The organism is Alcaligenes faecalis (assembly GCF_002443155.1).
In the GTDB taxonomy this organism is placed as follows: domain Bacteria; phylum Pseudomonadota; class Gammaproteobacteria; order Burkholderiales; family Burkholderiaceae_B; genus Alcaligenes; species Alcaligenes faecalis.
In genome coordinates this window covers 1,495,240-1,607,685 of the sequence record NZ_CP023667.1, presented here as the reverse complement: position 1 = coordinate 1,607,685, position 112,446 = coordinate 1,495,240, and the positions used below count along the sequence as shown (strand labels likewise).

Sequence of the window (112,446 nt, the reverse complement as noted above, 5' to 3'; positions counted from 1 at the left end):
CGGATTGTCTTCTTCGATGGCCTCGACGATGTAGCGCGACATGTCGTTGTCTTGCAGACCGATATAAACCTTGGATGTCATCAGGCTTCTCCACCCAGGCTCAGGCCTGCTTTCGTGACGCGTTTGGCAATGGTTTCCTGCGCTTGTGTCCAGACTTGATCAGCCTGGTCGGCAAAGGCAGCCTGGATATAGGGCATGAAGGCGGCTTGCACTTGCGGCAACCACTGATTCAGCCAGTTTTGCAGTTGCTGCTTGTTTTCCTCGCTTTCAGCAGCCGCAATCTTGAAGACGCTATCGCTCCAGTTGGACAGGTCCTTATGACACTCCAGCATGAACTCCAGCAGCATATCCAGATCGCGGCCGCCTTCCTTGGCCAGATCCGCCACCAGACCCTGATACACCACTTGATGCACCACGGTGTTGATCAGCAAGGACTGCACCAGCAGCAGTTCAAACCAGTCTTTTTGAACCAGCGTTTTTTCGCACAAGGCGCGCAGACCTTGCCAGGCCGCATCCTGCATCCAGGCCTCTTTGGCCTGGCTCAGGGAATCGGCACTATTGCCATCAATCAGCAAGCCAATACGGGAGACGTATTGCGCCATACCCAGCGAGTCCATCCCGGCATAGAGACAGGCTTGGGTAATGGTGGTGCCATAACCGTAGGCTGAGCCGGACATGAAATTCAGGTTGGCGGTTTGCTCGATGTGACGCAAAGGCAGCAGCAGGCGGGTGACCTTGGCTTTGACGTCCTCGCTCAGGTACTGGGCCAGCTCGCGTTTTTCAAAAAAGCCGTAATTGGTTTCAGCCGATTCCTGCATGCGGGCACGGTTTTGCACGTAAGCGCCGTAGTAGAACTGGCGAGGGTCACGGAACACATACCAGTCCTTCATCTGAATGGCGGTGTGTGTGGGGTCGTTCAGGGTCTTGTCCGGCATCCACAGGGGCCGGTAATGGAAGTTGGCGGTCGCCTGGGCGTCGTATGTTGCTTCCTGGTAGCGGGTAGCCGGCTTTTCACCAAAGCGGCGGGCCACGTTGGCGAAGGTTTGCCGCACGGGCTGCAAACTGGCCGTTTTAATTTCTAATGTCATCCTCTTGTTCTCCTGAATAAAACCTACTGGGCTTCAGCCTGGCGGCTGTTACCGACCAAAGTGTCATAACCAAAACGCCATTTTTCTTCGTTCTCGTCATTGACCCGCATTTGCTCCTCGCTCATGGGCTGGACATTGTTCTGCAGGCAAAACTGCTCAAACGCTGCCGGTGGCATGACCAGTTCCACAAACAGGTCCGCCTGGCCAATCGCAAAATCAAATTCCACAAAGCGCGCATTGGCGGGACTGCGTACACGTACGTACTTCGTCAAAGTGGGCAAGCTCGTGTCTGCCATCTGTTCTCCTCCTGATCAAGCTGTTGCATGAGTGTCCACAGCCTGTTCATAGCAAACTGCGTGCCAACTTTAAATTTGAAGGATTTAACCCTTTAGGATTAAAGAGATAGGAGTAGTCAGAGCCAGACGCCATGCGCTGTTGGCCGGCGGCCTGAAAATAAAATTGATCATTTGATCAAGTGCTTAGCGTCGTTTTCACCAAATGCTGAGTTAGGGTAAAGCCCTAGAAAAAACCGTTTTATCCGTCCTCTGGACACTATTCTGTTTTCCTTGAGTCACTAGAAAGACAGGCGGCATACTGGTTTTAGAACACTCAAAACCACAATAAGAAATCACAGGATGGAGACAGCCATGGGGGCTACTGAACTCACACTGCCATTAAGTCAGGACCTGATCGACGCCATTCGCTTTGATGCGCGGGAAGGCAAAATATGGTTTGGCGAGCAGCGCATGCTCTTGCTGCATGCCAGCGGTTTTGGCCAGCTACGCAAGGAACTGATTGCCTCTTTAGGCAGCGAGCGCGCCAAATACTTTCTGATGCGCTTTGGCTACCACGCTGGCATGAAGGATGCCGAGGTGTCACAAAAAGTGCGCCCGGACCTGTCATTGAAAGAGACCTTTCTGGCCGGCCCACAAATGCACACCATTCGCGGCATGGTCAAAGTGGTGCCTACTTCGCTGACCTTTGATCGCGATGCCGGCCAGTACTACGGCGAATTTGACTGGTTTGATTCCTACGAAGTCAGCAATCACCAGAAAGAGCACGGCCAATCCAGCGAGCCGGTCTGTTGGAGCTTGCTTGGGTATGCCAGTGGCTACACCAGCTTCTATATGGGCAAGAGCATCATCTACAAAGAAACCCAATGCGGCGCCATGGGCCACAGTCACTGCAAGATCGTGGGCAAGCCTGCCGAGGAATGGGAAGCTGATGATCCCGAGATCGACCGCTTCATGCTGCCTGACCCGGTTCAGGACGAACTGTTTGCCTTGCGATGTGAGTTGGTGAAGTTGCGCGAACAGGAGTTCAAGCACTCCAGCGCCAACTTCACCTTGCCCAACTCTATTGGCCAGTCCGCCGCCTACCAGGCTGCCTGTCATCTGCTGGAAAAAGCGGCACAAAGCAAAGTCTCCGTGCTGCTGCTGGGGGAAACCGGCGTAGGGAAAGAAGCTTTCGCACGCGGCCTGCACGCGACCAGCGACCGGGCGGATCAGCCCTTTATTGCAGTGAACTGTGCGTCCATTCCCCCGGAGCTGATTGAATCAGAGCTGTTTGGCGTGGAGAAAGGCGCTTATACCGGCGCGCATAAATCCCGCCCCGGTCGTTTTGAGCGTGCCCAGAGCGGCACCATTTTTCTGGATGAAATCGTGGAACTGTCACCACGGTCCCAAGCCGCCCTGCTTCGTGTCTTGCAGGAACAGGAGCTGGAGCGCGTGGGGGATGAGAACATCCGCCATATCGACGTGCGTGTAGTGGCAGCCACTAACGAAGATCTGGCCGAGGCCGTACAAAAAGGCACCTTCCGTGCCGACCTGTACTACCGCCTGAACGTCTTTCCCATCCACATCCCGCCGCTGCGTGAGCGCAAGGAAGACATTCCGCTGCTGACCGAATACTTTCTGAACAAATACTCCAGCATGTACAAAAAGCACGTGCTGGGAGTGAGTGACCGTAGCCGGGAATTGCTGATGCAATATGACTGGCCGGGCAATATCCGCGAGTTCGAGAACATGATCGAGCGTGGCGTCATCCTGACCGAACACAATCACGAAATCGAAACCCACCACTTATTCCCGCAGCAGAAAAGCGCCTTGCAGTATCTGAGCAGTTTGAATACGCAAGGTTTTATGGCGAAGGAGTCCTGTTTCAGCGCGAACCAGACGCAATATCTGGAGCATCTGCTGGAAACGCCCTTCAATCTGGATGATCTTGAAGAACAAATCATCCAGCTGACGTTAAAAAAGACGAATGGGAATATTTCAGAAGCTGCGCGCAGGCTGGGGCTGACTAGACCTGCTTTGGCATATCGGCTGAAGAAGGTGGCGATGCCGACATAGGAACACCAGCACTTCTCATGCTATTGGCTAAGCCTGACCGTACAGAATAGGCTTGACTCTGCAACAATTCCTCAATCGTGGCACTTAACCAAAAATATGCTGACCTTGCAGTAACCTGGCACCTATGCCTAAGCCCCCCAGCATGAACAAGCCAATCAGAACGACATAGAGGACACTCAACGACCAACCCAGAAGCCTGGCGTCACGCTTTGCGCCCGTCGGCAGGGATCGACAAACCCTGCTGTAATACCGGTTCACAACAAAGATCAGCGAGGAAAAGCCGACACCAACAATGGCAAATACATAATTGATTGCCGCATACTGGCCCTGTGGATTGGCCAACCCATCAAATAAAAAGATCAGGGCCAGAATAGATACGAGCACACAAAGAGCTGTCGCCAGCACAGTAGCCACTTTATGAAACGACGTCTCCCACTTAATGCCCATGTCCTCTCCTTACCACCGCATGCCCCCTAAACCAAGCCAGACGCGGCCTCACTCCCGCCTGCATACCTCGGCCTCCTCTTTTTTGACATCGCCATAGCGCCCTTGGCTAGTCTTAACGGTGATACATGTCTGGTTTGAATCGTTCCACCATACGGTACTTAAGCCCTGCACTCTCACTGGCGCGTATCCTTCTTTTTGCAACCGCATTTCCCCGCCTGCCGCACGAGCATCTTGCAGGCTAAGCGGATTGAACTCAGAAGAAGGTCTTGAGCTTGGCTCAGACTGCACCAACGCTTGTGCCTGCACTTCAATCACAGGACCCCGTCTACGAATAACAGCCTCCTGAGCATGTATGACGCTCTCCTTGCCAGTTACTGTCACATTGCCCGAAGCTTTCAGCTCATGCGTGCTCAACACGTCAACCTTGTCCGCCTGTATGTGTATCCGGCCCAGTTGAGCACTCTCTTGCATGCTTGAAGCGAAGGCTGGTACAGAGGCAAAGGTCAGGCCCAAGACCAAATTAGAAAATAACTTATGCACTGTTTATCCTCGACATTTCCAAAATAGCACTTGATTACCCCCCAATCCCGAGACTATTTATACCCCAGCAGCTAAACACCAACCAAACACCGTACTACGCCCAACACTGGCCTGATTTGCCCCACCTACTACAATGGAGGCTTATCTAAGGAGTCTTATGTTGGAATTTCAGCCCCGTGAACGGGCGTATTTATCTGGTATCCGTGCCCTGTCTCAAGATCAGGACGACAATGAAGTGTTTGTAGGTATGACCGTAGCCGAGTCCATCTGGTACGCAAACTACGTAGCGCAGTCATACAAAGGGGATGTAGCGCGAGGCGATGAGGCCGAAGCACGTTACCTGGCCCTGCATGATCAGCACGAACAGGCACGCCGTGCCGTACTGGCATCAGAATCTCTGCTGCAATCATTCGACACACCCGCTCAGTCATCCTGAGCACATCGCGACACTCTCCCGGCCGGGCAAGCATGTCATTAGCCCTGTTTCATCAAGCCTGGTTTGCTCGCCCATAAAAAAGCCCGCCCATTTTTCAACAGGCGGGCTTTTTTTATAGATGTGGGCTCCAGCGTCTGCTACGCACAGCTTGGCTTGGCTTGGCTTGGCTTGGCTTGGCTTGGCTTGGCTTGGCTTGGCTTGGCTTGGCTTGGCTTGGCTTGGCTTGGCTTGGCTTGGCTTGGCAATCATCAAACCAGCTGCAGAGCAAAGACACAAGCTACAGACGTAGTTCCTTGGACAAGAAGGTTTGCACGCGCTGTGGTCGGCCCTCCAGATCACCAAAAAACACATCCGTAGGCACGTCCTCCAGAATCTGGCCCTGATCCATGAAAATCATCCGATCCGCCACTTTGCGGGCAAAGCCCATTTCATGGGTGACGCACATCATGGTCATGCCCTCTTCCGCCAAGCTGACCATCACGTCCAGCACCTCGTTGACCATTTCCGGGTCCAAGGCCGAGGTAGGCTCATCAAACAGCATGCAGACCGGGTCCATGCACAAGGCCCGTGCAATGGCGACACGCTGTTGCTGCCCGCCCGACAAGCTAGCTGGATAACGATCCGCCAACGCTTTCAGGCCCACCCGATCCAGGTACAGCAAAGCCCGATCATTCGCTTCGTCCCGCTCCCGGCCCAGCACTTTACGCTGTGCCAAAGTCAGATTGGCCAAGACATTTAAATGCGGAAACAGCTCGAAGTTCTGAAAAACCATCCCGACTCGGCTGCGCAAGTCTGGCAGATTCGTCGCCGGGTCGCCGACGGAAATCCCATCCACAACAATCCTGCCCTGCTGAAACGGTTCCAGACCATTGACGGTTTTCAACAAGGTGGACTTGCCGGAGCCCGAAGGCCCGCACACCACCACCACTTCCTGACGGTCCACTTGGGCCGTGCAATCCTTGAGCACCTGAAACGTGCCATACCACTTGGAAACACTATCGATACGGATCATTTGCCATCCAGTCGCAGATGTTTGTCATAACGTCGGGCCACCCGATTCGCAATCAACTCCAGCGTTGCGCAAATCACGTAGTACATCAGCCCGACAAACAAGAAAATTTCAGTAGGGTGCACCATGACCCGATTACTGACCTGAGTGGCCACAAAAGACAGTTCCGCCACGCCAATGACATAGGCCAGCGAGGTGTCCTTGATCAAGGCAACCCACTGATTAATAAAAGAAGGCAGCATCACCGGCAAGGCTTGCGGCAGGATGATGGACTTCATGATTTGAGCGGTTTTCAGGCCCAGGGCCTTGCCCGCTTGCCATTGCCCCGCCGGCAAGCTGCTGATGCCCGCAAACACCGAGTGCGCCAGATACGCACCGCCAATCAAGGACAAGGCGCAGACCACGGTAAACAAGCCCGGCACATCCACCTTGAACAGAATGGGCAGCAGAAAATACACCCAGAAAATCAGCATGATGACGGGGATGGCGCGGAAAAAGCCCAGAAACAGCAGCAAAGCGGTATGCGCCACACCGCGGCTCAAAACCAGAGCCACCCCAAAAACCAGCCCCAGAACGGCCGACAAGCTAGCCGATAGCACGCTTAACAAGAGAGTCAGCGCCGCCCCACCTAAAGGGCCATGCGGATACGCCCCCACCAGGAAGTACAGCAGGTTGTCATGAATTACGTCGAAGTTCATTACAGCCCACCTCGCACTTGCAGACGATGACGCTGCAACCACTGCCCACCTACCTCCACCAGCATGACCAGCAAGACATACAACAGCGTTGCAATCCCAAAGGACTGGAAGGTCTTGAAGGTTTCAGTTTCCACCTGACGTGAGGCATATGACAGCTCTGCCAAGCCGATAGCCATGGTCAGCGAGGTGTTCTTGATGACATTCATGTACTGCCCGATCAGCGAGGGAAAGGTATTGCGTAAAGCCTGCGGCATCACCACATAGCGCCAGACCTGTATGGAAGACATGCCCAAGGAAGCAGCGGCGGCCCATTGACCTGTGCGAACAGCCCGCACGCCGGAGCGGAACTCTTCAGCCACAAACGCCGTGGTGTAGATCGTCAAACCCACAAAGGCGGCCAGCATCTCGAAACTGGGCCAATGCACATCGAACAAGACCAACTGCAAGACATGCTGAGTATTCAACCATTGAACCAGCTCCGGCGGCATCAAGGCCGAGGCCCCGAAATACCAGAAGAACAATTGCACCAACAAGGGTGTATTACGGAACAGACTCAGGTAAGCACGTACCGGCCAGGCCAACCAGGCAAAGGGCGACAACCTAGCAATACACACCAGAAAACCCAAAACAGTTGCAGCGAAGGAGACAACTAAAGAGAGCTGAATCGTGACCCAGAACCCTTGCAGCAACCAGCCCACATAGTGGGGTGCCAGCCAGAAATCAGAAGACGGCATAGCAAACACCAAAAAGCAGGATCAAGCGATCCCGCTGTTAAAAACACAAACAGGAAAAGGCCAGCCTGAACATTCAAGGCTGGCCTGCAAGCAAGTGATGACTTACTGTTGCTGACCGATGCGGTACAAACGCTCCAGCGGCGTTTTGGACTGAGGGCCAAACCAGACGTCGTAAATGGCTTGTGCCTTGCCCTGGGTTTCCAGCTCCAGCAAGGTTTCATCCACAAAGGACTTCAGTGCTGTCTCGCCCTTGGGGATACCAATACCGATCAAGTCCTCGGAAATGCTGAAGGCCGGGATCTCATAGTTTTCCTTGTCCGGCACATTGGCCAGCAAACCAATCAGCTTGGGACCATCCTGAGTGATGGCCTGCACATTGCCGTTACGCAAAGCGGTAAAGGCGAAGGGCGTATCGTCATAGGCAACCAGCTTGGCCTGAGGGTATTTTTCACGCAGGACGATCTCATTGACCGTACCTTTATCCACACCAATACGCAGCGAGTTCAACTGCTCGGGCGAGGACAAGACGCCTTTCTTAGCCAGGAACTGCTGACCTGATGCAAAGTACGGAATGCTGAAATCAACCTGCTTGGCGCGCTCTTCCGTGATGGTGAAGTTAGCCAGAACCAGGTCTACTTTATTAGACGTCAACAGCGGCACACGATTGGCCGGATTGGTTGGCAAGACTTCCAGCTTCACGCCCAGCTTGTCAGCCAGAGCCTGAGCAAAATCCACATCCAGACCGGTGATCTGGCGGGACTTCTGATCCACAAAACCAAACGGTGGATTGCTGTCGAAAGACGCTACTTTCAAGACACCCGTTTTCTTGATGTCATCCAGACGATCAGCCTGGGCCACTCCAGCCACCAACGCCAGGGTAAGGGTCGCGGCAATGCTTAAAAACGACTTCATGATAAAAACATTCCGATAAAAAAATGGCACGTCCGATACATACCGTCGTGCCATTCGACCACAGCCGCAAGCTCTTCAAAACGATCTAATTTCCCCATGCTTATTACTAAAAACGCTAAGAGGATGTTCTGATTTGTGCAGGTGCTGATCGAGCGATTACCGAATGCGTGCTACGGCTTGGTCGATACCACTTTTTGCACAGAAAAGCCTTGTGCCGCAGCGTAATCCAGCAAGTCGCTAACGACTTGTGGATCAGCCTGTTTTTCCCGGGACAGGACCCAGAGATATTTCCGATCCGGTGTCCCTACCAGTGAGTATTGATAGTCCCCTTCCAGCTTCATGATCCAGTAATCGCCCCACACCATGGGGAACCATGAGAGCCATTTTGGAGCAAAGCGCACTTCCAATATTGCCGGATCCGCAGGTTCCATACTACTGGACAGTCGCCCTTGACCAATGGCTTCCTGCTCTTTTCCGTCCACACCTTGGCAGCGGTTGGTAACGGTAATCGTCTTGTCGGCTTCCATCACGTAATTGGCTTGCACATCCCCGGCACATTCACGCTGAAAGCTATTGGGTAAACGCGCCTGCTCATACCAGGTGCCCATGTACTTGTTCAGGTCTACGTCTTGTTGAGTCGCGAGGTCAGCGTTGGAAGAGGCGCAAGCGGCCAGTAACGCAGACAGCGACAGGAAAAGGATTCTTTTCATCACAGAGCTCTCCTTGTACATGAACCAGGATCAAGAAAATAGCTTAACCACCTCTTCGCCTGTCATCTCTCGCGTTTTGTTAGCGAACGTATAGTTATCAGGCTTGTCATCAATAAAGACCTGCAGCTCGAACGGCCAGCTCCCGCTGTCCTTGAACAAGCCAGCAGAAATGGCATGGAAACCACCCGCCTTAAGCTTGTAAAACAAGTGCGTGCCGCATACATCACAAAAACTTCTCTCCGCCCATTCCGAGGAGGCATAAGAACGTACATGTTCTTCGCCTTCGATCACCGGGGTTTCATGAGACTCCAGCGACAAGAACGGGCCGCCGGACCAGTTGCGGCAGATACCGCAATGACACGCACTGATCGAAGGCTTGTGCTGCTGCAAGCTGATTGAAACGGCGCCGCACAGGCAGTTGCCGTGAATCATGGATTTGTTGTTTGCCATAGGAGCCTCTAGAGGTAGATAGTTGAGTAATTCTAGCGGCTGAATCATCAAATTATGGCAACGCGATGTAATACATTTCCGAGCTTTCCAGGCCGCTATCCTAGAAAAGCAGTCACAGCTACGCAGATCGTTCCCCATCTGAACTCCGAACGAGGCAGATCGAAGAAGAACAGCCTTAGTGCCCGATGATCAGGAAATCCCAAGCGCAGCCCTTGTCTTCCGGCACAAAGCCCCAAAGTATGAGCCTGGCGCGTGAACACACCGCCTCAACTGACTTTCCCTGTATTTATCAAAATGACAAAAAGCGCTATTAATCCCTCTACCGTATTCAACTCCCTGCAATACGGTTTCAGCCAAGGCCTGGTAGTCACCGGCAACCGCCGCGTCATGTTGTCTGGCCAAGTCGGTGTAGATGCTCAGGAACAAACCGTAGCTGGCGGTATGCGCGAGCAAACAGAAGCCGCCCTGGACAATATTGAACTGGTCCTGGCCGAGGTTGGCAGCAAGATTGATCAAGTGATCATGCTGCGGATCTTTATCCGGGAAGACGCAAGCTCACCGCAAGAGCAGGATGAGATCGCCGCTGCGCTATTGAAACGATTTCCTGTGAACCCACCGCCCTCTTCCTGGATCCTGATTAGCGGATTGGCCAAGCCTGAGTGGTTGATCGAGATTGAGGCTGAGGCAATGCTGGATTGAGTGCCTGCTGTTAAGGCTCCCGTGCGGATCCAGCTGATAAAAAAGACCTCGGAACTTGGCGAGGCCTTTGAACTCCCTTTTACCAGGGAGTTTTTTAATTCACGGGACTAAAGGCTACGCGTAGAGACTCGTAGAAAGTCTGTGCTTACTCCTCGACAACAGGAGCATCCGCCATCCCTTTTTTCACAGACTCAATGCTGTGCTGTGCGCTCTGCTTGCTGCTGTAGCCTTCGGAGCTGACGCAAATAATGTTCCCATTCGCGGCCTTGAATCGCCACCGCCATTCACCACTTTTGTCCTTGTAAAGCACAAATTTCATGATGAGCCTCTTTAGGTATGAGCGCACGTCGCGCAAACCGTATCCTAAAACCAGGTTTAATCAGCAGATATTGGGGTTTACCTGACAGGTATACGAATGCTTTGGATGGCCAGCGTACCACACTCGACGCAGACCGTTCTTGCCCCCAAGCACAAGAGATATACACACATCCATCAAAAACCGAGGCAACGCGATACGGGGACAGATCACAAGGCTTTGAGTGTTGAGCACCTTGACCGATATTCCTCATCCAACGCAGCAAACAAATGTACGGTGCTGACCTAATAGAGATCAATACGGGAGCTTGATTTATGCGCTAAGCTTTTCCGACCACGACGACAGTCTTGCAATCGGCGTGCCGAATGTTCGGAGAGTAAAAAGCATCATGTATTACGGTGAACGTTTCAATGCCTGGTCACATCTGATCGGCGCAGTTCTGGCGGTAGGCGGCGTATCCTGGCTGATTGTCATGGCAAGTCTGACCGGGGATCCCTGGCGCATCACCAGCACGGCAATTTATGGCACTACGCTTGTCCTGCTGTATTTGATCTCCACCCTGTACCACTGCTTCAAGGGACGAGCTAAAAACGTATTTCGCAAGATGGATCACTTCTCCATCTATTTGCTGATTGCTGGCAGCTATACACCCTTCTGCCTGGTCACACTGCGAGGTCCTTGGGGATGGAGTCTGTTTGGTGTGGTCTGGGGCTTGGCGCTGATTGGCATTCTTCAGGATATCCGCCCCCGCTCGCCTGCACGCATATTGTCGCTGGTGATTTATGCCGTTATGGGATGGATTGTGTTGCTGGCGCTGGGGCCATTGGAATCCAGTCTGGGCTCGGAAGGATTTTCCTGGCTGGCGGCCGGTGGGGCCATTTACACGGCCGGAATTGTCTTCTTTGTGTTTGACGAGCGTTTTCGACATTGGCACGGTATTTGGCACTTATTTGTGTTGGCCGGCAGTGCAGCGCATTTTCTGGCTATATCTCGGTATGTCGTTATGTAGAGCAAAGCACAGAGCGTGAGCACATAACAAAAAAGCCTCTTCCGAGGCTTTTTTGTTGGCTGATACAAGCCCTGTTATATCTGAATAAGTCTGATTACATCTAAAGGTACTGACCTGTAGCGAATATCTACTCGTGCTCCTAGAATAAAGCAACGCAACTAGAGGCGAGGCTTGAATGATCACACTAGAGACGGGACTATATCTTCGTGTTCAAGAGCTGAAAGATGGGCCAAAGCCCTACCCGCTTCAAAGCGGATTCAATATGCAGACCGCTTACCGTGCCCTGGGGATGTTCAACCCGTCGGAAACGTCAGACGCTTTTTTTATTTTGGCTAATGACAGGGACGAGATCTGGTTTATCTGTAATCGTCATTTACGGGCCGTTGGGGTGAGCCCTGAACCTAGAGATCTACGGCGAGCGCTCGAATCGATGTCGCCGGTGACGCAGAATTACCACCAGCACAGCTGACTGCGGACTGCAAAGTAAAGCTGTACTTAAGTAAAAATAGGACCCGCACTGATCCAGTGAGAGTCCTCTCATTCAAGGAGAGTCATTTAGCCATCGCCTTACACTGCAAACCAGTTTCCGACCGGGCGTCTGTATATAGCTCAGTCCTTTGGCCACTATTGAGCACCGCGTAAAAGAGCACCAGAGGTGTAACGGTACCAATTATCTGCCCATGGCATAACTCGCGCGCACAGGCCCATAGCGCTTGGTGAGAGCGGACGCCTTCAGGGCAAGACGAGTCTTTATTCTTTACGAACTAACAGAACGACACCCGCAGGATCGTTTGTCCAATGGCCTTCAACGCTATCAAGTGGCTCTAGATAGTCACGAGCCGGCCCACCCAGTTGCTCTATTGCGGTATCAGGATCGTCACTGAAAAGCTCAAGCCATACATCAGTCTGGCTCTGTTTTTCAACACGATCCAGCCAAAGAGTCATTTCACCAAACTCAAAGCCGATACTTTCATTCAGTATCCTCTTTACCGTTAGCCCGACACGGTCCCGGTAGAACTCCACGGTTTCCTGCCATTTATAGGACGGAATCTTTATAGCGATGTTTTTACCTGGCTTGATCATGGCTTCCTCGTATCGCAAACGAATTGAATTTCACGCACTTGGCACAGCCTGGAGCTGTGTGCATGTATTCTGGTAAGCAGTACTGAAACGGGGGGGTTGCTAGGCTCTTGTTATGCTTGGGATTCATCTTTCGAGGACGGCTTCATACCCCAAAAAGAGAAAATGCCTCTACGGGGAGCGGGATGACTCCCCTACGGATTAAGCCCCGACACGTCATCGACAGCCCGCCCTAGAGCGGGCTTTTTTGCGTCTGGAAAATGGTTAACCCTCCCAGCATGCACCGTTAAAGCCCTGGCAAGTGCTAAGCTGCCGACAAAAATCAACCCGAATGTGCGCGCTTGCCGGGGTTTTTCTTGCTGCGGGTATGCGCGCCACGTTCCTGGCTAACACGCTGGCCCCGGAATTTTGTACTAAGGTTCACGCCCTTGGGAGTGGCAGGAGGAGGAGTACGCTTACGGTCGGCTTCAGTAAAAATTTTGGTGCCCATGGAAATCTCTCCAGTTTGGTTAACTTGCTCTTGTTGATCGAGAACTCGAATTAATCTTTGCAACAGGAATCTTAAGGAATAACCTGCTACCTCATCTAGCATAGCAGGCATTGCTAAAACCGGTTTGAACGGTCCAATGGGTCGATGACATACACCCATGGAATGACTCACTTATAAGAACCAGCAACCAAACCTTGATAGATAAACGCCTGTGTGGACAGGGGAAACTGACGACAAGCAACCACGGCTTATTCATGCCAAGGATGGGGAACTGCTCTACATGGCCGCAATAACAACGTGGCAGCCAGGCAAAAACGAGGATGTTGAGCATGGCTTTGCCATTGCCACCGTTGCCAGCGCGGGCGGCATAGTCCATATTCACGACCGCAGACCAGTAGTTTTAACGCCAGAAGCTGCGCCAGAGTGGACTTCGTCGGACACCAGCGTCGAATCAGCGCTGGAGCTTTTGAACACTGCGCGACCTGAGTCTGCATTCAAGTGGTATCCCCTTACTCGTCAGAGGAGCAATGTGAAGTGTCAGACTCCAAACACAAATCATCCTACAGCCATATAAGCATTCTTCCCACACATTGCATTACATCCGTAACTTTTTGAGCGTTTTAAAAGCTCACCTGAGCGTAAAGTCAGAAAGAACTAATAGCAATGAGAATTATTTTGTAGTTCCAGGCTCATTAGAGCTTAGCTGTTACCTGTATCAACCTTTACCAAAGGAGCAATATATGGGAAAGCTAGACCACGGCACAATGTGCATCATGTGCCAGACATTGCCACTCTCGAAGCCCCACACAACGGGCCATACCAACATGACAGCGTTAACCCCCAAAGAGGATTTTGGAGAGTTTGGTACTCAGCGTCTTTATCGGTGCTCAGTCTGCCACACGCACTGGCTTTACCAGCAGGACAAATGGCAGGCCTGCTTAGGGTTTAAGTTATGGTCAGGTACATTGAACACCTTTCTGACTCACGACAACCGGCAAATTCCTCAACCAGCAAGACTTTCGACGGCCAGCACAAGCAAAGCTGCGGTTCGCTTTAATTAAGAGGGATGAGCCTGCCACCCGAAAGCAAGGCGGACGTCCTTTAAAAGACCCACGAAACCAATTCGCCCAAATTAGGTGAAAAAATGACTAACTCAACGACTATCTCTAAGCTATTGGCAGCCTCAGCACTCAGCTTTGGGTTAAGCGCCGGCGCCCTGGCAGAGGACAGGCCCTCCCATCCTGACCTTTCCGCAACAGCCGGAAAAGGAGCAGCTGAGGAGAAAACCCCAGGAGAAGCGAACGCTAAAGAGGTACACAACCGCGGGGCCGATGCTCATAAAAACGCACCTGACGCAGAAATCACAAAGCAGGTGAAGGCTCACCTAGCCGCCCAAAAAGAACTGCAGGGCAACAGCATCTCAGTCGAAACCGAAAATGGAGTCATTACGCTCACTGGCACAGTTTCAGATGACAAGCAGCTTAAGCAGGCAGTTTCAGAGGCTGAAAGCATCAAAGGCGTGAGCAAGGTTGACGCCACCGGCTTGACAGTCAAGACCAACTAATCCGACACCCTTTTGCTAAAGACATACTAAAAGCACTACCGCATTTAGACTTTCGTATATCCAGCCTCACACGCCAACCCAGCTAATCTGTAGTCAATCAGATTTAACTTGGCAATACCTGTCATGTTTGGTCCCGAATTTAAGAATGCTGAGAAGGACTGCGTTCGGCCATAACCAGATCCTCCTGCCTGACCTCCAGTATCGCCAAAAACAGACTTTGGGCCATCTGTACCCTGTCACTTTCACAATCAATATCGAACCCGAGACATCACAATGACCGGTGGGATGTGATGATACTGTCGCAGACAATGAAAGCAGCCTTGAAATGTTGGGACGATAAAGTCATTTTCTTCATGTACAGACATATACCAAATATATCTATCGCGCTAATTTGCCTACAGCTTTCCAGGCTGCTTTTTGAAAGATTGCCCTGCCTGCACTGGGACCGTTGCGTAGGGCCTGCTCGAATTTAATAGCGCACAGTGCTGGTTCTATACAACGTCGCATCGCGCACTCAGACCTTGCAGGGCCAAGTCACTCAAGGCCTTGGTGGGTGCGGCGCAGCCTTTGGTGATGATATGGACTTTCATGTCGCTCGCTTGTGGAGACAGTGCGGTATGGGTCACACAGTGCTGAGTCATCATGCCGGTGAGATAAAGGTCGGTAATGCCAGCGTCGCGCACGATTTGCTCCAAATTTGTTTTGAAGAAGCTGTCGGCTTCACTTTTTACAACGATGGGCGCATCGCCCAATGCGGCAACAATGGTATTGTGGATTTTTACGCCTTCGGTGTCGGGCTTGAAAGCTGGGGCATCGGCAGAATTGACATGCTGGACCCCAACAACTAGCCATCCATCACGCTTCGCTTGTTCAATGGCCTCAATGGTCCCTTTGCAAGCTTCATTGGCATTTTCCAGTGTGAATGCGCCGCCAGGAAAGTAATCATTCTGAATATCGATAACGATTAATGCTTTTTTCATTGGGTTTCCTTTTCTCGTGTTAGAAAGACCGCCTAAAATCTTAGGCGGCTTTATTTCATCAGAACTTCATGCTCTCACCATCCGCAGGTATCAACACACTTTTTTCAATTTTTTGGCCTTTCACAAACTCACTCAGCTCTTTCCGGCTGAGTGACATGTGGTTCACAGAATCCATATGCACGGCCACGATTGCCGCATTGGGTGCGGCCTTTGTGGCTTGTAGTGTGTCCTGCTTGCCCATGATGATGGGATGCTGCTCAAAACCACTCATGAGCGCGCTGCCAGTGTTGAGAATCACCACGTCTGGCTTGTGCTGCTCCAGCGCCTGATCCACCTCCGGACGCCACACAGTGTCGCCAGCCACGTAAACCGTTTTGGTCTGAGGAGCAGAAAACACGACGCCCATGACTGGACCCATCGCCTCAGAACGCACGAGGTCTGCAAACCACAGATCAGTGCCATGCTGGCCTCCGGTCTTACTCAGCTTCACGCCCTTAAATGTGGTGGAGCCGTCGAGTACGCGCACATCTTTGAACCCTTGACTACGAATCATCTTTGCATCCGCTTCGTTTTGCGTGAATACAGGCAGGTCCTTGGGAATCGCTTTTTGAGCAGCCTCATCCCAGTGGTCCGTATGGGTGTGGGTCACGACCACCGCTTCTACGCTGTCGAGCACCTCTTTCGCTGAAAAAGGCAGGTCTACCAAAGGATTTCTCAGCTCACTTCGGTAAGTACCTGGGAAGCCTGGAAACTCCCCCTTCGCCGACAACATAGGATCTACCAAAAAGGTCGTACCAGAAAAGTCGATCTTGACCGTTGCGTTACGGATCAATTGCACCTCCACTGTCGTATCGGTCACAGTTTCAGGCGCTGACCAAGCTGTCGGCACGGAGGCTCCAAGCGACAGCGAGACCATCAGGGGAGCAAGGACTTTCATCGAGCACATACATAACCACCAGAATTGAATTTGAAGAAGCCTCTATTGTGATAACTCAAGCTTCTTTCTAGAATTGACCTTTAAGGCAATCTTCGAAAGTTTTAGGCCACTACGCACTTTAACGCCATGTCAAAGCCACTTCCCCTCGTAGCTCTCGTTACTTACCCGCATTTCAGCCCGTTTCATTTTGGTGTGCCGTACTTGATTTTCAGCTCCCCTTTGCCTGAGCATGCTCTGTTCGACCTGAGGATCGTCACACCGGGAGGCACAGCATTGCCTGCCGAACGCGCATTGCTTGTTCAACCCGATGGCGGGCTGGAGTTGCTTACGCAAGCAGACATCGTCGTGATTCCCGGTTGGCATGATCTGGACGAAAGTCCTGAGCCAAAGTTGATAGCCGCCTTGCTCCAGGCTCGCCAGCGAGGAGCCCATATAGTGGGTCTGTGCTACGGCGCGTATGCACTGGCCTATGCCGGCTTGCTTGATGGAAAACGCGCTTCCACACACTGGATGGCGGAGCCAGATTTCAAGCTTCGCTTTCCGCAAGTGCAGTTAGACATGAATGCGCTGTATGTAGATGATGAGGGCCTGATCACATCTGCTGGTACAGGAGCGAGCTTGGACTGTTGCCTCTATATCGTGCGCAAGTTCTACGGCCAAAAAACGGCGAACAAGGTCGCTCGGATGATGGTTGTACCGCCTCACCGCGAAGGTGGGCAAGCGCAGTTTATTGAACAACCTGTAGCCCCTTCAACGCAAGACGCCAGGATCAATCCGTTGCTGGACTATTTGCGCGAGCATCTGAACCAGACTCACTCCGTCGATGCGCTGGCACAACGCGCCGCTATGAGCCGGCGCACGTTCACGCGCCACTTCAGCAAGGCTACCGGCATGTCATTTAAAGAATGGTTAATCAACGAACGCCTGCAACGCACACGAGAGTTGCTGGAGAGCACCTCTTTGCCTGTGGAAACCATCTCTGATTTGGTCGGATTTCAAACCCCTACCTCACTGCGTCAGCACTTCAAACGCAGAAATCAAGTCAGTCCCAGCGAATGGAGAACCACCTTTGGATGCAGCTGAGCGTCATCCGCTTTGGGTCGAACTGCGGCATTCATGATCTAACACATTCTGTCAGGTCAAACCGCAATTTATACAGCTAAACGTCTACGTTCAGCCCCTGCTGCACAGGCTTGCGCAGCCTCATCACGCCCTCCAAGCGGCTCTACAAACATTCTAATGGCGGTGTCGGCTGCCTGGCGCCCTGAGGCTACCTTTGCGAGCTTGATGCTCTGAAGCTAACCCACTGCCCTATCGAATCAGCCTGAGAAGTTCTTTGCCAGCTCCTGGGTGTACCCAGGATGGGCCACGCGGAAATAGAGCATGAGGAATCGGCTTCGGATCAAGCTGACAATGAACGCATTTCAAACCATAGGTACTGGAAATGCGCCATTTATCAGGACTGCTCTGCAGCGCCAGCCTGGTCGCCGGCATTGAACAAGCGCACCAGCGTAAAACCTTGAAATGCCGAGACGCCGATGATGTAGGCCAGGTCCACCATGGCATCAAGCTGGGCCTGGTTCGCAGGACGACTCAGGGCTTTCAGAACACCTGGCACGAATTCGCAAGCTAGTCGGCGCTTCAGGCATTCATCAGCCTCGGCCTGGGTAATACGCAGACCTTCCGCCACGTCTGGTCCTGCGTCACCCCAGCCGATTATCCATACTTTGCCGTCAGTATCCCAATATGCTTCCAACGAACAACTCTCGAAATACTGCAGGATGGCCAAGCTATCACGCTGAGCCTTAGCTCACTTCCTTCGTTTGCTGTCAGTGTGTCTACTGAGAAACTCGTCAGCCTTCCTAAGCACCCAGTAAAGACACAGAAAACCTCCTATCGAAACTAAGACAAAAAGCAAATCCTTGAGGACATAATGCATACACTTCTCGCTGCACCACAACGCAACTCATGTGCGTGAGATCACCGATCGACTCTTGATAACCATAAGTCTTTCGAACTCCTCTCATTCATCGACACATCTCCAGATGAGAGCCCACAAAAATGGACTTCCTCCAGGTCATCGGAAACGAGGATCCCCAGCCATATAGCGTGGTGCATTGAAACAGAGAATCACAGCAGACTCACAAGCAAGGGCGCAGAGAGCCCTGCATCTGGGAAAAGCAGGCTGCTGCATGTCCGCCGTACGCCTACGCATCGTCATAACGCCCAAATTTGGGCTTAAAGATTAGAGGATGCTCCGAGGCTTCTTGAGCAAAACGCAAAAGATTCTGGCGCTGCCTAGGGCGGTATTCAATGGTAAAGCACATAGCCACCAAGTCACTTTTGCCCCGAGGACAAACCTCTGTATGGCTTATTGCCATTCCTTGGGTAATAGCCCAACTGTGAACCAAGCGCCTAACGACCGCTTGATCTGACTGGCGACATTGCAGTGACATTCTTGTACGGCCAAGCATGCCTTTGCCTGTCGCACCTAACTTTTCCCCGTCACTAAAATACCTCCTTGCCGCCAAAAATCGGCGTGTGAACAATCCTAAAAAAGACACTTCAACCTCCCAAAGTACAGGCAAGGCTTCTAGGCGAGAGAATAGCCAGGCGAGCGCCCGGCATGGACGAGCAGGATCCAACATGCAAAAAATGCATATTGATTGTCTTAGTGTGGGAAAATTTTAGCGGTGCAGCCCAGCCGCCAAAGATTGCCACATCCTTTCAGTCCTTTAGGATGTGGCAGAGTAAGTTTCTGCTTAAGGCCTAAAAGACGGTGCATTCGGGCTGAGCCGACTGCTTATGTCCGTTTCCATACCCACCAGAACTACTCCTTGATTATTAATACTATAAAAATTGTACTTGAGTTTTATAATGCAAAAAACGAATAACCATTCAACCTTAAAGGTTATTTATATTTCCAAATACCCACTCTCTGTGAGAGCGTTACTAGCTACCTGCCTACCGTATTCTAAGTGCCCTGTCTGAAAGGTCAGTTGCTTCGTTGCGAACTCAAAACGAAAAAATACAGGGCGCGTGAGATAGCCAGTCGCTCAAGCTTCAGCTTAACAACACTGGGCCGTACATAGTGCGCTGTTAAGAGGGCCCGGTACTCAGGGTGAATGCCCTTTATTTCGTGATCTAGGCGCTCCACCTCTTTATCAGTCAACTAATCTGCTGGGTCCATATATGTCCCACCGTCTACCCGCGTAGTTATAAATGCCGATCTCTTCGGATAACCCAGGAGACTCCGATTCTCATCGCGCTTGGCTGGGTCCAGTCCATCATCAACAATCAACGACGGCATGAACCGTTTGCCATCCACCCCAAGGGCTTTGGCAAAGCCATCGATCGGCAGCTTTGATGCGAGCAAAGCGGTTTTCGCTCAGAGGTGATTGAGCGTCAGCTGACACACCGTGATCGCAACAAGGTACGTCGTGCCTACAACCATGCTCAGTACATGGCAGAGCGTCATGGGCTTATGCCATGGTGGTCGGACTACTTGAATGAATAGCTGGAGAGAGCATCAAAATAGCCATGCCCCCAAAATACCTTGGCGAGGCTTGGCGCAGCTTGGAACGCTGGGCAACAAAAAAGCCCCAAAGCATTGATCTTTGGGGCTTTTCTTGGCACAGCCTGGAGCTGTGTGTATGTATTTTGGTAGGCAGTACTGGAACGGGGGTGTTTCGCTAGTCTGTTGTTATGCTTAAGCTTCCTCTTTCAAGATCGGGCCTCATACCCCCATCCATGCCCCCAAAAGTGAAAGTGCTTCTACAGAGTATCTGCCGCTCCATCAACAGACCGAATCGACACCTATACACCTTGCAACCGCCCGCCCTTGTGGCGGGCTTTTTTTTCGCTTGCGACGCGGGGAACGAACCGACCATAGACTACATTTCAGTGGCACCCGTCACCAGACAAGTGAACAATGTGAAATACCAAGTGCCAAATACCGATCACCCAACCTCAATTTAGCAGTCAAGCGGCTGACCTACGCATGCCCCACATTTCAATTGAAGAAATTAAGAATCAGTTTTCTAGCTGGGTTCTCCTGAACGAACGACGAACCATCCAAGGGATTAAAGCTCCTGGGGTCTACTTATTAGCACTCAGTGACGATCAGCCCGCGTCCTACAGAGAAACCCAAGACTCTCTAATTTACATTGGAGAGACTACAAGACAAACTTTACTCAAAAGATTGTCATCCTTTGAGCGGTCATGTACGAGCGACCGCCTCGGTCACTCAGGCGGGGTCAGTTTCCGCAAGTCATTTCCCTCACCCCTTGAAGCCAAAAATCTATGGGTGTCCATTCTGCCGGTCAACCTGGATAACACTCATCAGAGTCACGCGTACATTAAGTTTGTTGAACGGGCTTTAATTTGGGACTATGTGAGCAAAAACAATCGGCCACCGACATTCAATATTGGATAAGCACGGAAAGTATCAGAGCCTAACTCCACATAGCCTAGCCCACGTCTCCGCCTCCGTTTCAACATATCGCAACACTCGTACCGGCGTTGCGTCTATCTCCGCATCAGAGCGCCACTGAAACGGCCGCTGCGCAGCAGCGCAGTAGCTACCGCCTCTCGGTGTCCCGCATCCGCTTACGAGCGCGATCACGCACAGCATCATCATCAAGGCGCTCGATCGTTTCAGCTGCATCACGTCCTACCTCCACTGCGGCCATGTCCGCTTGATACTGTTTCTGCACCGCTTCACTGCGCCCCTCCTGACGCCCCACCCTCCTGGCTGTGAACCAACCGGCAGCGAGCGCGAACAAGCCCAGCACGTAGGGCCAGACCTGGGCAATGATGGCTTCGATCATGTGCCCTCCCACTGAAACTGCGCTTGGCGCCCGCGCTCCAACTTGGCCAGCACCTTGGCCGCCGCTTCGGCTTTTGTGATCTTGCCGTCCTTATTCAGGTCAAGACCCGCATTCTGTCGGTAAGTCGTGGGTCGGCTGGCTTTATCCCACAGCGTCCAGCCATCAGCCTTGCCAATGGCCGCTGGCCATAAGATCGCCATATAGACATCGGCCAGCGTCTTGAGTCGGCCTTTGTATGGCATGAAATACGCCAACACCCATTCAAGCTGCTGCTCGGCCGTCAACATTGCCAGTGCCGCTGTCGTCGTGCCCAGGCCCTTGGCAGTGTTCGGCATGAACTGAATCAGACCTGTCGCCCCACTGCCAGCAGCGTTCTTAATCGACGGGCTGAATGTCTCAGCTGACTCAAACGCCATGCACGCCATCAGGTAGTCTGGCTCTACGCCCAGGATCTGGCAGATCTCGAACAGACGATCACGGAACGCCTGAGATACCTTGCGGCCCCAGGCGAGCCGACGCAGCGGCTTGGTCTCGACGGATGCCGGCACAGCCTCCACTTTCTCCGGACGAAAAAAAAGGGCCAACAGGCCCAGAATCACATCAATCAATTTCTGCATTTCACTTCCCCAAAACCTTCATCTTCATTTCAGCAATCCAGTTTGGAATGCCCTGCTCCTGCATTCGCTGCGCCCAGCGCACCCAAGCTCCCAACACCCACCAGGCAGGAAGCCCTGCTATCAGCATGCACGGTCCCATCACATAGAAAAGGCCCATGAGACTGTGCAGATCCTCGGCGACCCCAGTATGTGCGGCCACCTGCACAGCTTGCGCCAATAAGCCCGGCTGCCAGGTGATCACCCAAATAGTCAACAGCGGCCCCAGAATGAATGAGCTCAACACCGTACATGTTGTACGACTGATGAACTCCCGTACCGTCCTGGGCGGCATAATCAACATGCCAATAAGCGCAGCGATCGCTGCTGGCGCCCCAAACGCGATGGCCACCTTTACCGCTGCCCAACCTGCACCAGCTCCGCTTGTTGGTTCCACTCTTTTCCCCTTGATAACGGTCGGCATAGCTGTCTCCCGTGAAGCGCTGCAAAAGCAGCAGACGTAAAAAAAGCCACCTCGTGTGAGTGGCTTAAAAATCCCTAGACAAATGCAACTAACTAGCCCTCGGCATCTTTTGCTTTCCCAGTCGCTCTTTTGTGCAATTGACCATAACTGTTTTGAACCTTGTGTTTAACTTTATCCTCCGCTTCCTTTCCCAAGAGCAAATCTGCCGGAATAATAGCTATAACTACAATAACCACCTGCCAAAGAGTTAAAAACACCAGTAAAACAAATGAAGCCCCACGCATCACAGGTAGATAACTATACAAAAGCTCTACTTGCCGCAGCATTGGAGCAATCACACCGACTAAAAGCAGTATCACCAATATTCCAGTCGACATGATTGCCGGTGTGAGCAATAAAGATAGGTTAGATACACTCTCTGCCTCTCTCTCCGACTCTCTAAAAGACAAGCGAAGTCTATCAGGGTAAATTATTGCTAACCAAGCACCCACCACCGCAAAAATAATTGCTGCAGTATTCCTAAGGGCCTCATAAAGAGGCCATTGCTCAGCAAAAGGTATCGCCTGCCCATATACCCATGCAGCAATCAGCATACCAAGCCCAGCTAAACCTAATGCTAGATATACGATTGCTCTCATAATTTTAACTCTCCACTAAAACGCTCAAAAGCATGGATCTTCTTTGTCTTAACACATGAGCTATCTCTTCAAGTGGAATAACACCCATAGAATCATTCAGATTATCAGTCTCGAATGATTCTTTTGCTATTGATTTACTTATCCAAAATGGCTGTCCAGCTAAACCTCGGATCTCGAACCCTACATCCTCCCAGCGTTCACCACCAACCTCTTCCTCTTGCGCTCGAATGATGTCGTCTAGCTCTTCAGGACTAGGCGTAAAGTCAAGAGCTAAATTAATCTTTTTCTCAAACCCCACTTGGCGACGCTCGTTTCCTCGGAAAAACCTCATTGCGGCTTGGAACATATTTTCATCAATCTGAACTGTTCCATCTAATTTTGCTACTTTATGGACCCGAAAAATATTTGTCTGATTTTGTCGAATAAACTCTAACTCACCACCTTTAGAGTACGGCTGCACACGAAATCTAGGCCTTATTTTTACGAACCAATCCGTCTCATTCCCAAGCGGACCATAACCTACGATATCGTCCTCTTCACGACGGACATACCCGCTTTCTATGGCCATGAACCGCTCTATATAATGTGTCATGGCATTTTTAGCGGCAACCCTACTATCAACCCTAACAGTAGCAATAACACCTTGCTCAGGGAGGGCCCAGTAATAAGTCGCGTAGCCTGGGATTGTATTTTCTACAATTTCATTGGCATGTACCTCCGGAACCTCCCCAACTTGAGTATCCATGCCAATAGAAATTACGTTCCCATCCTCTTGATGGACTTCATTCCATGTAGCAAAAATAAACTCCCCATTTGTTAGCTCCTGTACCCCCAAGAGATATACAGGCATATGCTCATCATCTTCACCAGCATCAGCTAACTTTGTTTGCCATAAGCTTCTTCCGCGTCCCCAGTCCGACAAATGCCTCAAGATTTCGGATAAATTACCAAACACAGGGTTGTCGTCACGATATCGATAAAAGCCACATCGTACTAATGAAAAAAAATTCACACTCACACGTTTTGCCACGTAGCTGCTCCACTTGAATGAATATCCATTCCGAATGTAAACAAAAACTACGTCCACGGCTAGATAAACAGACTAACGTCCATTTAATAAATACTGTTCATAAAAACAGTATAACTGTTTTCAATCATTTGTTCTACACCTCTGCCTTTCCTTCCACACCTACTCTCAGCGACTCCATATCGGTTACACCGATAAAAAATGCACTATCAGAGCAATGAGCAAAAGACCTAAATCCAGGACGATGACAGGGCTTTAATTTCAGCCGGGCTCAGGAATCGTGGATAGACGACCAACTTAGTCAGCACCCCGAACAGACCTGAGCGTGATGCCCAAGACGTCGCTTGGCCAAGCAGGAACTCGTCCGGCTTGAACTGATTTAGCACGGTGCCTGTCCCCGAACTCAAGTTGCCACTGCTCCCATTGCCGCTCCTGCCGATACCGCGCTAGATGTCGGCTCCATTTCCTCTCCCTTTTGTGCTGTTGATATGCTGCAAAAGCAGCAGACGTAAAAAAAGCCGCTTAGGCGGCTGGCTCTTCAATCAGTGTTTGCTCGCCTGTCGCTAATGGCACACCCCCAGAGAACACTGACTCGTTAGCAATGAGCCAAGCTGCCGCAGCTTGATAGGGCTGACCGCCAAAGTCGACATCAAACGGCATCATGTAATACGTTTGCCAAACCACCCCCGCTTGCCGCTCGGCCTGCTCCTGGGTGCCATGATGATCAACCTGCACAGTCCAGCCCACGCTACCGCGCTCGGTAGAAACACGCCCAATCGACTGGGCTTTGGCGGGCCCACCGTCAGTCATCATGTTCTTTGTAAAAATAGCCAATGGCATATCACGCTCCATAAAAAAAACCGCTTCTCAAGCGGCTGGATACTTTTCTTTAACGGCTCGACACTGAGCCACCCACTGCTCTACGTCCGCTGGTAGCTGCTGGCCTTGCTCCTGTATATGGCGAGCTAGCTTGTACACGGCATCGAGCTGTTCCCCGATATCGGGGTATTCTCTGCGTCGACGCTCAGCGTGGTTGTTTGGCTTGTGGTGGATTTTCAACTGTGTAGCTCCCATCTAAATATGGCCAGCGAGAAACCGTAATCTCATACACGCCAGGGTGCTGAAAAGACAGCTCAACATCGCCGCCCTCAGGGCATTCATACTGCCGCCCTTCGATCATGATCACGCTGCCAGGCCGAACATCCCGCAGCGTCAAGCCTTCAACGAAAACTGGGCATACCCTACGTGGGCGCGCTTCGCCTCCATAGAACCACCAAGAGGCATCCAACTTCCCAGGCGCCCACCCCCCATCCCAATGCTTCAATGTTGGTTGAATTACGTACTTATCAGGTCCAGATACCACATGATGAAAACGTCCATCTTTAAACAAAGAAATGACAGCCATTATTTACCTCATCGTCGCTAATGCGACTAACGTTGCTTCGGAAAAATAGCTAAAACCCAGCGAGCCCCGCGCTCCCCGCTCCTGTCGAACTTGAATAACATGCGACCCAGCTGGTAAGTCAATTTTCCCAATCGCAGCGCCGAGGCCAGATCGTGTGGCTATCTGCCCGTTTACGGTTACTTCTGTATAAGCCCCCCATCGCTCAAGTTGATCGGAGCCTACCCCATCGAACAGCCCTGAAATTCCTAAAAGTAGGCAACATTCGGTCGGATATGGGTAGCTGACGTACATCTCAAAATACCGCTCCATAATAGCGCCGCCCGTCCGTTCGGATGGCACTGATACAACAGACTGAATAGTCACAGCGTGCCCGGCAATACGTAGCGTGTCCACCTCAGCATGACCAATATGGGCTGTTTTGATTGCTGCATTCCGAATCTTGCCGCTCGCGATGGCAGCGTCAGCTATCGCCCCATTTGCCGCTGTAATACTCCCAACCGCCATTTTGTCGGCTGTGACGCTCTTTGCCGCCAGCTTATCTGCCGTAATAGAGCCAGCCACAACCTTTACAGCAGTAACGCTATTAGCTGCCAGCTTTTCGGCCGTTACGGAAGTCGCGGCCAACTTGTCCGCAGTCACTGAGTTAGCAGCCAGTTTGGCCGCGATCACGCTATTTGCGGCCAGCTTGTCAGCGGTCACTGCATTGGCTTCAATCTTGCTAGCATTTACGCTCCCTGCCGCAATTTTCGTTGCCGTTACCGAATCCGCCGCCAGCTTATCGGCGGTAATGGCACCTGCCGCGATATTGCTTGCGGCCACGCTATTAGCCGCCAATTTTCCGGCCACCACCGACCCGGCAGCCAGCTTATCAGCCGTAATAGCACCATCAACAATCAACTCTGCGGAAGCCGCACGACGCAGAAAGAAATCACCAACAATAAAGCCCGATGTGCTGGTCTCCGGGTACTGCTGATAATAAATCTGCATAGTTGCCGCTTTTGCTGGCGTGGTGACAGGCAGGACCACATCCTGAGGCACCGCAGAACTTGTTGTGTGATTTAGCAGAACATTTGCCCCGGAAATATGCTCACCGTTGGCGTCATAGAAATACACGATCGTTCTGAATACCGAGGTTCCAGCATTGAACCGCCGGTGCCGGAAGGACAAAACATAGTCCTGACCGCCCTGCAGCTCAATATTCCCGGCACGCAAAAAGGGGCCACCCCACGCAGTGCCTGGGTTCGGCGCTGTTGCACGCAAGACTCCCCCGCTAAACCCCCAACCAACAGTCGATGTACCAGCCGGTACTGCAGCGACCCAGGAGGGGATAGACCAGAGCGCACTTTCCCCACCCAGTGATACGGTAGGATCAGGGTGCAAGTTCGATCGATCGGCCACGACCAAGTGCTTCGCAGTGATCGCATTTGCAGCAATCTGTTCAGCGCCAACAGCCCCTGCTGAAATCTTCGCCGCAGTAATCGAGTTCGCGGCAATTTTGTCAGCCGTCACAGCATTCGAAGCTACCTTATCCGCTGTAATGGCTCCCGTGACAATCTTGTCACCCGTGATAGTCGTCGCGGCGATCTTGTCACCAGTAACAACACCATCCTGGAGCTTCCCCACCGTAATTGCACCAGCGGACAAATGCTCGGCCGCAATTGCTCCTGCTGCCACCTTTGCTGCGGTCACAGAATTTGCTGCCAAGTGATCAGCCGTGATCGCACTGGCCGCCACCTTTTGAGCAGTTACCGCTCCATCAACAATGAGCTCCCCTTGCGCCATGGCCCGCAACGAGGGGTTTCTGATCCACATATAGCCGCCTGTGGACGCAGCTTGATTGTCATTGGCGAACACCTTAAGACGCACTCTTTCCGATGTATCGAACTCGACCTCGTTCGTATACAAGCGATAATCGTCCGAAGAAGTGGCGAAAGAGCCCAAAAAACGACGCGGCGAGAATGGTGAGCCGTCCTCTTTTACAACCTCAAACACTTGCCGCGCCCCATCCGTCTGGCTAGTCATCTCGACAGAAAACAGGTATCGCGTCCCCGCCCGAATCTCAAACAGGGTATCCAGCACCACTGATCTCTTATGCTGCAACCAAGCAGAGCCACTGGTGGTGTTAAAGGAAAACCCCACTCGACGCCAAGAAACCCCATTAGCTCGATCTGTCCATCCGTAAGTGTCAGGAATCAAGTTCGTGGGTGAAGAAACCACCAGCTTTTCCGCCGTGATCGAATCGGCAGCAATATGACTCGCGTTAACAGCACCGGCAGCGATTTTGGCAGCATCAACTGCATTTGCGGCGATCTTCTCAGAGGAAATGGCATTGGCCGCCACCTTGTCTGCAGTGATAGCGCCCGTCACGATCTTGTCACCCGTGATCGTCGTAGCAGCAATTTTGTCTCCAGTAACGGCACCATCGTGGATCTTTCCCACAGTAATTGCGCCTGCCGCCAAATGCTCCGCCGCAATAGCTCCTGCTGCCACCTTTGCTGCAGTCACAGCGTTGGCAGACAAATGATCAGCGGTAATAGCATTAGCAGCCACTTTTTCTGCGGTGACACTACCATCCACAATCAACTCACCCGTCGCCCGCTTGACCATGGTCAGCCCAGCAAAGGATTGTGCCGCCCCTCTCTCTACCCCATTGGTGTGGTTGATGTAGTAGCGAAAGCGATGCAAATGCGTAGTGCCATCGCTGATCGTTACCGTTGTTGAAAACCGCGTCCAGCTCGTGGGTACGATCCGATTGGAAAGCACATAAACACCCGAGCCATCCCCTTTGGACTTAGTAAAGGCATGTGCACCTGACTGATTCCGCCCTTCTATATAAACGCGGCTATCAGCCCGATCGGCCATGGCCCAGATCGTGATCTGATACTCAGCCCCAGGCTCTACCGGGATAGGATCGAAGGTGGAATCCCTCGTGCCAGTTTCTCCTGCAGGGGAGCAGTAAGACCAGGGCAAACCCTCCGGAGCACTGTTCTCATCCACTACAAATCGAGGCGGCCAGCCAAGTTTGGCCTGGTCAAGTCCCATTTCCCCGGCGCCGTTCGGGATCAGATTGCCATTTGCGCCCACAAACAACTTAGACGCAATCACAGCACCTGCCGCAATTTTCTCAGTTGCCACCGATCCCGCTGCAAGATGCGGAGTCTGGATCGCGTTATCAGCAATCTGAGTGCCTGCAATTTCCCCCGTAAGCTTTGCTGCACTCATATCTGCGATCTGCTGATCGGTGATCTTGCCAGCAATATCATCCGCATCGACACTCGACACATACTCGGTGCCATCCCACCGGTACAGCTTGCCCTTCCAAACGATGCTCGATGTCGACTTTACGGTCGGCAGTGGCTTGTTATCGGCGATGACCGTAACCGGCTCTGTACCAAGCAAGAACTTGTCCGGCCCAATCGACTGCGGTGCAACATCCGCCACCGCCTTTTCATACTTTTTGGTCGCGGCATTCCACGCGTACAAAACGCCTTTCCAGGAGACAGTGGTTGTCACCTTGGAAGTAGGTAGTTGGCCACTGTCGGAGATCGTGGTCACTGGCTCTATGCCAGGCAAGAACTTGTCTGGCCCGAGCGACTCGGGCGCGACATCAGCCACCGCCTTCTCGTACTTTTTAGTCGCAGCATTCCATGCGTACAGGACGCCTTCCCAAGCAACAGTAGTCGTCACCTTGGAAGTAGGTAATTGGCCACTGTCGGGGATCGTGGTCACTGGCTCTATGCCAGGCAAGAACTTGTCTGGCCCGAGCGACTCGGGCGCGACATCAGCCACCGCCTTCTCGTACTTCTTCGATGCGGCGCTCCAGACATACAGCGCACCCTTCCAGAGCACGCTTGACGTCGATTTTGCGGTGGGCAACGCTCCCGAATCAGGAATAATCCTGACTGGCTCCACGCCTTGGGCGAACTTTGTTTCAGTCAACGCACCATCAGCCAGCTTTTCCGCTGTGACTGAGCCTTCAGCCAAACGCTTGGCCAGATCCAGATCCTCCGCCAGATCCGCATCGCCCACTTTACCCAGCGTGACATTAACGGGACCAGCGTATGCGCTAGAGAGCACACCGTCTACGCTCTCATGCTTGGCCCATACTCGCCATGTTTCACCCAACCCAGCGCTAAACGAGACAGGACCGTGATGTGACTCAGCCACAGGCTTTGCCGACGATACGGTAGAGGTAGCGCCTTGTGCGGCATAAACAATCGTACGGGCATGGCCATGCCCCGTTTCATACGCAGCAGGGCTCCAACTCACAATTACTGTTCCCAAGCTCGCGACCGCCGACAAGTCCTTTACCGTAGGTGGAGGCGTCTTATCTTTGGTTTGCACCTGGTCAAAGTTCTTGCCCAGCTTTGCGGTACGGATAAGCGCATCTGTAGAGAGCTGTCCAGACGTATTGCGGGCACGCAACGCAAAAGTCCAATCCCCCTCTTGAGGCAGGACACTCTCAAACGTCGCCGTGTGAAAGCCGCTTCCCAATGGCGTCATTGCATCCCAATTAGGCGCAGCATGCTTTCCTGTTATGTAGCGAATCTCGGCGCCGGCCAAATCAAAAGGTGGGTCATTCTCCAAATACTCAAAAGCATACCGACGCAACCCGCCAGCAATTTCTGTAATCAGCAAAGAGTCATAATTCCAGGGCGGCAGATCCGTGACTTGCGTCACATAGAAAATGCTCGCTGCCGGGCCTGCACGGGTATGGCCCATCGGACGTACTTGCACCATCCAATTCCCAGCCACATCAATGCGGAAAGTCGCCTGACGAGTGAAGGTGTCCGCAACATGGGAGAGTTCATGACCCTCCGGCCCCGCCCAAATCTCTGCAGACGCCAGCTCCCCACGAGCATCAAAGGTGATCGTCAGCTCAGTAAACTGCGTATTTCCTTGTGCAGTTTGCTGCTCAGTCACACGCAAGCTGTGCACTACCGGCGTTTCATCTCGCGAAAGCTCGCTATCGCTACCGGCTGGCTCGTATGCCCCATTGATCACATAGTCCCAGAACTCATCAGACTCGGGCACAACAGCAACCTGCGCACCACCCAAACCGGTCTGCATTTGCATCCCAGCCACGCGGACTCGCGCACCCGGCGTAGGCTTAAAGTCGTAGAACCAAAGCGTATCATGCGCCGGATTATCCCCATCTTCACCGGGAAATAACGCATCCTCGGGCCATGGGTCTTTAAGCTGCAACGTTACGGCGCCCGCACTCGGCCGCACCACCCGGAAAACGCGGTAAATAGACTCGCCAGGAATGCGCAGACCGATAAACGGTTCAGCAGCCCCAACGCCATGGACAGACTCATCCGGCACAGGGGCATCTAGTCGCAGCGTAACAATGCCCTGCTCATCTCGCGCAGCCGCAGTAAGGCGTCCACCAAAACCCCACTGAGTCATATCGTGACTGATGGCCAACACAGACATACGCTGATAATCGAGGTGCTCCAGATCAGTTTCATACTGAATATCTTTAAACTGATACAGCGACTGACCCAAGTGAAAGCGTGCCATGACTGCAGCATGTTCCGTTGTGGTAACCCCATCGCCCGTTATGCGCACGGGGTTTAGCATGACGGTCTTACCTGGGGCATACACATAGATCGAATCTTGCTCCCAAGTCTCGCGGTTCAGGTACGAATAAACAATACCGTCGGCAGCACTAGCCAGCTCATAACTGACCTGGAACGTAGCCTTTTTGATGGTGGCCATGTTGACCACCCCATCCAACGGTTGGTTATCCCATGCCCACACCACGCCCCATTTACCGTTAAAAAAACCAAAGGATCCCAAACCACATCGGGCCACCTGATTGAGTAGATCCACGTTGCTGCGGTCATCGTTAATCAGCGCATCGTGTCGCAAATTGTTGGCCGTGCAATGCAGCATGAAGGCTTTAAGACCTTCAATATCAATCTGATCATCCGGCAAACCCATGCCAGCGACAAGACGACGACCACCTGGGGCATCAGAATCATCTACGTAAATGCCCCGCGCCAATAACAAGATTTGTGCGCCTGGATTGGACAGACCATTCTCCACAGTCGTCGCCTGGGTCCAGGCATGGCCGTTCCAAATAGGCATAGCACGGGCCAGAAACCGACCTTTGATCTCCTTCAAGCTGCCATTGAGTTGGCCTGTGGCCTTTATCCGAACGCCGATGCGAGACTGGCCAGCGTAATCACCATCGTCGGGCCGAATACTTTTCAACTGTGTCCAGGTCGCATTACGTACGGTTTTGGCATCATCACTACTGCCACCACTGGCATTGCGCCAGGCCACCTCATACTGCCCCAACTCGACAGAAATATTCTCGGTGCGACGCAGCGGCTTAACTGTTCTATTCTGCAGGTACACCGATGGCACTGCAGTCCATTCGCTCTGGCCGACACGACGATACCGCCCTTCAAGCATCAGATCACGGCTTTGCATGCCTTTACTGCCCTGCCCATAGAGCTGGATTTCAAAGTCACACTGAATACGCACCGTATCAGCAGAGGTGGTGCGGGTCACCCACCCACCATCTGCTCCCAACTCACCACCATCAGTCGCATCAGGGTTAGTGAATAACGGTATGCTTTGATCGGGCATGCCAGTAAACCCACGGGTCCATACATGCACATCCTGATAGTCTCCCAAATCGGTATTACCATTTAGTAGCGCACCTTCAAAACGGTCCACATTCAAGCCCGCATTGAAGATCGCACCTAAGAGTTGCTCATCGCCCTCGTACCAGGTATAGGGCAGACTTGCATAATCAGGCGCGTACTGAAGCTCTCCCAACAACAGCGGCAAGGCCTCATGCTGGCGCGCAGCATTATTGCCAGGCGCGATGGCGTATACCGGCTCACGACCGAAATCAACGCTATCAACCTTGGGCACGGAAGGGGCCAGCACTTTGTTGATGAGCAAAGAGCCACCCATGAATACCGCTGTGGCCGCGAGCGTCCCAAACTTAGCAGCAATAAGACCACCAGCCGACCCGATACCGAATGTGAAGTAAGCCAACGCAGCGATGGCTACCAGTTGCAAGGCCTCTTTCTCCACGACCGAGCGAACCGCAATGACTGTGCCGTGCTTAGGCTTTACACGCGCCCAGTGCTCGGGAGCAATAGGACACCCGTTGATGGATACCGCATACTTGCACACCTGCAGGTTCGGAACGTGGCGCTCCAAAAAAGAAAGCAGGCTTTCGCCTGCTCTCAAATCTGCTGGGGTATTTGTCTGCCCCTCAAGGGTCAATGGGTGCGGGGTAACAACCAGCCGCCCTTCATCAATTCTGTTCATTTTGATTTTTCCAGCGATAAAACCCAACGACCCGCAAACTCAACATGGGCAAGGCCGACAGCCTATGCAAACTCGCGTACCCTAGCGAAACCGAGGTATGCAACACGTAGGGCTGATAATTGAGAAAGAAATACGTACCAATGTGCCCTGGCAGATCCTGCCCAGCGCTTTGCATCAACACCAAATCCCCATCACGCGGCTCAATGACCTCAATCGCCAATTCATCAGCCATCGCTTGAATTGCCAATGCCTGCCCTCGCTGACCACGTGGGCGCGGCCTGGCGGCAGGCAAAACAACCTCACGGGAAAATATCTCCCGAGCAACGTCGATGGCCAAGTCAGCGCAGTCGTAGCTATCTGCACGATGTGGCCTGCCAACAAACTGATTCACCAGCTTGATCATTGAAAAATCCCCGGCGCCGTACGCTTGTCGTATCGCAGCGTCACCGCAGAACGGTTCAGAATCGAATCCATGGACGGCCTGGCCGAAATGCTTGAGCTGTCCACGGCCACCACAGAAATGGGAAGGCTCAATTTCATGGCGTGCACATCTGGCATGGCACGGTCAATCATGATGATGTTGCACCACACCTCTTCACCAGGCTCCCTGATGGACTCTAACTCGCGCAGTATGTCACCGCCTGTGTTAGCCATTTCCAGCACCATTTTGGGGCTCTCGCCTTCGCCCGAGTCGGGAAGCGTGAACTGAAATGGGTATCCAACATACGTGACGCCTCGGCTGACCCAGGCCTTGGTATCGTTGGCCAACCGAAACGGGGCTGAAAAAGAGGAGTGCGCCACCTCCACCAGCACCACCACGCCATCTGGGTCTGTCACTCTTTGCCGGTTTCGGCGAAACTCTCTAGTGATCGTCATCGCATGTACTCCAAAGTCACCGTGCGCTCGGCATAGTGAAAACCACCCGTCAGCGGGATCAACGTGCCAATGTCTCCACCCTTAAAGCGCATCGGACGCGTGACGCGGTAACGATGGTCATACACATCAAACCACCCCACACGGCGTATGGTGTCGAAGTACCAACTGTCAAAACTGACGGTATCCTCCCTGCCGCGAAAGAAAAGAGTGGCTTCTGTCTCGACCATCACCTGCGAGTTCAGCACCTCCTGCTTCACAGGACCGCGCTCCATTTCGGTGCGCTTCACAGATGGGTCAAAGCGCTCACCAAAACCCTCAAGCAGAATTGACACGTAATCTGGTAGTTTTGCCATAGATTCAGATAAAAAAGCCCGTCAAGCAGATGCCTGACGGGCTGAATGGTATGTTGCTAAAACCAACAAAATAAATCTCTACTGAGCGAGGAGTTGCACGGCCATAAAATAGCCCGCTAGTAGATGTGACTCCTAGAACGGGGTCTGCCTATTCCAACTTAGCGCCGGACAATTCAACCAACCCTTTAAACCGCAGAATCTCCGACAACACGAAAGCATCAAGCTGCTCAGGATTTAACTTTTCTCCGATCTGCACGCCCATGTTTTCCAGTTGCTCAATGATCGCCGGTTCTTGCAAAATCTTGGCAATCTCTTGATTCAAACGCTCCACAACTTGTACAGGGGCATCAGCATGCGTAGCCACACCGTACCAGGCCGCAGCATGCATATCGGTCAGGCCCAACTCCTCAAAAGTGGGGACATCTGGCAATACGTGCAACCGCTTAGCAGACGCCACTGCCAACGCACGCAGTGAGCCAGCCCTGACCTGAGCCAAAGACCCCGTGTCCAACATCAATTCGATATTGCCCCCCATAAGATCGGTGACTGCTGGCCCACTCCCTTTGTAGGGAATGTGAGTAATATTTATCCCCGCGCTCTGAATTAACTGGGACGCAGCCAAATGCTGGGATGAGCCAACCCCCGCCGAACCATAGTTCAGTTTTCCTGGGTTTTCCTTGGCATAATCCAAAAGCTGTGGCGCTGTCTGGAACTGCGAATTAGCCGGCACCTCAAGCACATTCGGAATGGCGCCAATCAATGCCACGTGGGAAAAGTCCTTTTGTGCGTCGTACCCTATCTTCGAGTACAAGTGCGGATTGATCGCATTCGTTGAGCTGGTCGTCATCAATAAGGTATACCCATCTGCCACCTCCCTGACAAATGACGTGGTACCAATATTGCCTCCCGCACCAGCCTTATTCTCAATGACAATTGGCTGACCCAACTCCTCTCCCAAGCGCTTACCGATAATTCGAGCAATCACATCGGTCGCACCACCCGGAGCCCAAGGCACGATCATACGAATTGGTTTATTGGGATATACGGCTTCCTGGGCCTGTGCAGGAGCAAGAGTTGCAAACGCCGCCACCGCCAAGAGCGGAGCAAACAAAATTTTAGCTTTCAACACAATACAGTCTCCCTATGTTTTTTTATGCGCTAGCGCGCTAATCAAATTCAGCAACTTGAGCAGACAAGACACAGCACTTACTTAATAACGGAGTTCAACCAAGCATCGTCGTAAACACCCGCAGCAATATCTGCCAATATTCGCTGCTCATTCGCATGAAGCTCACGTGCTTGACGTGCAACTTGTGCTGCTTGCTCAGCAGCGACGAACACCACGCCATCAGCATCCCCCAGAACTACATCGCCCGGAGAGACCACATTTCCATCGACACTAATCACCTGATTGATGGCGCCTGGGCCGTTCTTGTATGGACCTCTGGGTGTGATGCTTCTTCCGTAACAAGGAAAACCATCACGGATGAAAGCATCGACATCGCGCACTGCGCCATCTACAACAAACCCGATAACTCCACGTGCGCGCGCAGCGCTTAGCAGTATTTCACCGACCAGAGCTCGCTCAGTATTCCCCGCGCCATCAATGACAAGTACATCGCCAGGCTGAGCCTGACGTAGCGCCGCATGAATATACAAATTGTCCCCTGGCGCCACTTGCACCGTAAGCGCGCGTCCCAATACAGGCTGCACACCATGCATTGCTTTCAACCCTTGAGAGCCTCGTAGCCGATCTAAGCTATCGGAGACTAAAGAAGAAGAAAGCCCAGAGAATAAACTCAACAAATCGTCCATACCCCTCCCTTACTTAAGCACACTCATCAACGTCTACGCCGTCTGATGAAGTTCGGCTTATTGTGGCTAGCCAAAACTTTCCTGTATATTGAATAATTGTCCTCAACATATATTCCAAATAGGAAAGCTTTATGCCTAGCCACAGACAGTTAGAAGCCTTCTACTGGACTGCCAAGCTCGGGACACTGAGCGCTAGCTCAGAAAAGCTGTGTACCACGCAATCCGCAGTGACTAAGCGCATTCGCCAATTGGAACAAACGCTCGGCGTACGCCTGTTTGTGCGAGAGGGGAGACATAATGTGTTGAGCGATGAAGGCCGGACTGCCATGCGCATGGCAGAGCCCTTGCTGCAGCAGCACGCTACTCTTTTGCAACAGTTCCGTGCTCCATCGCAGCCCGTCCCACGACTGTCAATTGGTGTAACTGAGATTACGGCTATTACTTGGCTGCCAGTACTGATTGAACAGCTCAAGCATCGCTACCCCGGCATCGTGCTAAAAATCGTCATCGCTATGCATTCAGAGCTACAACAAATGCTGCTAAGTAACGCGATCCAGCTTACTATCCAGCAGCAACTTCCTGCTCACGCCCAGCTTCACTGCATTGACATCGGGGAATTGCGCCTTATGTGGGTCGGGGGGCCCGACATGAGCGATAAACGAAGTTACTACCTACGCGAAATTGCCAGCATGCCGATCATCCGACAAAATCATGAATCAGCGTTAAGCCAGGCATACGACGACTGGCTTCGTCCGCACACCGCAGACTCAGCCGTCTTCACTATCAATAGCCTCATCGCCACAGCCAGCCTAGTTTCTGCAGGGCAAGGAATAAGCTGTCTGCCTGAAGAGTATTTTTCTCCCATGGTGACTAGCGGACAACTCGTCCGCCTGCCAACGAGGAAACAACAACCACGACTGACCTATTCCACTATATTCCGCAAACAGGACAGCAACATCGCCTTCTATCACGACGTCACCCGTATCGCTCAAGCAGCATGCAGGTTCACACCGGTCTATTAGCTAGCCCCCCATAAACTCAGCAGAGCTTCCTTTAAGTGCGTGCAGATAGTGCTATAGCTTCTATGTCCTCGCTTTAGCTCCCCAAGTCCTACTCATAACCTTCCCTGTGCTTGTTGTAGGACTTCCCAATTGCTCGTCTAAAATACTTACCACCAAACGCCGTAGGACTTGGCCGTCCGCCCCACGACTCGTCTCTTCCTTCGCTTCCACTTTGTTGCTGCCATAGTTGTTAATAACGACTTGTAGATCCCCCTCCTGCGCAGGTTGTTTGGGCCTCAAAAGCAAGGATGGAGATCCAGCCATTCCACCAAGCGAATGGCCTGGTCCACGCAGTGCACGACGCAACTCGTTGAACCCAGACTCACCGCCCAAGGCGCGGATCTCGTCCTGGTTCAGCACGCCCTCGCCTGCATGAACAATCCCCCTGGGCTCATACTTGCCACCATCGCCGGTATAGCCGCCAGAAGACAGAGACATCAACGGGCTTGTAGGCGTAAACCCACCGCTGCCCCCAAGACTGCCCATCGTGAAATTTTGATGAGCGCTAACGCCACTTAACGGGTTAAAAAGACTTCCAATAGCACCGGCCAACGGCCCCGTGATGCTTTGCTGAATGGCGATGCGAATCATGTCTTTGATGATCGAATCAGCCAGAGATTTGAAGTCCATCTTGCCAGTGGTGACGAAGCTGGTAAGCGCATCCTCCATTCCTTTGAAGGCGTTCTGCGCCAGGGCGGACATGGATTTATAAACGTTTGCCGCTTCATCAGCGTAGTTCTGCAGGCCCTCACGCGCACCCAGGCTAAAACTTTCCTCCGCCTCGCGCATCGCCTGGTAGTTGGCCACCAGCACATTACGCATATCAGTATGTGACTGGGAGAGTGCGGCAAGGCGCTGCTGGTACTCCGAATACCCCATCTTGCGCGATGGGTCGGCGTACTGCTCTTGCAGTTTCAGGCGGTCTTGGGCGTATTTCTCATCTACCCTGTCGAGTGATCCTTGCAGCTCACGCTGGCGCGTTCCCATGCCCATTCCGGCGATATTGCGCTGGCCCGCCCTTTCCTCAGCTTTAACCAACTCATTCAGCGCCTGGATGTAGGCATTGACTGCCAGCTCTGTTTTGCGCTGCGCCTCAGTCTGGCTATTCAGGGCGAGAACTCTTTCTTTTGCAGACTCCTTGCTGACCTTTGCCATCTGCGCCTCGATGTCAGCCCGTTGCTTGGCTGAGTTCTTCACCCCATCCAGGCGAACAATCTCAGCTGCCATTGCCGCCGTTTGCGCCTTTTCGTTCTGGTCGATCAGTTCGATCTTCTTCTGCCAGTACGATTCCTCATCAACCAAGCCGCTGCGACGCTCAGACTCAAGTATTTGGTTAGCGTTGCGGAAATCATCCGTCAGGGCTTGAAGGGTGCGGCGGTATTCGGAGGTGTCGGCCTGCTTGCCTTGCTGGGGCTTAAATCGACGCTCAACCTCAGCCAGAGCAATCTTCTCCAATTCCAAATACTTGCCTGCTTCAAGTGGATTAGCCATGATAGCGGCGGTCGTAGCTCTCTTAATATCCGAGACCTCTTTCGCTTTCGCAAGGTCAGATTTCGATTGGCGAAGATAGCCATCCAGAAGAGATGAGCCCTTCATTCCTGCATTCTGCGTCTCTTGCTCCCTCGCTCGCTCGGCAGCGACCCTTTCCCGCTCTTCCGCCTCACCAAGCTCCGCATAAAACTTTGCTACTTGGTCAGACCAGAATTTCACATCTGCTGGATCAGCAAGATCAGCACCTTTCTTTCCAAAAACATTCTCTTGAATCCACTTGATTGGCGCATCAAGTCCTCGCCCAGCCCCAGAAAGCGCCCTATCCCTTTCTTGTAGTGCCTCATCCAGATCTGCCCTTACATCTGCGGCATTCCGCTGGCGACCAATCCCAGCTGCCGCATCAATGTATCCGGCGATTGCTCCCTTTGCCTTACGCCAAGCGTGCTCAATAATCCCGATGTTGGCAGCAATTTCCGGCGCTCTCTCGCTCATCATCCCCGAGTGAAAACGAACGGCCATAGCCACGGCCTCATGCTGCCGACCTTCATCTGCCAATGCCCTAACTTGCTCGTATGTTGCTAGGCTGAGATAGTTGTATTTTTCGTTCAAGTCCTCAAGCGCACGAACCGGATCGTTTCTCAGTTCTTTGAACTCTGACACTAAATCGGAAATACTGCGCCCGGATGCCTGAGACATAGCAACAATCGCAGACCCAGCAACCTCTATATCCCTTCCAGCAAGTTGTGCATTTGCAACCAACTCCGTCAGCGCAATAGATGCAGCCCTAACGACCCGATCAGACCCACCAATCCTCTGCGCCATCTCAGACAGTTGAGAGCTTGTGACACCCGCAGCATTTCCCGTCTCAATCAAGGCAATGTTGTACGCTCTCGTCTCTGATGCGCCGCGCTCATAAAGCAAGAACGCGCCAGCAGCAGCCACCGCCAGCAAAGTAAATGGGTTGATCGCTGCCCGAGCAGCCGCTCCAGCTATATTCGTTCGCGTGCCAAGTTGCAACATTGAGCTGCTGGCTTGCTGCATGTCGCCTGATGCGGCGGCTCGCGCGAGCATCATCATGTCATACCTTGCGCTGGTTGTACTCAGGCCCAGACGATCCATGGCGCTTACGGCCTGCTCAGCACCATCGGCAACCTGCTTCATTTGTTGGTCGCTGATTCCCTTGCGCTGGGCGTTGATCTTCGCTAATGAAACAGCATAGGCATCGGCATCTATAGCGCCCTGCCTGAATGTTTTGGTTAGCTGATCCTCCATGGCGTCAAGGCGAGCCAATTTTCCCTGCAGTGGATCAATTTGGTTAAGCAGCTTTTGCAATGACGACTGATTGCGCTCTGCAGCTTCTGCTGCCGCCTTCATCGCGGCAGCCTGGCGCTCACTCTCAAGCCTCGCCCGTTGCTCAGCTGATGCAACCTGGGTATAAGCTCTCGCCCTTTCCTGCGATCCTTCAATTGCTTGCCGCGTCGTGCTATTGGATGCTCTCTGAGCCCGTACCTCGTCCGCCAAGGCTTGTTGGCGTTCAATGGCTGCTCGGGCGATAGCCTTGTAGCGGTCCTCTCCTTGCTTGTTTGCCTGAGATAGAGACTCCGTTGCGCTTTCAGCTTTATCAGCAGCCCCAGCGAAGTCTTCAAGGGCTTTTTTGGCCTCAACCGCCTTTCGGCTGTCGATTTCAAGCTGCAGGGTTGCAATGTCCATTTCTTTCGCCCATTAAAAAGCCCGCACAGTGGCGGGCGGAGATTTGTTTTTTTAAGTCGCGGCTACCAGTAGAGCCAACCCCAAACACTATTCCAATATTTCTGGACGATGCATAAGTCTTCGAACATCGTCTCTCCGGATGGGTCACCGGTCTCTACGACATGTGAATCAACAGGCACCCCACCGGAAAGCACCGTGTAATATTTGACATAGCCTGTATATCCGCCCATGCGGTTCTTGGCATTCACTTCTCCGCACATTGCGCCAGAGATAGTCCAGCCCCCGATAAACCTCTCATTTCGAAACTGTGCTGAGTCTGGATCATTGAGCCTAGCAAGAATAGGCTCTCTTGCTTGGTGCAGCATATACGACCGAGCCACATAGGCAGCCGCCAGTAGCACCGCAGCAAGCAACGCCGCCCACGCAAAGACCTTCCGCATACCACCCCCGTTTCAATTTGATACGGGGATGATAACAGCGCAAGAAAGAATAAGGGCGACTCCGAAGAATCGCTCTTATTGCCGTTTACAGCCCATGCCGAACCGCAGCGCACCGAGTCTTATCACGCCGAAACCCGCCCTACTTTTGTTTAGGCTGTGCGCCTGTCCAGTTCCGCCTTGCCTCCTGCGCTGGTATGTTACGAGTTCCTACAAAACCACCAATTAACGAATAGGCAGGCAACGCATGGAAAATTTCCCTGAGCGATTTGGGCTGGATACGTTCTATCAATTGTTCATTAATGGATGGGTTGTTGATGGCCGAGCTGGCGGATTGATAATTGGGAGAACTCACGAGACAGGCCATATCATCATGATCACACCAAACGGCGACCCGGCCATGTTCGAGACAACCGGCCTGGTTGCTGGCGGAGAGTACATTATGAGCACTCAGGCTTCCGAAACTCATTTTCAAAGACTCCAAGAGATCAATGCTGACCAGTCGCCTTGCGACGAAGAGATATCGGTATCGCTAGAAAGCCGAATCATCAATACGAGGGCTGAACCGCATGACAAAATGCTAATTGTGCTCAATCAGTTCATTATTAATGCGGAGGCAACGAAGAGGCATTTTGACGAACTCGAACATATCAACAGCCTCTGCCCCACTAGTAATGGCATTCTGTTCACCGAAGAACAGGCGCGTTTTATCGCAAGCATCAACATCGACGACTTGCCACGACCTTCCTGAGGCTTAGCCACCACTCACCGTCGCCACCAGCCCATTAGCCGAGTCAGCCTGTTCCGAATCCTCACCCGATACCGTTACCCGGTATAGCGTGTCCAGATCACAAAGCAGCCTGATCTGCCAGGGCTGCGGCTTATATCCAATCATCCTGAAGTAGGAGTCAATGGATTCCCAAGAAATCGGTGCAGGGGCCGACACCCCCATGCCGATGTACCAATTGCGCCTGGCATCCAGATCCTGATACCATCCCCAGATTCTCAGGCCAGCATCTGGAAGCTCAGGACCGTCCAACTGGTGCGCCCTTATGCCTGTTTGCTGCTCGATTTCCTCGTACCACTGCCTGAGCGTTTTGCCCGTCGCTTCATGGCGACGCGACAGCCCAAAGACATGCCGCGCATACGCCAGAATCTCACCGCTCAGGCCAGAGTAAAATTTCCGCGATTGCGCGAGCCTGCAATAACCTGGTCGACGAAATCCGGGTTGTTCTTCAAGAATGTGCGCAGCAATTCTTTGCTGAACTCTTCCTTCAGTCCACGCCACCCGGTCACACGAAACACGGCAGAGTCCAGGTTTTCTGCAAGGACTTCTTTGGTGGATCGGGCTTTGGATCCGCCGCTTTTCAAGGCTTCATAGTTTTCTTCTGCCTTTTTGTCGGCGCGCTCGGTCTCAAACGACTCGACCGCCTCGGAATGCTCCCCGAGAACGGTCAGGAATACTCCCAATGGCTTACCCCTCGGGTACTCCAATTCCAGATCGAACCCGCGATCCGCAGATGCACGAGTGTTGATGTCGCCAACGGAAAAAACTTTATCAGTCATATGTGCCTCTAAAAAGAAACCCGGCGCTTGGCCGGGTCAGTGAAGTTGTAGGGATGGCTGAATCTCAGACTCCAGGCGCTCTCGCCTGCGCTTGAACTCGGGGATGGCTCGTTTGCGTTCCAGCATCAAGCGTGACCCAAAGGACGCCTTTACCTGGGTTTCGACTTCCTCAGCCACCAGCGCCTGAAGCTGCTGGTAGAGATTTTGTGTGCGCTGACTCAGAGCATCTCGCATTCGGTAAAACTCGCGGATCAGTCGCACCTTGAAAGCTACGACCTCATCCGTATTGCGCATCATCGAGATCAGCAGCGCGGCCTGCTGCTCATTGAGCATAGCGACCTCTGTGGGCCGACCACCAGACTTCCGCATTTCAAATGCCAAAGTTCCGAACTGCTCCAGTACTCCCGCTTTTTGACGTATCAGTTGAATGACACTCTTGTGCTTGGCCTTCATGCCTCGCGCAATCACAAGGCTTGATGCCAGCGGCTCGCCGCCAACCACGAAAACTAGCGGTTCAAATCGACTCATTTCGATCTCCGAAAAGAAAAGGGCCGCCCCAACTGGAACGGCCCCAGGCTTTTCAAAGCTCATCCACCCTCGCGGGCTCGGTACCTACCGATTTAAGGCTGCCAAGAAACAAAAAACTGCCCAAAGGCGGTCAGGAACTTGCGGGCGGCTCGGACTCCAGCGGCTCGCCGGTCAGGCGGAAGCTGAACGTGCCAGACCAGACGCCATCAACCGAGCCATCAAAGGATCGCTGCTGCACCAGCGCCAGGCTGGCGAACTTGGAGCCATCCGAGAAGGTCAGTTCGATCAGTCGCGGCTTCTTGTCGCGGTCAGCGGCCTTGATGGTCTTTTGGGCGTCGTCGGATGAAACCCAATGGCCGGTAACGGTCATCGTTCCTGCATCGGTCAGGCCCAGACGGAATTCCTTGGCTGTGCTGCACAGGGTTGTGACATCATTTTCCGTAGCCTGGCCGCCCTGCCACTGGATCTGCCGACCAACGCAATCGAGCGAGTCAAACGTCAGGCCGGTCGGTGATGTGCTGGTCGCTTCCTCTTTCGAGATTTGCAGAGAGCTGCCCTGCACCAGAATTACTTTGCTGCTCATGTGAGCCTCCAGAACGTAAAAAAGCCGCTCGGAGGCGGCTTGTTGATGAAATGCTGCTCGTTATTGAGCGTTGAGTTGATATCGGATGGACACAGGCACCATATAGAGCCCTTCGTCACTACTGCCGCGCCCTACGCTTGGCGGGCGCGGAACCTTGACGACATCCATGTCCAGCCCAGCTGGAAAGTGGCCGGCGATGGATTGAGCAACAGACTCGACGGCGCTGGATCCAGACCCAGACCGACCAAACACATTGACCCGGAACGCCCCTTTCCACTCGCCTGACGCAAGGCTGCCGGATACCGTATCAGCGGGCAGTAGCGTCACTTCCAGCCAAGTACCCGACTCTGGCGGTGTGAAAGCCACGTTCTGCCACGCAACGGGCGGCTTTTCGGTCTGCTGGCTTACCCAGGCATTAAGGCGACTTTCCAGTTGCCTGCGGATGAAGGGTGTTTTCATTTTGGTAGCGCCTGGACGGCTTTATTCACGTAATCCTGGAATTCAATAGCAGTGATCTCGACCATGCCGCCAGGCGCTTGCCCGCTCCAACCACCCTCAAGACGCTGGGCGTAGGGGAGCGAATTGTTAAAGAAAATCAGACCGCCAGCCTTCATTGCTGACACAAGCGTGGTCAGCCTCGCGATAGTGGCCTGCCCCGCTTGATCAATATCGCCGGTCGTCTGGAATGATGGCGTTTCGGCCTGAACCTGCCAGTTGGCCCGGAATCTACCGCCCACATAGCCAGGCGGCGGCTTTGATTTCCACTGCGACGGATTGCCGACAGGCGACCGCTCAACGAGGCTTCGCCCAACCTCCATCGCTACGGTGCGCACCACCTGATCGGTGTTTTGCTCGACCTTCTCCGCGAACTTGCGGATGCTCAATGCGAAACTTCCCTTAGCCATCACACGCCCCTGATCTGCACAACGTACAGCGCATCCACAGCGCCAGGCGCAATCACGCTCACGCTGACGATGCTGTAATCCTTGCCATCCACGTTAAGTTTCTCAGTGGTCAGCGGCCTGATGAAGCCGAGCGCGGGGATATACACGCGCTGATCGCCTTGACGCACGATGGTGCCGTCAATGTCGCGCTGGGCGTATCCGTCCTTCACTCCATGGGCTGTATGCGTCACTGGATCGCTGCCGCCCTCGACCTTGCCTGTCTCCGGGTTGTACTCGCCGGGAGTGCCTGGACGGACAATCTTGCACTCCGACGCTCTTCCCTTTGCTCTGGCGCGCTCGATCATGGCAAGGGCGCGCTGCGCGTCTCTGGCGCTCATGCTCGCTCCAGTCGAATCGTCGTCATCTGCCCTGACACCACCAGAGGCAGCAGCAGATCATCCACAATGGCAAAACGCACCTGCCCGCCGTTCTCGGCATCCTGGTATACGGTAGTCAGCGGCCCCACCGTTTCGCTCTTGATGTTGTCCTCTGGTGCAACGTCGGCATACAAAGCTCCAGACAGTGCCCGCACCGCCAATTCACACGTCGCGTCCGTCACCCGCTTGACAGGCCAAGGGAAGCCCACTCGCGGCCATTCCAGTGCCTGATCAGGATTCAACTTGCTGTTTTTGTAGCGATAGCGGGAATCGACGTACTGAGTAGCGCGACGCAAGGCTGTTTCCTTTTGCGCCTCTGTGACGCCAGTAGCCAGCCATGACACATGCCCCATCGCTACGGCATACGAATCCGCGTCGGACACGCTGACGTAGCTATCCGCATCCGGCAAGCCAGCACCATCCTCGACAACAAGGCTCATGATGCAGCCCTCAACGCTTCACGGATCTTGTCAGCGCCCGCGCGGGCATGCACCTTGACGCCGCGCTCCTTTGCCAGCTCACGCAGTTGGTCGGCTTCCAGGTCGTCCAGGCCGTCATTGGCCGGCAACTGCGCCGCATCGGGCGGCTGGATGGATGGGTCAAGGCCGGCGATCTGCGCACCAGGCTCGGCATCATCTGGTCGAGATTCTTCGGCTGCCGACCCCGCGTCATTCAGCAGATGCTCAAACCAGAACGCCTGCGCCTCGCCTGACGCCATTTCTTCAGCCGTCCATTGCCCGTAGGCCACGCGACTGAAGTATTCGCGCCGTTCCTCGATGGACGGCAGGGCTTCGCCAGCCAACTCACCATAGGCCGCGCCTGGGCCGCACACGACAGGAACGCCAGCCAGCAGCGCGTCATGCCCGACATTGCTGTTGTAGGTCACGACTAGCCGAGCCGCAGCCAAAGCGTCCGCCAGCGGCTGGTGGTTGTTCGCATGGCCGGGAATGGCAATGCCGCCTCGCGGGTGTGGTCGGTAGATTGCATCGGGATATTCGCGCATCTTTTCGCGCAGCCACTCACGCAGGCTATGCGCATCCATACCGTGCGCGGCATCACCCGGCACCTGGCCGCACACAAGCACATTCCCTTGAGGGTTGCCGCCAGCCTTGGTGATTTCCAGGCCAAGCGCATCAAAGCGGTCTGACGGGCAAGCGAATGACGGGATTCGGTTCAGCCCGCCCATGCCGACTTGCCAATGGCCCTGCATGTATTCATCTGGGGCATTGACGCGATTCAAGTAGCCAAAATCCACCACCAGCACAGGAATACCGGCAGTCTTGTAGGACTTCGCCACGCGCTTGCCACTGCGCCAGCCGTTAACCACAACAAGATCGAACGACTCGACCTCGCCGCGATACAGCGTTGGCTCACGATGATGCACCTCATGCCCTGAGAGGCCAGACGCAATAGCAGTCGCCACCGGATGGGCGGTACGAAAGTAAATCCCGACTTTCATGAATTCTCCTTTGCGGGTGCGCCCGCCGAAGCAAGCGCACCCTTGGGCTTAGTTGCCCGAACCGCCACCAGACAGATCGATGATCACGCCTGCAGTCGACTTGTCGCTGACCGCATACTTCGTCCAGTTGGCACCAGCGCCCAGGGCGGCCAAGGTCGGGTTGACGCCCTTGGTTTCATCCCAGGAGTAGCCCAGCAGATCGACGTTGAAAACACCTTCACCCCGGTAGCCCAGAGCCAAGTTTTCTTGGTCATTGACCTGCCAGCTACGCACACCGGGCGGCTGCGACTCAGTGAGAGTGACAGCACCGGATTGCAGGCCGAAGATCTTGCTTGCCGGGATGCGGTCGGAAACCAACACCGGGCGGCCCATCGTGCCAGGAGTGCCGCCATAGACGACCACGCCCGCCTCTTCGTAGATCTTCTGGTCAATGGCATCGTCCACCAGGTCGAAATAGGTGGCCGAGTCCATGCCGAAGAGCGCGATGCGGTTGAAGCGGTCGCCGAACTTTCGCATGCCCTTGGTCAACACCTTCTTGTGGTCGGCGGCAAACGAGCCAGTTGCGACCATGTTGGCGTTGGCGCCGATGGCAGCCGACAGCGAGGCGAATGCCGCTTCGATGCAGTACGCAAGGAACGCATCGGCCATATCTTGACCCACCAGCTCGGAGAACTCTTCCGGGCTTCGCATGCGGCGCTTGAAGGACTCTTCGGTGGCTTGGTACGGGCCGTACTTCCAGGGAGTTTTGACGCCAACGGCTTCATCGGCACCGATCTTCTTGGGGGTTACTGCAGCGTCGGAGTTGACGTTGCGATGCTCCAGGCTGCCGCCGATCTTGTAGAACGCACGCTTGCGCAGATCGCCTTCGATGTTCTCGTTGATGAGGCGAATGGCCCCTTGGGATTGCTGGTTGAACACATCCAGCACGTCCTGGATTCGCTCCAGGTAAGCAGTTTGCGCCAGATCGTTGTAAATGATCATGTCGCTATTGACAGTGGTAGGCATGATTTACCTCATTTTGGTAGTTGAAGATACGCTTGCTGGCCGTGCTCTTCGATGTACTTGGCCTTGGTGGCCGAATCCATCTCCGAACGTTTCAGCCCTTGACCCCCGCCACCGCCGCCAGACTTGGCTCCCGATCCACTCTGGCCGCTCCCTTTCAGGATCTGGTCTTTCTGCGGATATTGTTCGATCAAGAATTCCAGCGCCTCATCAAAGCCAGCGGCTGCGCCAGGATTTGAGCGGCTGAAAATCTTGTTGCCGCTCGCGTCGTAGGCGATGACCTCGCCATCCTCGACCTTGAACGCAGAGCCGAAACGGGCTTGCACAAGATCTGACGGAATGGCCAGCTTGTCTGTGATGAATTTGGAACGAGCAAACCCGCCGCCGATCTTTTCAGCATGCAGTTGCTGCTCCAGCTTTTCGCGCTTTTCTGTTTCTTCGGCCAGCTTGGTCTCATAGACCTTGCCGACTTCGGACTTGATCTTCTCGACTTCGCCGGCATCCACCAGCTTTTTGTCGTCGAGATTCTTCACGGTTTCCAAGGCCTTGCGTGCAGCCTGGGGGTCTTCGATGCCTTCGAATTGCTTTGCCTTGGACTCAGCCGACTCGGCACGCTCTCGGTACGACTTGTTTTCACCGAATAGGCGGTTGATAGTGGCTTTGGTGGACACAGCGTCGAAAGCCGTCTCCTTGCCGTCATCCTCCACATATACGGGCTTGCCATCGTTCACTTCTGCGTAGACTTTGCCGTCCACTTCCACGGTTTTCAGCTTCATTTCTTAGGCTCCTTGGGCCATCCAGCCCTACTCTTTTGAGGCATCCGCCCCGACTCACCTGCCGGTAATCCCCCGGACAGGCATAAAAAAAGGCCGGAGGGCGATATGCCATCCAGCCTGAAAAGGTTGTTTGTTCTGCTATTTGCTGTACTTCGCCTGCAGCTGTGCGAGCGTCAGCGGGTTGCCCCGCAAGTCCAGCAGATCGGACAGGGTAATCTTGCCATCTCGCCAAAGCCTTGCCCTTCCCTTGCCTAGCGCCTCATCCTGGAATGCTTCGCTTTTGCCGTCCAACCAGGCCTCGAACGTCAATGCAGCATCGACCGGGCCATCCTGACTTGCGCGTTGCGATGATCTGAAGCCCGGAAGTTGCACGCCATTGATGGTGAGCGGCTTCAAAACGCTGACCTCTACCGACCTGCAACCCCAATGGATGGGCACGCCGCCGTTGTACGGAATCTTGTGACCGATGGGATTGCCCTGCATGTCCCACTCTTTCTGATCTCTGGCCTGGCACTGCAAGGTTGTGCGATTGTCCAGGGTGCTGATTTGCCGCACCCCGATCACAATGTCGTCGTTTTCGTGAAACACCTCACGCCTGGCCGCATTCGCTACAGTCTGCACGCTGGTATGCACAAGGCCTCTGGCCTCACGCAAGGATTTTTCAAGAAACCCTGCGCCATCCAATTGCACACCAGCAGGACCTGTCCCCGTCACGGCCCTGGCAATCTTCTCGGTTGTCAATCCCTCAACAAATCCGCTTCGCACCACTCTGGCGAAGTTTCGCTGCACGGTATAAGCCTGCGCAGCCCACCAGTCAGCAGACGGCGCTCCCTCGATCAGCAGCCGCGCCACATTGGCACTTAGCTTCTTTGGGGCCTTGATCAGCGTTGACCCGACCGCTGTATTGACCGCTGCTGTCGTATTGGCTGCCGCCAGTGGCGCAAATGACTCAAGCGCCTTGATCTGGTCAGCCGATATGTCGCTGTAGCCCTGTGCGATCAGCTTTGCCACCTCACGGATCAGGGCCTCTATCTGCGCCTGGCGCTTCGGGTCCGCATCAATCAGCTTTGCGCGTGCTTCCTTGGCAATCTTTCGGATCTGACGCTCAACCCTGTTCTGTTGTCCGGCTGCAAACCGAAGCGCATCAAGATTCGCATCCGTGAACAGTTCCGCCAGTTTCTGATCGATACTGGCCATTACTCATCCTCGCCGCCATCCTGTTTTCGGAACTGCGCAAGCACCCTGGCAATTTCGCCTGAATCAGGGCCCGCCTCGTCGATGCGCTGCTGCTCGTCCTCCCAGGTGACATCATCGCTGATCATTCCACGACGCTTTGCTTCATTGAAGAGACCTTGCTTGCTCAGCGCCCCGGCGTTGTACATGCTGATCAGCACATTCATACTCTCGGCTGGCGCATAGTCAGGATCCAGGTTGGCATGCACCTCGACATTTCCAGGCTGCCAGTCCTTCTTCATCCAAAGCGCGAACAGATAAAGAACCTGATCGAGCGAGTCCTCAAGGTTCTGCGCGATCATGCCTAAGCGGCTGATCTCTTTCGCATTCTCAGTTTCCGCCTGCGCAGCGGTCATGACAGACGCATCCGGGCGCAGCAATTGGCCGCCTGCGATGCGCATTTCATCCTTGAGATCCAGCAAGTCCTGGCGCCCGGACTCAATGGCCGCGCCGGTATGCTCAACGTACTTGATATCGCCATCCACAGGCAGATCCACACCAGTCTTAGCCCCGAAAATGACGCCAGGAACTTCTTTTCCATCAGCATCAAACTTGGGCTGCAGGCCGAAAGTTGCCAGGATTGGAACGCAGGCAGTGTCGATCAGGCTGTCCAGGCTGGATTGCTTCTGCCAGAACTTGATGTTCAGGTGCGCCAGCTCAAGCAACGGCGGCACCGCAATCATGAATCCCGTTCGATTCGCATACAGTGTCACCAACGGGATTCGGTCAAGCGTGGTTTTCCCTTCTTCGATCAGCGCCCAGCCGCCTTCATTTTTCTGATGCAGCTCATATCGTCCAATCTCCAGCACACGGATACGCTCGACGGTCTTTTCGCCATAAGCGCCATCCTCGACCTGGGCGGATTCTTTGATGCGCACCTGGGTCAACACCTCATTGCCGCCGTGCTTCTCTGACCTCCAGCCAAGAATCTGATCGTGCTTCACCAAAACCGCATAAGGGCGGATGCCAAGCTGCTTTTCCTCGGCCTGGGTTTTGGCGTCGTTCTTCGGCATATCGACGAGCACATGGGAAATACCATAACTGACCGCATCGTCCATCCAGTCACGGGCAAAGGCGTGTAGGTTGCGATCTTCGGTATCTACGTCCTGCAGCAGATCTGTGATTTCCTGCGGAACCTTCTCACCGATCTTGATCGGCTTGGTGAATACGCGCCCAACCATCGCCGCCACGGAATCGGTGAATGCAGGGTACAGGGTCGCTTGCGCCAAACGTGCCTTGTAGTCCTCCCTCGACTCAAGCGTGCGCTTGCGCAGATACTTCTCTTCTGCTTCTCGCATCGCATCCGTGCCGCCACGCAATGCGTCAACCGCTGGCCATTTTTCGGCCATAGCGGATACTGTGGGCGATATGTAATCGACCTGGTTGGGATTTTGGCTCATTCGCTATTTCACTTATGCTCTCAAGGGTGACTGTCTTGCCACTCGCTCTGCGATAGGCCAACGCTTCGCAAGCATGTATCCAACCGCATCCGGCGCATGGTCATGCCCCGCCTCTTTGTCAGGCTCGCCATTCTTGTCATACGCCTGCTGCTCGATGCTTTCTGTGAGTGTCGGGCAGTTGCCTGTATTGACCAGCCACCTTCTTTCGCCCTTGTCATTCAGGATTAACGCATTGACCGCATTTACCCGGTCTTTCACTGCTGGGTTGATGGAATCGACGATCACCTGAAAGCCCGCCTGAGCCAGAATAGAAAGATCTGACTCGCTGGCGTTCTTGCTGCTGGTATTCTTCCCGCTAGCATCTGGGTAGATCACCACTTGATGCCCCTTGGACTGATACCTTTCCTTGAGCATCCGCGCCATTGTTGGCGTATCACGAACCTTGGTTAGCTCAGCCAAAGACAGCGGCTTGCCCCCTCGGATTGTGTTGATGACCGCCGTCATGTTCAGTACGTTGAAGTCCATGCCGACATGCAGAACTTCGCCATCCCTGATCTGCTCGTTCGTGTGGTTCAAGCTGCGGTCGAAGTTCGGATAAACACTGCCGCTGTTCAGGTTGACGAAGCGGCCCTGCAAGTACGCTTCGATCAGTTGCGGCGGGTAAGACTCGCGCAGGGAGTCAACATAGTCATCCGGCAAGAACGGATTGCTTGAGGTGGCCGCTTGCACCATCACGTAGCCGGGCTTGGGCTTGCGGGCCCAGGTCTCGTAGGCGAAACGAAAGCCTTCGGGCGTCGAATAGGCGCTCACCCGATTGAAAGGCTTGTCCACGCCTTTGGGCTTTTGCCGATTACGGGCAATGATCTTGCGCCAGGCCGCCTCGGCCTGCACCTTCTTCAAAGTGTCGATCTCGTCCACATGCGCCCGGTAGGACTCATACCCCACGATACGGGCCGGGTTCTCAAGCGTGCGCAGGATGAAGTCGCCGCAGTTCGGCGCGCTGGTATAGATGATGTTTTCCTGCTTGTTGTACTTGTACCGGATACCCAGGTCGGACAGCTTCTCTTCCATCCGCGGCGCCAGGATCAAGCGAACCAGGTCGTAGGTGGGCTCATACAGAGCAATCAAGGCATCCGAGGATTCCAGCGCATCACGCAGCGCGCAGTTGGCCAGGGTCTCCGTCTTGCCCGAACCGAAGCCACCAATAAAAGCCGGGTACTTGTCCTCAGTCTGAAAGAACCGCGCTTGCGGCTCCGTCATCTGTAGGCGAAGGGTTCGGCTTTGCATTCACAATCTCGATTTGGATCTTGCCTACCGGCGTTTCATCCGGCGGTGAGTTCTTGGCCAGCTCGGCCCGCGTTCGTTCCAGGCTCTCGATGCGAGCCGTCAACTTATCGATCAGACCCGTGTAGTCCCGCACCTTGCTGGTAGTGGTGATCTGTTCAGTACCGGCAACCACGACACCGTCGATGGTGACCGGCTCGCGCTTCTCGCTGTCCAGCTCCAGGGTGTTGCCGTACTCGGCCTCCCGAGCCAAAGCACGCATCAAGCGTATCCGCGTCAGGCGCAGCTCTTCATCGACCTTGCCCAGTTCAATCTGGGCGACCAGCTCTTTTTCTTCTTCGGTAAAGTATCGGGAGTAGATGCTCCCCGGGGTAGAAGCGTGTTTATTGCCCTTGTTGGCCTTGCTCGCTCCACCACCGTGCAATTTGCAGCGCGTGGACCCCGGCACCGCATGGCGCTTACATGGCTCCCCGCTGCGCGTCCTTGCGCCACATAGGGCCATGTCAGCACCTCATTCATGGGGTGTTTTGGAAATTAGTGAAAAATGCCAAGTTAGAGAGTGGCTTCTCGCACTGGGAGCAGGACAGCCCGGTAATCCGCTTCTATACGTTCCCAGTCTGGCGCTGCCCTTTTGCCTGACTGCGCCATTTCTTTCATCCAAAAAAAACCGCCCCTACTTTATTAGGCGGCATATATATCCACCTCTATTAGATGGATGCTAAGGAGAGTGATACTTTTCGAAGCGCCACCACCCAACGAAGAATGACTATGGCTTATTACGCAATTGCTCATATCCGAGAGAAAGGCCAGTACCTAATTATCGTTCCTCTCGATAGCTCCTTCGCCGAGAAGCCAAGCACGGATCAACAAGCGCTGCTTCACTCTTTACAGGCTTGCGCTCAAGCAGCCAACCTGCAAGGTACTGTAGTTCCTGTATGGAGAGACGGGGGTCGGGTGCATGCCTTAGCCCCTGTGCCATGGCAGGTTTTTTTTAGAAAAATCTCATGGGGCTTTATCGCCCAAAACCTCAACAAGGTTTTGACCTGCGGCTAACTCCTCAAGAGCCAGAGAGTTTTCGGCGGCAATAGCATCTCCGTCCATTTCTCCCGTTGGGATGAAATCGCTAACGGTACAAATCATCTCTTACTCCAAATAAAAACCCGCCGATCTTTCGATGGGCGGGCCTGTTCAAAACCTATAGGCACAGTTGTGCTCCCGTGTATTGTAATGGGTTTTGAAATGGTTTTCTGATCCCAATGTTATGCTTTGCGCCCACCACCAATCAACGTGGGCACCATTGCCTAATTCGCCTCGGTTCGATTGAACATGGCCGGTTGATTCTAAGTCTCGCAAAACACGCCACACCCCTGTGCGGACCACAGACCGCTGCTTCTGGCTGCACTCCCCGCCCACATAATTGATGATCTGGCGCATCTTGAATCGACGGCCTGGGTGTGCCCCCAGCAAACCGATAACCTCGCTCGCGTATTTCATTCCACCTCCAGCGTCGCCAGATTCAGAATGGTAAACTCACGCCCGAAGACGGCGCCGGTGTCGATGTGGTAGACGTTGCCCAAAATGATAGGTTGCTGTAACGGCGTATGGCCAACCACTAAAGCACGGACGCCCTCCACGCCTGAATTATCCCCATCCATGATCCGGCCTCGGGACCACATAGCCATGTGCTGTGCATGGCGGGCCTCTACCCGTCCAAAGTCGCCGTTCAAAGCGGCACAGAAACCCCGCCACGTACCGCATGACACATCAGCGTGCACTAGGCCGACAATTCCGCCTACAGTTTCTACCTCAATGGCAATAGGCAGCGCCGCCATCGCAGAGGATATTGCTGCCTGTCCTTCTGGCGACTGGTCCATGTTCCAGCCTCCACCGTTTCTTCGGTAAATATCGCCCTGCATGTTGCCGAGTGGCCAACGGAGTGCCATGTCGTCGTGATTACCCATCACAGCATGGAACCAAGGCTTGGCAAGCCATTCCAAAACGGCTTCACTCTCGGGGCCGCGGTCGACCAGGTCGCCCACTGAAAAGAGCCGGTCGACCGCCGGGTCGAAGCCGATACGATCCAGCTGGGCCTGCAACTTCGAAAAGCAGCCGTGTATATCGCCAACCGCAAAATCCCGGCCCGCTTTGTTCATAGAAAAGTGCTGCAAGCTCATGCCAATTCCCTCCAAACCAATTCCTTAAATAGCCCCAGGTACAACTTGTACTCGGGCTCTCGAATCCATACCCCAGTCACGTCCTGGATCCAGCGCTGCGCTTTCTCCCGGCGCTGGCGGGCCGGCAGCCCCCGGAAGAAACCGTGACGCTGCGGATACTCGGCAATGACGATCATCTGCTCATGATGTGGCAGTGCCTTATGAAGGCGGTCTACCTGCTCAGCCTGCTCCGGAAGAATGGCCGTCTTGATCGCTTCCTCTTCCTCGCAGTAAGGAACCACATCCAGCATGTTCCCGACACGCTCACCGGAGGCACACCACCTAGCCCAATTCCAAAGAATCGAATCAGCGTCGTACCGTTGCATCCTTTCTCTCCCCAAAAAGCTCTCTCAATCCTTCTCGTGCCCGCTCCCGCTTTGCCTCTGGCTGCCGCTCCTGGTGCTCCTGCCGCTTTCGGCGCACGAAATCTACGTGCTTGGATGGGTCTTGGTACATCCAGCTTGGGTATGACATATCAAACCTCCCTCACCGAAATGCCATGGACCTGGAGCATTAGCTTGCGCTTTACGATGTAGTCCCGCGTGCGCATACCTTTGGCGTCCTCAATTACGGTCTGGCCGGTGCGAGTGTCCGTGTATCGAAAGTCCGCAACGTACTCACACGCTCTTTCGGGCCTTCCATCGTCACGGCGCTGCTTAGGGATCAGTTCGAAACGGGGCTGCAGCTCTAGGTCGGTGATCTGTCCTGTACGCTCCAGCAGCTTGAGCTCGCCATATCGGCCGGCCTCCCGTTTCGAGTCAAAGGCGTGTCCGTCCAGCACGACCTTGCGGTTGCCGTACTTGCGCTTCATGCCTGCAGCCTCCGCGGTGAGCTGGGGGCCAATGCCTCCTGCATTTCTCTGTCGCTGAGCTGCTGGAACCCGATGCGCTGCGTGTCGGAGCCGTTCTGCAGCGCCAGCTTGGCGCGCACAGCATCACCGATCAGCACCGGCGGCTCTACCGGCTGGCCGGCCTGGCTGTTCTGCGCTTCAGCAATACCGGGCAGCCATCTGGGATACCCCAAGCTGGGGCGTGTCGCATAGCCGCGGTAGCGGTTCTCGAACTCACGCGCCACGAACGGCCACTCGTCCTCTTTTTTCGTCCCCAGCGCGATCCAGCCGCCCATGTCCTGCAGCACCAGTAGGATGATCGGGTCATCGAATGTCACGCTGCGGTATGTGCCGACTGTGCGCACGGCTTTATCCACTTTGGCCCAGGCCACCAAGGCGCTATCCTGAGTCGAGCCGCGCAACAGCTTCACAATGTCCGAAGGCTTCGGCACATACTGGCCGTTGTCCGGGTTCACGCAATGCCGGTTTATGGCTTCGTTCACGGCAGGGTAATCAAAGGGTTTCATGGCTTCCCACCAGACGTTCAACGCAAAGCGTGATGTGTCCCTGTGGTAGAAGGCATAGACGTCGGCCATAAGGCCAAAGAACTGCTGTTTTTCAGTGTCGTGCATCTCAGGACTCCAAAGCGGCTAGACGGGCAATTTCTCGGTTTCGGGCTTCCAGGGCCTCCTGGCGATTCAATCCTCCGGACTGCGCTGAGGGGCCTTGCACGGAGTTGCTTTCCTTGACGCCAAAAAGCCCAGTCCAACCACGCTCAATGCTCTGCTCGATGGCGGCTATGGGGTCCTGCCCAGCGGCATGTAGCTTGCCGAGTGTTCGCAGGGAAAGCCGCTTGGCTGCCTCCGTCCAAGCCTTACCGGATTTTTCTTTTCGGAACTCATCCCACATCGACCACGCATCAGAATCCAGCCAATCGGGCAAAACCAAGGCGTCAGCCTTTGATGGTTTATGACGGTTACTTGATGGTTCTATGGTGGTTATATGCGGGTGCAACCCGTTGCACCCTTTCATGTCGTCGTTTGCACCCTTTGTGTCGTCAGATGCGCCCTTTATGTCTTGAATTGCGCCCTTTTCGAGTGGATTAATGGGCGCAAAATCTGCACCGTTTTTTTCATCAGAAATGGGTGCAATTTCTGCACCGTTTTCTTGGCCCGGTAGTTCGCCACCTTTAATCCAATCAAGGTTGATTCGATACTCGCGAGACTGACCCCGGCCTCCATTGCCGCTATTGACCAGAATCAGCCAGCCAGACTCTTCCATCCTGCGCAGTTGGTACTGGACCGTGCGGCGCGATTGGCGCGTCTTAGTCATCAAGTGGTCGATGGAGGGGAAAACCTTGGTCCCGTCGTCATCAGCGTGATCAGCCAACGCCAGGGCAAGAATCATCTCGCCGCCGCCAACTGGGTACCGCTTAAACACAGCGGTCATTACCTCAACACTCATACAGCCTCCCGCTGTGTCATACCGAGCAGATCCAGTTCGGTTGTGCCGTACATGCGCTCAAACGCCCTACGTCCCAGGCCGTGGTAGCCGGTGGCGCCTCGATGGTGCTCAGGGCATAAAGGAATAGTCATCAGGTGGCTGTTACGCTGCCCTGCCCCCATGCCGTGGCGAATGTGATGAATCTCTGCTGGCGTGTTCCCGTAGCCCAGGAATCGGCACAGGATGCAACCAGACTCAGATTGAGCGTTCATATGCTGGCGCTCAGCTTTTGTCGCAGCACGTTTGTTGCTGCGCTTCTTCCAGACGCTGCGTGCCATCGGCTTTGTCGGGGCCTTGAATGTGCTGTTCCAGGCTCTCATGAGAACTCCACTCCATACTCTTGGGCGGCATGAGCCTGAACACGCTCGCAATACTCGGAGAATTGCGAGACCGTCATATCGGTAGTGGAGAGTCGGCGGGTAACTACCTCGCCATCGGGCAGCGTGATGTCTTCACAGACTCCGAACATCCGGCCATACAGTTCGTGCCAGGACTCTTTGCTGAACTGGTGCCCGCCTACCCAGGCCTGCTCAGCAATCGGAGTAATCACCGCGGCCCAGTAGTAGCGATTCTGGACGCTGCGACGTTTCGCTTCCGCTTGGGTGACGATGACCTTGAGCGGCTTATCGTTGTCGATCGCGGCACGCGCATTCGCCCGCACCAATGCCACAAGATTGTTCCAACTCAATCCATCCCGAAGCGTGAACTCCCGATAAATCAAACGCATATCAGGCCCCCACATGCTTACGCTGGGCGATCTGCTCTTCCAATGCCGAGCGAGCCGCGCGCTGCGTACCGATAGATTCAGACAGCTCCTTGTGTGCGGCTTCCATTGCGTCCAAGCTGCTGTCCTGGGAAAGATTCAGCACCGCCGCCATGGCTTCCGAGCCTTCCTTGTTGATCGCCTTTACGCGGTCCACCACATCGAACTCTTGCCCGAAGCAGAAAATAAACTTGCGCGCAGAGAAGCCCAGCGGACGCAGCATTTCGTTCACATAGGCGTAGCGCAGGTCTTCTGGCATGGCCAAGAGAATGGACTGCTCGAAGTTCGCCGGCATGTAGTTGCTGTCTTTGGTCTGGTCGTCGAGCCAGCGGAAGATCCGATCGGCTGCATTCTTGGCCAACGTAAATGTGTCTCCGGCCGTCTCGAAACGCACTTTGCTGCTGGACTCCAGCCCGTGGCGTTGATGGGTCTCAACAATGGCCAGCGCCACCGCCTCCCGGCTCCCCACGCGTGCGCGCCATTGGTCCACGTAATGCAGCAAGGTCTTTAGCTTGGATTTGTGCGACTCGTTTCGCATGATTGATCCGTCCTGCTTTCGTAAAGTAGCCCCTGAGACCTTTGCAATCCTCGGGAACTACGTATGGATAAGAATCTGAATGGGCCGGACACTACCGGCATGGAAGAAGAAATCGACTTAGAGCGCCTGGAGCTGCTGGACCGCGCGGAAGAGCTGGCCAGGCAAATGTTTGAATACCCAACAGAGGCTCACGTAGAGGGCGTGCTGGATCGACTGCTATGGAATGAATTTCACGGCTTAGGCGAGGCAGGGGCCTCTACCCTTCACTAAATATCTGTGGGGCCGATGGGTATCGGCTCTCGCTTTTCTGGATCACACATTGGCGCGCTCCTTTATCGCCTTCCAGGCAGTAGGCCAATGCTTTGGGTTCTGTCGGGCAACTGCCGCGATTACGCGATCTGCAATTCGCGGAGGCAGGTCTTCCGGCCATTGGGTAACTGCCTGAGGCATGATCCCGATAGCAGAAGCGGCGGAACTCACAGAGCCGCCTAGTAGCTGGATGGCATGTTGTTTCTTCATGCGCAAATGTTAGCGTGCTTACGCAATCATTGCAAGCACGCTTTTACCAAAATAGAGTGTAATTGCGCTTACATATGAGCGAACTAAAAGACAGAATCGAAAAATTGAAGGCTGTAATGGCCTGGAATGACACCCAGATGGCCAAGGCGGCTGGGGTGAGTCGTTCCGCCGTTTCTCAGTGGGCCGGGAAAGGAAGCAAAATCATCCACACGATTGGTGATGTGGAGGTTGCTCTTAACCTAGAGCGGGAGACGGGCTACAGCGCGCTATGGATAGCCAAAGGCGTTGGTCCAGAGACAGCTAAAGACCGCGTATCAGCGGAGTCTTGGCCCTTCTCTTCTATCGATAATCAAAAGGTTCGCGCTCTAGACCCAGACAGAGAGCGTATGCAGCTTGAAACCGCCATCCTCCTGTCTGCAGCCCAGCTCGGTCTGGACGTAAAAAAGGACGAGAGCAAGTGAATGACTGGAAACGTGACCCAGCCCAGCATGGGGCTAAGCGGGGGGATGTACGTAGCGGTCGCCCTGAGGGATGGAATGAAGATGGTGAAGGAGCTCTTGTATGAAACCCCTGCCGAGTACGTTCTAGAGTCAGTCAACGGAGGTCAGCGGCTGACTGTACCCCGAGAGAACGTAGAGTCAATCGCAGGTGTAGCCGCAGTAGTCACCCCAGGGAAGCACCGAGAGTAGCGAAACAATCACTGCGCGGGAAAGTGATGGCCTGATGGAACCTATGGAAAGGTTGAGCACAATGAGCAATGATCATGAACCATCTGCTGACAACGATATTGTCAAAGACGTCGCTGTTGCGAACTTTGCTGTGATCACAGCGATCATAGACGCCCTGGCGTCTTCAGGATCGATTGATGGAAATTTTCTCGCCGATCGGATCAAAAGCTATTCAGACAAGATGCGAAGCGAAGAAAGCAAAACAACTATGAACTTCATGTCCTACTATGAGGCGCTCGCGAGAAACAAAGCCTCAGATGCAGGGAGTGATAATGATTAAGCCCGAAGGAGCAGATCCAGCGTTCTCGCGAATGATGGGGAAATTGCGCTTCCCGAATGCCGGCTTCGACGTTGGAGATGACCACGAGTTATTGCATAATGCCCTTATGCGTAATCACCCTACCCGCCCCGAACTGGACGCCAAACTCGAAACCATCGAAGCAAGGATGGACGGAAGGCTTGCGCGCATCGAGGATGCCGTTAATCGCATATCTGAGGACAATGCAGCCACTCGCTCCAGCATTTCAAGTTTAAAAACGACCACTGTTGTCACTGCCGTCGGTGCAGTATTGACCGTGCTGTTTGGTGTGGCCGCTTTCAATGCCACCCTGCTTTCAAACATGACGTCCAGCTTCGATTCTGGTCGGGAAACAGCCAAGCTCGCTGCTGAAGCACAAATGAAGTCCGCTCAGACTCAAGAGCAGGCAGCTCGTCTTATCGCTGATGCTGAGGTGAAGGCGGCCCAGACGCAGAAGGATACCGCTGCGGCCTTAGCTGAAATCCGTGCGATCGTCTCTGACCTCAATAAGAAACAGCAATGACGCCGCTCATGACCCAGCCCAGGGAGGCTGTACGTAAGAAGGACTGAGCAGGAAGAGACAAGGAGCCGTTTGGCTCCTTATTTTTTAGCAATGAAGTAACAAAAGGCTTCTTTTCAAGCCTGTACTATAGATACGACACTAAGGGGAGATCCTGTATGGAAGGACAGGAAACGGATAGAATGTCAGACATGAGTAAAGCTGCTTTTCACATCCTATATGATGGACCTGCGCTGGCAAATCACGAGATGAACGTGAATGACCTAGCGCCTGCCCTGCTCGCGCTCGGCGAAGTGGTTGAGGCTGCGAATGAGGTTTTAAATGGCCCCAAAAGAGCCAGGGTTTCATTGAATGTAAAGGCTTCTTTTAAGACTGGCTGCTTTGGCATAGAACTGGATGTTGCCCAAACTCTTCTTCAGCAGATGGGTGTTCTATTCTCTTCAGCTCAAGCCATTACCGCGCAAGATTTACTGCGTTGGCTTGGTTTTGCTTGGGATAATGGGGATAAAGTCCTAGCCTATGGCGGCGGCCTGCTTTGGCTGCTCAAGAAAAAGAAAGGCGAGCCTATCAAGCACGCTACTCGGCTTGAGTCCGGCCTGGTTCGTATCATGATTGACGATCAGCCATACGATATTGAAGCGGAAGTGCTGGATCTGTATAGAAGCACTAAGATCCGCAAAGCGCTAAACGAGGTTTTGAAGCCTCTAGATAAAGAAGGGATTGACGAATTCGCTATTACTGACAAGCCGCAGAGCGAACGCTTTTTTACCATACGAACAATAGACCGGACCTACTTTGCGCCACCCGAGGCAATAATTGAAGAGCTGCCTGCGACGATCACAGAGACCAATCTTCAACTGGTCAGCGTTTCTTTCCGGCAAGACAATAAATGGCGTTTCTCTGAGGGAGATCAGCCTTTTTATGCCACGATACAAGACCAATCCTTCCTGGACCGCGTTCAGGAAAATGAGACTTTTAGTGCTGGCGATAGATTAAGGGTTCGTTTACGACGGACACAGCGCATGGTGGACGGAACTTTGAAAGTTGATTATGAAATTTTAGATGTTCTGGACCATCAAAAGGGGCTTTCGCAAATACCCATCCAATTTGATGACGACCCGCCGTCTAAACCCACCTACAAACCAAAGTAGTAACTCCCCATCGGCTAAGGTCGCATGAATATGAAGCCCCTCCCGGGGCTTTCTTGTTTATGGTGCCCTCTTCCCAAGCATCACGAGTTCGCCTGAATCTGCAACCGCCCTCAGCTCTGGGGTTAACCGGCTCAGCAACATCGACTGGCCCACATACCCTCGTGCAGTCTGGTAACCGAGCCTGGCGTATCGAACATCATGCCCGTCCGCGGTCTTCATCGTATGCACAGATGTGTGTATAAGCTTCATTTCGATCTCCTAATGATCAATAAATTTGATTGATGAAGCCCTAGGCTAACTGGCTAGTTTCGGACAATAGTCCTATTTTTCACCACATGCTCAGTCATCGATACACCACTACATATAGTGGTGTACATAAAAACAGCCATAAAAAATATCAATAAAAACAAATGAAAATTGTAACAGTCTAGTGCCCAGTGAGACTTTCTAACTGGACTAACCAAAGGGAACGCCATAAAATGTAACGGCAGATAAAGAAAAAGCCGCCTGGGTTTGGGGAAACCCGGCGGCCTTGAGATGTCTGTATTTCTTGCTAGCACCAAGAAAATGACATCCGTGTCGGTGGATATTGTCTAATTTTGTGGTGCTGGCGTCAACCTTACTTGCAACATAAGGAACGCAAATCAATGCGACCTCAGCACCAAACGTCACTCCCTCTTATAGCCCATCAAACTAATGCTGGTATTGTTCAGCAGCGAGCATCCGACGGGTACATCAACGCAACAGAACTCTGCAAGGCTGCCAACAAGAAGATTGGACACTACCTCGAGAATGGCTCAACAAAAGACTTTCTTAATGAACTGGCGGCGGATATCGGAATTCCGACATCCCAACTAATTCAAATAGTTAGGAGTGGAATTTCGCCGCAAGGCACATGGGTACACCCACAGGTCGCCATCAATCTAGGTCAATGGCTATCAGCAAAATTCGCAGTACAAGTCAGCAAGTGGGTGTATGACTGGCTGTCAGGTAAGGGGCAGCCAGTCAAGCTGCCGTATCATCTGGAACGTCATCTATTGAACCAAAATAAAATTCCCTTAGGTTATTTCTCAGTACTGCAAGAGATGACCAACTTTCTAGTGGGTCCATTGGAGGCAAATGGTTATCGCTTACCCGAAAAATGCATGCCTGATATCCCCCAGGCTAAGCTACTATGCAAGCACCTCCGCACTGACTATGGAGTGGACACCAACTCTCTCTATAAATACTCACACGAATTCCCGGATGGTCGCGTTGCCCAGGCCAACCTCTACCCTGTGGAATATCTTGGCGCATTCAGACGTTTGATGGCTGAGGTGTGGATGCCACAATACGCCGCCTCATATTTCAAAGCTCGCGACCCGTCAGCATTGCCAGCACTCGATAAAATTCTTTTATTGAGTGGCCCTGAATGTGCCACTAGGCTGCCCGCCAACAAGCCGCGATTCAAACGCAAGGCCTAACCACTGTCGATCGGCCCTTCCCTCATATTGCGTAATCGCACACCAAAGCCCCTCCGGGGCTTTCTTGTTGGGCGTACAGTTCAGGCCCTGACGTCCGCACGTACCAGCAAGCGTTGCAAAGCACTTCTTTACTTAAGTGGGCGAAAAGCCAACACTGGTACAATAAGACTGATCTTATTCAAAGATAGCAATCTCGCTATCTCACTACCCTTCAAATTCCACGCCACATCATTGCTTAGGAAAACCTCCATTTCCAGGCTGCAGCGGTAATTTGAAGTCATACAGAAGGTATTACTATCTACGAAAAACTTAACCAGGCTAGTCGCAGCCCACTACACACTTCTCCGTTGCGCGAGCCCGCTCGCCGAACAGTCGAAAGCCATCAAACCTATACAAAGCAAGTGGTGTCGACCCGGCAAAAACTTATCCGACAGCTAAAAGACCGGTTCCCCGGCCTTCCGTTCTGATACGTCAGCTCACGTAACGAGCCTATACGACAAAGCCCCTACACGGGGCTTTTTTGTTGTTCTATGCCTGAGTCAGCGGGTACTCATGCCTCATTCAGTGAGCCGCTGAGAGCCAATGACGCCCTCAAGGTATCATTGATCCGAGTCTGCCAGCCATCACCGCTGGCACGCAATGCCGCCAAAACGTCTGCATCTAGACGGATTTTAACGGCCTCTTTGGTCACAGCCTGCTTGCTACCTACTGGGCGACCACGCCGCCGCGCTGTAATCTGCTCCGGCGTATGGGATTGGGCAAACTGATCTGCCTTGGCTTCAGCCAGCGACTCACGCAGACCGGGCAGCGCCTGACCAGCGTCAGCCTCAATAGCTGCCACCACCTTATCCACATCCAGTTTTTTCAAAGTCATCACGATTTCCTCCGTGTGTGCTTAATCTCTTTGGCTGATACCGTTTCACGAACAGCTTTGGTATACACCATGATCAGCAATACCACCTCGTCATCAACAAGGTGGAAATAAATTACACGCGCACCACCGCTCTTGCCACTTCCTGCCCGCTTCCAACGAACCTTACGAGCGCCGTCAGCGCCTTGAATTACATCCCCAGCTCTGGGTTTTCTGCAATCCAGTCAATAAAGGCATGACGCTCTTCGCGGCTCCAAACCGCCTCGGCTTGCTTCTGAAATGCGGGAGTTTCTATAACGGTTCGCATAATTTATTGTACCCCCAAACAAATAAGAAAACAAGGACTATCTATCTAGTCACCTAACAACACAACCCCCTTCTTCTTGACCCAAATTACTGTATAGATATACAGTATAACTATCCCCCTGCCCCGCCATATTGATGCGCTCCACGTAGCTTCCACGAATCAGAGCGCGTATCTAAAACGCCCACTTGTAAGAGAAGAGCATTGCGATATGACGAGTAATCAGAACACCAAGCCGCCGGCCGACCTTTCAGCTTTACTGCGGGCTGCAGCAGAAAGGCTCGAAGAAAGCTGTGCTGTCATTGACGCTGCAGAGGCCGCCTGGCTATCACCAGCACTACAAGACGATGCAAAGCTTCGCATCATGACCAGCCTTCGCCGCACCTTAATTGACGTAATCCTTGGCATTGAGAGCGGCACTCCGATCGACTGAGCGCCTCGCTCCACACTCCCCTGCTCGCTTATGCGGGCTTTTTTTCCAATCTTAGCGTAAGCATTCTTACTAAACGTACGTTAGCATGCTTGACATTATCTGTTAGCACTCTTACACTTCATTCCAACGCTTCACCAAAACCGCAGAACACCTTTAGGCAAAGCCACGGTAAATAACGGTCCATAGAGCGCCAGCAGCAAAGGCTGCGCCCGCTGAGGCGGAGGCTCTTTAAAAATCAGCAGTGTGGTCCACACCAGCCCTACGGATTGGTGAATAACGGCACACGAAAGACGCTGCGCACTGCCGTGAGGTGTAGGTGCGCCTGGTGAACAGAGGGAGACGCGCTGCGTATGCCCTGGCAAAAAGACGGCAGAAAAAACCGGATAGATACATTCCCACGATTGGCGCGAGGCCTTTAACAGGCGTGGGGTCCGGCGCTCCCCTGATGAAGTTGGTAGGGGACGGTCAGGAAACCGTACCGCAGCATTTACGGAACCCGAGAGCGTGAGCCGAGATATTCGGGAGTAGCACGCCAGTAAATCAAAGGGCCTCTCACGCGGCCGCTTTGGTAGGCATTCTTTATTTAGGCGGCCTACTAAAGCTTATTTTGCTCTTTTCCCCAAAGATGGAAGGCCGCCGGATACCGGCTTAGGCGACCCAGAGATAAAAGCCTCTGCCCCTCGAGACCAGGCTGTAGGTGGGCTTTTTTCTCTCAAGCTCTGCATAACAAGGTCATCCAGTATTTCTTCTTCGCTTTTCTTCGGTAATGGCATTGTTTTGAAATCAGTCCAATGGCGCACAAAAGAATCCACCGATTTATGAGCTAGCAAAACTTTAAGGAGAAGTTCTTTTGCGTCTGGCTTTCCTTCTCTTGCTTGCTCCCAGGCTCGCCTTAATCGCTGCATTTCCACATCTTTAAGGTTAATCGATCCACGACGCTTACTCATTGCCGCCTCCATTGCAGTCTCTTGGATCATCTTCCTCGTCTTCTGAGGTCCAAGATAAATGTCTTAAATAATATTCCACATAGTTCAAGCGAGTTTCGATCCGATGTGCATAACGAACAAGATACATACACAACATGGTTGCGTAGGCCATCGCTAAACCTCCTAAGCTTGCAGCCATATTGTAGTAATCCATTTTTTGGGGGTCTTCTTTGAAAGCAAAGACTAGTATTCCGTACGAGCTAAATACCAGTAGAAAAATCAGACAAAAAAGATCGAAACGCCACGCCATCCAGTTCGTGATAGCTCTTCTTTTGCTTTTGCTCAACATTGCAATGCTTATTGCTAACTGGCCAAGCGCGCTAATAGCCATCAGCACTGTCATCACTATCGTGAACGTTTCCATCGTTTATGCCCTTAGTCGGTTACAGGACTGAATAGATTACCTCAGCCTTACTGATAGCCAGGTATGGCGGAGAGTTTGACGGATAAATAGGAGATAGACATGGAACAGCAGGACAAACCAATGCGCTGGCCCAGCGACTTTCCGGGCAAGCATGACAAAGACCCATCAACGCCTGCATGACTCGTGGCAAGAGGTAGCGAGGTCCAGGCAGCCCTTCTTATGAGGGGCATCATCAAGGCGGCGGCACGGTTAGACGTGCGAAACGTAGGAATGACACCCGAGTGCCAGCCAGGGGCGAAGAAGCCAGAAGACGGTCCCGAAATTCTGGCGGCATAGCACAAGGGGCGGTAACTCCCCATTCATTCCAGCAGGTATCAAGCCCTGCCCGCCTTGATGATCAGGAAACTATGCACGCGATCTAGACACGTACCACAAGTAAGCAATGCCCAGAGGTGCAACAAACCAAGCACACAGAAACAAGGCGAAATTAATGATTAACTTAGCTATGAGCATCACTATGGCGTTCAGAAAAAAAACGTTGTCGCCAAGTACAAAACGTTTTAACTCGTCATAAACAAGCTTTGAGAATGGGAACAGTGCCAAGCAAATTAAGCCTGGGAATGTTCGTTTCCAAAAAAAACCATCAGGCCAGCCTGCCTGGTAATCCATGAAGACGAAAAGGGCAAAAAAAGCTAAGCCTATGACGTAAGCCCTAAGCAAATACTCACGTCGTACTGATCCAAAGATTCTAGTAAACATTCAACAGCACCCTGATAAAAAAACAATTCGAGCGAGGCGATCATAACAGCACTTGATTATTAAGGCTCCCAAGCCCAGCGAATAGAACACAAGCCCCAAAGCGGGCACCCTCCAGCCGCAGCATTCCCACTCCCTTAACCAATTCTAAATCAGCCCCGCCCACGCCATGGGCGGTCGGGAGTGCTGCGACTAGAGGGCATAGAACCCCGGAACCCGCCAACACCTGCATTTGCGCAGATGCAGTGACGGCGGCGGACGCAGGCTAACCCTCTTCCTATTCTCAAGCGCCAGGTTTCGGCGCAATCCCCCGGAGCTAAGCATGAACGCTTTTGCTATGCGTGAGATAGACGCGCACGAGCTGGCGGAGCGCCGCCGCGCCTATATCGCGGAGCAGATCCGCAACTGCCTGTACGGCAAAACGCTGTACGTAAACATCGCCTGGACCCTGCAATCGATTCCTCAAAAGGTAAGCCGCATAGGGCTGATCGAAGAAATGGAGAATGCGCTTCTGGCGTCCAGTTCGGCAGGTTTCGACTATTCGGCAAAGCTGCTTGCTGCGCTGGATGATGAAAGCCTGCGCCCTACCCTGCGCACCGAACGCGAACGAATCATCGGCGACTGGGCAGACACCACGCATAACTGCATGACTGTGCAGGAACTGGAGGCGCTGCCGTGTTGATCAAATATTTCATTTTCTCCGGCTTCTTTAGCTGCGCCGCTTTCTTTATCGCGCTCGCCGCTGAAACCGCTATCAGTATTTGGAGGCAGCAATGAGTGACATCATGCTGAACGCCGTAATTCAAATGCCTTACGAAATGGCGATGAAGGACGAGCTATCGCGGCGGCAGTTTTATGAACGGGCCAACCAAGCGCTAAATGACCGCAACAGCAAAGAGGCTGAGATTGAGCGGCTTAAAAAAGCCTTGCGCGTCGCAGTGCTTGCACTAGCTCACGCCACTGAGGAGCACGGGAAGGTCTACGAGCCAGCCTATGACGCAGTTCAGATCGCCTTATACGGAGAGCCTGATGCCTAACAGCCAAAACCCCGGCTTCCCCCGCACTCGCCGCCGTAACCCTTTCGATGGCCAGGGATGCTACGCACCAAATAGCAGCACCCCGCCCTGGGGATGGCCCCTAACCCTAATCATTGCCATAGCAGTCTGCGGACTGCTTTTTTTCGGCCCGACTCTGGCGGCCCGAGCGATTGGAGCATGACATGACCGAGGTCTTAGAGCTGACGGAACTGCCGCCAGCAGAAACGGCGCTGCAAATCTACCAGACACCAAATGGTCTGGACCCGTATATCGAGCGCATCCGACAAGAAGTCACCGGGCATGCGCCGAACCTGAAGACCGACAAGGGCCGAAAGGAAATCGCCAGCCGCGCATTCAAGGTGCGCAAGATCAAAACCGCTCTGGATAGCCTGGGCAAAGAGCAGGTGGACCGGCTCAAGGAAATCCCCAAGCTGATCGACGCTGAACGCAAGCGCATGCGTGACGAACTGGACGCGCTGGCGGACGAAGTGCGCAAGCCTCTGACGGACTGGGAAGAAGCAGAGGCCAGCCGGGTAGCGCTCCACCGTGCCGACCTGGACGGTATGGCTGATCAAGCCCGAGAAGTCGGTGGGCTTGATGCTGAATCCCTGCGCCAGCGCATCGCAACAGTTGAATCTGCGATGATTGGCGAGGCTTGGGAAGAGTTTGAGGCTGAGGCTCACCGGGTCAAAGCCAAGGCGCTGGAAATCCTGAACGCAGCCCTGGCTGACCGCCAGAAGTACGAAGCTGAGCAGGCAGAGCTGGCTGAGCTACGACGCAAGCAGGCCGTGCAGGAACAGAAAGACCGCGAGGCGGAGATTGCCCGACAAGCGGCCGAAACGGCCCGCGCCGACGCGGAAGCCAAGGCCCAGGCCGAACGCGATGCTGCAGCCAAGCGCGAAGCCGATGCCAAGGCCGCAGCAGTACGAGCTGAGCGGGAACGGACCGAAGCCATCGAACGCCAGAAGCAGGCCGAGGCCCGGGCTGAAGCTGAAAAGCTGGCCGCCGAGCAACGCGCCAAGGATGCTGCAGAAGCCGCCCGCCAGGCAGAAATCAAGCGCCAAGCCGACGCCAAGGCAGCCGAAGAGGCCGAGCAGCGCCGCCGCGAAGCCGATATCGCGCACAAGGCCAGCATCAACAACGCTGCCCTGACAGCTCTCATCGAAAACGGCTTGCCCGACGCATGCGCCAAGCAGGCCGTCATTCTGATCGCCAAGGGTTTGATTCCGGCTATCCGAATCCAATATTGAGGACACCATGAGCACAGAAATCATTGAAGCCCCACAGACTGCTGTCGCAGCACCCGCCCCGGCCGGGTCACCAATGGCCATGGCAATCGCCGCCCTGCAGTCTGGAATGAGCCCTGAACAAATCGGGCAAATGATGGATCTGCAGGATCGCTACAACGCCACCCAGGCCAAGAAAGCTTACGACGAGGCTTTCGCTGCATTCAAGGCCGAGTCGGTCACGATCATCAAGGGTAAGGCTCGTTCCGATGGCCCGCTTAAGAATCAGAAATACGCCGAGCTGCATGACGTTGTGAATGCAGTCACCCCCGCCCTCTCCAAGCATGGGCTTTCGTCCAGTTGGAAGCTGACCAAGGATGACAAAGACTGGATGGAGGTTACCTGCTACCTGCGGCACGTTGGGGGTCATCAAGAAAGTGTCAGCATGGGTGGGCCACCAGATACCGGCCCAGGCCGCAACGCTATTCAGTCACGCGCCAGCACCAAGACGTACTTGGAGCGATACACCTTGAAGGCCATTACCGGTTTGTCCGAGCAGGACGACGACACCGATGGCCGGGCGCCGGCAGATCCTGTTCTGAAAGACTCTTGGATCAGCCAAGTGGCCCAGGCCGACACGCTCGAAAAGCTGGAAACCATCTGGCAACAAGGCGGCAACGTCATTTACGCAACCAACAACCTTGCCGATTACAACGCCTTCAAAAAGGCTGTATCGGACAAGAAGAAGATGCTTACGGAGGCTCAATAATGGAAGGCTTAATCATTCACACCGCCGAACAAGGCACCCTGGAATGGCTCCAAGCCCGCAAGGGCGTCATAACCGGCAGCCGATTCAAAGACTGCCGCGACCGCCTGAAAAGCGGTGCTCCATCCAAGAAATGTCTGGACTACGCCATGGACGTAGCCCGAGAGCGCGAAGGCGGTGAGCCCATGCAGGTCTTTGTGAACGGCGCTATGCGCCTGGGCACAGAGCAAGAGCCCTACGCCCGAGCTGTCTATGAGCGCAAGACCGGCCATATCGTTGACGAGGCCGGCTTCATTACAACGGCTGACCGTCTGTTTGGGGTGAGCGTGGACGGTTTGGTAGGCGATGACGGGATCATTGAAATCAAGACAATGGTCAGCAGCGACACCCTGTTCACCGCCTTTGTGAACGGTGACATTGCCGCCTACGTAGACCAGTGCAACGGCGCAATGTGGCTGCTCGGCCGCAAATGGGTGGATCTGGTCTTGTGGGTTCACGACTTGGGCCGCATGAAGATCATCCGCATCGAGCGCGACGACAACCAGATCGATGCACTGGAGTCTGACCTGATGGAGTTCGAGCGGACGGTCACCAAGTATCAACAAGAGCTGCGGGACGCCCTGCTGGAGGCTGCGTAAATGGCCGGGCTAACCACTCTAGCTAAGTCGAATGACTCACTACGTCTTAAACACTTGCTGGGGCGCTGCCTAAAGACTGCTACCGGATGCCTTGAGTACCAGGGCTGTGTGCAAGCCAACGGATACGCCCGAGCAACAATCAGGCGCAAAGCCGACCACGCCCACCGACACGTGTACCGATTAGCAAACCGCATGGACATCCCTCAAGGCATGGATGTCTGCCATTCGTGCGACAACCGCCGCTGCATCAACCCAGACCACCTATTCCTAGGAACAAGGAAGGAGAACATGCAAGACGCAGTCTCAAAGGGGCGGCAAGCCAAAGGGTTCGCTCTGCCGCAAACAAAAATCTCGGCTTATGTGGCTACCGAAATAACCTCTATGGCCAAGTCAGGGATGGCATACAAGGATATCGCAGCAGCCTTCGGCATAAGCCCTCAACATACCAGCCACATTGCAATCAAACACGGGGTAAGAAGAAATGGCTTCGGTAAATAAGTGGATCGGCATTGGTAATCTCGGCCGTGATCCGGAGGTTCGATACTCAGCCGAGGGAGTGGCTATATGCAATATCTCCATCGCTTGCACTGAAACGTGGAAGGACAAAGCTACAGGCGAACGCAAGGAGGAAACCGAGTGGGTGCGTGTGGTGTTCTACAACCGTCTGGCTGAAATCGCGGGTGAATACTTGCGTAAAGGCCGCCCCGTTTACGTAGAAGGTCGTCTGCGCACCCGTAAATGGACAGGCCAGGATGGTCAGGAGCGTTTCACCACGGAAATCATTGCCGAGCAAATGCAAATGCTAGGCGGTCGCGACGGAGACGCGCAGCAATCAAACTCACCGCCACAGGGTCAGCAGCGCAACAGCTACGCCGACGCCACTGGACACGGGAAGCAGCGACAAGCGCCACCGCCCTCGTCCGGCAATCTAGCGGATATGGACGATGACATTCCCTTCGCCCCTCTGCTCTCGCGCAACGCCTACTGCATCTGAACTGGCGCCTGGCCTGGACCCGCAAGTGGACCGGCCAGGACAATCAGGAACGCTACACCACCGAAATCATTGCGGAGCAGATGCAGATGCTCTACAGGGAAACTGAGGGTCAATAAAAATCAGCTCCCCTTAGCACGCCCAGCCTACCATCGTAACTCTGCATAAAATCCGCCATTTTTTCTAGTTGCTCGTTCAGCTGCTCTTTGATAAGCACCAGATCCGGGCCAACAGCCTCCAGCCCTCCTTCATCTTCACCACTTAAAAAATCATAAGCTTCCAAAATCTTATTCATGGCTATCTGGATGTTTAAAACACGTCGACCGATCAAAACTCCCGGATAGTCATGTACTGGCAGCCTAGTCAGCACTTCCTTAGCAACCTCAAGTGTCGTGCGTCTATTTAGGCATAATATCTTCACATAGCGCATTGAATAATTATCCAAATCCAATTTCAAAAGCTCATCGCATGCTGCTATTGCGGTTTTTGCGCCAATCTCAGCAGTCATCTCAAGGGCGCGTAATGAATCAATGCGAGTCTGTCTACGCTCTTCAGAGAGCAAGTCAAACCCCTCTTTCTGAAGCAACCTAGATGTTTCCGCCTGCCGATCAGCAACTTGCACGGCAACAAGAATGGCACCCACTGAGCCAATGGCCTGGATCCAGGCCGGCCAACTGATCTCATAGCCTCTCAAATGCTCGAATAGAGCCAGGCAAAGCAGACCGCACACAAAGCCTATTGCAGTGCCGAACCATCGCTGCGTCTCGACGTTGTAGTCCTCTTTCCACTTGATCCCCATAGCCCTCTTGCCTCATGCCTGTCTGTACGGCGTGAGCATAGCCCATCCTGAAAGGAATACACCCATGTGGTTTAAAAACCTGCGTATCTATCGCTTGGATACGGCATTTGCCTTGTCCGCTCAACAACTGGCCGAGCTGCTGGCAAATCATCAATTCGCACCATGCGGCAGCCAAGAACCTCTCAGTCTGGGCTGGGTGCCGCCACGCGAAGGCGGAGAGCTGGTCCATGAAGTGAACGGTCAGTATCTGATCTGCATGCGTGCTGAAAAGAAGCTGCTACCCAGCGCTGTGGTTAACCAGGCAGCCCGCGAGAAGGCCCGCGAAATCGAAGAGCAACAGGGCTACAAGCCAGGCCGCAAGCAGATGAAGGAAATCAAAGAGCAGATCATCATCGACCTGATGCCCCGCTCCCACGCAGTGCAGCGCGACACTTTAGTGTGGATCGACGCACGAAACCACTGGTTTGTGATTGATGCTGCAGCCGTGGCTAAGAGTGATGAGGTGCTGGGCCTGTTCGCCAAGAGCGTAGAGCCCTTCCCGGTTCAGCCCCTGTATACGGAGCAATCGCCCGGTGCCGCCATGACCTCCTGGCTGGTGGACGAAGAGCAACTAGCCAACTTTACCGTGGACCAGGACACTGAACTGCGCTCCACCGGCGATAGCGGTGCCGCCGTGCGCTACGTGAAGCAAAGCGCCGACATTGATGAAGTGCGCAAGCACGTGGAGGCCGGCAAGCAATGCACCCGTTTGGCCATGACCTGGGCGGATCGCATCAGCTTTATGCTGACCGATGCGCTGGACGTCAAACGCGTGGCCCCACTGGACATCCTGACGGAGAAGCCAGACCAGGGCGCGGTCAACGATAACGAAATCTTTGATGCCGACATGACCTTGATGACCTCCGAGCTCGCCAAGTTGATCAGTGATCTGGTGGAGGTACTGGGTGGGGAGCGCAAATCCTAGAAACAAATCACGCCCGGCATTCAAACACGTATGTTCGACTTCGCTTCATAAAACCAGCCGAGATTCGCTGATCAAGGTTGGGATCATGAATGAAATCAAAGCCATACTGACATGACTCGGAAGCAAAACGATTAGCAAAGATGTGGATTCTCTGCTCAATGGAGCCTTCAGTTTCCATTAGGCCAGGTGCCGCAGTCACCGAAAGCATGTGCTTCGAGGAGCCCAGTTTCTCATGGTTGTAGTGGAGCCCTCCAGTCCCACCGACCTTGCTATCAGCAACTTCAATATTGTTTGGATTGTTGTAGGCACAGCCACTAAGCAATGCCAACAGACAGATCAGTGCAAGCACGCGCCTAGCCATGCATTTCTCCCCGGTTGTGCAGCCGCATCATACCCCAAGTCTCATGACCTCAAAATAGGATGCCTCCCCAAGCATCACGACTACAGCAGCACCCCATACCCCCGCTTGATTTACTCAACCGGGGTTTTTCTTTTTTAGGAACCAATCATGACCACCGCTGAATCTCCGGCGCCGACCGCTGAAGAGGCACGCAAGCTGCGCGCCTACGTTTATATGCTTGCCAAGACCACTCAAGCGTTCGCTGACGCTGCAGAAATCGATCTCGAAGCCACAGAACTAGTGGTGGACTTAGGTCAGCCCGAGAAGGTGACGAAATCAATCCGCTCCATCCTGGATGGTGCGCTGGCCCTCGCTGGTGAGTAGCCAGATAGATAGATGAATCTGCCACCCCCACTGCCAGAGCAGAAGCTCTGACACCCAAGTAGATGAAAACGGAGGCCGCATGGCCAGACAAGCCGAATTTGCCCGACCCCTGCCCCGCCTTCGACACATCGAACCGGGGCAATTTTTTACCCTTCGCCATGACCCCACACCTCGGATTCTGCTGCACAAATCCAAGCATCACGGTCATTTCAATAACGGATATGCATCCCTGTGCCATGAGCTGGAACGCTCTTGTGTGGTCTGGGGTGAGAACGGATGGGAGGCTAAACATGGGCCACGACTTTGATTGCCCGTACTGCGAAGCTCCTTTTGAGGTTTGTCACGATGACGGGCACGGTTACGAAGAAGGTGTTCTGCACCACGATCATTGCCGATCATGCGGAAAGCACTTCACTTTCACAACGTCCATCAGCTTCTACTTTGAGCCCGAAAAGGCTGATTGCTTGAATGATGGCCAGCATATCTGGGAGCCAAGACGCACCTATCCGGTTGAGGCCACTCGCATGGAGTGCCAAACATGTGGCGAAGTACGCCATCCAACGCCTGAGGAAATGGCCGCTATTGTTGCTGCACGCCAGGAGGACAGCAGGCCATGACTCACACACACGAGAGCCTGTGCGATTTGGCCGTGAAGTGGCTCAAACGCCCTCACTCCCAGAATGGCCATGGCTGCAATGTGGCTGTAAGCGAGGCCCGCAGTGGCTGGGACGGAGAAATACCAGACGCCATCGGATTTCGCATTGCTACCCCGAACGTTGGCAGCGTAGTTGTCGAGTGCAAAGTAAGCCGCTCCGACTTCCTTGCTGACAAAGCAAAGCCCCACCGGAAAGAAAGAGGAATGGGCCACTGGCGCTACTTCATGTGCCCAGAGGGGTTGATCAACATTGAAGACTTACCGGAAGGCTGGGGCTTGCTGTGGGTCAACCAACGCAGCCATATCAAGATCAGGTGCGGCGCGGCAACTGGCGCAACCCTGGGATATGACGCCATGAAAGACGTCTTTAGCGCTTGGCGGCAGAACGCCAACGAGGAGCGCGAGCGCTTTTTGCTGATAAAGCTGCTGTCCCGTGTAGGCGATGCCGACCAAATGAACCGCTGGATACGCGAAGCCAATACAGAGCGACAGCGGATCGCGCGTATCGCTGACGACCGCGCCCGCCAGCTCCGAGACCTGCAGGCCGAGCTAACAGCCATCCGATTGAAAGAATGGAACACCACCCAATGAACACCCACCCACACAACCAGGCGCGGTTTACCCCGCAAAGAAGCGTTCAACCTGCAACGGATAACGAAGCGAACCAATCCTCTACGCTAAAGAGAAAGCGGCAAACCGGAGATCCCCAATCGAAGCAAAAATTTTACCTCGTCCGGATTCAGAGGCAGTGGCAAGGACCAGAGCTTGAGCTCCGGAAAGAGCCTCGATATTGTCAACTCGGAGGCGTAGCAAGAATGCATTAACCAATGGTTGATCGATCACGAAGCTAATTTGACTACGTCCTCCTGTATTTAGCCATAAAGAACCTCCATGGTCATATGACGCATCAGTAATCATGCCCCACAGCCCACTAAATTGACCAATTGCTCTTTCGCGAGCACTTTCAAACCGCACAAAGAAATCACGAACCGTGGTTTGAGCATAACCACCAGGAGGCGTAATGATGGTATCCATAGACTGGAACTCGGGGTTCTGATTCAGTCTGCGGAGCAAGCTGCTTAAACGACGATGGGTTGTATTTACACCCACTCCACCATCAGCTCCAAAGCCACGCCCTGCGCCACGTCTACGATGCTCTGCTCCACCCACATCATTGTCAGCACGCTCGCCATCGGCAGCAGGCAGATCAATAACAATCCTATCCGCTGCATTAAATATTGGCTCATTCTGCTCAGCGCCTCCTACTCCCCAGACTCCCGCGTCAACTGTAGCCTCAGGACAGTCTGGGCCATGGGGTCGAGCACCAAAACAAGGGCCACGACCGGACACTGAAGCGCTTCTGAAAAAAGCCTCATGACCGCAAGAGTTACAAATCAGAGCTCGGCGGCGACTTTCGAGGTCCGTCGGGTGAAGGCGAGCAAACTCAGCGGCATCGTAAACCCGATTATTCAGTGTGCATAAGGCGGAATCCACAGTGTCTCTCCACTAATTTCGTATCAATACGATGCTAGCAAGAACTTAACGCAAGACAGCCATCCACATCCGCCCCCCGCCCCCGTCCACTTTCAATCCCTTGTGCGAGTATGACGCGACTTTCATCGCTCCAGCGGCCGTCGTGCCCGCACCCACTGGATCACCACCTTCATGAAAGGACAGCAATGAATAGCACCCAATCCTCTCAAAAAAGCGCCCCCACCATCCACCCCGAAGGCCTGTATCGGTGGGACGAGTTCGCAGACCGCATCCCGTTTAGCCGCGAGACCTGGCGCAAAAGAGTACTTGCCGGGAAGGCACCGGCCGCCAAGCTGGTAAGCAGAGCCTGCACAGCCTGGAAAGGCGAAGACATCCTTGCCTGGCTCAACAACCCCGACTCCTATAAATAAGAGGAAACCCAAAGACATGGCAAAGAAGATTCCACCGCTGACGGACTCAAAGTGCAAAGCAGCAAAATTCAGCAAGGGCGGCAAGAGCCGCCTTTTTGACGGCGGTGGTTTGTACCTTGAGCTGCTACCCTCCGGCTCAAAGCGCTGGAGATTGAAGTATCGGCATCCCGTGACCGGGAAAGAAAACATACTGACCTTTGGCTCTTACCCGGAGATAGGTCTTGCTGCCGCCCGAGAGCAGCGCGAAAAGGCCAAGGCCCGGCTATCGGAAGGCCTTGACCCTGGCGAGGCGCCCCCGCCGGCGACAATGGGTATCACGTTCAAGGCGGTCGCAGACGAATGGCTGGAAACTCGACGGCCAGTATGGAGCGAAGGCTACTTCACGCGGATCTCGAATGCTCTTGCCGCGAACGTGCATCCTCATATCGGCCAGCGTTCCATTTCCAGCGTGACTGGAAAAGCAGTACTGGAACTGGTGCAGCAAGTGGAACAGCGCGGTGCGCTAGAGATGGCTGCTCGGGTGTTGGAAGCAGTCGGCATGGTCTTCCGATACGGCTGCGGTACCGGCTTGATTCAAATCGACGTCACACAGGGGCTACGACAGTTTTTGCAAGAACGTCCACCGGTAGAGCATTTCCCACACGTAGCAGAAACGGATCTCCCCGCCCTACTCGCCAGCGTTGAGCGCTATCACGGCAGACCAGAGACGCGTCTGGCCATCAAGCTGATGATGCGCACCTTTCCCCGGACAAACGAGCTGCGTTGGGCGCAATGGAGCGAGATAGATTGGAAGAATGCCCTATGGCTGATACCGGGCGAGCGCATGAAGGGACGCCTGGCACAAAAGCAGAGCGCGCCCGACCATATCGTGCCGCTTTCAACCCAAGCCCTTGCGATCTTGGAAAGCTTGCGACAGCACTCGGGGCACTTTCAGTACCTGTTTCCGAATGTCCATAATCGCCGCGGTGCTGTGATGAGCAGCGACACCATGAACCGTGCATTAAAAATCATGGGCTATGAGAGGCTGCAAACAGGGCACGGTTTCCGCGGACTGGCCTCCACCATCATGAATGAGCACAGTGGCTTTCGCCCTGACGCCATTGAACGGCAATTGGCTCACCGCGACAGAAACAAAGTGCGCCGCGCATACAACCACGCCATGTACCTGGAAGAGCGCAAAAAACTGATGCAATGGTGGTCGGATTATCTGGACGAGCAGCTCGAAAAAGCCTCGTGATTTCCATACCCCCATTCCTGTTACACCATACCCCCATCCATACCCCCAAACGATCTGGGACTGGCTTGGCGCAGCTTGGAACGCTGAGCAACAAAAAAGCCCCAAAGCATTGATCTTTGGGGCTTTTCTTGGCACAGCTTGGAGCTGTGTGCATGTATTCTGGTAGGCAGTACTGGATTCGAACCAGCGACCTCTACGATGTCAACGTAGCGCTCTAACCAACTGAGCTAACCGCCTGCGGTGAAGAAATGAAATAATAGATCTTCCCTATAGGGCTGTCAACACTATTTTGCGTTTTCCTATAAAAAAGATGATCTTTTTTTTATGATCCATCTAAACAAATAGCCCTGAAAACCTGGAAAACATCGCAATTCATTGTTTTATAAGAGTTAAACAAAAGACATGCAGATTTCCAGAAATTTACGCCTTTCCTGGCCAGACGGATCAATGAAACATATAGATACACATAATCTGTCTCCAGCCAGCATCAAGCCACCCCACTGCCACACGATTTTTCTATTCAAGTTCTTCGGGCAAAAATAAAATAATTGCTTTACGCCTGCAGATCATCGATCTCGTCTGAAACGGATCTGCGGCCGCTACGGGACACCTACGCACATGACTTGCTCTTCTCTCCCGCCCACCCCGACTCAACTGCTGGATTTGCCTGGCGTTCAGGAAACTACGCTGGAAGCGGTGCTTTATACGCCCCCCAATGACGAGATTTTTGACGAGAACCCCTGTTTAAGCTGTGGTGTGTGCTGTTCGCACTTTCGGGTGTCTTTTTATAGTGGTGAGTTAAGCGGCGAGACTGGCGGTACGGTGCCGGTCGAGTTGACCACCAAGGTTGGTCCGCTGCGCGCCTGCATGAAAGGAACCGAGCAAGGTGAAGGTCGCTGTATTGCCTTGCGTGGCACTTTGGGCCAGCCCGGGATTCATTGCGCTATCTATCCGGATCGTCCTACCCCCTGTCGTGATTACCAAATCTGGGAACTGGATGGCAGCCCAAATGTGGATTGCCAACGTTTGCGCAGCAAGCACGGTTTGCCTTTGCTGCCGAATCGTCCACTACCTGCTCCCCCTGCCTTGCCGGAGCATGATGAGGCGGCCTAAAACAGCTCAGCACTACAGTAGTGCCTCAACGCAAAACCATCGCAAATAACTTGCGATGGTTTTTTTATGAAGAATCAGTTCAATCGGCACAGCGGCAGGCTGGCTAAATACGCTACCATGCACGGTTTGTAGGGCCGCCCGGCCCTGCGTTTTCGGGAGTCGAAGTAAATGAAATACCGCAAGCTGGGCAATACAGACCTGGATGTCAGCCTGATCGGTTTGGGCACCATGACTTACGGGGAACAGAACAGCGAGGCCGATGCACACGCTCAGCTGGACCTTGCCCTGGAACTGGGTGTGAATCTGGTGGATACCGCCGAGATGTACCCTGTTCCCCCCATGGCGACCACGCAAGGTTTGACCGAGCAATATATCGGCACCTGGCTGGCTAAAACCGGCCGCCGCAAGGACATTGTTCTGGCCAGCAAAATCGCCGGTCCCCAACGTGACCCCAAGCGCCCTGGCCACATCCGCAATGGCGGCACTAGCCTGGATCGCAAGAATCTGGAACAAGCCCTGCATGACAGCCTGCGTCGGCTGCAAACAGACTATCTGGACCTGTATCAGCTGCACTGGCCAGATCGCAGTACAGTGACGTTTGGACAGCGTAGCTACCCGTGGAAAGAAGAAGACACCATCCCTATTGAAGAAACCTTGTCGGTACTGGACGATTTTGTGCGTCAAGGCAAGGTACGTCACATAGGCGTGTCCAATGAAACGCCCTGGGGTGTCTCGCGCTTTCTGGAGTTGTCGCGTTCCCGCTCTCTGCCTTTGATTGCCACGATCCAGAATCCCTACAACCTGCTGAACCGCGTGTTTGAAGAGGGGCTATCCGAATTCTGCCGTTACGAGGGCCTGGGTCTGCTGGCCTACTCGCCTTTGGCGATGGGTGTGTTGACGGGCAAATATGACAACGGCGCCCGCCCTGAAAAAGGACGTTTGACCTTGTACAGCCGTTTCACCCGCTACGATGCCCCTCGTGCTCGTGAAGCGGCATTGGCCTACAACGAACTGGCTCGCGAAAACGGTTTGACGCCCACTCAATTGGCCCTGGCCTGGGTGAACCAGCAAGCCTTTACCAGCAGCAATCTGATCGGTGCAACCACGCTGGAGCAACTGCGCGAGAACATCGCCAGTGTAGATGTTCAGTTAAGTGATGAGCTGATCGCCAAGATCAACGCTATTCATCACCACACCCCGAACCCCGCGCCTTAAAGGGTTTCCACCCCGCTTTGAGCCCAAGTGTCCAAAGCGGGGCACCCCTCTTTTTTCTTCCCCTATCCTGTTCTTGTGCTTGCAGAACACCGATTTTTTATTTATGCTCAAAAAAAGCATAACAATAGAGACACTCTTCTTTTCGCTCAAAAAGTCATATTTCCCATTTTTTTAATCCATTTATGCTCAAAGTGAGCATCAAGGACGACCATGATTCGGCATTTCCCCGTTGATGTCTGCCAGCCCGACGCCAAGGACGCTTTGAGCCGTCAGATTACCTGGCATGAAGTCCCTTCCAAATTCAACCTGCAAAGCGATAAGGCCACGTTGAAACAAGCTTTGGCCAAACAATTGAAGGAGCAAGACGCCGTACTAGTCGCTCACTACTACACAGATCCCGATATTCAGGATCTGGCCTTGGAAACCGGCGGCTGCGTGGGTGACTCGTTGGAGATGGCGCGTTTTGGACAAGAGCATGAGGCCAGCACGGTGCTGGTAGCCGGCGTGGGTTTTATGGCTGAATCCGCCAAAATCCTAAGTCCAGAAAAACGTGTACTGGCTGTGCATGACGAGGCAACGTGCTCTCTGGATCTGGGATGCGCCCCCGAGGATTTCAAGCAATTCTGTGCTGCGCATCCGGACCGGGAAGTGGTGGTGTATGCCAATACCAGCGCAGCCGTCAAGGCACAGGCCGATTGGGTTGTGACGTCCTCCATCGCCCTGGACATCGTGCGGCATTTACACACACAAGGGAAAAAGATTCTATGGGCACCGGATCGTCACTTGGGCTCCTATATTCAGAAGCAAACCGGCGCAGACATGCTGCTTTGGCAAGGTTCCTGTCTAGTCCATGACGAGTTCAAGGCCGGTGGTTTAAAAGCCTTGATGAGCGAGCACCCCGATGCCCAGGTTCTGGTGCATCCCGAGTCACCCGCTTCAGTGGTTGCGCTGGCCGATGTGGTTGGCTCGACAACTCAGTTGCTGCGCGCTGCCGTCAATCATCCTGCCAGCACCTTTATCGTCGCCACTGATCAAGGGATTTTGCACGCCATGCGCCAGCAGGCTCCGGGGAAGACCTTTCTGGCGGCACCCACGGCAGGCGAGAGCGCCACCTGCAAAAGCTGCGCCTACTGCCCCTGGATGGCCTTGAACAGTCTGGAAGCCCTGCATCAACGCTTGAGTCAGCCAGGCCCTGGTATTCAAGTGGCCGCAGAGCTGCGTGAAGGCGCACGACGCTCCTTGCAACGCATGATGGATTTTGCCGCTGCACAACAAAACAATCTGCGCGTGAGTGCAGACCTGGCCGAGCACAGTCAGCAGTTCCAACATGTAGGAGCCGCTTGATGCAATCAGGCTCAACACAGACGGATGTGTTAATCATCGGTGTGGGGTTGGCTGGCACCAGTCTGGCCCTGTCCTTGCCTTCCTCGATGAACGTGACCCTGCTGAGTAGCGCCCCCGTTCCTTGCGGGGCCAGCCCTATGGCCTTGGGCGGTCTGGCCGCCGTTCTCAGTGCCCAGGACAGCCTGGAACAACACATTGAAGACACGCTGGAAGCCGGTGCTCGGCACTCGGATAAGAACGCGGTACGTGGGATTGTGCAAGCCGCTCCAGATGCGGTGCACTGGCTACTGGAAAGGCAGGTGCCTCTGGACAGAACCGAAGATGGCCAATTGCATCTGACCCGCGAGGGTGGGCATAGCCAGCGACGCATCGTGCACGCGGCTGACGCAAGCGGCTCCGCCATCATGCAGGCACTGGTTCCCCAATTGGCTCAAGCCTCTCATATTCAGCAGCGGACAGATTGCCTAGCATTGGCTTTACGCCGTAACGAACAAGGCACGGTGGCTGGCGTGGATATCTACGACAAGCACACTCGTCGCTACGAGACTATTTTGGCGGACCATGTCGTGTTGGCAACAGGTGGACTGGGCAGTCTATATGCACACAGCACCAATCCCGGCAGCGCTTTGGGAGAAGGGATTGCCTTGGCCTGGCGTGCAGGTGCGGCGATACGCGATCTGGAGTTTGTGCAGTTTCATCCGACCTGCCTGCATGCAGAGGGTCCGACCTTTCTGCTGACTGAAGCCTTGCGTGGTGAGGGTGGTCATTTATTGGACAAGCAAGGCCGCCGCTTCATGCCGGACTACGACGCCAGAGGGGAGCTAGCTCCACGCGATATTGTGTCGCGTGCTATCGCAGCGCAGATGCGGCATGAGGGTAGCAACCATGTCTGGCTTGATGTGCGCCATCTTGGTGCGGACACTTTGCAGCAGCATTTCCCGAAAGCGTTGGAAGAAGGTTTGCGGCGGGGGCTGGATTTACGTAAGGATTGGGTGCCGGTAGCGCCTGCCGCGCACTACAGCTGTGGAGGGATTGAAACAGACTTGTCAGGCCGTACAACGGTAGCTGGTTTGTACGCCGTGGGTGAAGTAGCCTGCACAGGTTTGCATGGAGCGAATCGCTTGGCCAGCAACTCCTTGCTGGAGTGCGTCGTCATGGGGCGGGCAGCTGCCGAGGCGATTGCTAGAAGCAAGAGGACCCAGCGTTCAGCTTTGGTCCCTGAGACAGATGTTGCAAATACAAGTTCGATTTCAAGCTCATGTTCATACACAAACTCAAAACCAAACTCCAGTTCCAGTTCCAGTTCCAGTTCACAGGCTAGTGTCGTCCCCAATTGGGGTTTGGGTTTGAACTCTAATTCGAGCTCGAAGCCAAGTCCAAGACCTTCCCTTATGACTGCGGCGGCAGCCAATGCAGTGGAAAACATAACCACCACCAACAACAAAGGTTGCCACCATGGCGAAAGCAATAGCTATGGCAACGGCAGCAGTAGTAACCACAGCCCCTCCACCAACAATCCCCCCTCCCTCACCTCCTTACGCAACTTAATGCAAGAGCATGTCGGCTTGCTACGCAATCACCAAGGACTGATCCAAGCCTTGCACACCCTGGACCATTGGCGCAGGCAAATGAGCCTTCTCCCCCCCAGCCTCGACCAACGAACCCTCAGCCTGCAACTGGACACTGCCTGGCTGCTGACCCAGGCAGCCTTGGATCGGCCACACAGTCTGGGTGCGCATTACCGCTTGGACTAAGTCCATAAAGAAACAAGCCCCGCTCTGGACTCAACGAAATATCGGACCCAAATTAGGCGAACAGTAAGTAATAACTCGGCATCAAGGACCGGCAGACTCAACAACTTCCCGGGCTTAGCCAACAATCGCATCTATCCATGGAAACCCTCCAAGCGCTGCATGCAGCTCCCGGTTTACCCTGATTGCAAACTTTTGTAAGCACAGCTACTGTAGTCGCGTCACTACAGGCGGTATGAAAGAGACCTGTTCAGTCAGGCGCCGACGGAGCAACCACCCCGGAATCTCTCAGGCAAAAGGATCGTACCAGCCCGACACTCTGGAGAGCGGCGCATGACGCCCACCGAAGGAGCCCAGCCTGATACATCGGTTGGATAAACTCTCAGGTCACAGGACAGATGGGGTATTGCCACTACTCGGTGGTAATTCACCTGTCAGGAGCCTGTTATGTCGCATATTGCCGTCATTGGCGCCGGTATTTCCGGAATCACCACCGCCTACGCCCTCAGCCTGAAAGGCTATCAAGTTACCGTTATCGACCGCCTGCGCTACCCCGCGATGGAAACCTCCTTCGCCAACGGCGGGCAGTTGTCCGCGTGCAATGCCGAAGTCTGGAACAGCCGCAGCACCATTCTCAAGGGTTTGAAATGGATGATGCGCAAAGACGCCCCACTGCTGTTCAACCCCAAGCCAAGCTGGCACAAATACAGCTGGATGGCGCAGTTTGTAGGCGCGATTTCCGGTTACGAGCGCAACACCGTGGACACCGTCAAGCTGGCCATTACCGCCCGCGAGAATCTGTACCAATGGGCCAAGGACGAAAACATTGATTTCGACCTGGAACAGCGCGGCATTCTGCACATTTACCACACCCCCGGCGGCTTTGAATCTGGCAAGAAAGTCAGCCAGCTGTTGCAAAAAGGCGGTCTGGAGCGCCGTACCGTTACCAACGAAGAAATCCACCAGATCGAACCTGCCTTGCAAGGCACTTACTACGGCGGTTTCTTTACGCCTTCGGATGCCACGGGCGATATTCACAAATACACTCGCGGCCTGGCCAATGCTTGCGCCAAGCGCGGCGTGAAGTTCCTGCAAGATACAGAAGTTCTGGGTATTGATTGCGGCCCACCACATCGTATCCAGCTGCGTACCGGTGAAGGCGCTGAAGCCCACACCCATACGCTGTCTGTCGATTCTTTGGTGGTGTGCGCCGGCGTAGGCAGCCGTCATCTGGCCCATATGCTGGGTGACTACATCAATATCTACCCCGTCAAAGGCTATTCGATCTCGGTGTACCTGGATACGCCCGAAGCCCAACATGCAGCCCCTTGGGTCAGCTTGCTGGACGAAGAAGCCAAGATTGTGACCAGCCGCCTGGGCAAAGATCGCCTGCGTGTGGCCGGTACGGCGGAATACAACGGCGCCAACAAGGACATTCGCGCCGACCGTATTGCTCCGCTGACCAACTGGACCCGTCGCAACTTCCACGATGCGGCGACCGACCGTGTTGTACCGTGGGCAGGTTTGCGTCCCATGATGCCGGACATGATGCCGCGCGTAAAAGCAGGCAGCCGCCCGGGCGTCTACTACAACACCGGCCACGGTCACCTGGGCTGGACGCTGTCAGCCGCCACCGCACAAATCATTACCGAAGTGATTGCCCAGAACGAGCGTCAGTCCGCACCTGCTCAATTTGCCACCAGTCCGGCAGCAGCTGCTGCACCCGCCGCTGCCCATAGCGCTCGTCCAGCAGATACACAAAGCCTTGATCCAGTTCATCGCGAATCACACGACCCGCGGCCTGTGTAATCTTGCGTAGTCCGGGATACAGATAGGTATAGTCATAGGCCCGCCGCTCCCCAAAGAGCCGGGCCATGACTTGCCGCACCGACTCATTGGCCGGATTGAATTGCGGCAAACCCAAGGTGGCAATAAAAGCACCGATCAAGCGTTTACCGGGTAAATCTACCCCTTCTGAAAACGCCCCTCCCAGCACTGCCAAACCCACTCCCCTCCCGTCCAGCGTAAAGCGGTCCAGAAACTGCGTTCTTTGCAGATCGCTCATGCCCGGTTGCTGATGCCAAAGCGGCATATCCGGCCAGCGCTCCTGCAAGGCCTGGCTGACCTGCTCCAGATAATCAAAGCTGCTCAAGAACAAGAGATAGTTGCCCGGCTGCTCTTGATAGGCCTGCCCGACAATGTCGCAGACCCCGCTCAGGCTCTGGGCCCGGTCAGCATAGCGCGTGGACAGGCCAGCATACTGGCGTACCCGTAGCTGCTCGGCCCGATAAGGGGATGCCACGTTCAACTCAGCCGTGCTTGGCGGCAAACCCAAGACATCACGATAAAACTGTGATGGGTTCATGGTGCCGGAGAACAGCACCACACCGTGCGCATCGCCATAGCGTTCGGCCAGAAATGGAGCAGGCACGATATTGCGCAGGTTCAGGAGTACACCATCGCGCTGCGCCAAAATATCAAACAAGGAATGCGAGCCGAACTGTCCGGCCAGGTCCACAAAGTACAGCAACTCGAAATAAAACTGCAGCAAGGGGCTGTCTTGTGGCATGGGGTTCTCAGCCACATAGGCCCCTAAACGGGCAGCCAGATATTCGCACTGCTCCAGCAAATCCTCCGGGATTTTTTCCAGTCCCCATTGGTCGCCGCCTTCCTCGGGTATCAAGTCCTCCATCAAGCGAGTCAAGGGAGCGAAATGACGCTTCAAGGCCGAAGGCGCGGCTTTACGCGCCATACGTAGCTGCACTTGCGAGAAAGACGCGGAATACATGGAGCGGGCGCGTTCTACCAAGTTGTGTGCTTCGTCCACCAGAACAGCGCTGCGCCATTGCTGGACCAGAGTCTGGCTATACAGCACCGCATGCGTGTCGAAAAAATAGTTGTAGTCGCCCACAATGGCGTCCGCCCAGCGCAGCATTTCCTGGCTCAAGTAATAGGGACAGACCTGGTGTTCACTGGCCACTTGCTGCAAGCGCTGGCTAGTCAACATGGGTTGTTCCAGAGCTTGCTGACGAGCAGCAGGAAGGCGATCGTAAAATCCTTCGGCCAGGGGACAGGATTGGCCATGACAGGCTTTATCCGGATTGGGACACTGCTTGTCGCGAGCCACCATTTCCAGCACCCGCCACGCGCCCTCACCGTCCGGGCTTAAGCGCTGCAAGGCGTCCAGCGCCATTTGCCGACCCGAGTTTTTAGCCGTCAGATAAAACAGCTTGTCCAGTCCCGCCTCCGGCATGGCTTTCAGGCCGGGAAATATGACTGCCAAAGTTTTGCCAATACCCGTGGAGGCTTGCGCTAACAGGCACTGTGCATCGCGCTGAGCCCGGAACGCAGCTACAGCCAGTTGCCGCTGACCCGCACGAAACTGCTCATAGGGAAACTGCAGGGCTGTACAAGCCTGATCGCGTGCAAGCCTGTGCTTTTGCTCCTGCCGCCCCCACGCGACATAAGCGCGGCATTGCTGCTCAAAAAAAGCCCACAGATCCGTGCGCTCCAGATACTCGGAGATGCTGGTCTCTTTGTGCTTGTCCACGTGGTAATACACCACGCTGACTGTCATCCCCGGCAAATCGCGTTCCTGGCACAACATGGCAGCGTAGACCTTGGCTTGCGCCTGATGCAGGCGTCTATGGTGCTCGGGGATGGCATCAAAAGCACCCCGATAGGTTTTCAGCTCTTCCAGACAATTGCTGACAGGATCAAACCCATCGGCTCGCCCACGCACCAAGAGCCCTTCCATCTCATATGACAGCGGCACTTCGGCTTCATAATGCTCGGGGCGACGCAGCTTTAACTGCTGGTGGCCCAGCATACCTTCTTGCGCCGTGGCCGCAGGTGTAAAACGCAGGTCCAGATCCCCGCTACGGGCGGTAAATTCACATAAGGCTCGTACGCCGACCGTCCAGGCTTTCATGTGGATTCAGGCCGTGTCACATAACAGACACGCGCAGGGATGGCGTGCTGCTCGAAATAACTTAACCAACGTCGCTGATTGTCCTGCAAGCGGTCTCCGGGGCCTTTTACTTCAATCAATTCATAGCCTTGCTGGGCAGGCATGAAGCGCACCAAATCCGGCAAGCCGGAACGGTTGTCCCGCCAATCCTGCAAGATGCGCTTGAACACCAGCTGTAAATGCTGGGCGGGAATGCAATGCAAGGCCTGCTCGATCAAGGATTCATCCAAGGCGGGCCAGATCAGCAAGGGGCACTGTATGCCGCGCTTTTCCTGCCAGCGTTGCCAGATCACGGTTTTATAGTCTGCGCCGTCCAGCACACTTAAAGACTGATCAAACAAGTTCTGCCTGCGCGACACAAAATCCGGATTCCCCCAATCGGCCGGACAGGCTTGATAAGGATGGAAAAACGCGCCGGGCAAGGGAGCAAAAATGGCATCCCAGCTCAACAAACCCAATAAGGCCGGGAACAAGGCGTTCTCTACGTAAAACACCGGAGCCAAAGGACTGTCCCAATGGGCCAATACCTGCGACTCGACCCGATTTCCATCATCAAACAGAACCAGATCACTACGTTGCGTGCGGCTTGCCGGTTTATTGGACGGCGAGCTGGGCGGAGCTTCTACCGCCAGTTTGCGACGCATGCGAGGCAACATACGCAGCAACTTCTGGGTTTCGCTTTCATTTTCAGGCTGGTTCCAGGCCTGACAAAACAAGGGCCAGGCGCCTTGATGATTCTCCTGACGCTCCAGTACCCGCAATTGGCGGTAACGGGCTCCCGGCCAGCTTGTGTGCAAATACGCTTGTTCGGCCAAGGTCCACCAATGTTGACGTTCGGCTTGTTGACCTAGCTGAAACAGGGTTTTCGCCTTGCGTCGTTGAAGCCAGTCGCTGTCGGTCTCAATGGCCTGGACGGCTGCAAAGCGCTGGGCCCACAGATCCGGATCGGCCTCATCCTGTGCGTCTCGCAGCTCGGACAAGGTTTCATATAAGCGCACGTCCTCATTGTGGCGAAACGCCCGGCTGGCCTGATCCAGAACCACGGTTTCGTAGCGATATAAGCCCAGATCGCTCAGCACGAACTCGGACCAGTCCTGGTAATGATTACCAAAGAACAACAGCTGCAAACGCTGTGCCCAATGCATGACTTGCGGTGATAGGCGCAGCGTCGGAGCTTGCAGGCTTGAGTCTGCACACCACTCCCGAAAGGATCGGGCATGGTCACCATGAGCCTGCCCAATCCACTCCAGATAGTCCGATTTGCGCCCGGTGGCTGGCAGATCACTAAACAGGCGACGAAGTTCGGGCACCGTATGGACAGCAAACAAAGTTTCCAGATCCAGTTCAGGATCAGTTTCTATCAGCTCGCACGCTGCCAGCTCTTGCACTGCCGCATCCAGGTTTTCGATCTCGGCATAACGCAGCTTGTCGATACGAAATACCGGGCCTTTACGCATCAGCAAGCGCACCAACAGGGCTTGTGCAGGCTGGGAAGCATGCACAAAACGATGGCCGCACTGGACGTGTTCAGGCTCCAGCAGGTCGGAACTGGCGTGCTGTACCCACTGCAAAACCTGATGAAAATTATGCAGATAGTAAAAAGGAGGAAGCTCGGGCGGGGTCATAAGTAGGCTGTGTATATATCCAGCTACTTTAGCATTCCTTCAAGCCGGGCGCGACTCCAACAAACGCATCCAGTCGCGCAACAAGGTATCCAGACTTTGCCGCTGCGTGGCATCCAGACCCTCCAGCAAATTTTCTTCATTGGCCAAATGGTCCACCACAACGGCATCCACACAGGCCAAACCCGCCGGGCTCAAACGCACCAGAATACGGCGGGCATCTTCCGGGTCGGCAATGCGCTCGATCAGGCCCTGCTTTTCCAGGCCCTGCAAGCGATGCGTCATGGTGCCGGAGCTGACCATCAAGGTGGAAAACAAAGCGGTGGGTGCCAAGGTGTACGGCGGGCCGGAACGGCGCAGGCTGGCCAGCACATCAAACTCGCCCAACTGCAGGCCATGACGCCTGAAGTTTTCGCTCATTTGTTTTTGGACCAGTTGGAAGCAGCGCGTCATGCGGCCCAGCAAGGCCATGGCCTCCAGGTTCTGTAAGTCTGGCCGCTGTTCGCGCCACTGATTGATGATCAGGTCTACCGCGTCGTGTTCTTCGCTCATGATTTCTCGTTGTCGATATTTATCTTGATATTAAGATAAATCATCCCTACACTGTCATTTATCTCGACATCAAGATACTTTTACCATGAACCGACTTTCTCTTTGGCTGGTGACGGCCTTGACCGCCCTGGGGCCCGCCATCTGGGGTTCTACCTACATTGTGACCACAGAAATATTGCCGCCCGACCGCCCTTTTATCGCGGCCTTTTTGCGTTGCTTTCCGGCTGGCGTCATGCTGCTCTTGTGGAGTCGGCGCATGCCTGCCCGAGGCGACTGGGGCAAGACCCTGATTCTGGCGGCCTTGAATATCGGGGCATTTCAGGCCTTGCTATTCGTCGCAGCCTATCGCCTGCCAGGTGGTTTGGCTGCCGTTGTGGGGGCCGCTCAACCCTTGGTCGTGATTGCGCTGGCCTGGGCTTTGGAAGGTAAACGCCCGGTCACCATGGCTTTAGTCGCTTGCGTGGTCGGCATTATCGGCATGGGTATTTTGCTGCTATCGCCAGAGAGCCAATGGGATACCTGGGGTATGGTCGCGGCAATTGTCGGCGCTTTGTGCATGGCTATGGGCACTTACTTGTCGCATCGCTGGCGTAGTGGCATGCCGATTCTGGCCTTCACAGCCTGGCAACTGATGCTGGGTGGCTTGATGCTGGCCCCTCTGGCCTTATTGCTGGACCCGCCGCTGGACAGTTCCCTGAGCGGCGTACAAATCGGCGGCTATCTCTACCTGTGTCTGGTCGGTGCACTGCTGGCCTATACCCTGTGGTTCCGCGGAATTGCCGTTTTACCCTCTGTGGCCGTGTCCTCGCTGGGTCTGCTTAGCCCTTTGACCGCCGTGATTCTGGGTTGGCTGATTTTGGGTCAGGCCATGACAGGCTCCAGCCTGCTGGGCATTATTCTGGTGATGGGCAGTGTGCTGGCGGTGCAATGGATCAGCAATCGGCCCGCCAAATAAGCATCTTGCGCCCATAAAAATAGCGCCCCTATTAACTATCTGGATGGGCGCGTAAGAGAGTTCACTATCTTGCTACTCCGTTAGAAGCAGCAAGATAGTGACTAATAGCGTTCTTGCAGAACTTGAGCCAAATCGGTTGCAAAGCGTTGCGCATCTTTGACATCCAGATTCGCAAAACTGACACGCAAGCCTTGAGCGGGATTGCTCACCCCAAAGACCTGTCCGGATCGAACCAGCCAACCACGTGCGGCCAAGCCTGCCAATACCGGCTCGGCTTCCCGATCCAGCGGAATCCACAGATTGAAGCCTTCCTCGCTATCCCAAAAAGGAATGCTCTGCTTTTTCAGGGCTTGCATCAGATCGGCACGAGCCTGTACGTAAGCGGCTTGTGCAACACGAGTCTGCGCCTTGATGTCGGCATCCGTCAGACCATGAACCACCATTTGCTGCAACAGATGGCTGACCCATTGAGCCCCCGAAGCCAGACGCTGCGACAAGCGTTCGCTGGTTTGCAGATCTGAAGCCACCAGGGCGACGCGCAAATCCGGGCCCAGGCCCTTTGACACCGAACGGATCAAGGCCCAACGCAAATGATCGGCAGGAATCACGTTTCGGTAAGGACTGCTGGCCAGCATCCAGAAGTGGTCGTCAATCATCAACAGCAATTCGGGATACTGCTTCAGAATTTGCTCGATCTGCTTGGCGCGGGCACGGCTTAACGAACATCCCGTAGGGTTGTGCGCACGCGGAGTCAGAATCAAGGCGCGCAAACCATCTTCCAAAGCCGCTTCCAGCGAGGCTGGCACGATCCCTTCGCTATCCACCTCAATCCCCACTGGCTTGTAGCCCAATGTATGCACGGAGTTGATGCTGTTCAGATAGCCGGGATCTTCAATCCCGACCTTGTCGCCTGCCAGCAAAAAGGCTTGCAGTAAACGCTCAATCGCGTCGACCGCGCCATAGCTGACGTGGTAATCAGTATCGGGGGGGGTGTCTTTATGGAACACCTGCTGACATACGGCGCGCAGTTCAGGCACCAACGGGTCGGCGCCGTACAGAGCCTGGGTTTGGCCCCGCACCCCGGCTATCAATTGGGTAGGGGCCGGCAAATAGCCCAACGCCGGATTACCGCTGGCCAGATCCTGCAAGGCCGAGCTGGCACCGTGCCCTTCCCGCGCTAGCTCCCGGATTGCTTCACGAATCCGTGTACCGCGACGGCCTTGTGCATCGGCCACCCCGGCAGAGACCAGGCGCTTGTATGCCAGGGCAACCGTGTTCCGGTTCAATCCCAGTGTTTGAGCCAGTTCGCGTACCGGCGGCAAAATCTGGCCCGGAGCAATTCGCCCCAGTGCCACTTGCTGTCGGATATCATCGAAAAGTTCCTTCGCATTGCTTCCCTGGATATTCATTTTGACCTATGACATAATAGTTTATGCGCGACCCGCAGGGTCGAGTTTATCTTTTTTTTCTTCCTTACTGGTGCGCCATGTCCGAATCCGCCCCTGATCTACTTCACACCGAGCATTATCCCACCTCCACCAGTGTAGAGGCATTTCGGGAGCGCATTGCCCTGGTACAACAAAGAATTGATGCTGCCTGCGTACGCTACGGGCGTGCCGCTGGCGATGTACGTTTACTGACTGTCAGCAAAACCTTCGGGATTGACCGCATCCGCCTGGCTTACCAGGCTGGTTGCCGATTGCTGGGCGAAAACAAGGTGCAGGAAGCCGAAGGCAAGTACGAAGCCCTGCGCGAAGAACTGCCGGATTTGGAATGGGCTGTTATTGGACACCTGCAAAGCAATAAAGCCAAGTCCGTTGCACGTTTTGCCTCCGAGTTTCATGCACTGGACAAGCTCAAGACCGCTGAAGCGCTGGACCGCCGCCTGCAAATTGAAGGCCGCAGCCTGGACGTTTTCGTTCAGGTAAACACCTCCAGCGAGGACAGCAAGTTTGGTTTGCCCCCCGAAGAGGTACATGCTTTCGTGCGCGAACTCCCGCAATTTTCTGCCTTGAAAGTCAAAGGCCTGATGACCCTGGCCTTGATGGACGCCGACCCGGAACGGGTACGTCCCTGCTTTGCCCTGCTGCGCAATTTGCGCGATCAGCTGCGCAACGACATTGCCCACGCTGAAAACATTCGTGAGCTGTCCATGGGCATGTCGGGCGACTACGAAGTCGCTATTGCCGAAGGCTCTACCATTGTGCGCGTTGGACAAGCTATTTTTGGTGCACGCGCCACGCCTAACAACTTTTACTGGCCCGTCTCCGATACGGCAACAACATCATGAATCCACTACGCCTGATCATCCGTCAAAACGGCAAAGAAGTCGGACACTTTGAATCCAGCCCTTGCTGCCCACCCGAGCAGCTGTTTACCGTGGCCCGCCACCTGATGACGCTGCCTGACAGCGAACTGGAACTGCAACAAGCCAAAGGTGAGCACCGTATTCTGGATAGCGGCCCGCACGGCATACGTGTTTTAAGCGCACAGGTTTTGTACGAAACTGTTGATTTGCAGGCCTGGTTGCAACAGGGCAGCAAAGTTACTGCCTGAACCTGATTGGTGTTCGGCCACAAGCCTGACACCGTGGTTCGGCAAAGCGGCGTACCCAAGACGCCGCAACCATAAAAAACATACCCGGCTGTGAACCGGGTATGTTTTTTGTGTTTCAGACGACAGGAGCAAACAGCGACTTAGCGGTTCACCTGTTTGGCTGGCAAGGCGAAAGCCAGCAAGCAACTCACCATCAAGCTACCTGCAAACAGCCACAGAGCGGCGCTGCCCGAGCCTGTCAGGTCGGTCACCCAACCAATCAAGGAGTTGCTGACCAGACCGGCGATATTGGCCAGCGAGCAAGCCAGAGCAAAACCGGTTGCCGCAGCGGTGCCTTTCAGGAAGGTTGCAGGCAAGCTGAAGAACACAGGTACCGCACCCATAATCACAGCCGAAGCCACGGTGAAGGCCAGAACCGTCAACCAGGCGTGATGCGCCACAAAGGTACTGGCAACCAGCGCAATTGCACCGATGGTCAGCGGCACGATCAAGTGCCAACGGCGTTCACGGCAGCGGTCCGAGCTGGCACCAATCATCAACATGCCCACCACACCGGCTATCGATGGAATCGCCGTCATCAGGCCAATCTGGAAAGGATCCTGCACACCCGCCGCACGGATAAAGGACGGCATCCAGAAACTGATGGAGTACGTGCCCAACAGAATGGAGAAGTCGATTCCGCCCAGCATCCACACTTTCAGGTTGAAGAAACCATCTTTGAAGCTGTGCTTGACGCCCTTGCCTTCGGCATCGTCAGCGGCCAGATCCGCAGCCAGACGAGACTTTTCGTCATTGCTCAGCCACTTCGCGGACTGATAGTTGTTCGGCAAGGCCCAGAAGGTCAGGATACCGAGCAGCACACTAGGAATCGCCTCCAGGAAGAACAACCACTGCCAACCGCGCCAGCCATTCATGTGATCAAAGTGACCGATAATCCAGCCGGACAAAGGACCACCAATCACGCTGGACAGGGGCAAGCCGATCATGAACAAGGCAATGATCTTGCCACGTCGGTAAGTGGGGAACCACAGGGTCAGGTAGTACAAGACACCTGGCAGGAAGCCGGCCTCTGCCGCACCCAGCACAAAACGCAGGATGTAGAACTGCGTGGGTGTGGTGACAAACATGGTCAGGCCAGACAAGATGCCCCAGGTAATCATGATGCGGGCAATCCACAACTTGGCGCCCACACGTTCCAGAATCAGGTTGCTGGGTACCTCGAACAGGATGTAACCCAGAAAGAACAGGCCCGCGCCCAGGCCGTACGCAGTCTCGCTCCACTGCAAATGATCGAGCATTTGCAGCTTGGCAAAGCCTACGTTGATTCGGTCCAGATACGCAGCCAAATAACAAAAACACAGGAATGGGATCAGACGCCAGACGATCTTCTTGTAGAGATCTCCGTTTCCGTCCCGGCCTGCAGGCACAGCCGTGGGACTTTGGATGGATGAATGCACCTTGTATATCTCCAGATAATTATTGGTATGCCTGGTGAACCAGAAAACTGCCTGATAACAGCGCCTGACATAACACAGCAGGGCCCTGAACGCGTCCGCATTCCCCCCATTGGGCTGCAGACCGTTTACAGATGAAGAATGATGTATCAACGGTGACTCCCGACTGGACATGCCCTGCTCTATTTATAGAGAGGTCAGGCACAGCGGGACCCGATCAGATTGATGCGCTGAGCCCGGATCGCTCCCGGGTTCAGCGCAGGGCACTGCTTAGCTGGACTTCAGGTCCTGACCGTACAGGTCGTAGCCGTAAACCCAGGCCGGATCTTCTTGCGTGCGCAAGAAGGTGTTGGCGTTGGACACGGACTGGACACGAGTCGCGCGCTCTTTGCGGTTGAGCTCGTACAGATCAAAGGCCGTGCGGAAATCCGACAAACCGGTCTCTTGCAAGCAGCGAGTCAACATGGCGGCATCTTCAATAGCCATGCAAGCACCTTGAGCCATATGTGGCTTCATGGGGTGACATGCATCGCCCAACATGACCAGACGACCACGGCTCCACAAAGGCAGCGGATTGCGGTTGCGCAATGGCCACTTGGTAATGCTTTCGGTCGATTTGATCAGATTCTGAACCGTGGAATGATAGCCTTCAAATGCGGCCAGCATCTCTTCTTGCGAGCTGTCTACGTACGCACCCTGGAAATCCCAGGCAGGATGTGGCACGCCAGTCACAAAGTAGTATTCATCGCGCTTGCCGGTGGTGTAGTACACCATCATGTGACGGTCGTCAGTCCACCATTTCACACAGTCCTCGAACTCGTCGGCAAAGCGGGCCAGATTTTCGCCACGGATCAGGGCACGGTGTGCCACCCAGCCGCTGTAAATCGGGTCTTCTACACCCAGCAGGGTTTCGCGGATCTTGGAGTGAATGCCATCGGCACCAATCACAATGTCAGCCGTCACGCTGGTGCCATCGGCAAATTCCAGCAAAACGTCGTCACCACGGTCCACCAGGTTTTGCAAACGCTTGCCAAAGTGCACGGTGCCCGGCTTGATGCTGTCAATTTGCAAGGCGTGCATATCGCCACGGTGCACAGTAATGTACGACGCACCGTATTCTTTCTTGGCAAATTCGCCCAAAGGGATACGGGACAGGTAGTCGCCCGTTTCGCCATCGCGGCTGAACCAGAAATCAGGGTGCGAGCCCATATCGTCCAGCGCCTTTTCCAGACCCATGCGGCGGAAAATCTTCATCACGTTGGGGCCCACGTGGATACCGGCACCCAAACGCGAGAATTCTGGCGCCTGTTCAAATACTTCCACCTCAAAGCCAGCTTGCTGCAACAGAGTCGCCGCAGCGGCTCCGCCAAGACCGGCCCCTACAATCGCAATCTTGACTGTTTTTTCCATCGTTAGCTCCAAATCACGGCACTCATCAAAAGTGCTCACCACATGTTTTTTAGTAGTGTACACACTAAGTTTAAGCATGAAAACAGGTGATTGGACTAGGGTTTATACCTACCTAAAGCCAATTTAAATGACTAGAAAAGCAGCTTTTAATTAGTCCTTAATGCAACAATATCAACAAGTTAAAATAAAAAACCAAAACAAAACCAAGCCTTTAATATCTAGGCATCAAATTTATTTAATTTTCAAATTTAACAGTGTATAGACTCATTTATTGCGGTGCACACTCTGAAATGATGGATACTTTAAATACAAAACAACTGATCTGGATCAGGCGTGAACAGGCCCCTGGGAAGGTATACTTGCCCAGTTGTTACGCAACTGGCCTGCCCATTCCACAACAAGACAGAAAGACTATGCAGCCTACCTCCCCCGTTTCCGAGCCTCAAACCTTGTCCTACGATGTCACCGAACAAATCGGCCACCTGCTGCGCAAGGCAGGTCAACGGCACACGGCCATCTTCCAGCATTACGTGGGTGACAACCAGCTGACCGCTATCCAGTTCGTGACCTTGTGCGCCCTGCGCGACCACGGCCCCAGCTCGCAAACCGAGCTGGTCGAAGCCACGGCAGTAGACCAGGCCACCATACGGGGCATTATTCAGCGCCTGAAGTCGCGCGATCTGATTGAGCTGGCACCGGACAAGGACGACAGACGCAAGGTGATTGTGGAGCTGACCCAGGAAGGGCTGGACCTGCTCGATCGGGTCATCCCACGCGCCCATACCATCAGCGAACTGACCATGGGCAATCTGAACCCCGCAGAACGCGTCGCTATCGTCTATCTGTTGCGCAAGATGATCGACAGCACGCTGGATATGAGCGACAAGGAATAAGGCCGGACATCGCTTGAAGACACTATGTTTTATTCGGCCTTTAAGATATATTTAAAATACATCTTTTAACTGATACGCCATGACTCCTTTGACTGCCTCCCCCGCCTCTACCCGCCCCGAATGGCGCGCATTCCTGGAACTGGGATTTCGTCCTCTCTATCTTTTAGCCACACTGTGGGGTGCAGCCAGCATTGCGCTTTGGCTCTATACACCCGGCTGGCTGTCCAATACGGCCATTCCATCCCTGTACTGGCATGCCCATGAAATGCTCTGGGCTTTTATCGGCACGATTGCCGTGGGATTTTTGCTGACAGCCAGTGCCACCTGGACAGGACAGCCCACCTTGCGTGGCCCGTCTTTGGGCGCCTTGTGTCTGATCTGGATTCTGGCTCGTTTCAGCCTGCTTCTTCCCAACGGCTTGATCGCGGCTTTGATACTGGATGCCTTGTTTTTCGTCATTGCTGCCGCTGAGCTGGCCCGCGTGATTCTGATCGCTCGCAACAAGCGCAACTACGGTATCCCCCTGGCCATGCTGGCTTTGGGTCTTAGCCATGCCCTGTTCATGTACAGCCTGATGCAAGGGCAAGACCCCATGCCCTACTTCTACAGCGGCTTTTGGACCATGGGCTTGATCACCTTGCTGATTGCTCGTCGCATCATTCCCTTTTTTGCCATGCGCGCCTTGCCGGGCTTGAGCTTGCCTGCGCAAACTCGTAGCGGTCATTGGCAAATGGGTTTGAGCGCTATCGCGATTGCCTTGTCACTGAGCCCCTGGCGTTTGCCTTTGGCCATTGTTCTGGCTGCATTGGGCTTGATCGCCTGCTTCCAGTGGGTACGCTGGAAACCTTGGGCCAGCCGCAATACGCCGCTGCTATGGATTCTGTACCTGGGCTATGCCGGTCTGGCACTGGGTCTGTTAAGTGCGGCGGCCTATGAGGCAGGCTGGATTCTGCGCGCTGCCTGGCCGGTACATATTGTGGGCCTGGCAGGTTTTAGCGTCATGATTATCGGCATGCTGACCCGTACCGCTCTGGGCCATTTGGGTCGCCCCCTGCGTGCCACGCCCAAAGTGGTGCTGGGCTACGGACTCCTGATTGCCGCCTGTGTCTTGCGCTTGCTGGCCCTGGTTCCCAGCAGCTGGAGCCTGCCTTTGTTGCATGCCGCCGGCCTGTGCTGGATTCTGGCCATGCTCAATTACCTGCATCAGTTTGCACCCATGTTGATTCGTCCCAGACTGAACTGATCGCAGCGTCGGCGCCACACTTTAAAAAACAAAATCCCTGGCGCCGTTTATCTTTATTTTCTGCCTGACAGTGCCTGCTTATACTAAGCAGGCACGTTGTTTGCACCCTCTGCAGGCAACGCGGGACGGATCGTTCTGATCCTTGTTTATTCCGCGCTCGTATCTCCATGCCTCTTGCCTGTCTGACTGGCTCCTTTCTGAAACGCACTCTGCTTGGCGGACTGTGTGCTCTGCTTTTGCCGCTTTCTGCCCAGGCCACCGATGCCTGTCATGGCAGTCGAGACCTGGTCGTCGTTGGCCATATGGACGACGACCTGCTGTTCATGAACCCGGACCTGTCCAGCAATATCCAGGCCGGTGCCTGCATGCAGGTTCTGTATCTGACCGCCAGTGAACGCAAAGGCGGGCTGGAGTATATGTACAGCCGCGAACAAGGTGTGCGCGCCGCCTATGCGTATATGGCCGGGCTGGTCAACGAATGGCAGCAGACGCGCGTGATGGTCGGCAGTGCGTCAATCACACAGTTCAGCTTGCAAGCCAGACCGGGCATTCAACTGAGCCATTTGCGCCTGCAAGATCCCTGGCTGGGCCCGGGCTGGGGAAGCCTGACGCCCTTGAGCCGCGCAGAATCTGTACCTGGTCAAACCGTACAAACTCTGGACAGCCCGCAACAGACACTGAACCGCGAGCAGTTGGTCCAGACGCTGGCCGCCTTGATACGGCTGTATCAGCCCACCAGTGTTCGCTATCTGGATGACACCAATCCCGTGCCTTACACCCAGCTGTGCTGGCGTTGTACCGGACACGGACACCCGGACCATATCGCCAGCGCCCGCCTGGTTCGCGAAGCCATGCTGGCCGCCCCCGGCAATTACGCGCAAATTGGCTATGTGGACTACCCCATTCAAGAACAGGCCCGCAACCTGACCTTGAATGAAATTCACAGCAAAACCGAGATTTTCCGGCGCTACGCCTGGCACGATCAACATGCGTGCAAAGGCCCCGCCGTGTGTCAGGAACCCGCTGGCCCCGCCGCGGCATGGGTACAGCGCAGTTACTACACCAGCCGCGCGGACTACCCCGCCAGCCTCTTGAGTGACAGCGAAGGCAGGCTCAGCTTTTTCGCATCGGGTGAACAAAACGACGCCATCAATCAATGGGATGTGCAAGAACAGCGCTGGATGACCTTGGGCGGACGCACAGCCGATACCTTGAGTGCTTTCCAATACGCAGATGGCAGCCCCGGCCTGGTTGCCCGTGATGCCACCGGGCAGGTCTGGTTCAGCCGCTTCGCTGACGAGAATGACTGGCTGGCCTGGCAACGAATACCCGGCCCTCGCATGTTGCACACCCCCATGGTCAGCCGCCGTGACAGTCAGGCTGTCGCCATGGGAACCGATGGCCGTTTTTATTGGAGCGCCGCGCGCCAGCCTGACTACGGCTGGAGTGCCTGGAAAGCCCTGCCTGCATTGGAACAGGCCGCCTACCCCGCCACTCTGAGCCTGGATCAGCAAGGGCACGCCCATGTATTCGCCAGCAATCTGCAGGGCCAGCTTTTTCAGACCTATCAGCAAAGCGACTCGCAATGGCGGCCCTGGCAAGCAATTCCTGCTCCCCCCATCAGCGGAGGGCTGGCCTCCATCCTGAATGCGCAAGGCCATATTGAGCTTTACATGCGCGACCGCCAAAGCCAGCATTTGCTGCGCCTGGCACAAAGCGGCAAGCAAGGCTGGACAGCCCCCCAAAACCTGGGCTTGAACTATGTGGGAACACCCGCACTGAGCCTGGATGAGAAAGAACAGGTCATTGTCGCGGTTCAAAAAAACCCCGGCGGTGCGATTGTGATGCTTGATCAAGGGCAGGAGCAGGAAGTCGCCAGGCAATCTGCCTCTCAACCCGCTTTGTACAGACTGAACGGCATCTTGTACCTGGCCAGCCGCCCGGTCGGTCCCGAGCAGCGCTATCGACTGCTGGCGCGCCGGCACGGCAAATGGGTGCAAGTTGCCCTGACCCAGCCTCCACCACCGGGAGGAGGACAGTCTTTTAGCGAAGCCCCTGCCTTCATCACCCAGCCCTATGTGCAGCCTTGAAGCCCAATCACGCTTTTAAAACGTAACAAAGTACGCTCGGACGGCCCTTGCTCCCAAGGCGAGGCCGGGCCAACAAGCGAATCCAGTTATTGATTCACGCCCCAGCGATAAACCCGGAGTACACGCCTCTACCGTAGTATCTTGTTGCAATAGTGTGCGCTGGCTCTCCCAGCTCCAGTACAATCGCCCGCTAACGGCCGCCGGCTCATCGGTGCCTTACTTTTACTCTTCAGAGATCATGAAGCCAACTACCCTATTTGCAGCCCTGTTGGGCGTCGTCATCGGCGCCGGTGGCGCTATCTATTACGCCAAAAACGTACCCGTACCGGCAAGCGGCCCGGTCAGCGCTCCCAGCACCATCGGTGCTTCCCAAACTCTGGTATTGGGCCAATCTGTCTCTGGCGAATTGACCAGCAAAAGCTTTTTGAACCTGAGCGATGGCGTACGCAGCAGCTTGTTTGATGTGAAGGCTGAAGCTGGCCAGATCATCAAAATCAGCGTTAGCGGCCCTTTGCGTCCGCAAATCAGCGTGCTGCGCAACGGCGAGCTGGTAACACGTACTCAGCGCTGCGAGGACTGCCCCGAGAGCGAGACCAAAGGCCAGGCCACCACACTGGGCTTCAAGGCTGATTTCAACGACACCTACCAGGTGGTTGTCAGCGGTTTCAACACCAGCTCCTACGGCCCTTTCCAGGTCGTCGTCGACACTCTGAAAGCCTACACGGGTGACCCGCTGACCCAAGACCAGACCATTCATGACTGGGCATTGGGCGGCCAGAAACGCTACCGCCTGAATATCGAAAAAGACGGCTTATACAGCATTGCCATGAAGGCCGAGCAGAATAGCCTGGACGCCTATCTGAAGCTGATGGACCGTCGCGGCATGGAACTGGCCTCGGACGATGACAGCGGTGGCGGCACTGATGCACGTCTGCAGGTTTACCTGAAAGCGGGCGAATACATTGTGCAGGCCAGCTCGGCCATGGGTTCGCAAAACTTCCAGGGCGGCTTCTCGCTGCAGATCAAACCCGAAGAGATGACCGGCGAGATCGAGCTGAAAAACGGCGACAGCCTGACTCTGGACGGCGATGGCAAAACCGGTCTGTTCACGGGTGAAACCCAAACCTACAGCTTCACCTTGTCCGAACCCAAACTGGTCACCGTGCAAATGGATGCCCAGGGCTTCCAAGCCACGATGGAAGTGGATTCCACCAGTGCCAACCAATACGGTGATGAAGCTGGCCAGCAACGCGTCCGCGGCGTACTGGCTGCAGGCGAACACCAGGTGAAGATTTCTGGCTCCAACCAGGCCGGCTTGTTTGCCCTGTCCGCCTCGGCCGATGAAGTCCCTGCCAATGCCGGCGGCGGTACCATCCGTGTGGGTGAGCCTCGTCAGGCTCTGATGCTGCAAGGCATCACCAGCGACAGCTACCAGTTGACCGTACGTCAGCCTGGCAGCTACGTCATTGACATGACCTCGCCTATCTTCGACACCTACCTGGTGCTGCGTAAAGACGGTCAAACCGTTGCCGAAGACGATGATAGCGGCGGCGACATGAACGCACGTCTGGAAGTCCAGCTGGAAGCGGGCGAGTACGAAGTCAAAGCCATGTCTTTGGGTAGCTACGACCAGGATATGGAATATGAGCTGTCGGTAAAACGTCGTTAAGACGGTTCAGCCAAGCGGAAATCAAGGCTGAAAGCTCCCGGGCTTTCAGCCTTTTTTCTTCTCATGCAGCCAACTTGGGCTTGATCTGAAACAAGAATATTGACGCTACAGGGTATACACCTAAGTACGCCTACCAAGCCTGCAAAGCCGCATCACTACTGGCTTCAGAGACCGCCTCCTGCCTCTTTCCGACTGGCGTTTGATCTGCTTACGATTTGCTTTTTGGATTTCCTTGATAATATAAATGCAAATCATTATCATTAATTTCACTATTGATGCGCTACCTTTTATCAGGAGCAATGCATGCAGACACTCGCCCAACAGCCCCAACACGCTCTCACCCAACGCGACGAACTGGCCTCCTGGCGCAGTTTGATCACGCAAGGCAACCAAGCCTTTCAATCCCACAATTACACCGATGCCATCGCGCACTACCAACAGGCGCGCGCGTATGTAAAACCGCTGCTGTTTGGCTCTTGTGAAGGGGCCGACGCCACCATTGCCGCCTGGGTCATTGCCCATTTGAATCTGGCCGATGCCTGCGAACAGCTGGGTCAAAGCGACGAGCAGGGCCTGCACCTGTGTACCGCGCATGAAACTTTGTGCTGCGCGGCAGCCAACACGCACCTGGCCGATGATTGGCGCATGGCCGCCTGGCAACATAGTCGACGCACCTATGCCGAGCTGGCGCGCTATGCACGCCGCTATCCCCATCATGTCCCTACCTGCTCTGCCCTGTTCTTAGGGGCGGTCAGCCCGCAGGAGCGCTCTTTTTCTCATTAAGTTTCATTCTGTCCCCCAGGCGCGACCGGCCTGGGGCTTATCGAGGAGTGCGTTTTGTCTTACACCTTACCTGCCCTGCCTTATGCCTACCATGCTCTGGAACCTCATATCGACACCCAGACCATGGAAGTTCACTACAGCAAGCACCATCAGACCTATATCAACAATCTGAATGCGGCACTGGAAGCGGCCAACTTACCCAGTCCGCCTATTGATGAACTGGTTGCCGGGCTGGAAAAACTGCCCGAGTCCGTGCGCAATGTAGTGCGCAACAACGGCGGCGGCCATGCCAATCACAGCCTGTTCTGGACGGTCATGACACCGGATGCCGATACCAGCGTACCCAAGGATCTGGCCCACGCCATAGACCGGGATCTGGGTGGATTCGAGCAATTCAAGGACGCCTTCACCAAAGCGGCAATTTCACGCTTTGGCAGTGGCTGGGCCTGGCTGAGTGTGACGCCAGAAAAGAAACTGGTGGTAGAGAGTACCGGCAATCAGGACAGCCCACTGATGCACGGCAACACACCCATTCTGGGCCTGGACGTATGGGAGCATGCCTACTACCTGAAGTATCAGAATCGTCGGCCTGAATACATTGCAGCCTTCTTCAATGTGATCAACTGGCCCGAAGTGCTGAGACGATATCTGGAAGCCGTTAAATAAGGCAGTTTTACAGCGTGTCTTTGACAAGCTGCCTTAACCCTATCTCCCCGCCCGGAGATGGGCGGTATCAAGCAGTTTGGCTTGCCGCCTTTTTCAAGCAACCCTCCACTTCTGGAGGGTTTTTGCTTTGGGGATGCACCCATACTCGGCCCCACTTCCAAGCCTGGGTTTGGCCCAATTGCGCTCTCAATCACCAAACGCTATGTTGATTGTTAGCGCCCTTACCAAACTCGTCCTCAGGCCCCCGCCATGTTGAGTCTCTGCGATCGTATTCAATCCCTGCGTTCCCTGTTTCACTTCGATGCGGTGCAGCTTTTGGGGTGTGCACCGCAAAGCCGTACACATCTGGAGTTGCATTGCGAAGGCTATAACCTGAACTGTGCCTCTGCCTTGGGAACGGGCTTTCCACAAATCTACGCACCGGGATTTACAGCACAGGCCTCTCCGCACGATTTGCTGCCGCCTTCTATTTCCGAGTGCTCGGACACCATGGATCCACCCTTTCGCAGTACTGCCATCTATACCGATGCTCTGCTTCGCGGCGGGTTTCAGGATGGGATGACGGTAGAACTACAGCGCGGGGACTCGTACTTGGGGATGATCCACTTCTCTTCCCAACAAGCAGGAAGCTTCAATCGCCACGTGCGTACACTGGCTCTGGGCGCGAAAATCTTGCTGGAAGATGCCATGCAGAACATGGTCTCGCAAAACGGCGTCGTCTTGCATCTGGTGCCACAGGCAGGCGGGCTGATCATGCGTGAGGACATGCTCTCTAACGCTTCCCAGTTCAGCCCCGCACTGGCTAAAGCCTTGTCCTTCATGGGCCAGGAAACCTCGACCTTGCAAGCGTTCTGGCTGGAAGGCAAACGAAGCTATCGACTGCAAGCGCAGCGTTTTCCCAAGGGCGATGTTCTGGTGCGACTGGTGCCTGCCCCCTTACCCGCTGCGCTCAGTGCCAAGGAAATGCAGGTGCTGGGCTGGCTAGTGACGGGCTATACCGACCGGGAAATTGCAGCCAGTCTGTTTTTGAGCGAGCGCACCGTGCATTCACATGTCACCTCCTTGCTGCGCAAGCTGGACATTACCAGACGAACAGAAGCCGCTGTCCAAGCGGCTCTGAATCATTGGTATGTGCCGGATGCTCATGGTGCGATCCTGGCGGCGGTGCCTGGACTCTGCCACTAAACGGCAAGGTCCGAGGTGCCGTTCAAGCCATGCGCATAAAGGCGAGTTAACGCAGACCGCTTAGCAAGTTTGCCGCCTCATCCACGCAAGCACGTTCTGCATCCAGCAGCGTATCGCCGCCCATCCCACCCAGGAACTCCGCGTAAGGATCAGCCAGCGTACGTACGCCAGTCAGCTCTTCAATCACGGCCTGACCGCAGAATGGCAAGTAATGTGGGCTATAACCCCCTTCCTGCACAAAGGCGATACGTCCTTCGCAGACTTCCTCGGCGCAGTCGATCACCTGACGCGCCATTTGCCGGAAACCGGAAGCCGTCACCATCATGCGTGCCAGCGGGTCCATCATGCTGGCATCAAAGCCCGAACCCACAATAATCAGCTGCGGTTTATAGGCGCGCAGCGCAGGTAACACCACTTTTTCCATGGCATAGAGGTAGGCGGCATTCCCGCCGCCAGGAGGCAGGGGGATATTCAGGTTGTAGCCCAGGCCTTCACCCTCACCACGCTCAGTCGTAAAGCCGCTATTGGCCGGGAAGCACAGATGCTGGTGCAGGGAAATAGTCAGAACCGAAGGATCATTCCACCAGATATCCTGCGTGCCATTCCCGTGGTGCACGTCCCAATCCAGAATGGCGACACGATCCAGACCCAATTCCTCGCGCGCATACGCCGCCGCCACCGAGGTGTTATTGAAAATGCAAAAACCCATTGCCCCGGCACGGGGTGCATGGTGGCCAGGAGGGTTCACCAGCGCATAGCCATTGCTGACTTCCCGGCTAACCACTTTCTTGACCATCTCAATAGCGCCACCCGCGGAAAGCATGGCAATTTCAAGGCCACCATTCCCCATGGTGGTTATGCCATCGCCCGTATCGCCGCCGGTTGGCAAGGCGCTGACACGCTTCATGTTTTCCAGATGCTCGGCCGTATGAGCACGCAAAATATCCTTGTCGCGTGCAGGCTTGGCCTGGATGCTGGTCAGATGATCAATTTGACCGGAGGCACAAACCAGCTCGTGAAAGCGGCGCTTCGTATCGGGATGAGCCAGGTGGTGGCTGATCGGCTGCAAACGGGCACCCAGATTGGCCGAGGCAAGACTGCCCGTCCCGGTATCTACCCAGCCGTAAAGTGTGTTCCAAATATATCCTGTTGCCATGTCGTCTCCTTTCTTTTGGTTTGTTTGGCAGAACCATAGTAGGGATCTGAACGACTGAAAGAATCCGTAGGATTGCCGAATTTATGGGCTGATCAGGAAACACTCACGGCAAAAGAGGCAGAGGACGCTTGTTTTCCAAAGCGTTCTCCGCCTCTTTCTTCAGGCTGATTAACTTGTAGATAGCGGGCACTGCCCAAGGTCTAAACCAGCTCGGCAATATTGATTATTTCTGCTCCGCAAGCCTCAAGCAACTCGGCATCGTAGCTGGCGAACAGCACAACACGTTCTTGCGACCAGATCTGGAACTGCTCCGCCAAAGCGGCACGAGCCTGCGTATCCAGGCCATTGCTGGGGCCATCGGCAATGATCACTGCCGGGTCACCCAAGGCCGCCGCCGTCAGAAATACCTTGCGGCGCGTGCCTGTGGACATCTGCTCAAAGCGCTTGTCCAAATGTGGCTCCAGCCCTAATCGGCAGGCCAGATCCAGCGCATTGTCATCCACATGGGTGTTCTTTTCTGCGGCGATTTGTTCCAGCAGTTCGCGGCCTGTCTGGGACGGAAACAGCATGCAGTTGTCCGGCACATAAGCCATACGGGCGCGGGCTTGTCGGGGGGCTTTCATCAGCGAATGCCCGTCTATCCACACTTCCCCCGCATCCGGTTCGAGCAAACCTGCGATGATATTCAGCAAGGTGGATTTACCGGTGCTGTCTTCTTCACAAAGCGCCACGCAGCCTGGCTGAAATGTATGAGTCAGCCCTTTGAAAACGGGGTAATCGCCATAGTTTTTACTGAGATTTTCTATGCGTAGCATGCTGGAAATCACTGCTAAAGAAGCGCCTGGACAGATACAAGATGCTGTGCCGAGGCGGGATAAAAAAACAAGTTCGGGGCTGCCCCAAACAGGCGCCCTAGTATAGGTCTTTATTAACTGAAGTTTGGGCTGCTTGCTGCGCCGTGACCATGCAGGGTTCAGCAAAAATAAAGCAAAAACCTTGTCGGGAACAATCTTGCCAGGCATTCATGCGCGGATCTACAGCCAAAGCCAAAGCCAAAGCCAAAGCCAAAGCCAAAGCCAAAGCCAAAGCCAAAGCCAAAGCCAAAGCCAAAGCCAAAGCCAAAGCCAAAGCCAAAGCCAAAGCCAAAGCCAAAAAAATAGCCTGAAACAAGACAAGCTTGTTCAGGCTATTTTTTTTGCGGACCTGCTTATCCTAAAGCAGTATCCAGCAACATCATCAGGACAAAGCCAATCATCAAACCACCCGTCGCAAAGGTTTCATGTCCTTGCCGGTGCGATTCGGGAATGATCTCGTGGCTGATCACAAACAGCATGGCACCCGCCGCAAAGCCCAGACCAAAAGGCAGAAGCACCAGCGAGCTGCTGACAGCCACCGCACCCAGCACGGCCCCAACCGGCTCAACCAGACCACTGGCCATCCCCAAAACTACCGAGAAAGTACGGCTGTAACCGGCGGCCAGCAAGGCCAGCGCCACCACCAGACCTTCAGGCACGTCCTGAATGGCAATACCCGTGGCCAGCGCATTGGCGCGCACACCTTCATTACCCACATAGCCCACGCCAATGGCCAAGCCTTCCGGGAAGTTGTGCAACGTAATGGCAATCACAAACAGCCAGGTGCGGCGCAGCTTGGTAGACGAGGCGCTGCCAGGGCCTTCACGCCCTTTGATGAAGTGCTCGTGTGGCAGGATGCGATCAAGCAGCATCAAGGCTGCGGCACCCAACAAGATGGACAGGCCCACGGCGGAACCCGCCCCCCAAGCACCACCGCCAAACACCTGCTGCTTCCAGACCCGGCAGAACCAGCGAGAAAGCACAAGCAGCCAGCATCACCCCTGCCCCAAAGCCATACAGCGTATCTTGCGTACGCTGCGACATGGTTTGAGAAAACATGACAGGCACAGTCCCCAGTGCCGTGGCCAACGCAGCAATGGAGCCGCCTACCAGGGCCTGCAAGACCACCGGGTGATCTTGTGCATACAGCCAGAACTGATGACAGAGCGCCCAGACGCCGCCCATGGAAATGATCAGTCCAACCCACAGGCGCAGGTGTTGGCGCCAGTTAGGCGAGGTTCCCTTATTGGGTAAAAAGTAGTGGCTTGTTTTCGGTTTCATAGCCATGCGCCCCCAGAAAATTACGCAATCCAGGTTTGCCTACTACAGACGCCAAGAGCCGCAAAACGGCTCTTGGCTAAGGCATGGATGCTGTACAAACCATCATAGCGACTTCATCTTCGATTTAAAACATAAATATCGAAATGCTAACAATTATCATTAGCATTTCAACAAATAAGCCACAATCCATGAAATCAGCTTGGGGGTTGACCGCTCTCCAGCCGGTTTTCTGTGTTTTGCATGGCAATGCAAAACCGAATTAATACTGCCTCACGCAGCGTGCAATTGATGCTTGATTGCCTCCAAAGCCCGGGCCTGATCAGCCACGGCATTCTCCAATTCAATCAACTCCTGCTTGAGCTGTTCCAGGCTTTGTTCAGCCTGCTCCACTACCTGTTCCGCCAGCTCCTGAGCGCCATTCATCACCACGTCATTCAAGCTCATGTACAAGCGGTTGTAGTCGATCAGCGGCGCTTGCCCTTCCCCCTGCTCCTGGAACACTTCATAGCCAATATGAGCAGGCAGATTCAGTGTCGGCAAGTCTGGCTGAGTCAGCTGGAAATTCGCCAGAACCGTCTGGCTGAGCTCTGCAAATGCCTTGCCTGTGTTCTGGCCAAGCTCGGTACGCACAGCAGCAACATCTTGCTGAGCGGCATGCTTTTCCAGCACCTCGGGCAATTGGGGCACCACTCGCCGCCACGTGCCTTCGGTCAAAGCCTGGACAGCGCCTTGCAAGACTACTGTTTGTTCTTCAATACGCTGACGCAATTGAGCAGCGGCCTGCTCCAGCGTTTGCTTCAGAGGACTCAGGATTGCCTCTTCAATATGGTGCAATTGCAGCTCGGCAGGTTTGCGCTGTTTGTACGCCAAGGCAGGTTTCAGCAAGTTTTGCACCGCCAGATACAAGCGCTCGAAACCCGCTTGCTCCAAGCCCTGCTCTTCGTCCTGCTGGCTGCGCGCCATATGCACGGACAGGGACACGGCCGGTTTGAGCAAATCACTGCTCAGACCCCAATGATTCAGGGCCTGCGCTGCCCGCGTCATCACGTCCTCTTCCTGCAACTGGCGGTTATCGGCTGTCTTGTTGCAAAGCACTTTGACGATCTCGTCGTCGATCTCATCTTCCTCGATGCGATCGCTGCGGGTAATTACCGGCAACAAGGGTTTGTTGCGGCGCAGTTCCACCAGCAAATCGCCCAGTTCCTGAACCTGCCCCGGTGCGCTGGAGCTGCTCAGCCACAAGAGCGCATCCGTACTTTCCAGAAACTGCTGCGTCAAAGCCGCATTATGCGCATTGGCCGAGTGCAAACCGGGGGTATCCAGCAAGACCAGCTTCTCGCCCAGACACACACCTTGCAAGGCAACCGTGGTTTCCGTTGCGCCTTCCTGAAAACCCTCAGGCATGGGCTGCATCTGCCCATCGGCAAGACGGAAGAAATCCACGCTATGACCCTGACGACGAAAACGATCCGCCAGGAAATTGCACAAGGAGCTTTTACCAGCATTAAAGGAGCCAAACACCAGCAGCATGATGCGATCGCGGAAACGATCCGCCAATTCCTGCGCCGGTGCCAATGCAGACCAGGACGCCGCCCAGGCTTCTCTTTGTGCCTGCAACTGTTGATTCACTTGTTGAGCACTTTGCGCCAATACGCCCTGCTCGACCAAAGCCGTGCCGGACAAGGCTTGCGCCACGGTCGTCTGGCCCAAATCCGCCAGCCACTGCTCCATCCTGGCAATAGCGGGCTGCATATCCTGACTGGCAGGATTGAGCTCCGCAACCGCCTTGATAAACGTGCTTTCCACCGACATCACACATGCTCCAATGTGGACAGACCTTCCAACGCCTGGCGCGTTTGCTCAAGCTGGTTTTCAGTCGTTTCGATCTGCTTTTCCAAAGCCACACGGCCATCCGAGACTTCAAAATAATGGGTGAAGTCCTGAACCAGCTTGTCGCGTCCGGCCTGTTCGCAGAAGATGCGGCGCAGATCGGCACGGTACTTCACCGACACACCCATCACCGCAATCATGACGGTATCCATGCTGCGCACCGAAGTACGTTGAGCCGCTGGCAAACCTACGGCACCGTATTCCACCAGGTGACCATTGATCGCAATACACGCACGCGAATAGGCAATCTGCAAACGGGCACGCTCTTGCTTGCCTGCCGTCATCTTGAAACCAAACTCGAAGGTATCCGGCACCAGGGAATGATCCACACCGGGAGCATTGACCACCGGCTCCAGATCCTTTGCTATGCCTTCCAGAATCTTGCGCAGACCTTCCACAAAATCACTATGCTGCTGCTTTTGCGTCTGCTGCAGGCTGTGCAAACTTTGCTCTTGCGATTGCTGCAAGGCGTTCAACTCTTGCGTCAGCTCGGTCAGCAAGGCTTCACGCTCGAACTCGCGGGCTTGCGGCACACGCTTCAAGGCAGCTTCCAAAGAAGCCTGCAAAGCCGGGATTCCGCTTTTCTCCAGCATGCGCTGCTTGCCACCTTCACGGCCCTGACGATAGCGGGTGCTGGACACCGGATGCAACGTCACACCGGCACACTGCTGCTGAATCGCGCCCAGCACTTTCTCTTGTTGTTCGTCATCGGCCAACTGGTCAATCTGGCTGATGACCATCAGGTTCTGACGCTGCGAGCGCTGATGATCTGCGGCCAGCTCTTGCAGCAAATTGCTTTCCAAGGCGTCCAGCTCACCTTCTTTGGCAGCGTGGACGAACAGGCGAATATCCGCCTGCAAGCCCATGGCTTCACGTGCCAGGGCATCATCCTGCAAGGCCACGTCTGCATACAGACCCGGCGCATCCAGCCAGCGCACGCCTTCATGGACGTGCTCGGCCAGCACAACGGTTTCACGGCGGTCAGCCACATTGAACACATCACTGCCCATCAACTCATTGAGCAGACGACTTTTACCGTGATTGTATTTACCGACTACGGTCACCGTTGGCGGCACGTTCAATTGCAAGAGAACGCGCAAACGATCCAGATCCCAGCGGCGCTGTGGCAACACGGCCAACACAGGCTCCAATACTTGATCAAGGGATAGTGCCAACTGATTCATAGTCTCTTCCTTTTTTTCACTTATGTTTGGACCCAAGCAGGCGATAAGCCACCAAGCCAAACACCACGCCCCAAAATGCGGCGCCCAATCCAAACAAGCTCATACCTGATGCGGTAGTTAGAAATGTGATGACAGACGGCTCGATATAGCCGCTTTCACTGACCATCACCCGCACATTGGCCACGATGGCCCCTATCAAAGCCAGACCCGCCAGGGCTGCAATCAAGGAGGCGGGCAAAGCGGTAAACAAATACACAATCGAGCCGGCAAAAGTGCCGCCCAAAAGATAAAACACGCCATTGGCAATACCGGCCACATAACGCTTGTCCGGGTCAGGATGAGCATCCTTGCCCGTACACAAGGCGGCGGTAATGGAAGACAGCACAATAGTGATGCCACCAAAACAGGCCACCAGCATCGAGGCCAAGCCGGTGCCAGCCAGCACGGGGCGCGATGGCGTGGGGTAACCCGCCAACTGCAAGACCGCCATGCCGGGCAGATACTGTCCCGTCAAACTGACAAGCACCAAGGGCAAAGTCAGGCTTAACAAGGTCGCAATATTGAATTCCGGGCTAATCCACACCGGACGGGCCAGCTCCAGCTGGAACGCTTCCATATGCACTTGGCCGCTGGCCATGGCCATCACAAATCCGGACAAGGCCACCAGCACAATCGCGTAACGCGGCAAGAAACGCTTGCCCAGCAAGTACACCGCCAACATCACCAGTACGATGGCGGGCATGTCACTGCTGGACTTGAACGCCGCCATACCGAACTGGAGCAAAATACCGGCCATCATGCCCCCGGCAATGCCTTTGGGGATGAAGGAAAGAATCTTTTCAAAACCGCCTGTCAGACCAATGACGACGATAATCAAGGCGGCGCTAAGATACGCCCCCACCACTTCAGGCATGGTGATGCCTGGAAACAGGGTCAGCAGCAAGGCCGTGCCTGGCGCGGACCAGGCCGTAATAATGGGCAGTTTCAGATACGCACTCAGGAGCAAACCGCTCAAACCAGCGCCTATGGAAATTGCCCAGATCCAGGAGATCAGCTCCGCATCGGCAATCCGGCCTACTTGTGCGGCCTGAATAAAGATCAGCAAAGGCCCGGCATAGGCAATCAACACCGACAAAAATCCGGCCACCCAGACCGACGCCGATCCACTTTTCAATCCCATCGTTTTGTCTCCCCAGTCTTGTTGTTTGAATTCTCAACTTTACTCGGTGCTCAGACTGCGCTGGGATCGCAGCCTGAGTTTTTTTACTGCTGTGTAACTTAAATGGCCGAAGGGTGCGTCGCCAAGGGAGTCACGGAAATCTGCATGTAAGGGAACAAAGGCAAGGCGCTGAGCAGGTTGTGCAGCTCTTCATTGCTCTCTACATCGAACACGCTGTAGTTGGCGTACTGACCCACCACGCGCCAGATATGCGGCCACTTGCCCGAACGTTGCAGATCCTGCGAGTAGGCTTTTTCTTCGGCCTTGATACGGGCAGCCTCTTCGGCTGGCAGGGAATCAGGGATATCAACAATCATGTGAACCAGATAAAGCATGGTGTTCCTTTCTAAAAACAAGCGCTCGGGCACTCAGGCCTGGGCCAAAAAATTCAATACGGCGCGCCCGAAGGCTTCGGGCGCTTCCAGATTGGACAGGTGCGAAGCCGGTACGACCGCCACTTTGGAGCCAGGAATACTGGCTTGCATGGCCTGGGCATCGGCAACTGTCGTAACCGGGTCCCATTCGCCAGCGACCAGCAGGGTCGGTGCCGCAATACGGCTGATCTGATCACGAAGATCCGACTCGGCCAAAGCATCGCAGCAGGCGGCGTAACCCAGTGGGTCCAGCTTGGCCAAGCTATCCTGCATGGCTTTGACCAATTCGGGCGATTGCTGGATAAAGGCTTCACCAAACCAGCGCGAAGGCGCCGAGTCCGCCAGAGTACGCATCTGGGCGGCACCGCCTCGGCGCAAAGCGTCGGCCCGTTCCTGCCAGGCTTGGGCAGTACCAATCTTGGCCGCGCTATTGCACACGATCAGCGCGTTCAAACGCTCCGGTGCATTCACCCCCAGCCACAAGCCGGTGTGACCACCCATGGACAGGCCACAAAACGCAGCGCGTTCGATATCCAGCGCGTCCAGAATCGCCAGCACATCACGCCCCAAATCCTTGAAACGGTATGGGCCGGGAGTGACCGGGCTGCCGCCATGACCACGGGTGTCATAACGAATCAGACGGTAGGACTGGGCGAAACCTGCCACCTGCGGGTTCCACATTTCTTGTGTAGTGCCCAGGGAGTTGCTCAGAATCAGGGCCGGAGCCAGCGGATCACCTTCCACGCTGACGCGGAACATGCCCCGTTCGGTATTCAAGGCGCTGGGGCTGACCGTCATTGGCCCTCTCCCTGCTTGGCCGCGGCAATGGGCAAACCAATCATTTCTTCCAGTGCCTCATGGGTCAAACCGGGCACCAGATCAATCAACTGCAAACCGTCTGGTGTGCAAGCCAGGGTCGCCAAATCGGTATACACACGCTTGACGCAAGCCAGGCCGGTCAAGGGGTAGCTGCATTGTTCAACCAGCTTGCTGACGCCTTGCTTGGTCAGCACATCCATCATGACCCAGGTCTGTTTCGCGCCAATGGCCAGATCCATGGCCCCGCCTACCGCCGGAATCGCGCCGGGCTCGCCCGTGCTCCAGTTGGCCAGATCACCGGTTGCCGAGACCTGAAAAGCGCCCAGCACACAGATATCCAGATGGCCGCCACGCATCATGCCAAAGCTGTCGGCATGATGGAAAAACGCACCACCGGGCAG

At 54.5% G+C, this 112,446-nt stretch carries 121 protein-coding genes, 1 tRNA gene, 3 pseudogenes and 2 riboswitches (2 of these 127 cut by a window edge); of the genes and pseudogenes, 47 read left to right on the top strand and 78 right to left on the bottom strand.

The genetic code is table 11. From position 1 onward, the window contains the following. The 3 genes in view from CPY64_RS07500 to CPY64_RS07490 are tightly spaced (at most 23 nt apart) and all read right to left on the bottom strand, a layout consistent with a single transcriptional unit that may run on beyond the window. Positions 1–81 carry the 5' end (the start) of an MmoB/DmpM family protein gene (locus CPY64_RS07500; protein ID WP_003800437.1) on the bottom strand. Its footprint begins 192 nt before the window's first position, so 81 of the gene's 273 nt are visible here — the first part of the coding sequence; its start codon is at positions 79–81; its stop codon lies beyond the left edge, outside the window. Beyond that, entirely contained in the window at positions 81–1,088 is a 1,008-nt protein-coding gene (locus CPY64_RS07495) for an aromatic/alkene monooxygenase hydroxylase subunit beta (RefSeq protein WP_042480285.1), read from the bottom strand. Before CPY64_RS07495 ends, CPY64_RS07500 begins: the two co-directional genes overlap by 1 nt. 23 nt (positions 1,089–1,111) lie before the next feature. Then, on the bottom strand, positions 1,112–1,384 hold the full coding sequence (locus CPY64_RS07490; protein ID WP_042480282.1) for a phenol hydroxylase subunit: 273 nt from the start codon (positions 1,382–1,384) through the stop codon (positions 1,112–1,114). A 351-nt stretch (positions 1,385–1,735) separates the two neighbouring features. Between CPY64_RS07490 and CPY64_RS07485 the strand changes: the two genes are divergently transcribed. Continuing rightward, entirely contained in the window at positions 1,736–3,439 is a 1,704-nt protein-coding gene (locus CPY64_RS07485) for a sigma-54-dependent Fis family transcriptional regulator (protein WP_042480280.1), read from the top strand. A gap of 84 nt (positions 3,440–3,523) precedes the next feature. On the opposite strand, the gene CPY64_RS07480 is transcribed toward CPY64_RS07485, so the two are convergent. After that, entirely contained in the window at positions 3,524–3,886 is a 363-nt protein-coding gene (locus CPY64_RS07480; RefSeq protein WP_042480277.1) for a hypothetical protein, read from the bottom strand. 48 nt (positions 3,887–3,934) lie between these two features. Continuing rightward, positions 3,935–4,426, bottom strand: a complete 492-nt coding sequence (locus CPY64_RS07475) for a hypothetical protein (RefSeq protein ID WP_052362852.1) — start codon at positions 4,424–4,426, stop codon at positions 3,935–3,937. 157 nt (positions 4,427–4,583) lie between these two features. Between CPY64_RS07475 and CPY64_RS07470 the strand changes: the two genes are divergently transcribed. Then, positions 4,584–4,862: a hypothetical protein gene (locus CPY64_RS07470; protein WP_042480274.1), complete on the top strand. Its 279-nt coding sequence runs from the start codon at positions 4,584–4,586 to the stop codon at positions 4,860–4,862. Here the strand turns inward: CPY64_RS07470 and CPY64_RS18975 are convergent. From CPY64_RS18975 to CPY64_RS07435, 7 genes are all read right to left on the bottom strand, one after another. Continuing rightward, positions 4,854–5,111 carry a hypothetical protein gene (locus CPY64_RS18975; RefSeq protein WP_042480271.1) on the bottom strand — a complete coding sequence of 86 codons (258 nt, stop codon included), beginning with the start codon at positions 5,109–5,111 and terminating at the stop codon, positions 4,854–4,856. The two genes, CPY64_RS07470 and CPY64_RS18975, sit on opposite strands and share 9 nt — an antisense overlap. 28 nt (positions 5,112–5,139) lie before the next feature. Further along, positions 5,140–5,874 (bottom strand): amino acid ABC transporter ATP-binding protein, encoded by a 735-nt coding sequence (locus CPY64_RS07460; RefSeq protein ID WP_042480269.1) that lies wholly within the window; start codon positions 5,872–5,874, stop codon positions 5,140–5,142. Further along, positions 5,871–6,569 (bottom strand): amino acid ABC transporter permease, encoded by a 699-nt coding sequence (locus tag CPY64_RS07455; RefSeq protein WP_042480267.1) that lies wholly within the window; start codon positions 6,567–6,569, stop codon positions 5,871–5,873. Before CPY64_RS07455 ends, CPY64_RS07460 begins: the two co-directional genes overlap by 4 nt. After that, positions 6,569–7,303, bottom strand: a complete 735-nt coding sequence (locus CPY64_RS07450; RefSeq protein WP_042480265.1) for an amino acid ABC transporter permease — start codon at positions 7,301–7,303, stop codon at positions 6,569–6,571. Before CPY64_RS07450 ends, CPY64_RS07455 begins: the two co-directional genes overlap by 1 nt. A gap of 102 nt (positions 7,304–7,405) precedes the next feature. After that, positions 7,406–8,215 carry an ABC transporter substrate-binding protein gene (locus CPY64_RS07445; protein WP_042480263.1) on the bottom strand — a complete coding sequence of 270 codons (810 nt, stop codon included), beginning with the start codon at positions 8,213–8,215 and terminating at the stop codon, positions 7,406–7,408. A 170-nt stretch (positions 8,216–8,385) separates the two neighbouring features. Further along, positions 8,386–8,925, bottom strand: coding sequence for a lipocalin family protein (locus tag CPY64_RS07440; RefSeq protein WP_042480261.1), 540 nt, complete (start codon positions 8,923–8,925; stop codon positions 8,386–8,388). Positions 8,926–8,955: 30 nt separating this feature from the next. Further along, entirely contained in the window at positions 8,956–9,375 is a 420-nt protein-coding gene (locus tag CPY64_RS07435; RefSeq protein ID WP_042480256.1) for a GFA family protein, read from the bottom strand. A gap of 294 nt (positions 9,376–9,669) precedes the next feature. On the opposite strand from CPY64_RS07435, the gene CPY64_RS07430 reads away from it, so the two are divergent. Beyond that, positions 9,670–10,074 carry a RidA family protein gene (locus tag CPY64_RS07430; RefSeq protein WP_042482088.1) on the top strand — a complete coding sequence of 135 codons (405 nt, stop codon included), beginning with the start codon at positions 9,670–9,672 and terminating at the stop codon, positions 10,072–10,074. Between the two features lie 145 nt (positions 10,075–10,219). Here CPY64_RS07430 and CPY64_RS07425 read toward each other — a convergent pair whose 3' ends face one another. Then, positions 10,220–10,393: a YegP family protein gene (locus CPY64_RS07425; protein ID WP_021446666.1), complete on the bottom strand. Its 174-nt coding sequence runs from the start codon at positions 10,391–10,393 to the stop codon at positions 10,220–10,222. Between the two features lie 385 nt (positions 10,394–10,778). On the opposite strand from CPY64_RS07425, the gene trhA reads away from it, so the two are divergent. Then, positions 10,779–11,399 (top strand): PAQR family membrane homeostasis protein TrhA, encoded by a 621-nt coding sequence (gene trhA, locus CPY64_RS07420; RefSeq protein ID WP_042480255.1) that lies wholly within the window; start codon positions 10,779–10,781, stop codon positions 11,397–11,399. Between the two features lie 175 nt (positions 11,400–11,574). Beyond that, complete coding sequence (locus CPY64_RS07415) at positions 11,575–11,868, top strand: hypothetical protein (protein ID WP_042480253.1); 294 nt, start codon at positions 11,575–11,577, stop codon at positions 11,866–11,868. Positions 11,869–12,149: 281 nt separating this feature from the next. Here the strand turns inward: CPY64_RS07415 and CPY64_RS07410 are convergent, their stop codons facing one another. Both CPY64_RS07410 and CPY64_RS19105 read right to left on the bottom strand, forming a co-directional pair. Continuing rightward, entirely contained in the window at positions 12,150–12,482 is a 333-nt protein-coding gene (locus CPY64_RS07410) for a hypothetical protein (RefSeq protein ID WP_042480251.1), read from the bottom strand. Between the two features lie 319 nt (positions 12,483–12,801). Next, positions 12,802–12,969, bottom strand: a complete 168-nt coding sequence (locus CPY64_RS19105) for a hypothetical protein (RefSeq protein ID WP_165589468.1) — start codon at positions 12,967–12,969, stop codon at positions 12,802–12,804. Positions 12,970–13,180: 211 nt separating this feature from the next. Here CPY64_RS19105 and CPY64_RS19310 point away from each other — a divergent pair, with 211 nt between their 5' ends. Together CPY64_RS19310 and CPY64_RS07395 are read left to right on the top strand one after the other, a co-directional pair. Further along, the gene (locus CPY64_RS19310) at positions 13,181–13,543 is read left to right on the top strand and encodes an SOS response-associated peptidase family protein (protein WP_080723674.1); all 363 of its coding nucleotides are present in this window, start codon (positions 13,181–13,183) and stop codon (positions 13,541–13,543) included. A 570-nt stretch (positions 13,544–14,113) separates the two neighbouring features. Next, complete coding sequence (locus CPY64_RS07395) at positions 14,114–14,533, top strand: BON domain-containing protein (protein ID WP_042480246.1); 420 nt, start codon at positions 14,114–14,116, stop codon at positions 14,531–14,533. Positions 14,534–15,024: 491 nt separating this feature from the next. Here CPY64_RS07395 and CPY64_RS07390 read toward each other — a convergent pair whose 3' ends face one another. Beyond that, positions 15,025–15,513 (bottom strand): cysteine hydrolase family protein, encoded by a 489-nt coding sequence (locus CPY64_RS07390; protein WP_042480244.1) that lies wholly within the window; start codon positions 15,511–15,513, stop codon positions 15,025–15,027. 58 nt (positions 15,514–15,571) lie between these two features. Next, positions 15,572–16,450, bottom strand: a complete 879-nt coding sequence (locus tag CPY64_RS07385; RefSeq protein ID WP_042482086.1) for an MBL fold metallo-hydrolase — start codon at positions 16,448–16,450, stop codon at positions 15,572–15,574. Positions 16,451–16,576: 126 nt separating this feature from the next. Between CPY64_RS07385 and CPY64_RS07380 the strand changes: the two genes are divergently transcribed. Next, on the top strand, positions 16,577–17,533 hold the full coding sequence (locus tag CPY64_RS07380) for a GlxA family transcriptional regulator (protein WP_042480243.1): 957 nt from the start codon (positions 16,577–16,579) through the stop codon (positions 17,531–17,533). Positions 17,534–17,906: 373 nt separating this feature from the next. On the opposite strand, the gene CPY64_RS07375 is transcribed toward CPY64_RS07380, so the two are convergent. From CPY64_RS07375 to CPY64_RS07310, 14 genes are all read right to left on the bottom strand, one after another. Then, complete coding sequence (locus CPY64_RS07375; protein ID WP_080723673.1) at positions 17,907–18,239, bottom strand: lysozyme; 333 nt, start codon at positions 18,237–18,239, stop codon at positions 17,907–17,909. A 2,791-nt stretch (positions 18,240–21,030) separates the two neighbouring features. After that, complete coding sequence (locus tag CPY64_RS07370) at positions 21,031–21,279, bottom strand: hypothetical protein (protein ID WP_042480240.1); 249 nt, start codon at positions 21,277–21,279, stop codon at positions 21,031–21,033. Then, complete coding sequence (locus CPY64_RS07365) at positions 21,276–21,896, bottom strand: transglycosylase SLT domain-containing protein (RefSeq protein ID WP_080723672.1); 621 nt, start codon at positions 21,894–21,896, stop codon at positions 21,276–21,278. Before CPY64_RS07365 ends, CPY64_RS07370 begins: the two co-directional genes overlap by 4 nt. Position 21,897: 1 nt before the next feature. Beyond that, the gene (locus CPY64_RS07360) at positions 21,898–22,356 is read right to left on the bottom strand and encodes a hypothetical protein (protein ID WP_035272441.1); all 459 of its coding nucleotides are present in this window, start codon (positions 22,354–22,356) and stop codon (positions 21,898–21,900) included. A gap of 92 nt (positions 22,357–22,448) precedes the next feature. Beyond that, the gene (locus CPY64_RS07355; protein WP_042480238.1) at positions 22,449–22,994 is read right to left on the bottom strand and encodes a hypothetical protein; all 546 of its coding nucleotides are present in this window, start codon (positions 22,992–22,994) and stop codon (positions 22,449–22,451) included. A gap of 4 nt (positions 22,995–22,998) precedes the next feature. After that, positions 22,999–24,024, bottom strand: a complete 1,026-nt coding sequence (locus CPY64_RS07350) for a hypothetical protein (protein ID WP_123794735.1) — start codon at positions 24,022–24,024, stop codon at positions 22,999–23,001. A gap of 519 nt (positions 24,025–24,543) precedes the next feature. Continuing rightward, positions 24,544–24,861: a hypothetical protein gene (locus tag CPY64_RS07345; protein ID WP_054513283.1), complete on the bottom strand. Its 318-nt coding sequence runs from the start codon at positions 24,859–24,861 to the stop codon at positions 24,544–24,546. A gap of 184 nt (positions 24,862–25,045) precedes the next feature. Beyond that, on the bottom strand, positions 25,046–25,426 hold the full coding sequence (locus CPY64_RS07340; protein WP_226791348.1) for a hypothetical protein: 381 nt from the start codon (positions 25,424–25,426) through the stop codon (positions 25,046–25,048). Positions 25,427–25,429: 3 nt separating this feature from the next. Continuing rightward, positions 25,430–32,722, bottom strand: a complete 7,293-nt coding sequence (locus CPY64_RS07335) for a hypothetical protein (RefSeq protein WP_052362851.1) — start codon at positions 32,720–32,722, stop codon at positions 25,430–25,432. Beyond that, the gene (locus tag CPY64_RS07330; protein WP_042480227.1) at positions 32,709–33,125 is read right to left on the bottom strand and encodes a hypothetical protein; all 417 of its coding nucleotides are present in this window, start codon (positions 33,123–33,125) and stop codon (positions 32,709–32,711) included. The genes CPY64_RS07335 and CPY64_RS07330 overlap by 14 nt, the downstream gene beginning before the upstream one ends. Beyond that, positions 33,122–33,598 (bottom strand): DUF1833 family protein, encoded by a 477-nt coding sequence (locus CPY64_RS07325; protein ID WP_042480225.1) that lies wholly within the window; start codon positions 33,596–33,598, stop codon positions 33,122–33,124. Before CPY64_RS07325 ends, CPY64_RS07330 begins: the two co-directional genes overlap by 4 nt. Then, positions 33,595–33,930, bottom strand: coding sequence for a hypothetical protein (locus CPY64_RS07320; protein ID WP_226791347.1), 336 nt, complete (start codon positions 33,928–33,930; stop codon positions 33,595–33,597). The genes CPY64_RS07325 and CPY64_RS07320 overlap by 4 nt, the downstream gene beginning before the upstream one ends. A gap of 169 nt (positions 33,931–34,099) precedes the next feature. Next, a complete protein-coding gene (locus CPY64_RS07315) occupies positions 34,100–35,080 on the bottom strand; it encodes a Bug family tripartite tricarboxylate transporter substrate binding protein (RefSeq protein ID WP_226791346.1) in 981 nt (326 codons plus the stop codon). Positions 35,081–35,157: 77 nt separating this feature from the next. Further along, positions 35,158–35,766, bottom strand: a complete 609-nt coding sequence (locus tag CPY64_RS07310) for an RraA family protein (protein WP_042480222.1) — start codon at positions 35,764–35,766, stop codon at positions 35,158–35,160. Between the two features lie 131 nt (positions 35,767–35,897). Between CPY64_RS07310 and CPY64_RS07305 the strand changes: the two genes are divergently transcribed. Then, positions 35,898–36,788, top strand: a complete 891-nt coding sequence (locus CPY64_RS07305; RefSeq protein WP_042480220.1) for a LysR family transcriptional regulator — start codon at positions 35,898–35,900, stop codon at positions 36,786–36,788. Positions 36,789–36,848: 60 nt separating this feature from the next. Here the strand turns inward: CPY64_RS07305 and CPY64_RS07300 are convergent, their stop codons facing one another. Beyond that, on the bottom strand, positions 36,849–40,028 hold the full coding sequence (locus tag CPY64_RS07300) for a phage tail tape measure protein (RefSeq protein WP_042480218.1): 3,180 nt from the start codon (positions 40,026–40,028) through the stop codon (positions 36,849–36,851). Between the two features lie 684 nt (positions 40,029–40,712). On the opposite strand from CPY64_RS07300, the gene CPY64_RS07290 reads away from it, so the two are divergent. Beyond that, on the top strand, positions 40,713–41,216 hold the full coding sequence (locus tag CPY64_RS07290; protein ID WP_042480214.1) for a hypothetical protein: 504 nt from the start codon (positions 40,713–40,715) through the stop codon (positions 41,214–41,216). Between the two features lie 3 nt (positions 41,217–41,219). Here the strand turns inward: CPY64_RS07290 and CPY64_RS19305 are convergent, their stop codons facing one another. From CPY64_RS19305 to CPY64_RS07215, 15 genes are all read right to left on the bottom strand, one after another. Then, positions 41,220–41,537 (bottom strand): phage tail assembly chaperone, encoded by a 318-nt coding sequence (locus CPY64_RS19305; RefSeq protein WP_420913054.1) that lies wholly within the window; start codon positions 41,535–41,537, stop codon positions 41,220–41,222. A gap of 92 nt (positions 41,538–41,629) precedes the next feature. Further along, on the bottom strand, positions 41,630–42,031 hold the full coding sequence (locus CPY64_RS07280) for a phage tail assembly chaperone (protein ID WP_042480210.1): 402 nt from the start codon (positions 42,029–42,031) through the stop codon (positions 41,630–41,632). A gap of 36 nt (positions 42,032–42,067) precedes the next feature. Further along, the gene (locus CPY64_RS07275; protein ID WP_042482071.1) at positions 42,068–42,559 is read right to left on the bottom strand and encodes a Rha family transcriptional regulator; all 492 of its coding nucleotides are present in this window, start codon (positions 42,557–42,559) and stop codon (positions 42,068–42,070) included. Between the two features lie 130 nt (positions 42,560–42,689). Then, positions 42,690–43,142 (bottom strand): phage tail protein, encoded by a 453-nt coding sequence (locus CPY64_RS07270; RefSeq protein ID WP_042480207.1) that lies wholly within the window; start codon positions 43,140–43,142, stop codon positions 42,690–42,692. A 60-nt stretch (positions 43,143–43,202) separates the two neighbouring features. Next, complete coding sequence (locus CPY64_RS07265) at positions 43,203–43,601, bottom strand: phage tail terminator-like protein (protein ID WP_042480204.1); 399 nt, start codon at positions 43,599–43,601, stop codon at positions 43,203–43,205. After that, the gene (locus CPY64_RS07260) at positions 43,598–44,047 is read right to left on the bottom strand and encodes a hypothetical protein (RefSeq protein ID WP_042480200.1); all 450 of its coding nucleotides are present in this window, start codon (positions 44,045–44,047) and stop codon (positions 43,598–43,600) included. Before CPY64_RS07260 ends, CPY64_RS07265 begins: the two co-directional genes overlap by 4 nt. Further along, complete coding sequence (locus CPY64_RS07255) at positions 44,047–44,424, bottom strand: hypothetical protein (protein ID WP_052362848.1); 378 nt, start codon at positions 44,422–44,424, stop codon at positions 44,047–44,049. Before CPY64_RS07255 ends, CPY64_RS07260 begins: the two co-directional genes overlap by 1 nt. Beyond that, positions 44,421–44,903, bottom strand: coding sequence for a DnaT-like ssDNA-binding protein (locus CPY64_RS07250; RefSeq protein WP_042480198.1), 483 nt, complete (start codon positions 44,901–44,903; stop codon positions 44,421–44,423). The genes CPY64_RS07255 and CPY64_RS07250 overlap by 4 nt, the downstream gene beginning before the upstream one ends. Then, positions 44,900–45,922: a hypothetical protein gene (locus CPY64_RS07245; RefSeq protein ID WP_042480195.1), complete on the bottom strand. Its 1,023-nt coding sequence runs from the start codon at positions 45,920–45,922 to the stop codon at positions 44,900–44,902. The genes CPY64_RS07250 and CPY64_RS07245 overlap by 4 nt, the downstream gene beginning before the upstream one ends. Positions 45,923–45,970: 48 nt before the next feature. Beyond that, positions 45,971–46,927 (bottom strand): major capsid protein, encoded by a 957-nt coding sequence (locus tag CPY64_RS07240; RefSeq protein ID WP_042480193.1) that lies wholly within the window; start codon positions 46,925–46,927, stop codon positions 45,971–45,973. An 8-nt stretch (positions 46,928–46,935) separates the two neighbouring features. Continuing rightward, positions 46,936–47,700, bottom strand: coding sequence for a DUF6651 domain-containing protein (locus tag CPY64_RS07235; RefSeq protein ID WP_042480190.1), 765 nt, complete (start codon positions 47,698–47,700; stop codon positions 46,936–46,938). Between the two features lie 138 nt (positions 47,701–47,838). After that, positions 47,839–48,897, bottom strand: a complete 1,059-nt coding sequence (locus tag CPY64_RS07230) for a structural protein (protein ID WP_042480188.1) — start codon at positions 48,895–48,897, stop codon at positions 47,839–47,841. After that, positions 48,897–50,333 (bottom strand): DUF4055 domain-containing protein, encoded by a 1,437-nt coding sequence (locus CPY64_RS07225; protein ID WP_042480186.1) that lies wholly within the window; start codon positions 50,331–50,333, stop codon positions 48,897–48,899. The genes CPY64_RS07230 and CPY64_RS07225 overlap by 1 nt, the downstream gene beginning before the upstream one ends. Positions 50,334–50,345: 12 nt before the next feature. Further along, positions 50,346–51,620 (bottom strand): phage terminase large subunit family protein, encoded by a 1,275-nt coding sequence (locus CPY64_RS07220; protein ID WP_226791345.1) that lies wholly within the window; start codon positions 51,618–51,620, stop codon positions 50,346–50,348. Then, entirely contained in the window at positions 51,559–52,119 is a 561-nt protein-coding gene (locus CPY64_RS07215; RefSeq protein WP_042480180.1) for an HGGxSTG domain-containing protein, read from the bottom strand. The genes CPY64_RS07220 and CPY64_RS07215 overlap by 62 nt, the downstream gene beginning before the upstream one ends. 266 nt (positions 52,120–52,385) lie before the next feature. On the opposite strand from CPY64_RS07215, the gene CPY64_RS07210 reads away from it, so the two are divergent. Continuing rightward, positions 52,386–52,670, top strand: coding sequence for a hypothetical protein (locus CPY64_RS07210; RefSeq protein WP_069833387.1), 285 nt, complete (start codon positions 52,386–52,388; stop codon positions 52,668–52,670). A 437-nt stretch (positions 52,671–53,107) separates the two neighbouring features. Here CPY64_RS07210 and CPY64_RS07200 read toward each other — a convergent pair whose 3' ends face one another. From CPY64_RS07200 to CPY64_RS07165, 8 genes are all read right to left on the bottom strand, one after another. Beyond that, the gene (locus tag CPY64_RS07200) at positions 53,108–53,791 is read right to left on the bottom strand and encodes a metallophosphoesterase (RefSeq protein ID WP_042480178.1); all 684 of its coding nucleotides are present in this window, start codon (positions 53,789–53,791) and stop codon (positions 53,108–53,110) included. Further along, complete coding sequence (locus CPY64_RS07195; RefSeq protein ID WP_226791344.1) at positions 53,788–54,081, bottom strand: hypothetical protein; 294 nt, start codon at positions 54,079–54,081, stop codon at positions 53,788–53,790. Before CPY64_RS07195 ends, CPY64_RS07200 begins: the two co-directional genes overlap by 4 nt. Positions 54,082–54,305: 224 nt before the next feature. After that, a complete protein-coding gene (locus CPY64_RS07190) occupies positions 54,306–54,641 on the bottom strand; it encodes a DUF1064 domain-containing protein (RefSeq protein ID WP_042480173.1) in 336 nt (111 codons plus the stop codon). Then, positions 54,638–55,291 carry a DUF6475 domain-containing protein gene (locus CPY64_RS07185; protein ID WP_042480171.1) on the bottom strand — a complete coding sequence of 218 codons (654 nt, stop codon included), beginning with the start codon at positions 55,289–55,291 and terminating at the stop codon, positions 54,638–54,640. The genes CPY64_RS07190 and CPY64_RS07185 overlap by 4 nt, the downstream gene beginning before the upstream one ends. A gap of 1 nt (position 55,292) precedes the next feature. Continuing rightward, on the bottom strand, positions 55,293–56,123 hold the full coding sequence (locus CPY64_RS07180; protein ID WP_052362845.1) for a helix-turn-helix domain-containing protein: 831 nt from the start codon (positions 56,121–56,123) through the stop codon (positions 55,293–55,295). Next, positions 56,120–56,440 (bottom strand): Ref family recombination enhancement nuclease, encoded by a 321-nt coding sequence (locus tag CPY64_RS07175; RefSeq protein WP_042482064.1) that lies wholly within the window; start codon positions 56,438–56,440, stop codon positions 56,120–56,122. Before CPY64_RS07175 ends, CPY64_RS07180 begins: the two co-directional genes overlap by 4 nt. 38 nt (positions 56,441–56,478) lie before the next feature. Then, positions 56,479–56,823 (bottom strand): recombination protein NinB, encoded by a 345-nt coding sequence (locus tag CPY64_RS07170; RefSeq protein ID WP_232623231.1) that lies wholly within the window; start codon positions 56,821–56,823, stop codon positions 56,479–56,481. Positions 56,824–56,890: 67 nt separating this feature from the next. Then, complete coding sequence (locus CPY64_RS07165; protein ID WP_042480164.1) at positions 56,891–57,463, bottom strand: hypothetical protein; 573 nt, start codon at positions 57,461–57,463, stop codon at positions 56,891–56,893. A gap of 63 nt (positions 57,464–57,526) precedes the next feature. Here CPY64_RS07165 and CPY64_RS07160 point away from each other — a divergent pair, with 63 nt between their 5' ends. The 6 genes from CPY64_RS07160 to CPY64_RS07120 all read left to right on the top strand — a co-directional run bounded on the left by CPY64_RS07160 (position 57,527) and on the right by CPY64_RS07120 (position 62,142). Beyond that, entirely contained in the window at positions 57,527–57,733 is a 207-nt protein-coding gene (locus CPY64_RS07160; protein WP_003800272.1) for a hypothetical protein, read from the top strand. A 323-nt stretch (positions 57,734–58,056) separates the two neighbouring features. Further along, positions 58,057–58,443 (top strand): helix-turn-helix domain-containing protein, encoded by a 387-nt coding sequence (locus tag CPY64_RS07150; protein ID WP_042480158.1) that lies wholly within the window; start codon positions 58,057–58,059, stop codon positions 58,441–58,443. A 289-nt stretch (positions 58,444–58,732) separates the two neighbouring features. Further along, complete coding sequence (locus tag CPY64_RS07140) at positions 58,733–58,990, top strand: hypothetical protein (protein ID WP_123794733.1); 258 nt, start codon at positions 58,733–58,735, stop codon at positions 58,988–58,990. After that, entirely contained in the window at positions 58,983–59,531 is a 549-nt protein-coding gene (locus tag CPY64_RS07135) for a hypothetical protein (protein WP_123794731.1), read from the top strand. Before CPY64_RS07140 ends, CPY64_RS07135 begins: the two co-directional genes overlap by 8 nt. A gap of 155 nt (positions 59,532–59,686) precedes the next feature. Then, entirely contained in the window at positions 59,687–60,679 is a 993-nt protein-coding gene (locus CPY64_RS07130) for an LAPAL motif-containing putative phage structural protein (RefSeq protein WP_123794729.1), read from the top strand. Positions 60,680–61,326: 647 nt separating this feature from the next. After that, entirely contained in the window at positions 61,327–62,142 is an 816-nt protein-coding gene (locus CPY64_RS07120) for a KilA-N domain-containing protein (protein WP_042480144.1), read from the top strand. Between the two features lie 550 nt (positions 62,143–62,692). Here the strand turns inward: CPY64_RS07120 and CPY64_RS07115 are convergent. Further along, the gene (locus CPY64_RS07115; RefSeq protein ID WP_042480141.1) at positions 62,693–63,016 is read right to left on the bottom strand and encodes a BrnA antitoxin family protein; all 324 of its coding nucleotides are present in this window, start codon (positions 63,014–63,016) and stop codon (positions 62,693–62,695) included. Between the two features lie 512 nt (positions 63,017–63,528). Between CPY64_RS07115 and CPY64_RS07105 the strand changes: the two genes are divergently transcribed. After that, positions 63,529–63,750: a hypothetical protein gene (locus CPY64_RS07105; RefSeq protein ID WP_042480139.1), complete on the top strand. Its 222-nt coding sequence runs from the start codon at positions 63,529–63,531 to the stop codon at positions 63,748–63,750. A gap of 602 nt (positions 63,751–64,352) precedes the next feature. On the opposite strand, the gene CPY64_RS07100 is transcribed toward CPY64_RS07105, so the two are convergent. Together CPY64_RS07100 and CPY64_RS07095 are read right to left on the bottom strand one after the other, a co-directional pair. Continuing rightward, positions 64,353–64,697: a hypothetical protein gene (locus tag CPY64_RS07100; protein ID WP_054513284.1), complete on the bottom strand. Its 345-nt coding sequence runs from the start codon at positions 64,695–64,697 to the stop codon at positions 64,353–64,355. Continuing rightward, positions 64,690–65,100 (bottom strand): hypothetical protein, encoded by a 411-nt coding sequence (locus CPY64_RS07095; protein ID WP_042480134.1) that lies wholly within the window; start codon positions 65,098–65,100, stop codon positions 64,690–64,692. The genes CPY64_RS07100 and CPY64_RS07095 overlap by 8 nt, the downstream gene beginning before the upstream one ends. A gap of 1,078 nt (positions 65,101–66,178) precedes the next feature. Here CPY64_RS07095 and CPY64_RS07085 point away from each other — a divergent pair. The 8 genes and pseudogenes from CPY64_RS07085 to ssb all read left to right on the top strand — a co-directional run bounded on the left by CPY64_RS07085 (position 66,179) and on the right by ssb (position 70,517). Then, the gene (locus CPY64_RS07085; protein ID WP_042480130.1) at positions 66,179–66,538 is read left to right on the top strand and encodes a hypothetical protein; all 360 of its coding nucleotides are present in this window, start codon (positions 66,179–66,181) and stop codon (positions 66,536–66,538) included. Between the two features lie 91 nt (positions 66,539–66,629). Beyond that, positions 66,630–66,893 carry a hypothetical protein gene (locus tag CPY64_RS07080; protein WP_042480127.1) on the top strand — a complete coding sequence of 88 codons (264 nt, stop codon included), beginning with the start codon at positions 66,630–66,632 and terminating at the stop codon, positions 66,891–66,893. Between the two features lie 182 nt (positions 66,894–67,075). Then, on the top strand, positions 67,076–68,143 hold the full coding sequence (locus tag CPY64_RS07075; protein ID WP_042480124.1) for a phage protein: 1,068 nt from the start codon (positions 67,076–67,078) through the stop codon (positions 68,141–68,143). A gap of 7 nt (positions 68,144–68,150) precedes the next feature. Continuing rightward, positions 68,151–68,888 carry an ERF family protein gene (locus CPY64_RS07070; protein WP_080723669.1) on the top strand — a complete coding sequence of 246 codons (738 nt, stop codon included), beginning with the start codon at positions 68,151–68,153 and terminating at the stop codon, positions 68,886–68,888. After that, a complete protein-coding gene (locus CPY64_RS07065) occupies positions 68,888–69,523 on the top strand; it encodes a lambda exonuclease family protein (RefSeq protein WP_042480121.1) in 636 nt (211 codons plus the stop codon). The genes CPY64_RS07070 and CPY64_RS07065 overlap by 1 nt, the downstream gene beginning before the upstream one ends. Beyond that, positions 69,524–69,805: pseudogene (locus CPY64_RS19300) on the top strand (HNH endonuclease signature motif containing protein); the annotation flags it as partial. A gap of 6 nt (positions 69,806–69,811) precedes the next feature. Beyond that, entirely contained in the window at positions 69,812–70,021 is a 210-nt protein-coding gene (locus CPY64_RS18970) for a hypothetical protein (protein WP_232623232.1), read from the top strand. After that, on the top strand, positions 70,005–70,517 hold the full coding sequence (ssb, locus tag CPY64_RS07055; RefSeq protein WP_042480119.1) for a single-stranded DNA-binding protein: 513 nt from the start codon (positions 70,005–70,007) through the stop codon (positions 70,515–70,517). Before CPY64_RS18970 ends, ssb begins: the two co-directional genes overlap by 17 nt. A 109-nt stretch (positions 70,518–70,626) precedes the next feature. Here the strand turns inward: ssb and CPY64_RS07050 are convergent, their stop codons facing one another. Then, on the bottom strand, positions 70,627–71,313 hold the full coding sequence (locus CPY64_RS07050) for a hypothetical protein (protein ID WP_042480116.1): 687 nt from the start codon (positions 71,311–71,313) through the stop codon (positions 70,627–70,629). Between the two features lie 64 nt (positions 71,314–71,377). Between CPY64_RS07050 and CPY64_RS07045 the strand changes: the two genes are divergently transcribed. Continuing rightward, a complete protein-coding gene (locus tag CPY64_RS07045) occupies positions 71,378–72,277 on the top strand; it encodes a recombination-associated protein RdgC (protein WP_042480115.1) in 900 nt (299 codons plus the stop codon). Positions 72,278–72,284: 7 nt separating this feature from the next. On the opposite strand, the gene CPY64_RS07040 is transcribed toward CPY64_RS07045, so the two are convergent. Beyond that, positions 72,285–72,638, bottom strand: a complete 354-nt coding sequence (locus CPY64_RS07040; RefSeq protein ID WP_042480112.1) for a hypothetical protein — start codon at positions 72,636–72,638, stop codon at positions 72,285–72,287. 147 nt (positions 72,639–72,785) lie between these two features. Between CPY64_RS07040 and CPY64_RS07035 the strand changes: the two genes are divergently transcribed. Together CPY64_RS07035 and CPY64_RS07030 are read left to right on the top strand one after the other, a co-directional pair. Then, a complete protein-coding gene (locus tag CPY64_RS07035; RefSeq protein WP_042480110.1) occupies positions 72,786–73,001 on the top strand; it encodes a hypothetical protein in 216 nt (71 codons plus the stop codon). Between the two features lie 613 nt (positions 73,002–73,614). After that, positions 73,615–74,247: a hypothetical protein gene (locus tag CPY64_RS07030; protein WP_042480108.1), complete on the top strand. Its 633-nt coding sequence runs from the start codon at positions 73,615–73,617 to the stop codon at positions 74,245–74,247. Between the two features lie 81 nt (positions 74,248–74,328). Here CPY64_RS07030 and CPY64_RS18960 read toward each other — a convergent pair whose 3' ends face one another. Further along, on the bottom strand, positions 74,329–74,691 hold the full coding sequence (locus tag CPY64_RS18960) for a hypothetical protein (protein WP_123794725.1): 363 nt from the start codon (positions 74,689–74,691) through the stop codon (positions 74,329–74,331). A gap of 65 nt (positions 74,692–74,756) precedes the next feature. Next, on the bottom strand, positions 74,757–74,903 hold the full coding sequence (locus CPY64_RS18955) for a hypothetical protein (protein ID WP_155274651.1): 147 nt from the start codon (positions 74,901–74,903) through the stop codon (positions 74,757–74,759). A gap of 432 nt (positions 74,904–75,335) precedes the next feature. Here CPY64_RS18955 and CPY64_RS07025 point away from each other — a divergent pair, with 432 nt between their 5' ends. Both CPY64_RS07025 and CPY64_RS07020 read left to right on the top strand, forming a co-directional pair. Next, positions 75,336–75,560: a helix-turn-helix transcriptional regulator gene (locus CPY64_RS07025; RefSeq protein WP_042480106.1), complete on the top strand. Its 225-nt coding sequence runs from the start codon at positions 75,336–75,338 to the stop codon at positions 75,558–75,560. Between the two features lie 16 nt (positions 75,561–75,576). Continuing rightward, complete coding sequence (locus CPY64_RS07020; protein ID WP_042480103.1) at positions 75,577–76,797, top strand: tyrosine-type recombinase/integrase; 1,221 nt, start codon at positions 75,577–75,579, stop codon at positions 76,795–76,797. Positions 76,798–76,957: 160 nt separating this feature from the next. Here the strand turns inward: CPY64_RS07020 and CPY64_RS07015 are convergent. Continuing rightward, positions 76,958–77,034 (bottom strand) — tRNA-Val (locus tag CPY64_RS07015). 459 nt (positions 77,035–77,493) lie between these two features. Between CPY64_RS07015 and CPY64_RS07010 the strand changes: the two genes are divergently transcribed. From CPY64_RS07010 to CPY64_RS19185, 5 genes are all read left to right on the top strand, one after another. Continuing rightward, the gene (locus tag CPY64_RS07010; protein ID WP_035267876.1) at positions 77,494–77,910 is read left to right on the top strand and encodes a YkgJ family cysteine cluster protein; all 417 of its coding nucleotides are present in this window, start codon (positions 77,494–77,496) and stop codon (positions 77,908–77,910) included. A 168-nt stretch (positions 77,911–78,078) separates the two neighbouring features. Then, positions 78,079–79,125 (top strand): NADP(H)-dependent aldo-keto reductase, encoded by a 1,047-nt coding sequence (locus CPY64_RS07005; RefSeq protein ID WP_042480102.1) that lies wholly within the window; start codon positions 78,079–78,081, stop codon positions 79,123–79,125. Positions 79,126–79,335: 210 nt separating this feature from the next. Continuing rightward, positions 79,336–80,469 carry a quinolinate synthase NadA gene (gene nadA / locus CPY64_RS07000; RefSeq protein ID WP_052362843.1) on the top strand — a complete coding sequence of 378 codons (1,134 nt, stop codon included), beginning with the start codon at positions 79,336–79,338 and terminating at the stop codon, positions 80,467–80,469. Continuing rightward, a complete protein-coding gene (nadB, locus tag CPY64_RS06995; protein WP_042480098.1) occupies positions 80,469–82,223 on the top strand; it encodes an L-aspartate oxidase in 1,755 nt (584 codons plus the stop codon). The genes nadA and nadB overlap by 1 nt, the downstream gene beginning before the upstream one ends. 223 nt (positions 82,224–82,446) lie before the next feature. Then, a riboswitch (glycine riboswitch) is annotated at positions 82,447–82,534 on the top strand. A gap of 4 nt (positions 82,535–82,538) precedes the next feature. Beyond that, positions 82,539–82,619: riboswitch (glycine riboswitch) on the top strand. Between the two features lie 48 nt (positions 82,620–82,667). Further along, complete coding sequence (locus CPY64_RS19185; protein ID WP_080723668.1) at positions 82,668–84,029, top strand: D-amino acid dehydrogenase; 1,362 nt, start codon at positions 82,668–82,670, stop codon at positions 84,027–84,029. On the opposite strand, the pseudogene CPY64_RS19180 reads toward CPY64_RS19185, so the two are convergent. From CPY64_RS19180 to CPY64_RS06975, 3 genes and pseudogenes are all read right to left on the bottom strand, one after another. Further along, positions 83,974–85,350: pseudogene (locus CPY64_RS19180) on the bottom strand (ATP-dependent DNA helicase); the annotation flags it as partial. The gene CPY64_RS19185 and the pseudogene CPY64_RS19180 sit on opposite strands and share 56 nt — an antisense overlap. A gap of 797 nt (positions 85,351–86,147) precedes the next feature. Beyond that, positions 86,148–87,815 (bottom strand): VRR-NUC domain-containing protein, encoded by a 1,668-nt coding sequence (locus CPY64_RS06980; RefSeq protein WP_042480089.1) that lies wholly within the window; start codon positions 87,813–87,815, stop codon positions 86,148–86,150. Between the two features lie 39 nt (positions 87,816–87,854). Next, positions 87,855–88,364 carry a MarR family winged helix-turn-helix transcriptional regulator gene (locus tag CPY64_RS06975; protein ID WP_042480087.1) on the bottom strand — a complete coding sequence of 170 codons (510 nt, stop codon included), beginning with the start codon at positions 88,362–88,364 and terminating at the stop codon, positions 87,855–87,857. Positions 88,365–88,449: 85 nt separating this feature from the next. On the opposite strand from CPY64_RS06975, the gene CPY64_RS06970 reads away from it, so the two are divergent. After that, the gene (locus tag CPY64_RS06970) at positions 88,450–89,319 is read left to right on the top strand and encodes an EamA family transporter (protein WP_042480084.1); all 870 of its coding nucleotides are present in this window, start codon (positions 88,450–88,452) and stop codon (positions 89,317–89,319) included. Positions 89,320–89,420: 101 nt separating this feature from the next. On the opposite strand, the gene CPY64_RS06965 is transcribed toward CPY64_RS06970, so the two are convergent. Next, positions 89,421–90,728: an aminotransferase class I/II-fold pyridoxal phosphate-dependent enzyme gene (locus CPY64_RS06965; protein ID WP_042480083.1), complete on the bottom strand. Its 1,308-nt coding sequence runs from the start codon at positions 90,726–90,728 to the stop codon at positions 89,421–89,423. Between the two features lie 77 nt (positions 90,729–90,805). Between CPY64_RS06965 and CPY64_RS06960 the strand changes: the two genes are divergently transcribed. Both CPY64_RS06960 and CPY64_RS06955 read left to right on the top strand, forming a co-directional pair. Continuing rightward, the gene (locus CPY64_RS06960; RefSeq protein ID WP_042482054.1) at positions 90,806–91,609 is read left to right on the top strand and encodes a YggS family pyridoxal phosphate-dependent enzyme; all 804 of its coding nucleotides are present in this window, start codon (positions 90,806–90,808) and stop codon (positions 91,607–91,609) included. After that, a complete protein-coding gene (locus CPY64_RS06955) occupies positions 91,606–91,875 on the top strand; it encodes a hypothetical protein (RefSeq protein WP_042480079.1) in 270 nt (89 codons plus the stop codon). Before CPY64_RS06960 ends, CPY64_RS06955 begins: the two co-directional genes overlap by 4 nt. Positions 91,876–92,015: 140 nt before the next feature. On the opposite strand, the gene CPY64_RS06950 is transcribed toward CPY64_RS06955, so the two are convergent. Further along, complete coding sequence (locus tag CPY64_RS06950) at positions 92,016–93,332, bottom strand: MFS transporter (RefSeq protein ID WP_042480076.1); 1,317 nt, start codon at positions 93,330–93,332, stop codon at positions 92,016–92,018. A gap of 267 nt (positions 93,333–93,599) precedes the next feature. Beyond that, positions 93,600–94,739 (bottom strand): FAD-dependent monooxygenase, encoded by a 1,140-nt coding sequence (locus tag CPY64_RS06945; RefSeq protein ID WP_009454531.1) that lies wholly within the window; start codon positions 94,737–94,739, stop codon positions 93,600–93,602. 413 nt (positions 94,740–95,152) lie between these two features. Here CPY64_RS06945 and CPY64_RS06940 point away from each other — a divergent pair, with 413 nt between their 5' ends. The 7 genes from CPY64_RS06940 (at position 95,153) to CPY64_RS06910 (ending at position 103,268) form a co-directional block, all read left to right on the top strand. Further along, positions 95,153–95,632, top strand: coding sequence for a MarR family winged helix-turn-helix transcriptional regulator (locus tag CPY64_RS06940; protein ID WP_042480074.1), 480 nt, complete (start codon positions 95,153–95,155; stop codon positions 95,630–95,632). A 79-nt stretch (positions 95,633–95,711) separates the two neighbouring features. After that, positions 95,712–96,875, top strand: a complete 1,164-nt coding sequence (locus CPY64_RS06935; RefSeq protein ID WP_042480072.1) for an NnrS family protein — start codon at positions 95,712–95,714, stop codon at positions 96,873–96,875. Positions 96,876–97,042: 167 nt separating this feature from the next. Continuing rightward, on the top strand, positions 97,043–98,965 hold the full coding sequence (locus CPY64_RS06930) for a DUF8189 domain-containing protein (RefSeq protein WP_080723667.1): 1,923 nt from the start codon (positions 97,043–97,045) through the stop codon (positions 98,963–98,965). A 238-nt stretch (positions 98,966–99,203) separates the two neighbouring features. Beyond that, on the top strand, positions 99,204–100,634 hold the full coding sequence (locus CPY64_RS06925; protein WP_042480071.1) for a hypothetical protein: 1,431 nt from the start codon (positions 99,204–99,206) through the stop codon (positions 100,632–100,634). A 303-nt stretch (positions 100,635–100,937) separates the two neighbouring features. Beyond that, a complete protein-coding gene (locus tag CPY64_RS06920; RefSeq protein WP_042480069.1) occupies positions 100,938–101,417 on the top strand; it encodes a hypothetical protein in 480 nt (159 codons plus the stop codon). A 54-nt stretch (positions 101,418–101,471) separates the two neighbouring features. Then, on the top strand, positions 101,472–102,083 hold the full coding sequence (locus CPY64_RS06915; RefSeq protein WP_042480067.1) for a superoxide dismutase: 612 nt from the start codon (positions 101,472–101,474) through the stop codon (positions 102,081–102,083). Positions 102,084–102,332: 249 nt separating this feature from the next. Further along, positions 102,333–103,268 (top strand): helix-turn-helix domain-containing protein, encoded by a 936-nt coding sequence (locus CPY64_RS06910; RefSeq protein WP_042480064.1) that lies wholly within the window; start codon positions 102,333–102,335, stop codon positions 103,266–103,268. 46 nt (positions 103,269–103,314) lie between these two features. Here CPY64_RS06910 and CPY64_RS06905 read toward each other — a convergent pair whose 3' ends face one another. Together CPY64_RS06905 and CPY64_RS06900 are read right to left on the bottom strand one after the other, a co-directional pair. Next, the gene (locus CPY64_RS06905; protein WP_042480061.1) at positions 103,315–104,424 is read right to left on the bottom strand and encodes a class II histone deacetylase; all 1,110 of its coding nucleotides are present in this window, start codon (positions 104,422–104,424) and stop codon (positions 103,315–103,317) included. Between the two features lie 200 nt (positions 104,425–104,624). Beyond that, on the bottom strand, positions 104,625–105,239 hold the full coding sequence (locus CPY64_RS06900) for an ABC transporter ATP-binding protein (RefSeq protein WP_042482050.1): 615 nt from the start codon (positions 105,237–105,239) through the stop codon (positions 104,625–104,627). 209 nt (positions 105,240–105,448) lie between these two features. Between CPY64_RS06900 and CPY64_RS18950 the strand changes: the two genes are divergently transcribed. Further along, positions 105,449–105,589: a hypothetical protein gene (locus tag CPY64_RS18950; RefSeq protein ID WP_155274650.1), complete on the top strand. Its 141-nt coding sequence runs from the start codon at positions 105,449–105,451 to the stop codon at positions 105,587–105,589. Between the two features lie 42 nt (positions 105,590–105,631). Here CPY64_RS18950 and CPY64_RS06890 read toward each other — a convergent pair. From CPY64_RS06890 to CPY64_RS06860, 7 genes and pseudogenes are all read right to left on the bottom strand, one after another. Then, a pseudogene (locus CPY64_RS06890) lies at positions 105,632–106,463 on the bottom strand (ZIP family metal transporter). Between the two features lie 366 nt (positions 106,464–106,829). Then, positions 106,830–108,371: a GTPase gene (locus CPY64_RS06885; RefSeq protein ID WP_042480054.1), complete on the bottom strand. Its 1,542-nt coding sequence runs from the start codon at positions 108,369–108,371 to the stop codon at positions 106,830–106,832. Then, the gene (locus CPY64_RS06880) at positions 108,371–109,633 is read right to left on the bottom strand and encodes a GTPase (RefSeq protein ID WP_042480051.1); all 1,263 of its coding nucleotides are present in this window, start codon (positions 109,631–109,633) and stop codon (positions 108,371–108,373) included. The genes CPY64_RS06885 and CPY64_RS06880 overlap by 1 nt, the downstream gene beginning before the upstream one ends. 16 nt (positions 109,634–109,649) lie before the next feature. Then, positions 109,650–110,813 carry a benzoate/H(+) symporter BenE family transporter gene (locus tag CPY64_RS06875; protein ID WP_042480049.1) on the bottom strand — a complete coding sequence of 388 codons (1,164 nt, stop codon included), beginning with the start codon at positions 110,811–110,813 and terminating at the stop codon, positions 109,650–109,652. Positions 110,814–110,911: 98 nt separating this feature from the next. Then, on the bottom strand, positions 110,912–111,187 hold the full coding sequence (catC, locus tag CPY64_RS06870; RefSeq protein WP_009454559.1) for a muconolactone Delta-isomerase: 276 nt from the start codon (positions 111,185–111,187) through the stop codon (positions 110,912–110,914). Between the two features lie 33 nt (positions 111,188–111,220). Further along, positions 111,221–112,024: a 3-oxoadipate enol-lactonase gene (gene pcaD, locus CPY64_RS06865; RefSeq protein ID WP_042480047.1), complete on the bottom strand. Its 804-nt coding sequence runs from the start codon at positions 112,022–112,024 to the stop codon at positions 111,221–111,223. After that, positions 112,021–112,446, bottom strand: partial view of a 3-oxoacid CoA-transferase subunit B gene (locus CPY64_RS06860; protein ID WP_026482745.1) — the 3' portion only. 243 nt of this gene lie beyond the right edge of the window; only the last 426 of its 669 coding nucleotides appear in the window; the start codon falls outside the window, past its right edge; its stop codon occupies positions 112,021–112,023. Before CPY64_RS06860 ends, pcaD begins: the two co-directional genes overlap by 4 nt.

Coding starts and splice junctions, on each gene's coding strand:
- CPY64_RS07495 (WP_042480285.1), bottom strand. CDS start 1,088: ATGACATTAGAAATTAAAACGGCCAGTTTGCAGCCCGTGCGGCAAACC.
- CPY64_RS07490 (WP_042480282.1), bottom strand. CDS start 1,384: ATGGCAGACACGAGCTTGCCCACTTTGACGAAGTACGTACGTGTACGC.
- CPY64_RS07485 (WP_042480280.1), top strand. CDS start 1,736: ATGGGGGCTACTGAACTCACACTGCCATTAAGTCAGGACCTGATCGAC.
- CPY64_RS07480 (WP_042480277.1), bottom strand. CDS start 3,886: ATGGGCATTAAGTGGGAGACGTCGTTTCATAAAGTGGCTACTGTGCTG.
- CPY64_RS07470 (WP_042480274.1), top strand. CDS start 4,584: ATGTTGGAATTTCAGCCCCGTGAACGGGCGTATTTATCTGGTATCCGT.
- CPY64_RS18975 (WP_042480271.1), bottom strand. CDS start 5,111: ATGATTGCCAAGCCAAGCCAAGCCAAGCCAAGCCAAGCCAAGCCAAGC.
- CPY64_RS07460 (WP_042480269.1), bottom strand. CDS start 5,874: ATGATCCGTATCGATAGTGTTTCCAAGTGGTATGGCACGTTTCAGGTG.
- CPY64_RS07455 (WP_042480267.1), bottom strand. CDS start 6,569: ATGAACTTCGACGTAATTCATGACAACCTGCTGTACTTCCTGGTGGGG.
- CPY64_RS07450 (WP_042480265.1), bottom strand. CDS start 7,303: ATGCCGTCTTCTGATTTCTGGCTGGCACCCCACTATGTGGGCTGGTTG.
- CPY64_RS07445 (WP_042480263.1), bottom strand. CDS start 8,215: ATGAAGTCGTTTTTAAGCATTGCCGCGACCCTTACCCTGGCGTTGGTG.
- CPY64_RS07440 (WP_042480261.1), bottom strand. CDS start 8,925: ATGAAAAGAATCCTTTTCCTGTCGCTGTCTGCGTTACTGGCCGCTTGC.
- CPY64_RS07435 (WP_042480256.1), bottom strand. CDS start 9,375: ATGGCAAACAACAAATCCATGATTCACGGCAACTGCCTGTGCGGCGCC.
- CPY64_RS07430 (WP_042482088.1), top strand. CDS start 9,670: ATGACAAAAAGCGCTATTAATCCCTCTACCGTATTCAACTCCCTGCAA.
- CPY64_RS07425 (WP_021446666.1), bottom strand. CDS start 10,393: ATGAAATTTGTGCTTTACAAGGACAAAAGTGGTGAATGGCGGTGGCGA.
- trhA (WP_042480255.1), top strand. CDS start 10,779: ATGTATTACGGTGAACGTTTCAATGCCTGGTCACATCTGATCGGCGCA.
- CPY64_RS07415 (WP_042480253.1), top strand. CDS start 11,575: ATGATCACACTAGAGACGGGACTATATCTTCGTGTTCAAGAGCTGAAA.
- CPY64_RS07410 (WP_042480251.1), bottom strand. CDS start 12,482: ATGATCAAGCCAGGTAAAAACATCGCTATAAAGATTCCGTCCTATAAA.
- CPY64_RS19105 (WP_165589468.1), bottom strand. CDS start 12,969: ATGGGCACCAAAATTTTTACTGAAGCCGACCGTAAGCGTACTCCTCCT.
- CPY64_RS07395 (WP_042480246.1), top strand. CDS start 14,114: ATGACTAACTCAACGACTATCTCTAAGCTATTGGCAGCCTCAGCACTC.
- CPY64_RS07390 (WP_042480244.1), bottom strand. CDS start 15,513: ATGAAAAAAGCATTAATCGTTATCGATATTCAGAATGATTACTTTCCT.
- CPY64_RS07385 (WP_042482086.1), bottom strand. CDS start 16,450: ATGAAAGTCCTTGCTCCCCTGATGGTCTCGCTGTCGCTTGGAGCCTCC.
- CPY64_RS07380 (WP_042480243.1), top strand. CDS start 16,577: ATGTCAAAGCCACTTCCCCTCGTAGCTCTCGTTACTTACCCGCATTTC.
- CPY64_RS07370 (WP_042480240.1), bottom strand. CDS start 21,279: ATGATCGAAGCCATCATTGCCCAGGTCTGGCCCTACGTGCTGGGCTTG.
- CPY64_RS07365 (WP_080723672.1), bottom strand. CDS start 21,896: ATGCAGAAATTGATTGATGTGATTCTGGGCCTGTTGGCCCTTTTTTTT.
- CPY64_RS07360 (WP_035272441.1), bottom strand. CDS start 22,356: ATGCCGACCGTTATCAAGGGGAAAAGAGTGGAACCAACAAGCGGAGCT.
- CPY64_RS07355 (WP_042480238.1), bottom strand. CDS start 22,994: ATGAGAGCAATCGTATATCTAGCATTAGGTTTAGCTGGGCTTGGTATG.
- CPY64_RS07345 (WP_054513283.1), bottom strand. CDS start 24,861: ATGCCATTGGCTATTTTTACAAAGAACATGATGACTGACGGTGGGCCC.
- CPY64_RS07340 (WP_226791348.1), bottom strand. CDS start 25,426: ATGGCTGTCATTTCTTTGTTTAAAGATGGACGTTTTCATCATGTGGTA.
- CPY64_RS07335 (WP_052362851.1), bottom strand. CDS start 32,722: ATGAACAGAATTGATGAAGGGCGGCTGGTTGTTACCCCGCACCCATTG.
- CPY64_RS07330 (WP_042480227.1), bottom strand. CDS start 33,125: ATGATCAAGCTGGTGAATCAGTTTGTTGGCAGGCCACATCGTGCAGAT.
- CPY64_RS07325 (WP_042480225.1), bottom strand. CDS start 33,598: ATGACGATCACTAGAGAGTTTCGCCGAAACCGGCAAAGAGTGACAGAC.
- CPY64_RS07310 (WP_042480222.1), bottom strand. CDS start 35,766: ATGGACGATTTGTTGAGTTTATTCTCTGGGCTTTCTTCTTCTTTAGTC.
- CPY64_RS07305 (WP_042480220.1), top strand. CDS start 35,898: ATGCCTAGCCACAGACAGTTAGAAGCCTTCTACTGGACTGCCAAGCTC.
- CPY64_RS07300 (WP_042480218.1), bottom strand. CDS start 40,028: ATGGACATTGCAACCCTGCAGCTTGAAATCGACAGCCGAAAGGCGGTT.
- CPY64_RS07290 (WP_042480214.1), top strand. CDS start 40,713: ATGGAAAATTTCCCTGAGCGATTTGGGCTGGATACGTTCTATCAATTG.
- CPY64_RS07280 (WP_042480210.1), bottom strand. CDS start 42,031: ATGACTGATAAAGTTTTTTCCGTTGGCGACATCAACACTCGTGCATCT.
- CPY64_RS07275 (WP_042482071.1), bottom strand. CDS start 42,559: ATGAGTCGATTTGAACCGCTAGTTTTCGTGGTTGGCGGCGAGCCGCTG.
- CPY64_RS07270 (WP_042480207.1), bottom strand. CDS start 43,142: ATGAGCAGCAAAGTAATTCTGGTGCAGGGCAGCTCTCTGCAAATCTCG.
- CPY64_RS07265 (WP_042480204.1), bottom strand. CDS start 43,601: ATGAAAACACCCTTCATCCGCAGGCAACTGGAAAGTCGCCTTAATGCC.
- CPY64_RS07260 (WP_042480200.1), bottom strand. CDS start 44,047: ATGGCTAAGGGAAGTTTCGCATTGAGCATCCGCAAGTTCGCGGAGAAG.
- CPY64_RS07255 (WP_052362848.1), bottom strand. CDS start 44,424: ATGAGCGCCAGAGACGCGCAGCGCGCCCTTGCCATGATCGAGCGCGCC.
- CPY64_RS07250 (WP_042480198.1), bottom strand. CDS start 44,903: ATGAGCCTTGTTGTCGAGGATGGTGCTGGCTTGCCGGATGCGGATAGC.
- CPY64_RS07245 (WP_042480195.1), bottom strand. CDS start 45,922: ATGAAAGTCGGGATTTACTTTCGTACCGCCCATCCGGTGGCGACTGCT.
- CPY64_RS07240 (WP_042480193.1), bottom strand. CDS start 46,927: ATGCCTACCACTGTCAATAGCGACATGATCATTTACAACGATCTGGCG.
- CPY64_RS07235 (WP_042480190.1), bottom strand. CDS start 47,700: ATGAAGCTGAAAACCGTGGAAGTGGACGGCAAAGTCTACGCAGAAGTG.
- CPY64_RS07230 (WP_042480188.1), bottom strand. CDS start 48,897: ATGGCCAGTATCGATCAGAAACTGGCGGAACTGTTCACGGATGCGAAT.
- CPY64_RS07225 (WP_042480186.1), bottom strand. CDS start 50,333: ATGAGCCAAAATCCCAACCAGGTCGATTACATATCGCCCACAGTATCC.
- CPY64_RS07220 (WP_226791345.1), bottom strand. CDS start 51,620: ATGCAAAGCCGAACCCTTCGCCTACAGATGACGGAGCCGCAAGCGCGG.
- CPY64_RS07215 (WP_042480180.1), bottom strand. CDS start 52,119: ATGGCCCTATGTGGCGCAAGGACGCGCAGCGGGGAGCCATGTAAGCGC.
- CPY64_RS07210 (WP_069833387.1), top strand. CDS start 52,386: ATGGCTTATTACGCAATTGCTCATATCCGAGAGAAAGGCCAGTACCTA.
- CPY64_RS07200 (WP_042480178.1), bottom strand. CDS start 53,791: ATGAGCTTGCAGCACTTTTCTATGAACAAAGCGGGCCGGGATTTTGCG.
- CPY64_RS07195 (WP_226791344.1), bottom strand. CDS start 54,081: ATGCTGGATGTGGTTCCTTACTGCGAGGAAGAGGAAGCGATCAAGACG.
- CPY64_RS07190 (WP_042480173.1), bottom strand. CDS start 54,641: ATGAAGCGCAAGTACGGCAACCGCAAGGTCGTGCTGGACGGACACGCC.
- CPY64_RS07185 (WP_042480171.1), bottom strand. CDS start 55,291: ATGCACGACACTGAAAAACAGCAGTTCTTTGGCCTTATGGCCGACGTC.
- CPY64_RS07180 (WP_052362845.1), bottom strand. CDS start 56,123: ATGAGTGTTGAGGTAATGACCGCTGTGTTTAAGCGGTACCCAGTTGGC.
- CPY64_RS07175 (WP_042482064.1), bottom strand. CDS start 56,440: ATGGCACGCAGCGTCTGGAAGAAGCGCAGCAACAAACGTGCTGCGACA.
- CPY64_RS07165 (WP_042480164.1), bottom strand. CDS start 57,463: ATGCGAAACGAGTCGCACAAATCCAAGCTAAAGACCTTGCTGCATTAC.
- CPY64_RS07160 (WP_003800272.1), top strand. CDS start 57,527: ATGGATAAGAATCTGAATGGGCCGGACACTACCGGCATGGAAGAAGAA.
- CPY64_RS07150 (WP_042480158.1), top strand. CDS start 58,057: ATGAGCGAACTAAAAGACAGAATCGAAAAATTGAAGGCTGTAATGGCC.
- CPY64_RS07140 (WP_123794733.1), top strand. CDS start 58,733: ATGAGCAATGATCATGAACCATCTGCTGACAACGATATTGTCAAAGAC.
- CPY64_RS07135 (WP_123794731.1), top strand. CDS start 58,983: ATGATTAAGCCCGAAGGAGCAGATCCAGCGTTCTCGCGAATGATGGGG.
- CPY64_RS07130 (WP_123794729.1), top strand. CDS start 59,687: ATGGAAGGACAGGAAACGGATAGAATGTCAGACATGAGTAAAGCTGCT.
- CPY64_RS07120 (WP_042480144.1), top strand. CDS start 61,327: ATGCGACCTCAGCACCAAACGTCACTCCCTCTTATAGCCCATCAAACT.
- CPY64_RS07115 (WP_042480141.1), bottom strand. CDS start 63,016: ATGACTTTGAAAAAACTGGATGTGGATAAGGTGGTGGCAGCTATTGAG.
- CPY64_RS07105 (WP_042480139.1), top strand. CDS start 63,529: ATGACGAGTAATCAGAACACCAAGCCGCCGGCCGACCTTTCAGCTTTA.
- CPY64_RS07100 (WP_054513284.1), bottom strand. CDS start 64,697: ATGAGTAAGCGTCGTGGATCGATTAACCTTAAAGATGTGGAAATGCAG.
- CPY64_RS07095 (WP_042480134.1), bottom strand. CDS start 65,100: ATGGAAACGTTCACGATAGTGATGACAGTGCTGATGGCTATTAGCGCG.
- CPY64_RS07085 (WP_042480130.1), top strand. CDS start 66,179: ATGAACGCTTTTGCTATGCGTGAGATAGACGCGCACGAGCTGGCGGAG.
- CPY64_RS07080 (WP_042480127.1), top strand. CDS start 66,630: ATGAGTGACATCATGCTGAACGCCGTAATTCAAATGCCTTACGAAATG.
- CPY64_RS07075 (WP_042480124.1), top strand. CDS start 67,076: ATGACCGAGGTCTTAGAGCTGACGGAACTGCCGCCAGCAGAAACGGCG.
- CPY64_RS07070 (WP_080723669.1), top strand. CDS start 68,151: ATGAGCACAGAAATCATTGAAGCCCCACAGACTGCTGTCGCAGCACCC.
- CPY64_RS07065 (WP_042480121.1), top strand. CDS start 68,888: ATGGAAGGCTTAATCATTCACACCGCCGAACAAGGCACCCTGGAATGG.
- CPY64_RS18970 (WP_232623232.1), top strand. CDS start 69,812: ATGCAAGACGCAGTCTCAAAGGGGCGGCAAGCCAAAGGGTTCGCTCTG.
- ssb (WP_042480119.1), top strand. CDS start 70,005: ATGGCTTCGGTAAATAAGTGGATCGGCATTGGTAATCTCGGCCGTGAT.
- CPY64_RS07050 (WP_042480116.1), bottom strand. CDS start 71,313: ATGGGGATCAAGTGGAAAGAGGACTACAACGTCGAGACGCAGCGATGG.
- CPY64_RS07045 (WP_042480115.1), top strand. CDS start 71,378: ATGTGGTTTAAAAACCTGCGTATCTATCGCTTGGATACGGCATTTGCC.
- CPY64_RS07040 (WP_042480112.1), bottom strand. CDS start 72,638: ATGGCTAGGCGCGTGCTTGCACTGATCTGTCTGTTGGCATTGCTTAGT.
- CPY64_RS07035 (WP_042480110.1), top strand. CDS start 72,786: ATGACCACCGCTGAATCTCCGGCGCCGACCGCTGAAGAGGCACGCAAG.
- CPY64_RS07030 (WP_042480108.1), top strand. CDS start 73,615: ATGACTCACACACACGAGAGCCTGTGCGATTTGGCCGTGAAGTGGCTC.
- CPY64_RS18960 (WP_123794725.1), bottom strand. CDS start 74,691: ATGGATACCATCATTACGCCTCCTGGTGGTTATGCTCAAACCACGGTT.
- CPY64_RS18955 (WP_155274651.1), bottom strand. CDS start 74,903: ATGAGCCAATATTTAATGCAGCGGATAGGATTGTTATTGATCTGCCTG.
- CPY64_RS07025 (WP_042480106.1), top strand. CDS start 75,336: ATGAATAGCACCCAATCCTCTCAAAAAAGCGCCCCCACCATCCACCCC.
- CPY64_RS07020 (WP_042480103.1), top strand. CDS start 75,577: ATGGCAAAGAAGATTCCACCGCTGACGGACTCAAAGTGCAAAGCAGCA.
- CPY64_RS07005 (WP_042480102.1), top strand. CDS start 78,079: ATGAAATACCGCAAGCTGGGCAATACAGACCTGGATGTCAGCCTGATC.
- nadA (WP_052362843.1), top strand. CDS start 79,336: ATGATTCGGCATTTCCCCGTTGATGTCTGCCAGCCCGACGCCAAGGAC.
- nadB (WP_042480098.1), top strand. CDS start 80,469: ATGCAATCAGGCTCAACACAGACGGATGTGTTAATCATCGGTGTGGGG.
- CPY64_RS19185 (WP_080723668.1), top strand. CDS start 82,668: ATGTCGCATATTGCCGTCATTGGCGCCGGTATTTCCGGAATCACCACC.
- CPY64_RS06980 (WP_042480089.1), bottom strand. CDS start 87,815: ATGACCCCGCCCGAGCTTCCTCCTTTTTACTATCTGCATAATTTTCAT.
- CPY64_RS06975 (WP_042480087.1), bottom strand. CDS start 88,364: ATGAGCGAAGAACACGACGCGGTAGACCTGATCATCAATCAGTGGCGC.
- CPY64_RS06970 (WP_042480084.1), top strand. CDS start 88,450: ATGAACCGACTTTCTCTTTGGCTGGTGACGGCCTTGACCGCCCTGGGG.
- CPY64_RS06965 (WP_042480083.1), bottom strand. CDS start 90,728: ATGAATATCCAGGGAAGCAATGCGAAGGAACTTTTCGATGATATCCGA.
- CPY64_RS06960 (WP_042482054.1), top strand. CDS start 90,806: ATGTCCGAATCCGCCCCTGATCTACTTCACACCGAGCATTATCCCACC.
- CPY64_RS06955 (WP_042480079.1), top strand. CDS start 91,606: ATGAATCCACTACGCCTGATCATCCGTCAAAACGGCAAAGAAGTCGGA.
- CPY64_RS06945 (WP_009454531.1), bottom strand. CDS start 94,739: ATGGAAAAAACAGTCAAGATTGCGATTGTAGGGGCCGGTCTTGGCGGA.
- CPY64_RS06940 (WP_042480074.1), top strand. CDS start 95,153: ATGCAGCCTACCTCCCCCGTTTCCGAGCCTCAAACCTTGTCCTACGAT.
- CPY64_RS06935 (WP_042480072.1), top strand. CDS start 95,712: ATGACTCCTTTGACTGCCTCCCCCGCCTCTACCCGCCCCGAATGGCGC.
- CPY64_RS06930 (WP_080723667.1), top strand. CDS start 97,043: ATGCCTCTTGCCTGTCTGACTGGCTCCTTTCTGAAACGCACTCTGCTT.
- CPY64_RS06925 (WP_042480071.1), top strand. CDS start 99,204: ATGAAGCCAACTACCCTATTTGCAGCCCTGTTGGGCGTCGTCATCGGC.
- CPY64_RS06920 (WP_042480069.1), top strand. CDS start 100,938: ATGCAGACACTCGCCCAACAGCCCCAACACGCTCTCACCCAACGCGAC.
- CPY64_RS06910 (WP_042480064.1), top strand. CDS start 102,333: ATGTTGAGTCTCTGCGATCGTATTCAATCCCTGCGTTCCCTGTTTCAC.
- CPY64_RS06905 (WP_042480061.1), bottom strand. CDS start 104,424: ATGGCAACAGGATATATTTGGAACACACTTTACGGCTGGGTAGATACC.
- CPY64_RS06900 (WP_042482050.1), bottom strand. CDS start 105,239: ATGCTACGCATAGAAAATCTCAGTAAAAACTATGGCGATTACCCCGTT.
- CPY64_RS18950 (WP_155274650.1), top strand. CDS start 105,449: ATGCGCGGATCTACAGCCAAAGCCAAAGCCAAAGCCAAAGCCAAAGCC.
- CPY64_RS06885 (WP_042480054.1), bottom strand. CDS start 108,371: ATGTCGGTGGAAAGCACGTTTATCAAGGCGGTTGCGGAGCTCAATCCT.
- CPY64_RS06880 (WP_042480051.1), bottom strand. CDS start 109,633: ATGAATCAGTTGGCACTATCCCTTGATCAAGTATTGGAGCCTGTGTTG.
- CPY64_RS06875 (WP_042480049.1), bottom strand. CDS start 110,813: ATGGGATTGAAAAGTGGATCGGCGTCGGTCTGGGTGGCCGGATTTTTG.
- catC (WP_009454559.1), bottom strand. CDS start 111,187: ATGCTTTATCTGGTTCACATGATTGTTGATATCCCTGATTCCCTGCCA.
- pcaD (WP_042480047.1), bottom strand. CDS start 112,024: ATGACGGTCAGCCCCAGCGCCTTGAATACCGAACGGGGCATGTTCCGC.